Genomic DNA, 115,343 nt, shown 5'->3' on the forward strand with positions numbered 1-115,343 from the left:
AGGTTGGTGTAATTCGAGTATGCAACCCGGGGGTTGCGCTCACCTATCAATACCTCTGGGATAACCACTCTGTCATGGGGGAGAACGCGCCACCAGCAGACAATCGAAACAGCTTTGCGCAAAGTGTAACTAAAGGTTTTACCTGTATTAATCGGCAAAACTTTTTTGTGTAACGGTTCCACGGTTTTCCACCGCGTCAGTTCACGTTTGCACACCGACATCGAGTAACTGCCTTGATTAGCCTTCTCTTTTCCGTAACACTATGCAGTGTGTAAACGCTTACCCTTAAGGAAGGTACGCCATGGCGACCATAAAAGATGTAGCACGGCTGGCAGGCGTCTCCGTTGCTACGGTTTCCCGTGTGATTAACGACTCGCCAAAAGCGAGCGAAGCCTCACGGCTGGCGGTGCAGAGTGCAATGGATGCGCTGAATTATCACCCGAACGCCAACGCCCGCGCACTGGCGCAGCAATCGACGGAAACCGTCGGTCTGGTGGTAGGCGATGTTTCAGACCCCTTTTTCGGCGCGATGGTCAAAGCCGTTGAACAAGTCGCTTCCGCTACCGGTAATTTTCTACTGATTGGCAACGGCTACCACAACGAAGAAAAAGAACGCAAAGCCATTGAACAGTTGATCCGCCACCGCTGCGGCGCACTGGTGGTCCACGCCAAAATCATCCCCGATGAAGAACTGGCTTCGCTGATGAAGCAAATCCCAGGCATGGTACTGATCAACCGTATTCTGCCGGGTTTTGAACAGCGCTGCGTGGCACTGGACGACCGCTACGGCGCGTGGCTGGCAACCCGCCACCTGATCCAGCAAGGCCATACGCGCATAGGCTACCTCTGCTCAAACCACGCCATTTCCGATGCGGAAGATCGTTTGCAGGGTTATTACGATGCGCTTAAAGAGAATGGCCTGCCGTGCAATGACCGGCTGGTGACGTTTGCCGAGCCAGATGAAAGCGGCGGCGAACAGGCGATGACCGAACTGTTAGGTCGCGGCAGAAACTTTACCGCCGTCGCCTGTTACAACGATTCCATGGCAGCGGGCGCAATGGGCGTACTGAATGATAATGGCATCAATGTGCCGGGCGAGATTTCGCTGATTGGCTTCGACGATATACTGGTATCGCGCTATGTGCGCCCCCGGCTGACCACCGTTCGTTACCCGATTGTCACCATGGCGACACAGGCCGCCGAGCTGGCGTTGGCACTGGCGGAAAACCGGCCGCTGCCGGAGATAACACATCTGTTTAACCCGACGTTGGTACGCCGCCATTCAGTGATTGCCCCGCAGGAGAGTTAACGCGGTTGTCTTGAGTCTCAGTGTTTGCCGGAAGGCGCTTACGCTTATCCGGCCTGTACACTCTTCTGCGTTTAGCCGAACAAGTCACAGCGCAATGCGATACAAATGCACAAGGGTATTCGGATAATCCAGCCCGTCGCCAATATACTCCCAGCCGTAGCGCTCATAAAAATCGCGGCAGGCAGAATAGAGATGTAACTGGTTAAATCCCATTGCTTTTGCTTGCACCATCACATGCTGCTGTAGTTGCCCGGCCAGCCCCTGCCCACGCGCACTTTCTTTTACATACAGCGCGGCCAGCCACGGAAAGAGATCCTGACGGCTGATCAAATCGCAACGCCATAGCCCCACGGTCGCCAGCAGTTCATCGCCGTCAACCAGAACAAACGTCAGCGGTAACGCGCCCGGCATCTGGCTGTGATCAATAATGCTGGCGAAAAAATTGCGCGGCAGGGAATAGCCAAACTCATGCCACAGCCACTCGATAACCTGCGTCGCAAAGTGTGGCACTTCATAGAGAGGAAGAATTTTCACATCAATTTCCCCTGGAATATGGGAACGGATTCAAACAGATAGCCGTCGAAGTCCGGCGCATCTTCATCAGAGAGTTCCAGCAGACTTTTTTTGACATTTTCCAGATGCTGCCACATCGACTGCCATGCGCCCATCACGTCGCGGCGACGCACCGCTGCCAGCAGCGTTTGCCGGTCACCCAGCCATTTCAGGCGATACGGACGGCTGGCAATATGCACATTAAACTGTTGCCACAGCGGGCTGCTGTCCATCTGGTGCCAGATACTCTCCACCGTTGCCAGCAGCATTTGATTTTGCGAAGCCCCGGCCAGTACCAAATGAAACATCTTGCTGTTGTCCTGGGTAGTGTCATTCAGGGCGATAGCATGCTGCTCCTGTTCGAGAATGCGCCGCAGATTGTCAACATCCGCTCGCGTCGCCATGGTCGCAGCAAAGGCAGCAATATTGCTCTCCAGCAGTTGGCGCGCTTGCAGGATCTCGAACGGGCCAACATCGCTACTGAGAAAGCGCTCCTCCTCGTTTTCATGGGCCTGCGGAATACGCATCACATAGACGCCCGAACCCTGGCGAATATCAACCGTGCCCTGCAATTCGAGCATTAACAGCGCTTCGCGCACAATGGTGCGGCTGACGCCATATTTTTCGGCGATATTGCGCTCCGGCGGCAGGCGGGAGCCAACGGGATAATGCCCCTGGATGATTTGCTCGCGTAAATCCTCGCCAATCTCCTGGTACTGTTTTTTTTCCGGCGGAACGACGGCCTTCTCCACAATATCACCTGCACTTATCAGTTATTGCGCGCTATCTTACTTCATCATCAAGGGTAAGGGTCAACCGGCGCTCATCACTCAGCGAGCGGAACCAGTGCAGCGATTTTTTCGCCCGCCGATCGCGGTTACGTTGCAGATCGATCTCCACCAGCCCATAGCGGTTTTTAAAGGCGTTCATTGGCGAAACATTGTCGGTAAACGCCCACAGCATATAACCGTGGCAGTTCGCGCCCGCTTCCCGCGCTCGCAGCGTCTGATACAGATGCGCGGCGATGAACTCGATGCGGTAATCATCCTCGATGGTTCCTTCGGCATTGCGAAACTGCCCTTCGTTCTCCACGCCCATGCCGCTTTCTGCAACAAACCACGGAATGTTGCCGTACTCGTTTTTGATGCGCATTGCCATGTCATAAATGATCTCAGGCAGGATCTCCCAACCGCGCGATTTGTTCATCTTTCGGCCCGGCAGCTCAAACGGCTCATAGTAATACGCCGGATGGAATGGTGTCTCCGGGTGCCAGGCACGCGACGGCGCTTTCACACGGTGCGGATAGTAAAGATTGATACCCAGTTCATCGACGGTGTTGTCGCGGATGATTGCCAGTTCCTCTGCGCTGTAATCCCACTTAACGTTGTGCTTTTCCAGCAGATCTATCAGCTCCTGCGGATAGTGACCTTTCACCAGCGGATCAAGGAACACGCGGTTATAGAAGAGATCGTAACGCTGTGCCGCCAGCACATCGTGCGGGGCGCTGGAACGCGGGTAAGTCACTTCCGGATTGAGAATGCAACCGACGCTTCCGACGTAGCCCTTCTCGCGAAACAGCTTCACCACTTTTGCCGTCGCCAGGTTTTTGTGGTGATTCCACTGCATCCAGGTGTTGGTGTTCTGCTCATACGGCCAGCGCAGCGCATCAAGGTAGACGCGGGTTTGCACCACAATCGGTTCATTAAAGGTAAACCAGCGCGTGACTTTATGGTGGAAGCGCTCAAGCACTTTCTCAACGTACAGCAGATAGAGTTCGACCACTCTCTTCGATGCCCAGCCCCCATACGTTTCCAGCAGATAACCCGGCAGTTCGTAGTGCTCCAGACAGATCATCGGTGTAATGCCGTGGCGCTGCATCTCATCAAAAAGCTGGTCGTAATAGCTGGCGTAAGTCTCATCCACTACGCCCTGCTCGTAATCAGTGAGAAAGCGTGACCAGTTGATCGAGGTGCGGTAGTGGGTCAGCCCCGCCTGCTTCATCAATTGCACATCTTCACGAAAACGCTGGTAGAAATTAGTGGCCACCGCCGGGCCATAACCTTCATGCCAGACATGGCGATCGTTTTTGTACCAGAGATCGGGCCACGAATCCTGGCCCGCTTTTTTCCCTTCCCAGCCTTCTGTTTGCCAGGCCGAGGCCGCTGCACCCAAAATAAACGACGGCGGAATCGCGATGGTTTTTGTACTCATAGCATCCTCAGGCATTGTTGGCGGCTTGCGCCTGTAATTGTGCCTGTTCCGCACGGCGGGAGGCGATCCTCACAAACGGCAAATAGATAACGACGGCAGTAACAATGCAGATTAACTGGGTAACCACCGCGCCCATCGAACCCGCAGTGGAGAGCCAGGCATTGATCAACGGTGGCGTCGTCCAGGGCACCATCACCACCGCTTTTCCGGCAAAACCGGTTACTGTCGCGAAGTAGCCGATCGAGCCGGTCACCAGCGGAGTAATAATGAACGGGATGGCAAGGATCGGGTTCAGCATGATCGGCATACCGAAGATCACTGGCTCGTTAATATTGAAGATCCCCGGCCCTATCGATAGCTTGGCGATCTCTTTCATCTCTTTGCGTTTTGTGGCGATCATTACCGCAATCAGCAGGCCGATAGTCAGGCCAGAACCACCAATACTCATGTACACATCCCAGAACGGCATGGTGATGATGTTCGGCACCTCTTTACCCTGCTCAAAGGCACTCATATTGACGGTGATCGCCCCCAGCAGCAGCGGCTCACGGATCGGTTTGATCATCTGATTGCCGTGAATACCGATCACCCAGAACAACTGCGCCACAAACATCAGCAGCAGAATGCCGGGCAGGCTTTGTACTACGCGCTCCAGTGGTTGCTGCACCACCTGGTAAACGGCGTCATACAGATACATGCCGGTCACCTGATGGAAGACGAAACCGAAAGTGGCGATCAGCGTGGTGGTAATGATCGCCGGGATCAGCGCCGAGAACGAAGCGGAAACGTTCGGCGGCACGGTATCCGGCATTTTGATCTTCAGGCCCTCGCGATTTTCAAGCCAACAGTAAACCTCCACCGACAAAATGGCGATAAACATGCCGAGGAACAGACTGCGGGTATCGGAGAACTGGCGCAGCAGCACATCTTTCACTACGTGCATCTGGCCATCCACCAGCATCTCGACAGTGGTGGGCGTCACGCAGATAAAGCAGATCACCGCCAGCAGGCCGGGAAACAGCGACTTGATGCCGTTAATGCGCCCCAGTTCAATGCCAATTAAGAACACCGCGCCAATATTGAGAAAGTTCAGCGTGGCATAGTTAAGGGCACTGGTAATCGGTTTTAGCGCGGCAAGAAACGACAGCGCCTGGAAGCTGGCAAGACCATTTTTCGGATCCAGTACCATATTGGAAATCAACACCGAAAACGCGCCGACAATAATGACCGGCATCAGCGTAATAAACGAAGACTTGATCGCCATGATATAGCGATAGCTGTTGAACTTAGTGGCGAAACTACCCAGAGAATCGATGAGTTTTTCTTGTAGGGCCATAGGGTCACACCTCTGTTAAGGGGGCTTTTTTATCGGTACAGGTATATAGCCGGATTCCATTTGGCATACCAAAAATAGCCACAGCGTCGAAAAAGTTCTGTGACCCGGCTCGCAAGCCCTCTTCTGGTATTCCAAAACGAAGCGATTGCCAACATTGGCATACCACATTAGTTTTTTCAGGGATATTTCTGTACTTAAGCCAAACCAGCCCACAGTGCCTTAACCCACGAAATGAGTGTGTTAAACTGCCCCTCATTAATGCGGAGAGCGTGTCATGGTCACAATGCTGGATGTTTCACTGCGCGCAGGCGTGTCGAAAGCGACGGTTTCCCGGGTTCTCAACAAGACGGGACAAGTCAAAGAGAGCACCCGCGCTCAGGTTTTTAAGGCGATGGAAGAGCTGGGGTATCGCCCCAATTTTCTGGCGCAATCGCTGGCGAATCGCACCAGTAATAGCATTGGCCTGGTGGTTTCCAGTTTTGATGGTTTCTATTTTGGCTGCCTGCTACAGCAGGCTTCGCGCCGGACGGAATTTCACGGTAAGCAGTTGATTGTCACCGACGGTCACGACACACCAGAGCGGGAAATGCTGGCGGTGCAAATGCTGGCTGACCGGCGTTGCGACGCCATTATTCTCTACACGCGTTTTATGAGTGAAAAGAGCATCCTACGTTTGATCGATGAAACGCCGATGCCGCTGATGGTGATCAACCGCGAATTATCCCAGGCGCATGACAAATGTGTCTTCTTCGAGCAGCAGAATGCCGCCTTTCAGGCGGTGGATTATTTGGCGGGCCTTGGCCACAGAGAGATCGCTTGCATCACCGTGCCGATCCATACTCCCACCGGCAAAGCGCGACTCATGGGATATCGTAAGGCACTGGAAAAACACGGAATTAGCTGGGATGAGGGAAGAGTAAAATACGGCGACGCCACGATGACGCGCGGCTATGAATTGTGCCGTGAGATGTTGCAGGAAGGTGCGCATTTCAGTGCATTGTTTGCCTGTAACGATGATATGGCGCTCGGCGCGTCGAAGGCGCTGTACCAGGCCGGTTTGCGCATTCCGCAAGATATATCGCTGTTTGGTTTTGATGATGCACCCAGCGCCCGCTGGCTAGAGCCAGGGCTGTCAACGGTCTATCTGCCGATCGATACTATGATCACCACCGCTATCGATCAGGCAATCAAATTGGCGAATGCCGATGAGATTGAACCGATCCCACCGTTTACCGGCACGCTGGTATTGCGCGACTCGGTGGCGGCGGGACCGTATCAGGATTAGAACTGCTCCAGCGCCAGCAGTTCGTCGATGGTCTGACGACGGCGGATCAGGCGCGCAACGCCATGATCAAAAAGAACTTCTGGCAGTAGCGGGCGGCTGTTGTAGTTTGACGACATTGATGCGCCGTACGCGCCGGTATCATGCAGCACCAGATAATCCCCCGCTTTTACCGCAGGCAGCGCGCGAGTTTCCACTTTCCCACCCTCTTGCTGGGTAAAAACATCGCCGGATTCACACAGCGGCCCCGCGACCACAGTGTCGATAAGTTCAGCTTGATGCAGATCGCGTCCATCGCCAGCCAGCGCGGTAATGTGGTGATAGCTGCCATACATCACCGGGCGCATCAGATCATTAAAACCCGCATCGATCAGCACAAAATGGCGGCTGCCCATATTCTTCACACTGCGCACCTGCGATACCAGCACGCCCGATTCCGCCACCAGGAAGCGTCCAGGTTCGATCTCCAGTTTCACTGCATGGCCGAGGTGTTTCGCGATTTGCTCGCGCGCAGCATTCCACAAGCCAAAATAGTGGGCCGTATCAACTTGATCTTCCCCTTCATGATAGGGAATAGAGAGCCCGCCGCCAGCAGAGATCGCCGACAAATCCTGGCCGAAATCCACCACCTGACGTACCATCGCGCCGCACACCTGCTCAAGATGGCCGTAATCAACGCCGGAACCGATGTGCATGTGAATGCCCGCCAGTTGCAGCTGATAGCGCTGCATCACCGCCAGAGCCGCATTGAGATCGCTATACCAGATGCCGTGTTTGCTGTTTTCACCGCCGGTATTGGTTTTCTGACTGTGGCCGTGGCCAAAGCCCGGGTTAACGCGTAGCCAGACGCGATGGCCCGGTGAAACGGCACCGAGCTGTTCCAGCATATCGACGGAACCGGCGTTCACCGCAATGCCCAGCTCGCTAACCCGCGCCAGCGTGGTATCATCAATCACATCGGCGGTAAACACAATATCGTCCGGGTGCGTTTGCGGATCGTAACCTGCCGCTAATGCACGCTCGATCTCACCCAGCGACACCGAATCGACTTTCACACCCTGCTCGCGCATCAGCCGCAGAATATGAATGTTTGAGCACGCCTTTTGCGCAAAACGCACCACATCAAACGCGCTGAGTTTGGCGATTTGTGCGCGAATAATTTGCGCGTCATAAACCCATACCGGGCAGCCAAATTCAGCAGGCAGCCGCAGCAGGTTTTCCGCATTGAGGTCGGTATCGGTCTGGTGTAGTGAGCGTGGCATGGTGAACTCCGTCAGCAATTTTTATTGATTACGCCACAGCACGAAGAGAATAAAAAATATCGTTTTATCGCCACCCTATGCAAAAATGATATGGATAACCCACAGCAACGGGATTCCGCGATGCCAGCCGTTAACTTGCGCCATATCGAAATTTTTCACGCCGTGATGACCACCGGCAATCTGACTGAAGCCGCAACATTGCTGCATACCTCCCAGCCGACGGTTAGCCGCGAACTGGCGCGCTGTGAAAAAGTGCTGGGCCTGAAGCTGTTTGAACGTTCGCGTGGGCGTTTGCATCCCACGGTGCAAGGGCTCCGGCTGTTTGAAGAGGTGCAGCGCTCGTGGTACGGGCTGGACCGAATTGTCAGCGTCGCCGAAAGCCTGCGCGAGTTTCGTCAGGGGGAACTTTCCGTCGCCTGCCTGCCCGTCTTCTCGCAGTCCTTTTTACCGCTGCTGTTACAGCCTTTTCTCGTCCGCTATCCGGATGTCAGCCTCAACATTGTGCCGCAGGAGTCGCCGCTGCTGGAGGAGTGGCTGTCGGCACAGCGCCATGATTTAGGCCTGACCGAAACACTGAGTACCCCGGCAGGTACCGAACGAACGCCGCTGCTGACCTGTAATGAAGTGTGTGTGATGCCGCAGAATCACCCGCTGGCCAACAAAACGGTGCTGACGCCAGCCGATTTCCTGGGGGAGAATTACATCAGCCTGTCGCGTACCGACAGCTACCGGCAACTGCTGGATGCGTTGTTTACAGAACATCAGGTTAAACGGCGAATGGTGCTGGAAACCCACAGCGCCGCCTCGGTTTGTGCAATGGTACGCGCGGGCGTTGGGCTTTCGGTGGTTAACCCACTGACGGCACTGGATTACGCCGCCAGCGGTATCGCCGTGCGCCGTTTCAGTATCGACGTACCCTTTACCGTTAGCCTGATCCGCCCACTACACCGCCCCGCTTCCGCGCTGGTCGACGCGTTTACCGCCCATTTACAGGCAGCCATGACGCTGGTTAGCGGGCCGCTGGCTGCCATGCTGGGCGAACCTTAAGAGAGCATAAAGTCCACCGCATCGGCGGCATGCAGCACCGCCGTGTCAAACACCTTAATTGGACAATGTGTTTCTGGCAGCAGCAGGCCAATCTCGGTGCAACCGAAAATAACCCCTTCCGCGCCTTCGCCAGCTAATTTTTTGATTAAATTAACAAAATAGTAGCGAGACTCATCGGTAAACGTCCCCAGACAGAGCTCACTAAAGATGATGTCGTTAATGCGCTCGCGATCTTCCGGGCCCGGCACGGAGGTTTCGATGCCAAACTGTTTTTCCAGGCGGCCACGGTAAAAATCCTGCTCCATGGTATAGCGCGTACCCAGCAGCGCGACATTGCGCATGCCCGCGCTTTCAATGGCGCGCCCGGTGGCGTCGGCAATATGAAGGAACGGAATATGGCAACGCTCTTCGATTTGCCCGGCCACTTTGTGCATGGTGTTGGTACAAAGTACAATGGCCTGTGCACCAGCCTGCTCCAGACCCGCAGCAGCCTGTGCGAGGATCTCGCCCGCTTTGTGCCACTGCGCCGTTGCCTGGCAGGCTTCGATTTCGTGAAAATCCAGACTGTGCAGCAACAAACTGGCGGAGTGCAGACCTCCCATCCGGGCCCTCACACCCTCATTAATCAGGCGATAGTAAGGGACTGTCGATTCCCAGCTCATCCCACCCAGAAGCCCTATCGTTTTCATTGTGTTTCTCCGTCAGGTTTTGCAATCAAAAAATCAAAGTTGTGATCGACTTTCAACTTCTCTGGTCTCGCGTTTATTTTTGAGGAACGCTGAGATAAAATATTTTGAAACAACGTTTCAATAACTATTTCCTTCACGACAGGATAGCCCGATGTTTATCTTCCATAAAGACACTCAGCTTGACGATCTGGGCAACGGCGTAACGCGTCGTATACTCGCCCATGGCGGCAAAATGATGGCGGTCGAAGTCATGTTCGAACAAGGTGCCATCGGCCCAATGCACAACCATCCTCACGAACAACTCACCTATGTCTTATCCGGTGAGTTCGAATTTACCATCGGTGATAACAAACATATCGTCACCGCAGGCGATACTCTTTATAAGCAACCGCACATTATGCACGGCTGCGTCTGCCTGAAAGCGGGAACCCTGCTTGATACCTTCACCCCGGTGCGTGAAGATTTCTTAAAATCATTATAGTAAGCCCCCTAATTGACGCCCCCATTAGTAGGGGCGTTTTTTATTTCCCACAGACAGTAAAATAATTCGCCAGATAATCGTTTTTATTTTGAATGGTTTCATTCTGCGATACTTAATTCGCGGCAATATTGCGTGTTTGTTTCCCCTGAATGATTCTGTAAACCCCGTGTTTTTTGGGCGAAAAACGCTGCCACTTCACTTTATTGAAACATCGTTTCGACTTTGATCACATTTCGAGAATTAATCGAATGACGAGAATTTAAAACCCAATAAAATATTTTAAAACGATGTTTTACAAATCAAGAATGCATGTTCATACGTTATTAAAAAAAAGATATTTTACCAATAATTTCTGATAGTTAGACCGCCATAGAGCCAGCCAAAATAAATATTGTGAGCGAGCGCACATACAGATGCTGTTTTTATCCCCGCGGCTACGGCGGCGGGGGAAAGTCACTCTCCGAATCCGTATTACACATTGTTCGCCAGGTAGGTATGTATGAATGAAAACAGACTGCTGGGATTGGCCTGGATATCACCCTACATTATTGGGCTGATAGTCTTTACGGCTTTCCCATTCATTTCATCATTCTTTCTCAGTTTTACTGAGTACGATTTGATGAGTCCGCCGGTATTTAACGGCATCGAAAACTATCGCTACATGTTTACGGAAGATACCCTCTTCTGGAAATCAATGGGCGTGACTTTTGCTTATGTCTTTTTGACCATCCCACTGAAGCTTGCCTTTGCGCTGGGTATTGCTTTTGTGTTGAATTTTAAACTTCGCGGTATCGGCTTTTTCCGTACGGCTTACTACATTCCGTCCATTCTCGGCAGCTCTGTCGCCATTGCCGTGCTGTGGCGCGCACTGTTCGCCATTGATGGCCTGTTGAACAGCTTTATTGGCGTGTTCGGCCTGGATCCGGTGAACTGGCTGGGCGAACCGTCGCTGGCACTGATGTCGGTGACACTGCTGCGTGTGTGGCAGTTTGGCTCTGCCATGGTGATCTTCCTTGCTGCTCTGCAAAACGTCCCGCAATCCCAGTACGAAGCGGCAATGATCGATGGTGCCAGCAAGTGGCAGATGTTCATGAAAGTGACCGTACCGCTGATTACGCCGGTGATTTTCTTCAACTTTATTATGCAGACCACACAGGCGTTCCAGGAGTTTACCGGCCCGTATGTCATTACTGGCGGTGGCCCGACCTATTACACCTATCTGTTCTCGCTCTACATCTACGATACCGCCTTCAAATATTTCGATATGGGCTACGGTGCAGCGCTGGCCTGGGTTCTGTTCCTGGTCGTCGCGGTCTTTGCCGCCATCGCCTTTAAATCCTCGAAATATTGGGTGTTCTACTCTGCCGATAAGGGAGGCAAAAATGGCTGATATCCAACATCTCACGCCGGGCATGAAGGAAGCCGAACATGAAGTGGCGCGCACCCTGCGTCGTGAGAAAATCAGCGCCTGGATCCGCTATACGATCCTGCTCTTTGTCGGGCTGTTAATGCTTTACCCGCTGGTGTGGATGTTCTCGGCGTCGTTTAAACCGAACCACGAAATCTTCACCACGCTGGGGCTGTGGCCTACGCACGCAACATGGGATGGTTTTATCAACGGCTGGAAAACCGGGACGGAGTACACCTTCGGCCATTACATGCTGAACACCTTCAAGTATGTGATCCCGAAAGTGATCCTGACGATCATCTCCTCAACAGTGGTGGCTTACGGCTTTGCCCGCTTTGAGATCCCGTGGAAGAATTTCTGGTTCGGCACACTGATCGCCACCATGCTACTGCCGAGCACCGTGTTGCTGATCCCGCAGTACCTGATGTTCCGTGAAATGGGCATGCTTAACAGCTATATGCCGCTCTATCTGCCGCTGGCTTTCGCCACGCAAGGTTTCTTCGTCTTTATGTTGATTCAGTTCTTACGCGGCGTGCCGCGCGACATGGAAGAAGCGGCGCAGATTGACGGGTGTAACTCCTGGCAGGTGCTGTGGTATGTGGTGGTGCCGATCCTGAAACCGGCCATTATCTCCGTCGCGCTGTTCCAGTTCATGTGGTCAATGAACGACTTTATCGGGCCGCTGATTTACGTCTATAGCGTGGATAAATACCCGATCGCACTGGCGCTGAAAATGTCCATCGACGTGACCGAAGGTGCGCCGTGGAACGAAATTCTGGCAATGGCGAGTATCTCCATTCTGCCGTCCATCATTGTCTTCTTCCTGGCACAACGCTACTTCGTACAGGGCGTAACCAGCAGCGGAATTAAAGGTTAAGAGGGAAGTATCATGGCTGAAGTGATTTTCAACAAACTGGAAAAGGTCTACTCCAACGGGTTTAAAGCGGTACATGGTATCGACCTGAAAATTGCCGACGGTGAATTTATGGTGATTGTCGGCCCAAGCGGCTGCGCCAAATCCACCACCCTGCGTATGCTGGCAGGCCTTGAAACCATCAGCGGCGGTGAAGTGCGTATCGGCGAGAAGATCGTCAATAACCTTGCACCGAAGGCGCGCGGTATTGCTATGGTGTTTCAGAACTACGCGCTCTACCCGCATATGACCGTGCGGGAAAACCTCGCCTTCGGCCTGAAGCTGAGCAAGCTGCCGAAAGATGAGATCACCAAACAGGTGGATGAAGCGGCGAAAATCCTCGAACTGGAAGAACTGATGGACCGACTGCCACGTCAGCTTTCCGGTGGCCAGGCACAGCGTGTGGCGGTCGGCCGCGCGATTGTGAAAAAACCGGATGTATTCTTGTTCGATGAACCGCTGTCGAATCTCGACGCCAAACTGCGCGCTTCTATGCGCATCCGCATTTCCGACCTGCACAAACAGTTGAAAAAATCCGGTAAACCGGCAACCACCGTGTATGTCACCCACGATCAGACCGAAGCGATGACCATGGGCGATCGTATTTGCGTGATGAAGCTCGGCCATATCATGCAGGTCGATACCCCGGACAACCTCTATCACTACCCGAAAAACATGTTCGTGGCGGGCTTTATCGGCGCGCCGGAAATGAACATCAAACCGGCAAAAATTGTGAAAAAAGGCGAGCAACTGCATATCACCCTCGGTCACGAAACGCTGGCACTGGATGCGCGTCAGCAGGAGAAAGTCGCGGGCTATGCCGACAAAGAAGTGTTCTTCGGCGTGCGCCCGGAATTTGTCTCCGTTGCCGATGAGCCGTTTGATGAAGACTGCGGTAGCGGCGATCTGGTGCGTGTCGAAAACATGGGTCACGAATTCTTTATTTACCTGAAAGTCGCTGACTACGAATTAACGGCACGAATCCCTTCCGATGAAGCTAAGCCAATGATTGCAAAGGGACTTCATCGTAAGGTGTATTTTAAGTTTGATATGAATAAGTGTCATATTTTTGACGCAAAAACAGAACAGAACATTTCCCTATAAAAACGAAATCCTTCGGGATATGCCGAGGCGGCAAGTCGGTGCATCCCCGGTAGCTTATCAGTAAGTGACCGGGGTGCACTGGCGCAGCCAACAAAGCGGCAACCTGAAGAACGAAGTTTAAACAAACTCTGGAGTATAAAAATGAAAAAAGTGCTTATAGGCGCCGTTATCTCCGCAACGCTGGGCATGTGCGCTGTACCCGCAACTGCTGCTGATAATGTCGACCTGCGTATGTCCTGGTGGGGGGGCAACGGTCGTCATCAGGTAACATTAAAAGCGCTGGAAGAGTTTCACAAACAGCATCCGAACATTGACGTTAAATCCGAATACACCGGCTGGGATGGCCATCTCTCCCGTCTGACCACACAAATTGCGGGCGGCACCGAACCGGATGTAATGCAAACCAACTGGAACTGGTTGCCGATTTTCTCGAAAAGCGGCGAAGGTTTTTACGACCTGAATAAGGTAAAAGACATTATCGATTTGAGCCAGTTCGACGCCAAAGAGCTGCAATCCACCACCATTGACGGCAAGCTGAACGGCATTCCGATCTCCGTTACCGCGCGTGTCTTCTACTTTAACGATGAGCAGTGGAAAAAAGCGGGCGTCGCCTTCCCAAAAACCTGGGATGAGCTGTTAGCTGCAGGCAAAACTTTCGAAAGCAAACTCGGCAAACAATATTACCCGGTGGTACTGGAGCACCAGGATACGCTGGCGCTGCTGAACTCTTACATGGTGCAGAAGTACAACATTCCGGCCGTTGACGAAAAAGCGAAGAAATTCAGCTACAGCAGTGAGCAGTGGGTGGAATTCTTCCAGATGTATAAAAAACTGGTCGATAGCCATGTGATGCCGGACACCAAATATTATGCGTCGTTCGGTAAGAGCAACATGTATGAGATGAAGCCGTGGATCGAAGGTGAATGGGGCGGTACTTATATGTGGAACTCCACCATCACCAAATACTCCGACAACCTGAAGCCGCCAGCCAAACTGGTGCTGGGTGATTACCCGATGCTGCCAGGCGCAACAGACGCAGGTCTGTTCTTCAAACCAGCGCAGATGTTGTCGATTGGTAAATCCACCAAACATCCGAAAGAAGCAGCAGAGGTGATCAACTTCCTGCTCAACAGCAAAGAGGGTGTGGAAACGCTGGGTCTGGAGCGTGGGGTGCCACTGAGCAAAGCCGCAGTACAAACGCTGACCGCCAACGGCGCGATCAAAGAGAGCGATCCCTCGGTGGCGGGTCTGCGCCTGGCGCAGTCTCTGCCGACCAAACTCTCTGTTTCGCCGTACTTTGATGATCCGCAAATTGTTGCCCAGTTCGGCACAGCGATTCAGTACATCGATTATGGTCAGAAATCCGTGGTAGAAACAGCCGCTGACTTCCAGCGCCAGGCTGAACGTATCCTGAAACGCGCTATGCGCTAACATTTTTCCGTCACGACATACCCTGCTCGCCTGCGGCAGGGTATTTTTTTATCTGAGGAGCCGCAGATGGCAAAGGGAAAAATTGTTCAACTCACCTTCCGTCGCCAACACGATGAAAAAACGGGGCATGAGGTTATCCGCCTGACGCCGCCGCACATTATTTGTCACCGCAATTACTTCTACCAAAAATGCTTTACCCGCGACGGCGGGAAACTCCTCTTCGGCGGCGCGTTTGAAGGTCACTGGAACTACTATTTGCTGGATCTCGTCCGTCAAGACGCAATACAGTTAACCGAAGGTGCCGGGGATAATACTTTCGGCGGCTTTTTATCGGCGGACGATCGTTCGCTGTGGTATGTGAAAAACACCCGCGAATTGCGGTGCGTTGATCTGCACACGCTTGAAGAGCACATCGTTTATCAAGTGGATGATGACTGGGTAGCTTATGGCACCTGGGTGGCAAATTCTGCTTGCACAAAACTGGTCGGCATCGAAATCAAGAAAAGCGACTGGCAACCGCTGACCGACTGGCAAAAATTCCGCGACTTCTACTTTACACACCCGGAATGCCGGTTGATCCGCATTGATTTACACAGCGGCAAACGCGACACATTGTTGCAGGAAAAGCGCTGGTTGGGGCACCCGATTTACCGTCCGTTTGATGACTCAACGGTGGCATTTTGTCATGAAGGGCCTCGCGATGTGATTGATGCACGCATGTGGTTGATTCATGAAGATGGCAGCAACCTGCGCAAAGTGCGCCAGCACCAGCCGGGAGAAAGCTTTACCCATGAATTCTGGGTGCCGGACGGTTCCGCACTCTATTACGTGGCGCATCAGGAAAACGATCCGCGTCGTTATCTCTACAGCGCCGATCCGCGCACGCTGGAAAACCACCAGCTAATGGCGATCCCACCCTGTTCACACCTGATGAGTAATGAAAACGGCAACCTGGTGGTCGGCGATGGCGCGCCGCACCATACCGGCGATATTCATCTTAATGATCCGTTTATCTGGGTTTTCAATATCAAAAGCGGCGAGCAGACAGCCATTTGCCAGCATAACAGTAGCTGGAAAGTGCTGGACGGCGACCGTCAGGTGACACATCCGCATCCGTCGTTTACGCCGGACAATCAGTGGGTGCTATACAGCTCGGATGCCGAAGGGATGCCCGCACTCTATCTGGCACGGGTGTAATTGTTATTGCCCGGTGGCACTGCGCTTACCGGGCAATGTCAAACCGTTAAACCCCAATATCCCGCAGTTTCTCGCCAGACATCAGACGACGCTCAATATGCTCCAGCGTGACGTTTTTGGTTTCCGGCACCAGCCAGAACGTGACGCCGACAAACGCCAGGTTCAGTGCGGTATAGAGCCAGAACGTCCCTGCTGCGCCAATCGCATCCAGCAACGTCAGGAAACTCGCGCCAATAATCATGTTCGACACCCAGTTAGTGGTGGTTGAACAGGTTATCCCGAAATCGCGGCATTTCAGGGGCTGGATCTCCGAACACAAGATCCACACGACCGGCGCGGCGCTCATTGCATAACCGGCAATACAGATCATCGTCATACCGACTGAAAGCCAGGATAAACCACTCGATGCCGTGCCGTTATCAAACTGCATCAGGCAGTATCCGAGGATCAACGTGCCAATCGCCATTACGCTAAAACCAATTTTCAGCGCTGGTTTGCGTCCCGCTTTATCCACGGTAAACACAGCGATAAAGGTGGCAAACATAAAGGTCAGCCCGACCACCAGCGTAGCGATCATCTGCTCCTCAGTGGTAGTGAAACCGGCCATTTTAAAGATGCGCGGCGCGTAATACATGATGATGTTCATACCGGTAAACTGCTGCATCGCCTGCAACAACATGCCAAGGAACACCGCGCGTCGCACATTGCGGTTGGCTTTAAAAAGCTGGAAACCGCCTTGTTTCAGTTTCAGGCTTTCACGGATCTCGTTCAGTTCCTCGCGGGCTTTTTCCGAGGTATCGCGCAGCATCCGCAGCACCTCTTCCGCTTCGATATGACGCCCTTTTTGCGCCAACCAACGCGGGCTATTGGGGAGGAAAATCACCAAAATAATCAACAGCACCGCTGGCAATGCCAGCACGCCGAGCATCGCCCGCCAGTTGCCGCTGTAGCTGAACGCTGTATCGGAGAGGAACGCCAGCACAATCCCCAGTGTTACCATCAACTGGTACATACTGATCATCTTGCCGCGCACGTTTTCGCTTGCCATTTCAGAAAGATAGAGCGGTGCAGTGTAAGAGGCAATCCCTACCGCAACGCCCAGCAGCACACGAGAAAGAAGCAGCATTTCCACACTACCGGCAAACGCTGAACCGAGTGAACCGGCAACAAACAGCACTGCACCGGCCATCAGACTGTATTTACGCCCCAGGCGGAACGAGAGCCAGCCGTTAAACAACGCGCCCAGCGCCGCGCCGAGCATCATGCTGCTCACCACCCACTCTTGCAGGCGGCTGCTCAACACAAAATGATCGGTAATAAACGGCAGCGCACCGGCGATCACGCCGATATCAAGGCCAAACAACAGCCCGGCGACCGCTGCCGAAACAGAAACAAACAGGTTCATCCGCCTGGTGTCACGCAACGCGCGCGGAAGTGTTACAGAGTCATTACTAATAGAAGTCATTTTTTCCCTGCCTGCACAAAGTAAGGTGTTCTATGAAAGTAAGCCAGTATCACAGGAAGCGTCAGTGAGGAATTCGCGAAGATATGGATAAATTAGCTATGGCATTGTGTTTTGTGATGGAGTTTACAATTTTGAAAATATAGTTTAAGCACTAAACTAATTTTAATAATTTGATTTATTTGAAGTTTATAAATAAGAGTGTGACTTTAGTAGAAATAGATATGGATTTTTCAATTAAACACATATGGACAAACATTATGCAGATATAAAAAAACCTGCCCGCAGGCAGGTTTTATCAGGCTTCGGGAGGCAAATTAACGTGCCAGCCAGCCACCATCAACAGCCACGGTGTAACCGTTGATGTAGTCAGATGCTTTCGACGCCAGGAACACCACTGGCCCTTTCAGATCGCTCGGTAAACCCCAACGCGCAGCAGGGATACGATCGAGGATCTCGGCGCTGCGCTGTTCGTCGGCGCGCAGTTGCTGAGTGTTATTGGTCGCCATGTAGCCCGGCGCAATCGCGTTGACGTTGATATTGTGCTTCGCCCATTCGTTTGCCAGCAGACGGGTTACGCCCATCACGCCGCTTTTTGAGGCGGTGTAAGAAGGAACGCGGATGCCGCCCTGGAAGGAGAGCATGGAAGCAATGTTGATGATCTTGCCGCCGTTGCCTTGTGCAATAAAGTGTTTTGCCGCAGCCTGAGACATAAAGAACACGCTCTTGATGTTCAGGTCCATGACGTCATCCCAGTCTTTCTCGCTGAAGTTGATTGCGTCTTCGCGGCGAATCAAACCGGCGTTATTAACCAGAATGTCGATTTTGCCAAACTCGGCAACCGCACGCTCCAGCAAAGCCGGAATGCCGTCGATCTTACGCAGATCTGCAGTCAGGCTGAGAAAACGACGGCCCAGCGCGGTCACGTGCTCGATGGTTTCTGTTGGTTCAACAATGTTGATACCGACAATGTCGCAACCCGCTTCCGCCAGGCCCAGCGCCATTCCCTGACCCAGACCGGTATCGCAACCGCTCACCACCGCAACTTTACCTTGAAGAGAAAATGCATCCAGAATCATGTTAGTTCCTTAATCTATCAGCGCCTGTACCGGACAGGCATGGTTTTATGCTGCCCGCAATTAGCGCAGATCTTTTACAGCGACGTGATCCATGTCATCAAAGACCTGGTTCTCACCCACCATTCCCCAGATGAAGGTGTATGCACGCGTACCGACACCCGAGTGAATGGACCAGTCTGGAGATATGACCGCCTGCTCGTTATGCATCACAATGTGACGCGTTTCCTGCGGCTGCCCCATCATATGGAAGACGCAGGCATCTTCTTCCATGTTGAAGTAGAAATAGACTTCCATGCGGCGTTCATGGGTATGGCACGGCATGGTGTTCCACAGGTTGCCTGGCGCAAGCTCGGTCAGCCCCATGCTTAACTGGCAGGTTTCCAGCACATCCGGCACGAAATATTTATTGATGGTGCGGCGGTTACTGGTGAGCGGATCGCCAAGAGTGACCGGAGCGACATCTTCGGGGGTCACCTTTTTCGTGGGTAAGGTCATATGCGCCGGCGCACAGTTGTAGTAAAACTTTGCCGGTTTTGCGCGATCGACGCTGGCGAAAACCACTTCTCTCGCACCTTTACCAACGTAGAGTGCTTCGCGGTGACCAATTTCATAGCACTGGCCGTCAACGGTAATGGTGCCAGAGCCGCCAATGTTGATGACTCCCAGCTCGCGGCGCTCAAGGAAATAGGTCACGCCGAGTTGCTTGCCCACTTCGCCGCCGACGGAGACGCGTTTCTGTACCGGCTTAATACCGCCAACAATGATGCGGTCTATATGGCTGTAGACCATGGTGTATTCGTCATCAACGAACACTTTTTCAACTAGAAATTCATCGCGCAGGCCCTGGGTGTCCAGCGTTTTGGCGTGCGCACTGTGGATGCTTTGTCTGACTTCCACAATAACCTCCGACGTAAATTTTGACCGAAACGGCATCTAACGGAACATGGAACATTGTTCCGTTTCTTCTTTTAATGCATCTTATCCCGGTTAAAATACGTTTTCAATTAAGATTAAAACAACGTTTCAATTTTCCTATAGATTATTATGAAATCTGTAAGTGCGATCACGATTGTTTGGCGTTGACAGCGTCAATAGAGGGCTTCTTTATGTCCTCACCTTTAAATTAATAATAAAAAACAATAAGTTAATATTAACTTTAAATTGCAGCAACCGATCGACACTTTTCCTGTTTAAAATCAAAGTTCGCCTTCTCCTGGCTTTTACTTCTCTCCCTGCTCTGCGCAAGATCTGGATTTTCTTATAAAGTGCGTCAGCAATCACACATATTGAAACGATGTTTTGATAATTTAACACTCTATTTTTAAACTTCAGAGAATCAGCGGTCATCATTGGGACGCACACTTTCCCAGCAGACCCGAAAAAGGAGCAAAATAATGGCGAAAGGCATGCGGGTAAAACTCAATTATGCAGTCAGCCGCGATCCGGATACCGGCGCGGAAGTCACCCGCTTAACCCCACCGGAAGTGACCTGTCACCGGAATTACTTTTATCAAAAGTGTTTCTTTAATGATGGCAGCCATCTGTTATTCGCCGGTGAATTTGACGGACACTGGAACTACTACCTGTTGGATATTGCCAAAGCCGAAGCCATTCAGTTAACGGAAGGCGCGGGCGACAATACCTTCGGCGGCTTTCTCTCTCCGGATGACAGCGCGCTCTATTATGTGAAAAACGATCGTACCCTGCGCGAAGTGAATTTGCAGACGCTGGCAGAGCGTGAAGTTTATCGCGTGCCGAATGAGTGGGTCGGTTACGGCACTTGGGTTGCCAATAGTGATTGCAGCAAACTGGTGGGGATCGAGATTGCCGCCAGCGACTGGACGCCGCTGAATGACTGGAAACTGTTCCATGATTTCTTCCACAAAGGGCCACACTGCCGCCTGCTACGTGTCGATCTGGAAAGCGGCGCAAGCGGCGTGATCCATGAAGAGAAAATCTGGCTCGGTCATCCCATTTACCGTCCTTTCGACGACGATACCGTCGCGTTCTGCCATGAAGGCCCGCATGATCTGGTGGACTCGCGGATGTGGCTGGTGAACGAAGACGGCAGCAACGTGCGCAAAGTGAAAGATCATGCTGAAGGTGAAAGCTGTACGCACGAATTCTGGGTGCCTAATGGTTCCGCGCTGGTGTATGTCTCGTATCTGAAGGGAAAACAGGGCCGCATGATTTACCGTTTCAATCCGGATATCGGCGTGAATGAACCTGTAATGCCAATGCCCGCCTGCTCGCATCTGATGAGTAATTTCGACGGTACGCTACTGGTTGGTGATGGTTCCGGTACGCCAGTAGATGTGAAAGATACCGGCGGTTACACCATCGATAATGATCCTTATTTATATGTTTTCGACGTGGAGCAAAAAAACTATTTCCGCGTGGCGCGCCACGACACTTCATGGGCGACGTTTGCCAACAGCCGCCAGGTGACCCACCCACATCCGTCGTTCACACCGGATGACAGTGCAATTCTGTTTAGTTCAGACAAAGACGGCAAACCGGCGCTCTATATTGCGAAACTTCCGGAACAACGCACTTTGCTGCAAGCATAGATTTTGAGTAAGTGTTTCTGTAACTGGCATTGCCCTCTCCGGAGGGCTTTTTTTATTCCTCCCAATGCCTGTCATACTTCGCGCTGCAGATGGCACGGACGCTTATCTGGCTTACAACAAGACGTTATTTTTATGCTCTTGTGAATGTATGCCCTAAATAATTCGTGTTGCAGGAAGGCGGCGACGCAGCAAATCCCCAAGAGCTTACTGAAGTAAGCGACTGGGGTTTGCGAGGAAAGCCAACACATCTGGCAAGCAAAGCAGCAGCGCGAAGTATGATGGGCATAAAAATCCCCGGCCAACCGCTCCGGGGATATTATTGAGGGTAATGCAGACAATCAGAAAGAATACGCGACACCGACACGGAAACGGGTCTGCCGTTCGTCAGTGTTTTTCACGCCGACGTTGCCGACTTCCACATACGGAGACCAGTTTTTATCCAGTTTATAGGCCACTTTGGCGTTGTATTCGTTGGAATAGGTTTTGTTGTTCTCGCGAATAACATCTTCGGTGCTCTTGGCGTAAACATAGTTCAGCTCAACGCGATAATCGCCCATTGCCCACCCGACCCATGTATCGAATTTATTGACCTTGTTATCGACGGTACTGGAATTGGGGTTGCGTGTGTATTCATAGCGGTAACGACCAGCAATATAAACGCCATTATCGAAGCTGTACTGCGCATGAATATAGGGTTTATAGATAGAGTTGGTATCTTTACTTTCGATATTAAAACCTGGTGTTAACGCAATGTTTTTGGTTGCTGCCCAGCGCCAGTTAATGGATTCTTCGTGACCGTTACCAACGATTTCCGTTAACGGTTTATCCGCATCGTTGCCGCCCGATTTCCATTTTGCTTCAACACCAAAACCTACGCCATTTTCAAAGCGGTGAGAAACAGCAACGCGATCGGCATTTGAACCGCTATCGATGTATTCATGACGTAAGTCTACAGTGACTGCTTGTGAAGCGAAGGATGCGCCAATGAGTGAAGCAAGAGCCAGAGATTTTTTAAACATGAGTTACCTCAAGAAATTAAAATTACATTCCATTTTTATGGAATTATATTTTATTTTTATGAGAACATTATTTTAGTGATCATGATCGTAAATATCTCTCTGCGATGGAACTATGTATAGCGACGTGATGAATATCAATAAATCCCCCTTAAAAACAGCAATAAACAGGGTTTAGATCACACCATTATTCTATTAACAATTATCAAACACAGTTCAATACAAATTTAGAAAGTAATTCAAAACAGGAAGTTACAAACAAAATAAACTAATAATAAGCATGCTTATTTTAAGCATTTCAAATTGTAACCATGGGGATAATATAGATGAGGAAATTTAAAAAAGCGCGTTAGTTAAATAGCGCATGTTATTAGCATGAGAAAGAGAGGTTTTGTTTTAATTGAAACAACACCGGCACCAGATGTCACAAATAATAAAGCCCTCCGGGAGGAAGGCTCTATTCACAACAAAGAAGAGATCAATCGCGCTCAACGGCTAACGCTACGCCCTGACCGCCGCCGATACAGAGTGTCGCCAGCCCTTTACGGACATTGCGCTTTTGCATCTCATGCACCAACGAAACCAGGATTCGGCAACCGGAAGCGCCTATCGGATGGCCCAGCGCAATCGCGCCACCATTGACGTTAACACGCTTCTCATCCCATTCGAGGATTTTCCCCACCGACAGCGCCTGTGCGGCATAAGCTTCATTGGCTTCTATCAGATCGACATCATCAAGCTGCCAGCCTGCGCGCTCCAGACAACGACGCATGGCATAAACCGGCGCGATCCCCATCAGCGCAGGATCGACGCCAACGCTGGCAAAGGCGCGAATATGCGCCAGCACTGGTAAATTCAATTCGGCCGCTTTGCCTTCGCTCATCATCAGCACGGCAGCAGCGCCATCATTCAGCGGTGAGGCATTTCCGGCGGTGACTGAACCTGTCAGTTCAAAGGCGGGTGTCAGTTTCGCCAGCGCTTCCGCACTGGGATCAATGCGCGGCTGCTCATCGGTCTCCACCAGCAGCGGCTGACCGTCCGCGCTCTGCGTCTTCACAGGAACAATTTCGTCACGAAAACGACCGGCATCAATCGCCACACGTGCTTTATGCTGCGAGCTTAACGCCCACTCATCCTGCCGCTCGCGGCTGATGCCATACTCACGCGCCAGGTTCTCGGCGGTAACACCCATATGATAATCATTGAACGCATCCCACAAGCCGTCATGCACCAGGCTGTCAATCAACTGGCTGTTACCCAACCTCGCCCCGGTGCGGCTGTCAGTCAGAACATGCGGCGCACGGCTCATGTTTTCCTGACCACCAGCGATGACCACATCCGCCTCGCCACACTGAATCGCTTGTGATGCCAGATGCAACGCCTTCAGCCCGGAACCGCACACGTCGTTTATGGTAATGGCGGAAACGGTGTTCGGCAGGCCGCCTTTGATGGCCGACTGGCGGGCAGGATTTTGCCCGGCCCCGGCGGTCAGCACCTGGCCTAAAATCACTTCATCAATAGCTTGTGGCTGTACACCGCTGCGTTCCACCAGCGCCTGCACCACCAGGCTACCCAGCTCCACGGCAGAATGGCGCGACAGTGCTCCCTGAAAACAGCCGATCGGCGTACGCACCGCCGCCACAATCACGACATCTTTCATTGCTGGCTCCCGCAGTGACTGAACCTGGCAATAGTAGTGCATTGTTAATAAGTATTAACGCAGATGTTTAAAATTAGTGAGATAAATCACAAGGAAAAAGAGAAGAGGCAGAAGAAAATGGCGCGCGGCCAGATGAGACCACGCGCGAAGGGGATCAGTTGTTAACCGGGATCACCGCACCTTTATATTTAGTGCGGATCCAGTCCTGAATCTCTTTGGAGTGCAGCACGTTCACCAGCGCCACGATATCTTTTTTCTTCTCGTCGCCGCGGTGTACGGTAATGATGTTGGCATACGGGTTGTTTTCACCGCTCTCAACGGCGATGGGATCGTGTACCGGATCCAGGCCCGCATCGATGGCATAGTTGGCGTTGATTACCACCGCATCGCCTTCGTTGTTGTTATACATCTGCGGCAGCAGCGCTGCTTCTACATTCGGCAGGAACTTCAGCTTTTTCGGGTTCTCAACGATATCGTCGATACGCGCGGTCACTTTATCCACGCCCGGTTTTAACTTGATCACACCCGCTTTTTCGAAGATGGAGAGAATACGCCCCTCTTCAGAAACGGCATCACGCATGATCACTTTGCCGCCTTCCGGCAGGTCTTTCAGCGATTTGTATTTTTTAGAGTAGATACCAATCGGCTCGATATGGATCGCACCGGCGCTGACGAAATCATAAGATTTGTCGCCCGCATGATCTTTGATAACGCTGTTCAGGTACGGAATATGCTGGAAGTAGTTCGCATCCAGTTCGCGGCTGGCCAGCGCGGTGTTTGGCAGAATATAATCCTGGAACGGTTTGATCTCGAGATCGATGCCCTGCTTGGCCAGAATCGGTTTCGCCTGTTCCAGAATTTCCGCGTGCGGCACGTTGGATGCGCCGACAGTCAGTGTATCCGCCCAGGAAGAGAAGCTCAGAACACTAAGGGTTGCTGCGGCAATCAGTGTCAGTGTTTTTTTCATGATGGTGGTTTCCAATAATTATCGTTTATCTAACAGAGAAGTGATCACGTCGCCGCAGAACTGAATAATGAAGACGATGATAAGGATAGTCACCGTCGCCACCAGCGTGACGTCGTTGTGGTTGCGCTGGAATCCTTCCAGATAAGCAAGATTACCCAATCCGCCCGCGCCAATAACCCCGGCCATGGCGCTGTAGCTCACCAGCGCAATCAGCGTCACGGTAATACCGGACACCAGCGCAGGCGATGATTCAGGCAGTAATACTCGAAATACCAGTGTGCTCAGACGAGCGCCCATTGAACGCGTCGCCTCGATCACCCCTTTATCTACCTCGCGCAGCGCAATCTCGACTAAGCGCGCGTAAAACGGCGCCGCACCGACAATCAGCGCAGGCAGCGCGGCATTCGCGCCGAGAATAGTCCCGACGATGGTTTTGGTAAAAGGAATCAACAGTACGATCAAAATGATGAACGGGATGGAGCGAAAGACGTTCACCAGAATCGAAATCACGCTATACAGCGTGCGGTTCTGAAACAGCCCGCCGCGCGCCGTCAGAAACAGCGCTAGCCCCAGAAAAATACCTAATACGAACGTTGCCGCGCCGGAGAGCGTCGTCATATATAACGTTTCTTGTGTCGCCGCCCAGAGTTGCTCCCATTTCAGGTGAGAGAAAAAAGAGTCAGCCATGTGTTACGACCTCGCTTGCAATATCGGTGTTGCGCAAATCCGCAAGGATATTGTCCAGTTGTTCCGGAGTTGCCTTCACATGCACCCATAATTGTCCAAAAACACCGTGCGCCGTCTGCGACATCTTGCCGTGCAGAATATTGAACGGCACACCGTAACGCAGCGTCAGTTCACCGACGATCGGCTGGTGCGTACTGTGGCCGGTAAACGTCAGCTTAATCACCGTACCGTCGAGATCGCTGTTCAACGCCGGGTCGAACGTCTCTTCTTCTTTATACTGGCTTACCTGGCGCACAAACTGACGGGTAATCGGCTGTTGCGGATGGGTAAAGACGTTCAGCACGTCGCCCTCTTCCACCACTTTGCCGTTCTCCATTACCGCGACCCGATCGCAGATCTTGCGCACCACATGCATTTCATGAGTGATCAGCACGATGGTTAGCTTGAAACGGCGATTAATATCCAGCAGCAGATCGAGGATCTGATCGGTGGTCTGCGGATCCAGCGCCGAGGTCGCTTCATCGCACAGCAGCACGTCAGGGTTATTAGCCAGTGCCCGCGCAATGCCGACGCGCTGTTTCTGCCCGCCGCTAAGCTGCGACGGATACGCATTCTCCCGGCCTTTCAACCCAACCAGTTCAATCAGATCCGCCACACGAGCCTTAATTTTCGCTTTTGGCGCACCGGCAATCTGCATGGAAAAGGCGATGTTTTCGCTAACCGTGCGCGACCACAATAAATTGAAGTGCTGGAAGACCATGCTGATCTTCAGACGCGCCTGGCGCAGGGCTTCGCCCTTTGCCTGCGAAATGTCCTGACCATTAATCACCACGCTGCCGCGAGTCGGCTTTTCCAGGCCATTCAGCAAACGGATCAGCGTACTTTTTCCGGCACCGCTGTAGCCGATAATTCCGTAAATTTGCCCCTGCTCAACCGTCAGATTGACGCTGTCGACGGCGGTAATCGATGCCTTTCCCTGGTCGAAAATTTTGGAAATATTCCTTAGCACGATCATTCGTTGGTGTTTCCGTTTGGCGGTTTAGCAGTATGGATGTCCAGATGATAATCAGCTGTAGTTATATTTCAAATAACTAAATGCAATTCACTTATAACAAATAGTGCTAAAGGCGGCGGAATGCGGAATTTGGCCATAAGGATTTTTTTCGCAATCTATTGCCGGAAAACGCATAACTCCGGCAAAGAAGCGGCAAAAAGTGCATGAAATCAGCGCAAAAAGGCGTTTTTTAGCTATTAACACGTCCAGACGACTATACGGCTCTCCTTCCCGATGGCTAAATAGAGCTTTATATTTCCGTTTGTTCTAAACGCCGAATAAAGATTCTTTAAAAGCGAAAAATGACAGACCTATCATCCGTGCATCAGTTTTTTCCACGGGTGAATAAATAATGTCTGTCTTCCATTCAGTAACCGAATTGATCGGCCAAACGCCGCTGTTGCAGTTGCATAAACTGGCAAGCGGCCCCTGTGAATTATTTCTCAAACTGGAAAACCAGAACCCTGGCGGTTCCATTAAAGACCGCGTCGCACTGTCGATGATCAATGAAGCGGAACGCCTGGGTCTGCTCGTGCCTGGCGGCACGATTATTGAAGCCACCGCCGGAAATACCGGGTTGGGGCTGGCGCTGATCGCTGCACAAAAAGGCTATTCGCTAATCCTGGTGGTGCCGGACAAAATGAGCCGCGAGAAGATTTTCCATCTGCGCGCGCTGGGTGCAAAAGTGGTCCTGACGCGTTCCGACGTCAACAAAGGCCATCCGGCCTACTACCAGGATTATGCACGCCGTCTGGCACAGGAAACGCAGGGGGCGTTTTACATCGATCAGTTCAATAACGAAGCCAATCCCCTGGCACATGCGACCACTACCGCACCAGAAATTTTTGCCCAGCTCGACGGCCGAATTGATGCCATCGTTGTCGGCGTCGGTTCCGGCGGCACGCTTGGCGGCTTACAGACCTGGTTCGCGCAGCACTCGCCGCACACCGAGTTCGTACTGGCGGATCCGGCAGGATCAATTCTTGCCGATCAGGTTGAAACCGGCCGTTATGGCGAGCCGGGTTCCTGGCTGGTTGAAGGTATCGGTGAGGATTTTATTCCACCGCTGGCACACATCGATGGCGTGCATAAAGCTTTCCGCATCACCGACCGTGAAGCCTTTGCCACCGCGCGCAACTTGCTGCAGCAGGAGGGTATTCTGGCGGGCTCGTCCACCGGCACTCTGCTCAGCGCCGCACTGCGTTACTGCCAGGCGCAAACCTCGCCAAAACGGGTGGTCACTTTCGCCTGCGATAGCGGCAACAAATACCTGTCGAAGATGTTTAATGACGACTGGATGCACCAGCAAGGTTTACTGACGCGCCCGTCGAATGGCGATCTCACAGATTTTATCGCCCTGCGTCACGACGAAGGTGCCACCGTTATCGCCGCGCCGGAAGATAGCCTCGCCGCCGTGCTGGCACGCATGCGGCTGTATGACATTTCGCAACTGCCGGTGCTGGAAAACGGCCAGCTGGTCGGTATCGTCGACGAGTGGGATTTGATAAGCCACGTTCAGGGCGACAGCCAGCGCTTTTCCCTGCCAGTCCGTCAAGCGATGACGCGTAACGTAGAAATTCTCGATAAGCATGCGCCGGAAAGCGTTCTGCGCAACATTTTCGATCGCGGTCTGGTGGCGGTGATCGCCGATAACGGCCGCTTTGTCGGACTTATAACCCGCAGCGATGTGCTGACTACATGGCGCAACCGTCTTGAACAATAAGGAAAAACAAATGAAAAATCTGGCAACGCAAAGCGTCCACAGCGGTATTTTCAACGACCAACACGGTGCAGTAATGCCACCGATTTATGCCACCTCCACCTTTGCGCAGCCCGCGCCGGGCCAGCACACCGGCTATGAATACTCGCGCAGCGGCAACCCAACGCGCCACGCGCTGGAAACGGCTATCGCCGAACTGGAAGGCGGCACACGCGGTTATGCCTTTGCCTCCGGTCTCGCCAGTATCTCCACGGTGCTGGAACTGCTGGATAAAGACAGCCACCTGGTGGCGATTGATGATGTCTATGGTGGCACATATCGCCTGATTGAAAATGTCCGCCGCCGCAGTGCCGGATTGCAGGTAAGTTGGGTGAAACCGGACGATCTGGCCGGTCTGGAAGCCGCCATTCGTCCGGAGACCAAAATGATCTGGGTGGAAACACCCACCAATCCGCTATTGAAGCTGGCGGATCTCGCCGCTATCGCCGCCATCGCCAAACGTCACAATGTGCTGAGCGTGGCGGACAACACCTTTGCATCGCCGGTGATCCATCGCCCACTGGAGCAGGGTTTCGATATTGTGGTGCACTCCGCTACCAAATACCTGAACGGCCATTCGGATGTGGTTGCCGGTCTGGCAGTGGTCGGTGATAACCCGCAACTGGCGGAAAAACTCGGTTACTTGCAAAACGCCGTCGGCGGCGTGCTCGATCCCTTCAGCAGTTTCCTGACACTACGTGGTATCCGCACCCTTTCCTTGCGCGTGGAACGCCATAGCAGCAACGCTCTGGCCCTTGCCCGCTGGTTGGAACAGCAGCCACAGGTGGAAAAGGTGTGGTTTCCGTGGCTGGAATCTCACCCGCAGTATCAACTGGCCCGCACACAGATGGCACTGCCTGGCGGCATGATTTCCGTGGTGGTGAAAGGCGACGATGTGCGGGCAACAGAAATCATCAATAAATTAACACTCTTTACGCTGGCCGAGAGCCTGGGCGGCGTCGAAAGCCTGGTCAGCCAGCCATTCAGCATGACGCACGCCTCAATCCCGCTGGAACAGCGGCTGGCGAACGGCATTACGCCACAGTTGATTCGCCTGTCGGTGGGTATTGAAGATGAAAACGATCTGATTGCCGACTGGAAACAGGCGCTGGCCTGAGACGTTAAAAGGGAGCTTGATAGCTCCCTTTTGGCTGGAAGAGATATCCCGCGTGGAAAAGACCTGGTTGCATCCCTGTTTTTTCGCCGCATAAAGCACGGTATCAGCCCGATGGTTCAGGCAGCTGGCAACCATATGCAGCGGTTTATCCCCCCGGCTTCCCGGACTGCAATGTCGCCAGACCAATGCTGATGGTAATAAAGCCGATGGGGCTGGCGTCATGCGGCATCTGTAGCGCGCTGACACGACTGCGCACGCCTTCAGCCATCCCCATAGCCTGCGCCAAATCGGTGCCAGGTAAGATAATCAGAAACTCTTCGCCGCCATAGCGGCTGACATTATTGTCGCTGCGCAGTTGCGATGCGGTCAGGGTTTTGGCAACGATGCGCAGGCAGTCATCTCAAGCCTGATGCCCCTGGCTGTCGTTGTAATTTTTGAAGTAATCGATATCCGCGAGGCAAACCGACAGCGGAAAATCCTCCTGCAGCGCGCGGGCGATCTCCGCCAGCAGACACTCATCCATATAGCGACGGTTAAACAAACCGGTCAGATGGTCGAGCTGGGCGTACTGTTGCAGCACTTTATTCGCGCTGGCGAGCTTATGTTCCGCATGACGACGCTCGGTGATATCCACCCAGGTCACCGGTAAACCGACGACCGCATCCATAGCATCGCGCACCGGCACCGACTGAATATCGTAGCAGCGATCGCGCCAGCCGAGTTCGCGCGAAGGCAACTCTTCGCCATTGTCAGCAAGGGCAAAATCGGTAAGGAAAAAGGGCCAGTAGTCAGGCATCAACTGCTGAATATGGCTTTCAAAGCCCTGCGGTACAGTGTTCCCCAACAACTTCGCCATCGCTTTGTTGGACATCACCATTCGCCCCTGGCGATCGATCATGCACAGCGCCACCGGCGTGGTTTCATAGATGGTTTCCAGTTGCAGAACCCGCTCGCCAAGGTTGGAGAGAGCGAGATAGCGTTTCTCGCCGATCCCTGCGTCCTGATATTCACCCTGCCAGAATGCGCCCAGGTCGCAAGAGAACCACCATAATATAACTACCTGTAATACATAAACTGCCGACTATGCACAGGAAAGTGAATCATATTCGCACGTATTTGCGTAATGGCGGGCGGCGATCCCCGATCCTGCAGGTCTATTGCGGCCCTACCTGCGCTGTCGTCCAGCAAGAGAAGTCATCATAGCCTCGTTGCGCAACATTGCGTCAGGCTTTTTCGTTATCGCCGCTCCGTATTCGCCGCTGGCAGTATTTATTTATGCAATCACAGTTATTAACGCTGAATAATAGAAAGTAGCTATCGCTATAAATTAATTCTCCCAAAGCTAAATTTACTCGTGTATTTTTCATTTTTTACAGGTAAGATAATTTATCTTTATTTATTCAGCATAGCTGCAAAATAAATATTTTCGAACGGTATTTCTATATATATAAGTAAATTAATAAACATCATCTATAAAACAAAAAAATGACGCCCAGCCTGCTGGCGCGCCATCGTTCATCGTTTTTCATACATGCCCGCCTGGCAAGGGATGGCATCGGTTTATTATCGGTCAGGGTAATATTTCATTATGAACATCGACACGAGCAAAAATAAAACCACCAGTACCAATCCTGCACGGCAAGCGCATCGTCAAATGTCATGGGGAATGCTATTTTTCTGCTTATTTCTGGTGGCACTGAAATTCTTCAGTTAGGCGGCAGGATAATATTATTAAAAAAGGAATAAAATAATCCCCCGGCACTGGACACGCACCGGGGGTTATTCCGGCCTGATATTCCTTTCAGACCTGGGCCACTGCTACCTTGCGATTTCACTCATAACGCATTTCGGGTTGTAACCGGCTTTGCAACCATCCCGCCAGCGCAGAAGCATTCAGGGCGCGGGAGTAGAGATAGCCCTGAGCAATGTCGCACTGCAAATCACGCAGTTGATTACGCTGCTGCTCGGTTTCCACCCCTTCGGCAACCACGGTCTGATGCAGACTTTGGCCGATTTTCACCACCGTAGTGGCGATGGCTTTCATTTTGCTGCCTTCGCTGAGATCGCGCATAAAGCTCTGGTCGATTTTCAGCTCTGTCATCGGTAAATGCGCCAGACGCGACAGGCAGGAGAAACCGGTGCCAAAATCGTCCATCGACAGCCCGACGCCCAGTTCGCGCACCGCGCAGATCACTTCCATCGTTTCCGGGCGCTTGTCCATCATCACCCCTTCGGTGATCTCAATGGTCAGGCAGCTCGACGGAATGCGGTATTGCCGCAGCAGATAGGAGATGTAATGCGGCAGGCTGCTGTTATAAAAGTTGATCGGCGAAAGATTTACCGATACCACCGGCACATGAATGCCGTTACTGCGCCATTCCGCCATCTGGCGGCAAGCTTCATGGAGTGTCCAGCGACCAATGGCTTCAATCTCGCCGGTCTCTTCGGCCAGGGTGATAAATTTTCCAGGGGGAATATCGCCCAGTACCGGATCGGTCCAGCGCGCCAGCGCTTCTACACCATAAAGCTCACCATTCTTCAGCCATATTTGCGGTTGATAGTGCAAATGCAGCAAATTGCTGGCGATGGCGAGCTTCAGCGCCGCCGCCAGTTTTAAACGTTCCTGATCGACCTGATTCATCTCGGTGCTGAAGAACAGATAACCGCCGGACGCTGCCGCCTTCGCCAGATGCGAAGCGTGGTTGGCATGTTTGAGCAAACCATCGCGCGAAACACCGTGATCCGGGTACAGGCTGATACCGGTGCTGACCGTCACATTCAGCGCCAGATCGGCAACATTGAACGGCATACGGAACAGCGCCTGGATCTTCTGCGCAATGCTGGTGGCGCGGGTGTCATCACAATCCGGGATCACCAGCACAAATGCATCGCTGTCGGCGTGGCTGACAAACCCCTGGCGGGAGAACTCCGTCATCAGACGTTGCGCAATCGCCACCAGCACGTTATCCCCTGCGGCGTAGCCCAGCGCATCATTGACGTCTTTAAAATGATCGAGATCGAGGAAGAAAAACGCCGCGCGATCGCACACGCTGCTGGCCAGCGTCTGATCAATATACTGGTGCAGCGCGCCACGATTCGGCAGGCCGGTAAGCCGATCAAAGGTCGAGAGCTTCGTGACACGCTCCTGATCGATGTGTACGACAATACGACAGGGAGAACCGATGCTGCCGCTACCTTCATAACTAATGGTCGCAGCCAGCGATGTCTCTTCACCGGTAGCGGAGATCACCGTTAACGCACGCTCACTTTCGGTGCCCGTCGGCATCACATCGAGTGAGCCAAACAACGGAATAGCGGAGGCTTTACATCCCAGCACAGAAATTCGCGGGTAGCCCCATAATTTCTCCGCCGCACGATTAAAGAAAAACACGGTTTCCATACTATCCAGTAGTACGACAGCATCGTGAACATTTTCGAGTGCGGCAAGCATATTATCAGAGCCGAAAATATCATTTTCAGAATGCATAATCTTTTTTTCTTAAAGAAGAGTTCGTCGACATCCTAATTGAAAAAATAACCAGGTTCAATATCAACCAGCCGCAATATTAATAGACAACGACATTTATAGACAAACTCTATATATAAAATGCAATTTATCGTTAAAGAAACAACACAGGTGGCCGACAAATAAAAACTGATTTAAAAAAGTGAATTATGGATAAATAATGAAGATTGCAACCTTTCGTAATTATCAATTAAAAGACTGACTCTCCGCACAGCGATAACTTTTCCCTCTACGCTGGCTATAATGCCCATGCAGGCTGGGTTTGCTTCACGATGCCGTTAGAAATAAAGAGATCATTCATAGACACATTAAATAAGTTCATTACCATTTATCGATAACGTCACTTGACCTTAACTGACCGCCGCCGACAGTATATAAGGAAATTCTCATTTAAAACGCATGACGGGAATTTTTATTGATGCCGTCTATTTAGCTTTAGCGCCTGCACAGTCGCACGGTAATAGAGAAGGCGTATTGCTTATTATAGTTCGTATTCAACACATCGGGGTCAGGCAAACACTATGTACGATGATTTAGGTTCTTTGGCTGAAAAACTGAAAATGTCCGGTGTTTCTTTCCAGGAAATGACTGAAGATGGTGAAACAATGCAAGCAGTAACCACAACAGCAGTAGCACCCGGCATCAGCAATGAAGTGCAGGAATCGACGGTTGCCGTCAGCCCGGCAGCAAGCCGTAAGGAAACCAGGAATGCCAGCGCTCCGGCGGACATCCCGGCCAACACCCTCTCCTGGCCGAAAAGCAAACCGGTACCCATTGCCGCGCCGGAGGCCTTCTCGACACCAGCCGGAGGTATTCTGGACAGCGTTGCGGCCATCAGCCGCCCGGCCGAGGTTGAAATTCGCGAACGCAATCCTGTTCGTCTGGATATGTTATTTACGGTCATTGGCAAATAAATGCCAACAGGTGAAATCGCCGTGTGGCAATAATAAAGCACGATTTATCATGTCCTGCCAGCCAATAATGTCGCTGCATTTCGTGCGACAAAGATGAGTCGGCCAGGTTGTGAATTTTAACAGGTCACCGGAACAGTTTTGTGCCGGTCTGCCTTTATTCTATTCTGTGCAAGATTATAAACATGAAAAAAATCATCAGATTTATTTTCACGCTGGTACTACTTTTACTATCGCTGCTGGTGGTCATCACACCGATGAACAGCGATAAACAATACATCTTTGGCCTGAGCGTGATGGCTGCTGTATTAATTCTTGGGCGGGTGAAAGGAAAAAAAGCGGTGTTAGCAATGCTGACACTCTCGGTACTGATGTCCACGCGCTATATCTGGTGGCGCGCCACCACAACGTTGCATTTCGATTCAACGCTGGAAATGCTGCTCGGCAGCTTGCTGTTTGCGGCAGAAATATATTCGTGGACGATTCTGTTGCTCGGTTATATTCAAATGGCCTGGCCATTAGAACGCCCTATTGCGCCATTACCACCGGATAAATCCACCTGGCCGACGGTCGATATTTATGTGCCGTCATATAATGAAAGCCTTGATGTCGTGCGCGATACCGTGCTGGCGGCGCAGTGTATTGAATATCCGCAGGACAAAGTCAAAGTCTATATTCTTGACGATGGAAAACGCGATGAATTCCGCGATTTCGCCGCCGAAGCGGGCGTCCATTACATCATCCGCCCGGATAACAGCCACGCGAAGGCGGGCAACCTGAACCACGCCATGACCCTCACCCAGGGTGAGCTGATTTGCGTGTTCGACTGCGACCACGTTGCCACCCGCGTCTTTTTGCAGGCCACCGTCGGCGAGTTTTTCCGCGATGAAAAACTGGCACTTATCCAGACACCGCACCACTTCTACTCCCTCGATCCGTTTGAACGCAACCTGACGGCAGCAAAACGCGTTCCGCACGAAGGTGCGCTGTTCTACGGCCCGGTACAGAAAGGGAACGATAACTGGAATGCCACCTTCTTCTGCGGCTCCTGTGCGGTGATCCGTCGCAGCGCGTTAAATGAAGTGGGCGGTTTTGCGGTAGAAACGGTAACCGAAGATGCCCACACCGCGTTGAAATTACAGCGTCGCGGCTGGAACACAGCATTCCTTGATATCCCACTGGCGGCCGGGCTGGCAACCGAACGGCTGGCGCTGCATGTGGACCAGCGTATTCGCTGGGCGCGCGGCATGACGCAAATTTTCCGTATTGATAACCCGCTGCTCGGGCGCGGCCTGAAGCTGACCCAGCGCATTTGTTACCTTAATGCGATGCTGCACTTCCAGTATGGCCTGCCGCGCGCGGTGTTCCTCACCTCGCCGCTGGTGTTTATGTTGTTCAACCTCAACATTATTTCCTCCTCAGCGACGCTGATTTTCGCCTACGTGCTGCCGCACCTGGTGCTCTCCACGATGGTGAACTCGCGCATCACCGGGCGTTATCGTTACGCGTTCTGGGGCGAAATCTACGAAACGGTGATGGCATTCCACCTGATCCTGCCGACGCTGCTGAGCCTGATTTCACCGCGGCTGGGGAAATTCAACGTGACCGACAAAGGCGATCTGACGGACCGCGACTACTTCGACGCTCACACCGTACGCCCGCTGATCATCACCACGCTATTGATGGTCGGCAGCATGATCTGGGTGGGCGTGCGCTACTTCATGCACGACTACGCCGGGATCGATCCGCGCGTCATTCTGTTCAATATCGCGTGGGGCACTTTCAGTACCATCATTTTGCTGGCCTCGATTGCCGTGGCGAAAGAGACCAAACAGATCCGCAAAACCATTCGTATTTACGCTCGCCTGCCGGTGACCGTGCTCTTTTCCGACGGATCCAAAATGCAGACCCGTACCTTTGATATCTCGATGGGTGGCGCGCGCGTGGCGCTGGTGAAAGGAGAAGATCTGAGCAGCAAAACTCCGGTCCGTATCGAACTGGGTCTGGGCGGTGAGATTGCCCATGTGCCTATTCTCTCTGCGGGTACCGGCGTCGGCGATATTCGTCTGGAGTTTGACACGCTGCCGCTGAGCGAACGCCGCAAGCTGGTCCGGGTGGTGCTTTCCCGCGCCGATGCCTGGTATCGTCCGCCGCATGCGCCGGATCGCCCACTCGCTTCCTTTCTGGGGATTTTGCAGTGCGTGTTTGAGCTGTTTTTCGGCCGCAAAAAAATGGCGGGCGGTTTTAACAGCCAGATGAAGGTCGTCGCGAAAAAGCAGGAAGAGGTTAACAATGCGCTGTAAGCCTATCGCACTTGCCACCCTGCTTGCCTGTTCGGTGAATACCCCGGCATTTGCGCTCTCAAGCGATAACGACGCGCCGCCGACGCTGCCGACACCACTTTCGCTGCAAGGAACAACGCCTGCGCAGCCGCAGCAGATGGTTCCGGCGAATACCAGCAACCAGAATATCGCCAGCACCCTGAGCTTTGGCGATATGGGCGCAACCGGCGGGCTGACGCTCTCCGGCCAGCAGTTGCAAAACGGCATGTCGTTCAACCTGCCTGGCGATCTGGTGATCACCGACGCACATATCAGTCTGAATGTGCAGGTCAACCGCAGCGATGTCAGCGGCGAAAACCTGCAACTGATGCTGAATGGTCAGCCGCTGGGCGCCATCCCGCTCGATCAGTTGCAGCAGGATAAAGGTTACTGGCAACTGGATGTCCCGGCCTCGATGGTCGCGTCCAGCAACAACCTAAGCTTCCAGCTGAAAACCGGCGACGACATTATTAATAATGTCTGGAGCTGCCAGCGCCCGCTGCCCGCAGATTATAAAGTGACGTTACAGCCGGAATCGTCGCTGAACTATCAGGGATTGTGGCTGAACGTTCGCAAAACGCTGGGCACATTCCCGCGCCCCTTCGTCGATATCAAACAGACCAAAGATCAGGCGATCAGCATAGCTTACCCGGCGATGCCGGATGCGGACGTGCTGACCGCATCAGCAATTGTCGCCTCGCAGTTTGGCGCATTAAGCAACGGCAAACCCAGCCGCTTTGACGTGCAGTACGATGCCCTGCCCGTCGGCAACGGCATTCTGATTGGCAAACCGGGCCAGACCATTGGCGGCATCACCCTGCCGGAAACCAACGGCGCAGCGTTGCAGGTGATTGATAACCCGCAAAACCCGGCCTGGAAATTGCTGATCATTAGCGGCCACAACGAGATGCAGCTACGCCAGGCGGCGTGGCGTCTGACATTACCGGCGCTGCCGGACAGCGACACGCTGGATGTGCCGACGCTGAAAATCGCCCAGCGAGCCGCCTACGATGCGCCGCGCTGGATCAACACTGAACACCCGGTTGCCGTGCGCTCGCTGCTGACGGATGAGGGCGCGCTGATTGCCCACGGCGTCTGGCACGGCGAGAACCGTCTGCCGTTTCGTACCGCGCCGGATCTGTTCCTGTGGGATGGCTCCTCCGTACCGCTGCACCTCAACTACAGCTTTGCGCAGAAAAACTGGATTGACGATCAGGACTCCTTCCTCAACGTCAGCCTGAACGGCGAGTTCCTTAAACGTCTGCCGGTCAGCAAAGAGGGAATGCTGGCGCCGGTGCTGTCGATGCTCGGTTTATCGCAGCGCCAGCAGAGCGCAGTGGTCAACATCGATCCGCGCGCCATTCTCGGCAACAATCAACTCGGTTTCTGGTTCGGCCTGAAACCGCAGAAAAATGCTCCCTGCAACGCCATGGCAGATGAGAACATCCAGAGCCGGATTGACGGTGATTCAACGCTCGATTTCAGCCGCGCATGGCACTTCGGCAAGCTGCCGAACCTGGCGTGGTTCAGCAGTGCAATGTTCCCGTTCACGCGCCATGCTGACCTCGCGCAAACCACGGTACTGATGCCTGCGCACCCTACGGTTGATGACGCCACCGTGCTGCTCAACCTGATGGCGCAATCAGGGCGCGATACGGGCGTTACCGCCAATTATCTACACCTCTATACCGGCCTGCCCGGACAGGAAGAGGCGCAACAGCAGCTGGCCGACAGCGATGTGCTGGCGATTGGCAGCCTGAGCAATGGCGAGATGCTGAATCCGCTGCTGCAAAACAGCGCCTTTGCGTTGAATGAAAATACGCTGGAAGTGAAAACCGCCAGTGCCGTAAGCCGCGTGTTATCGCTGCTGCGCGGCGACCCGGCGCGCACGGATATGGATGCGGCTGAGTATCTCAGCGACAACAATCAGTGGCGCGGCTTGCTGAGCATGCGCTCGCCGTGGAACGCACAGCGCGTGGTGGTAGTCGCGACAGCGACCGACAACCACCAGCTTTCGCAACTGGCGGAAGACATGAACAAACCGGCCTTTCTCTCCATCGCCGGGGGCGATTTCACCGCCGTTAACAACGCCGGGGAGATCAAAAGCTGGCGGGTGGGCGAGCAGTTCACCAGCGGCAACCTGCCCGGTTATATGAAAATTTTGTGGTTTGCCAGCGAGCATATTTTCTGGCTGGTCGCCCTTGCCTGCCTGATTGCTGCGGCTTCCGGCCCGATGCTGTTCACCCTACTTCAGCGCCACGCCCAACAACGCCTGCAGGATAAAACAAAAAAATGAATACGCGTAAACAACTGACACAGGCTTTTTACCTGCTGTGCCTGGTGGGCGCCAGCCATCCTGCTGCTGCCGATACTGCTGACGCCAGCGCGAATGCGGCCGCAGTGAAAAAATTGCTGGCGCAGGCCAGCTACTGGCACAGCAAAGCGCACGACGATATGGCCATCGATGCGCTGCAAAAAGTACTGGCTGCGGATGATAAGAATATCGATGCCATGTATCTAATGGCGCTTTATCAACTGCAACAAGGCAACGTGCAGCAATCGGAAGTGTGGCGCAAAAAAATCGCCGATATTTCGCCGCAGGACCCGCGCCTGAGCGCGCTGACCAGCGCCAACACTCTGCGCAATATCCCGCAGGATAAACTCAACGCGGCGCGCCAGCTGGCAAGCCGTGGGCAGATTAAAGAGTCCATTGCCGCCTGGCGCGCGCTATTTAATGGCAATCCGCCGCCGGATGACGTGGCGCTGGAGTATTACCAGACCATGGCCGGTGACAGCGCCAGTTGGGGCGAGGCGGTCGCCGCCATGCGTCAGCGTGCCAGCGTGATGCCGGACGATGAGCCAACGAAAAAGGCGCTGGCGATGGCGCTCACTTATCAGGAATCCACGCGCCGGGAAGGGATCGCCCTGCTCAGCACGCTGGCTGCCGATGATAAAAGCGCCGACAAAGCCTTGCAGCAAGCGCTGCTGTGGCTGGATGCCAAAGCCAGCGATCTGCCAGCGTATACCGCCTGGGCGCAGCGCCATCCGGAAGACAGTGCACCGATGGATCACTACCGTAAAAGCGTGGAAGGCGATGCCACTAAAGCGGGCTTTGATGCATTGAACGGCGGCGATCTCGGCAGCGCCAAAGATCGCTTCTCCGAAGCGCTGCAAACTCGCGCCAATAATGGCAACGCGCTGGCCGGGATGGGCTATGTCGCACTGCGGCAGAACAACTTTGCCGATGCCGAGAAATTCCTGCGTCGTGCGGCGCAAGAAGATGCCAGTAACCAGAACAGCGCGCAGTGGATAAAAGATGCCGATAACGCCCGTTTCTACGCCGCGCTGGGCCAGGCCCGTAGCCTGAGCCAGAAAGGCAGCTACGACCAGGCGCTGGCAAGTTTGCAGAGCGCCGACAGCCACGATGAAAACCAGCAGCAGGCGGCGGGTATGCTGCGGGCCGATATCCTGCGGCGTCAGGGCAAGCTGTCGCAATCCGAAGAGGAGTATCGCCAGTTGCTGGCGCAGCGTCCACAGAATACCGATATCAGAACGGGTTTGTGGTGGGTGCTGAAGCAGCAGAATAAACAGGCAGAAGCAGACGCCATGCTGCAAACCCTGCCTGCCAGTCTGCGTACCCGTTACGCCGCCGTTGGCGATAACGGCGACAACGAACGCAAAGCCGCGCAGGCCGCATTGCAGGCCGGAAACAGCTCACGGGCGATGCAGATCCTGCAAAACGCCTCCGGCAAATACCCGCGCAATGTCTGGCTGCAACTCGATTACGCCCGCGTACTGCGCAAAGCGGGGCAGAAACAGCAGGCCTCGGCGTTAATGTCTGGCGTGGCGCAACGCGACAGCAGCAATAAAGAAGCGCTGTATGCCGCTGCGGTCTATGCCGCCGAAGAGAGCGACTGGTCGCGCGCGCAAAGCCTGCTCGCCCGCGTGCCGCGCAGCAGTTATAGCGCCGATATGACAGCACTATACACGCGCGTGCAGATCAACCAACAACTGGATATTGCCCGCAACTATCTGCGTCTTGGCAATGCGACCGCGGCGCGCAACTCGTTACTGGCTCTGCAACGTAATCCGCCGCAATCGCCGGTCGATGCGGGCCGTCTTGCTGAGTTATTGATGCAGAGCGGCGACAGCGCTGGCGCGCTGCAACTGGTACGCGACAGCCAGGCGCAGGGGTTACACGGTTCGGTACTGGATTATGCCGGGCAGATCCGCGTGCTGAACCAGGCCGGGCAGTTTGCTGAAGCCGAAAGCCTGCTGAATGCGCCGGTATTGCAGAACGGCGCCAGCGAGCTGGAGATGAGCGCGATCCGCTTAGGCGGTTTGATCGTTCGCGCCGATCGCCTGCGGGAAAAGGGGCAAGTCGGCAAAGCCTGGTCACTGTTAATGCCGGAACTGCAAAACAATCCGACCAATACCGATCTGTTGCTGGCCGTAGCGCGCGTCTACCAGGCCGATCATATGGATGACAAAGCCACGGAAATCTATCAGTACGTGCTGCGAAAATCGCCACGGGATAAGCAAGCGCTGACAGGAATGGTGAATATGGCGCTGGCCCGCGGCGATAACGACGAAGCGCGGCGAACCTTTGCGGGGCTGGAGCCGAGCCAGGATGCCGATTATATGCTGCTGGCCGCGCGCGTGGCGGCGGCCAACGGTGAAAATCAGCGGGCGATGTCGCTGCTGCGCACTGCCCAGTGGCGTCTGCGACAGGGCGGCGATGACGATAGCGATGAACTGAGTTCGGTGATGTCGCTGCCGTCGCCAACGCGCCAGGCGCAGCTTACGGCTATGAGCGGCATCAACACCATGATGCGCGATCTGCAAGAGAAGAGTGCCACCTGGACCAGCGGCGGCGTTTCATTGCGTAGCCGTAATGGTGAATCGGGTCTTGGCGCGCTGGATGAAGTGCAGGCGCCGCTGATCCTTTCGGGCGCGGTGGGCGACAGCACGCGCCTGAGCCTGAACATCACGCCAACATCGCTAAACGCTGGCGAGATGTCCGGTGAGGCGGCAAACCGCTTCGGTTCCGGGGCGCTGGAACATGCTGAAAAACTGGCAGAAGCGGCGGCCAGTACCAGCACAACGACCACTTCAACCAACGCCTCCAGCCAGGGTTCGCAGCAGGCAAACGGCGTGGCGGCAAGCCTCAGCCTGAGCGGTGACAGCTACAAACTGGATGTCGGCAGCACACCGACCGGCGGCGAGTTCACCCGTCTGGTGGGCGGCGTGGAGTGGAACCCGAAACTGACGCAGAACAGTTCGCTGAACCTGAAAGCAGAACGCCGTGCCGTCACCGACAGCCTGCTGTCGTATGTTGGGGTAAAGGATAAGAGCACCGGTGAAAGCTGGGGCGGCATCACCCGTAACGGCGTTTCAGCGCAGTACGCCTGGGATAACGACCTGATCGGGCTTTATACCCGTCTGGGCTTCGATACCTACGTCGGAACAAATGTGCCGACCAACCACGCCGTCACCGCGCAGGCGGGCAGCTATCTGCGGCCCTGGAAAACCAGCGACAGCGAGCTGAAAGTGGGGGTGAACGTCAACTATATGAACTTTGACCACAACCTGAGCTACTACACCCTCGGCCAGGGCGGTTACTTCAGCCCGCAAGATTTTATGGCGGTATCGCTGCCGGTGACGCTGACGCGCCACATTAACGACTGGGATCTGACGCTCAATGGCGCGGTGGGTTATCAGTCTTATAAGCAGGATAAAAGCGATTACTTCCCGGGCCACAGTAGCCTGCAATCAGAATTAAACAGTTACGCCAGCGACGATGACGATGTGGACGCCGTCTACAAAGCCACTTCGAAAAACGGCATTGGCTATACGCTGGGCGTGGATGCGCGTTACCACCTCAGCGACAACCTGGCTCTCGGTGCGAACTTAGGGTACGACACCTTCGGCAGTTATAACGAAGGCAAAGCGTTGGTGTATTTCAAATATTACGTCGATCAAGACAAATAACCCGTGGGATAGATGATGTTTAGCAATCAGGACACTTATTTACAACGCAATTATCAGGCTGGCTGGCATGACCTGGTGTATCTGTTTTTTAACGAATACACCGAAGGCCGGGGTGATAAAGATCCCGAAGCCCTGAGACGTATCGGCCAGATGATGGCCCAGTGGTATCCCATTGATGGCGCCTCCACGGTGAACGAACTGGAAGCGAGCATTAACCGGGTGCTGGAGCTGTTCAACTGGGGCTTTGTCAAAATGGCGCCTGCCCAGCGCGAACTGATCCTGCTGCACTGCGCGTGGCCGCATGCGCCGGAATACCGTGACGAAGCGGGCTGGCGTCGCGCCAGCGCCTATGTGCTGGAAGGCGCGTATTCGCAGTGGCTGGTGTCACAGGGCGCGGGCAATCAGGTGCCGGTGCGCTGGAAGGATAACGCCACCGAAGACGTGCTGATTTTCCGTTACGCCATTAACGAATGACGTCGCAAAGGCATATCCACCCTATATCAACGATCAGGTGACCATCATGTTTAATGAAATCATGGTTTCAGGCAGGAAACTTGAAATCGAGGCAGTTAATTATATGGAGGATAATGCCTTTGTTTCGCTGGTTCTCGATACCTCCGGCCAGCTTATTCACGCCAGTCCGTTTTTCTATCAATTAACGGGTTTCAGTCGTGATGAGGTGCTGGGCAAAGTATTGTTTCAGTCGACGGATGAAACGGTTGCTATTTCACTGGCGATGGCGATTAGTATTGCGAAAAAAACCGGTGATAACTGGCAGGGCGAAATATCGCAGCAGAAAAAAAACGGCGAGATGCTTTGGCTTGATACCCGCTTAATGCCGCGTCGCGATGAAAATGGTGAAATATTTGCCTTTATCCTGCTGGGATTTGATATTACCCGGCATATGGCGATCCGCGAGAAATTACATTTTCGTGCGCACAATGATGCATTAACCAAAACCCTGAATCGCCAGGGTTACTATATTCGTAGCCGCAAAAAAATCCGTGCCGCTAACGCGCACGGCGCACAGATTGTGGTGGCGATACTGGATCTCGATAACTTTAAAAATATTAACGACGATCTGGGGCATGCGGCAGGCGATGAAGTGTTGCGCTGCTTTATCAGCCGGGTAAAACAGTGTATTTCCCGCACCACACTGCTTGGCCGGCTTGGCGGTGACGAATTCGCCCTCACCTATATTGATGGCGTTGACGAACCTGCCGGTCGCGGCGTGCTGCAATTAATTGTCGAAGCCACGCGCCAGCCGATGTATTTGCATTACCTGCAACAAACCGTGGAATTATCGGTGAGTATTGGTGTTGCCAGTTATCCGGAACACGGGCCGAACTTTTCCTCTATTTTAAAAGCCGCTGATACCGCCCTTTATAAAGTGAAGGCGCGAGGCGGTGATGATTTTATTAACTACCAGGTTCCAGGCGTAAATGAATCGGGTGGCATCATCAACAGCGTTGTGTGTTGATTTTTAAACAGCAAAATAAATAACAGGAAACAATTATGTTAAAGGCTGTAATCCCAGTGGCAGGGCTCGGTACGCGTATGCTTCCGGCAACCAAGGCTATCCCGAAAGAGATGTTACCGATCGTGGATAAGCCGCTTATTCAGTATATCGTGCAGGAGTGTTACGCCTGCGGGATCCGCGAAATCGTACTGGTTACGCACTCTTCCAAAAACGCCATCGAAAACCATTTCGATACCTCTTTTGAACTGGAGTCGCTGCTGGAATCGCGCGTGAAAAATCAGCTGCTGGAAGAGGTGCGGACTATCTGTCCGGCAGGCATGAACATTATGCATGTGCGCCAAGGACACTCCAAAGGTCTGGGCCACGCGGTGCTGTGCGCGGAACCGCTAATTGGCGATAACGACTTCGTGGTGTTGCTGCCGGATGTGTTGATCGACGACAGCCGTTGCGATCTGTCGCAGGATAACCTGGCGGCAATGATCGATCGCTTCACCACGACGGGCGCCTGCCAGTTAATGATTGAAACCGTTAATCACGAAGATGTTTCCCGCTATGGCGTGGTGGATTGCGGCGGCATGAACCTCCCGGCAGGTGGTTTTGGTCTGGTAAAAGGCATGGTGGAAAAACCGGCCGTTGACGAAGCGCCGTCCGACATGGCGGTGGTTGGTCGCTATGTGCTGTCCAAGGCGATTTGGCCGCTGCTGCGTAAAACGCCGATCGGCGCAGGCGGTGAAATCCAGTTGACCGATGCTATCGCGATGCTGCTGGAGAACGCGCCGGTGGAAGCTTACGCCCTGACCGGTAAATCTCACGACTGCGGCGACAAGATTGGCTATATGAAAGCTTTTGTGGAGTACGGCTTACGTCACGGCGCGACCGGCCCGGCTTTCCGCCAGTGGTTGCAGCACGAATTGACGTTAAAACCCGTGGCTGACGCCGTTGAACGCATCGCCGAAGCGGTATAACGACTGAGCCGGTAACTGCCCTATTTTCACCACAGGATGTCTCATGTTAAGAACCACCTGGCTCATGCCGTGCCTGCTATTGTCACTGGCCATGACCGCTTTTTCAGCCCGCTGTCAGGACAGCAACTGGGGGCTGTTTAAACAGAACTACCTGAGTCAGGATGGCCGCATTATCGACCATGAAAATGGCGATATTAGCCATTCGGAAGGTCAGGGATATGGCATGTTACTGGCCGTCGTTAACGACGATCCCGCCACATTTGAAAAAGTGTGGCGCTGGACGCGCAACACCTTATTACGCCCATCGCTGTGGCTGTTTGCCTGGCGCTACGATCCACGCGAACGCAAAGTGACGGACGATAATAACGCCAGCGACGGCGACACATTGATCGCCTGGGCGTTATTGCTGGCGGGCAATAAATGGCACGATGAGAGTTATCTCACCGCCTCGGAAAATATTCAGGATGCAATTATCAACTGCCTGGTGATTGAACAAGATTCCCGGACATTACTCCTGCCGGGCCTCACTGGGTTTACCAAAGACGATGGGTATATTCTCAACCCATCCTATTTTGTCTTTCCGGCCTGGGAGAGTTTCTGGCAGCAGCGGCATAACAATATTTGGTTAAAACTGAAAAAATCGAGCCTCGAATTACTCAATAAAGCGCGTTTTGGTAAGAGCCAACTGCCCAGCGACTGGATTTTTGTTAAGAATAGTGGTGAAGTCATGCCTGCCGCGAACTGGCCGGCAAGATTCAGCTACGATGCGATTCGCATTCCGCTTTATTTAAGCCTCAGCGATGCGCAGCAACATTCGATGGAAAATTTCCGTCATTTTTGGGCGGGCTACACTCGCAATGACACGCCCGCGTGGGTGGATGTCGCAGACAACGAACGGGCAAGTTATCCGATGTCTGGCGGCATTCTGGCGGTGCGTGATTTAACCATGGGCGACTATCCACAGATGGAAACGTCTTTGCGTTCGGGTGAAGGTTATTATTTGTCCGCATTACATATGTTGTCGTTATTTGCGGCTTCGTTGAAGACGCATTAGTGGTATTACACGCAATGTCCGGCGCGGGAGTGCACCGGAGTCGGGCAGGATGCCGCTGAAAGTGAAAGCAATAATAAAAACCATCAAATCTCATGTACAGGCATGAGGGGGAAACCTGATGACAGAGTTGAAAATAATAAGACGTCATTTACACAACACGTTGCTACAGGTGGGCTCTCAACTACGCGGAAATTTGCGCCCCGGGGACCATAATGAACATCCGTAATCTTGAGTATCTTGTCGCGCTGGCGAAGCACCGACATTTTCAGCGTGCCGCTGAAGCCTGCAACGTCAGTCAACCGACGTTAAGCGCTCAGTTGCGTAAACTGGAAAACGAACTCGGTTTACAACTGCTGGAACGTACGACGCGCAAGATCCGCTTTACGCAAACCGGGCTGCGGCTGGTTGAGCAAACCCAGGTGGTGCTGCGGGAGATTGAAGCGCTGAAAAATATGGCCAGCAGCAGCCACTATCAGAGCCTGATGCAGACGCTGGATGTCGGCATTATTCCGACGCTGGCACCCTATATCTTTTCCCATTTGAATGCCGTTTGCCGCGAGAATTTCCCGGAAATTGAGCTGGAGATCCACGAAGCGCAGACCAACCAGTTGCTGTATATGCTGGAGTCCGACACCATCAAATGCGCGATCATGACTTCCAATAAAGACACCAGTAAATACGTTGAACTGCCGCTGTTCGACGAGCCGCTAGTGCTGGGCGTCAGCCATCAACACCCCTACTCGCGCATGAACGAAATCGATATGGGGCATTTGAAAAATAATAAGATTCTGATGATTGACGATGGCAACTGTCTGCACAGCCAGGTGCTGCGCTACTGTTACCAGTTCGAGCTGGAACCGGATTCACGTTTTGTGGCGATGCACCTTGAAACCCTGCGGCGCGGCGTGGCGTTTAATCGCGGCGTGTCCTTCTTCCCGTTGCTCTCGACCCAGCAAGGGAGCAACGAAAATATTCGTTATATCCGCTGTGTCAGCCCGGAACCGAAACGTAAAGTGGTGTTGATATTTCATCGCAGCGATCCAATGCGTAAGAAATATGAAATTCTGCGTAATGCGATCGCACGTTATATGGAGCGCTACCTGATCGACTATAACGCGATGGCGTAATGCTAACGGCGCGGCGCTGAAGCGGCGACGGAATCGCGATTATGACGGCAATCTTGCGCCTGCGAGGTTGCCGATTTTTTTATCAGCCCCTGCATTAATTCTTCCGGTAATAACGTCCCCCGGTGGTACATCTCTTCGATATTCAGCCACAGGCTTACCAGCATAATGGTGTAATCCGCCACCGAGGCGGGCGCATGCAGAGGGGCCATAAACGGAAAATGAACCAGCAGTTGCTGTTTATCCTCCTCCGTTACCACGCCCTGATACCAGGGCGCAGAGAGTTGGCGATAAACGTCGGCCTCCTCCAGCGAACAGGCCCAGCTCAGGCGCACTGCGATGGTTTTCACGAACGGCGGGATCGAGGTGTTTTCCTCCGCAAGCGGAGTCAGGCTCGACGTAAGATCGTGACCGTGCGATTCAGCGTTCATTTTTTTCCTCAATGCCTGGCGGGTAGCAAACTATATTTATCGACCCGTGCGGAAAATACTTTAGGCTTATTATTTAAAATAGAGAATAAAATGAAAATGATCCATGCGGATTGTCTTAAATCTTAAAAAAATCATATAAAGCAATGGGTTATTTTACAACCAATTATTGATAGCATCGATCTAAAATAGCCTTTTTGATTTATTCTATAAATTAAACCACGCCATTAATCGATTTATCCTCAGGATTATTGCGCTTATTTCATTATTTACGTGAAAATCTTTCCCCTGCCATCTGCAGGTCTAATGACGTTATCGGCGAACGGATTCCGCACGAGGCGTTTTTTACCGACAAATACCGCGCTTTATTCCATCTATTTGCTGCATCGACAGGTGCATTCCTGTGCTCTGATAATCTGACATTTTTTCCCTTGCCGCTCACAACAGGAACAGTAACTCATGGATCCGTTTCAGCAAATTTTGAAGTCTACGCTCGCCCGCACAGAGAGCGTGCCGCAGACCACCACGCCGCCGACGCTGCCGGAAGCGGAGCGTGTTTCCTGGACTGCCAGTGTCACGGCGGAAGATTTCCTGGCGCTGGCTAAAGCACGGCGCACCATTTATAAGCTGGGCAAAGATCTGCCGGTTACTGAAGAGACGGTGATCGATACCATTAAAGAGGCGATTCGCCAGGCGCCATCGGCGTTCAATTCGCAAAGTTCGCGTGCGTTGATCCTATTGGGCAAGGAGCACGATCGCTTCTGGGGGCTGGTGCGTGAGCAGTTGCGTAAAGTGATTCCGGCAGAAAGTTTCCACGCCACTTCCGACAAACTCGACGGCTTTACTGCCGCTGCCGGTTCGGTACTGTTTTTTGAAGATCAGGAAGTGGTGAGTACGCTGCAACGCCAGTACATTGCCTATGCGGATAACTTCCCTGTCTGGTCAGAGCAGAGCAGTGGTATTGCCCAGTATGCCGTCTGGCTGGCGCTGGCAGAGAAAAGCATTGGCGCGAACCTGCAACACTACAACCCGCTGATCGATCAGGATGTACGCGAGACATGGAATATTCCAACGAGCTGGAAACTGCGCGCAGAGATGAACTTCGGTAGCATAATTACGCCCGCCGATGAAAAGACCTGGATTGATGACAACCGGCGTTTTATCGTCGCCAGATAATTCGCTGTGAATAGCTGCCTGCGGGCAGTTTTTTTGTTTTTAGGGTAAATATTCAGCACAGCCTGTCATGTAAAGTGAAATCCTCTTTTTGTGGTTGCTGAGTTAATTCCGTTGGATAAGATGGTTCTAATTTTATTATTGATTGCAAAAGGAAGAAAAATGAATCTGCAAAGCATTTTGGGTAAACAGGTTCTGGGGGTGCTGGCCTATTATTGCGGCGAAAAGATTACCGTTAATATTTGCGCTATTTACCCGAATAGCGATAATTCATTACGCGTTTTTTTCCATAACGGCCACCAGCTCGCCGTTGATAATTTTGCCACAGTCCATCTTGATAACCGTACCGGCGTTGACGAATTTGACGCCAACATCTCCGTATACCGTAGTTCTTATAAAGGGCGGGTGGTAGCGATCGATGGCGACTGGGTGGTGCTGGTTCCGCGTGAATGCCAGTTGCTGCACGGCTTTAAGAAGGTTATTGATATTAAAGAAACGGGCTATCACTACCCGGACGATCCGCGCGCCGATACGCCAGTCCCGTTCACAACATTAACGTCATTACCAGCGCTGGAAATAAAAGATCATCATAATAAAGTCGGCGTGTTAATTACCCATGCACAGGAGCAGCCGCATACCACGGTGCTGGCTTTTCTCTCCTCCTCGGATAACGACATATTTTTAATTACATTCCCTGAGACATTTAAATCGAAGGTGTTGAAAAAAGATAACCACTGTCTTTTCGCCATGGATGAACGCGCGAATTATATTTTCGAAAATGCCATTCACTGGAATTACACCACCTTTGAAGGCCGCGCATTTTTAATTCCCAACGGCAGTCCGTTATTTTTGCAAGTTCGTGAAGCCTTTATCGAGAAAAATCCGTGGGAGATGGCCTTTTTCCTGCGTGAAGATCTGGAGATGTACCACATCAAGAGTGATCATCTGGTCTGCTCCGGCGAAAGCGCCTGACAGAACCCCCTCCGCGGCCGTTGCACGGCGCGGAGGGTGATGCTTACTCGTCGAAGAACCAGTAACCCTGGTTTACCAGCCAGGTCAGCTCTTCGGCAAAGTCCGGGTTGTCCAACACGTTACCCAACTCTTTTTGCCCGATCACCGTATAACGGCACAGCGCGTCGGCGGCCTGCGGCTCGGTTGTTTCCAGGCATTCGCTGTTCACAAAGACGCTGTCGCCAATGTGCAGTACGCGCAGCCCGCTCAGACGAGTCAGCACCTGCCCTTCATGCAATGCCGCAACAATCTCTTCGGCGCTGTAGTCGTCCGGCTCCGGTGACACATCCAGTTCGTGGCGCGGCGTGGTAATAAAGCTGCCAAACCACTGTTTGAAATGTACCGGATCGTTGATCATGTCGCTCATCATGCCGCGCAGGCGATCGAGTTCATACTCTTCCACCCGACCCGGATTTTCGCGGCAGGTTAAATCCGGATCGCTGTAGTGCTCGTTACCCAGATCGTTTTCCAGCGCGTAGTCGGCAAAGCTGCTGATCAGATCGCGTCCGTTAGGGCCACGAAAACCGATCGAATAGTTGAATGCCGTTTCGTAAGTGAAACCATCGTGCGGGAATCCAGGCGGAATGTAGAGGATATCACCCGGTTCCAGATCTTCATCAATGATCGGTTCGAAAGGATCGACGTGCAGCAATGCCGGATGTGGGCAGAACTGACGCATTGGTACATTATCACCCACGCGCCAACGGCGGCGGCCCATCCCCTGAATAATAAATACATCGTACTGGTCAATATGTGGCCCAACGCCGCCGCCCGGTACGGAATAAGAGATCATCAGATCGTCGAAGCGCCACTCCGGCAATACGCGAAACGGCTTTACCAGTTCGGCGGAAGGCACGTGCCAGTGGTTTACCGCCTGCGCCAGCAGCGACCAGTCGGTTTCGCCCAGATGATCAAACGCCTCAAAGGGGCCATGCCACGCTTGCCATTGCCCATTTTTGTGACTGACGATGCGGCTGTCGATTTCCGGTTCCATCGCCAGACCAGCCAGTTCATCAGGCGTGATCGGGTCAACGAAGCCCGGGAAGGCGCGTTTCAGAACGACAGGTTTCTTTTGCCAGTATTTTTCAAGAAATTCCGGCCAGTTCAGGTTGAGTTGGTAAGCCATGGATTCACACCAGTAAGAATGGACACCGGCAGATTATAAAGAGCGCGACGGGTTGTCTGCCTTGTCATTGGTCAAGCACATGCAGAACTTATGACGGCGCAATATCAAGTTAGATATATTTCTGGGTTGCGCCAATAACCTGAGGCGGAAACCCATGCCGGTTATATCGCGCAACGCATACGCGAAGTCATCGGAGAGGCGCTGAGCCCAGGATAAGTGTGCGCCCACTTATCGTGGGCGCAGATTGTCAGGCCTGAGTCTGAAACATGATGGTGTCCGAAGTAAACGAGCCATCTTCGCCAATCAGGAAGTGCTGTTTCACCTCTTCCGACGTTTGCTGTTGCAGAAAGCGGATTGCCGCACGCAATACTTCTGGCGTTTTCATGCGTTCAACCCACGAACTGTATTCCAGCGCCAGTCGATCGGTTAACAGCTTATCGACCGTCATCCCGCTCTGCTCCGTCATTTGCAGCCACTCCGCCGCCGAGTAGTTACGCACGTGAGACGGATCGCGCAGCACTTCGATGGTTTGCAGCCAGATATCCAGCACCGGACGGCCCGGCGAGGTGATATCCATTAAGATAAATTTACCACCTGGTTTCAGCACTCGCTTTACCTCACGCAGCGCCAGCGCAACATCATGCCAGTGATGAGCAGAGTAACGGCTGATCACCGTATCAAACGCGCCATCGGCAAAGGGCAATTTTTCGGCGGCGCCATGCACCGTGCTGATATTGCTCAGTTGACGATCGCGGGCCGCCTGGCAGACCACGTCGAGCATTTTTTCCGACAGATCGTAAGCTGTCACTTCACGGACGACGGCAGCTGCGACAAAACTGGCGTGCCCAGCGCCGCAACCCAGATCCAGCACCGCAGCAGCAGGATTTTCACTAAGCCACTCCGCCAGCCGCACCAAATCTGCACCTTGCGCGTGAACCTGGCTGGTGAGGTAGGCCTGAGCCTGGTCGCCAAATTGTTGCTTCGTTAATTCATGATGATTGACCGCCATTCTCTTTTTCCTTTTCTAGCACGACAAAAATTTGCTCTCTGCCGACTATACGACCCTCTTTATAGGGGTACAATATGGCTACTTATACTGGTATTAATGAGTACCACCCATGGAAAATACGCTCTTTGCCGGGCCAAAAACTCTTGGCGCTTTTTTACGTGCACAGCGGGAAAAAACAGCACCGGCCGATATTGGCCTGCCTGCACAAGGTCGGCGGCGCACCTGTGGATTACGCCGGGAAGAAGTGGCGCAGCTCAGCGGTATCAGCACCACCTGGTATACGTGGATTGAACAGGGGCGCGACATTGTCGTGTCGCCGCAAACCTTGTCAAATATTGCAGGCGTATTAAAAATGACGCAGGCGGAGCGGAAATATCTCTTCCACCTGGCGCTGCAAAACGATCCGCAGGAAGAGCATGTCATTACCGTAGAAGAGTCGGTGCTGGCGACGGTGAATCAGGTGCAATGTCCCTGTTATTTGCTGGATGTAACCTGGAAAATGGTGGCGTGGAATTCGCCCGCTGAAGCGCTATTTAGCGGCTGGTTGGATAAGGATGCCCAACCGAATATGATGAGTTTTATGTTTCGTCATCCCCTTGCGCAAACACTGGTAGTTGATTGGGAGACGCGCGCCAGCCGGATTGTCGCGGAATTGCGTGCAGATGCGATGCACTATCCGCACGATCAGGAATTGAATCATTTTGTGCAGGGTCTGAGTAATGACAGCGAACTGTTTCGCATCTTCTGGTCGCGCCAACAGGTGGTGGTGCGCGAAGGCGGCGAACGCGTTTTTCATCATCCGCAGCAGGGGGAGTTGCATTTCCGGCAGATGACCTGGCAATTAACCAGTAATCGCGCGATCAAAATGATTATGTTAATGGCGGAATAACGCACAATAAAAAAGCAGATCAGAAATCTGACCTGCTTTTTTTTATTTACGAAATTCGACAGTATTCGAAGCGGACTGGGTAAACGCAGCGATATTATCAAATGTGTTCATTGCAGATTTGCAAAAAATACATTTAGCACCGACCGGGTTTTTCTCAGTGATATCAAAACTGGAAATTCGATATTGCGACCCGTGGCAGCACGGGCAGCGAAAATGGATACGATTCGTAATGGTAAATCCTTAGCGCGGAATCACGTTAGCCGCAGCCGGACCTTTCGGGCCGTTCTCGATAGTAAACTCAACCTCTTGATTTTCTTCAAGAGTACGGTACTCATTGCTCTGGATAGCAGAGAAATGTACGAATACATCTTTGCTGCCATCTTTCGGGGTAATGAAACCGAAGCCTTTCTCAGCGTTGAACCATTTAACGATACCGTTCATTTTAGTAGACATGCTTGTTACCTTCTATTTTTTTCGCCGAATACGGCAGTAATGGTCTGAGACATTATTTTTTATCAGAGTGTAAAGCGAAGACCCAAAAAGAAGTAACGAGCAGGTACTTAGAGATGAGAAAGACTTTAGTGAACTACTGGAGATAATGATTTATCAAACCGACGACGCATTAACTCATGGTTGCCCTTTTTTCGCAAGCGTTAATTTTAAAAAATTTGTCAGGGTTCTTTTTCACCAGCTTAACCAAACATATCGGACACTTTTTGGCCACAATCGCAAACCAAACGGCTTATGTGTGAAGTCGGTCGCAAAACCTGGCGCAGGCAAACGCTATTATAAATACTAGTATGGTAGTAAAATATTTTCTTTTCGAGGTGGCAATGAGCATGCAAATGACAATGCGCTGGTTTGGGGCAGTTGAAGATAAAATCCCACTGGAATACATCCGTCAGGTACCGGGCGTCGAAGGAGTGGTAGGCGCGTTGTACGATGTACCGGTAGGTGAAGTATGGCCAAAAGAGAAAATCAATGCGCTTGCCGGGCAAGTCCGTGATGCCGGGCTTAAGATGGAAGTGATTGAAAGCGTTAATATTCATGACGATATAAAGATCGGTCTTCCCAGCCGCGATCGGCTGATTGCCAATTACCATCAAACCATCCGCAACCTTGCAGAGGTAGGGGTAAAAGTCATCTGCTACAACTTTATGCCGGTTTTTGACTGGATGAAGACCGAGATGAATTACGTGCTACCAGATGGTTCGCTGACGATGGCGTTCGAAAAGAAAGGTATCGATAAAACGCTGGATGACGTGGTGAAAGAAGTGCTGGAGAATGCCAACGGCTTTGCGCTTCCAGGCTGGGAACCCGAACGACTGGCAAAAGTGCAGGAGTTGTTTGCCAAATATAAAGATGTCGACGATAAGAAATTACGCGAAAATCTGGTTTACTTCCTGGAGCGCGTTATTCCTGTCTGTGAAGAAGTCGGTATTAAAATGGCGATTCACCCGGACGATCCACCGTATTCTATTTTTGGTCTGCCGCGTATCGTTAAAAATCGTGACGATCTCGACTGGATTTGTAATGCAGTCGATTCTGAAGCTAACGGTATTACCTTATGTACCGGCTCGATCACCGAGGATCCAGATAATAACGTGTACCAAATCCTGGCTGAATTTACACGCCGTAACCGTATTCACTTTGCGCACGTGCGCAATATCAAACTGATTAAAGATAAAGATTTCTATGAATCCGCGCACTTATCCCGCTACGGTTCGCTGGATATGTACGAAGTCATGAAAGCCTTGCATGACAACGGATTCGACGGTTATATCCGTCCGGATCATGGGCGTTTCATCTGGGGCGAAACCGGCCGTCCAGGCTATGGTCTTTACGATCGGGCGCTCGGCGTAACCTATTTACATGGGCTTTGGGAAGCACTCGAAAAACAAAATTAATTTTGTTCGGGCCGGTGATTCCACCGGCTTTTCTTGATAGCCAGTCCGTAAGGTATTCTCTATATCCCACTGTTAGCCTTATTCTGGGTGCTGGTAGATATTGTATTTTTTGTTTTGATGAACCTGAAATACAAATTTCATAATATCTTCATGCTGCTGATTGCAGGTATATTTTTTGCAATCACGGAAGGTATTCCACTTGATAAAATTTCATCTGTCGTTAAGGACGGTCTCGGTAGTATTCCTGATCATCTTGCACTCATTATTTTATTCGCTGCAATTATCGGCAAATTTATGACCGAATCCGGCGCAAACCAGAGGATTGCCGATAGCGTTATTAAGCAAGGTGGAACTGACTAACTCCGTTGTCGGGTTAGGCATGGTACTGCTGCTCAGCCTGTTTATCGCCTGGCATTTGCACCTGGAGGAACGGGGAGGTCTCCCGCAAGATAATCCGCCCTTCCCATTCACCATTCGGGATGCTACGTTTATCAGCAATAATATCCAAACCGGCCAGCCAATGTAACGACATCTCATTGTAAACACACTTTTTTCATCGTGCAGGGCATTGCTGCACGCGGAGTTCTGTTTGCCTGAGAATGTTAACAATGAATACGTTATTGATGGTATTAGTGCAGGCTCTACGCCAGCACCGCTGGCTGTGCCTCTTCGGCTGCGCATATATTTTCTCTTCTGTCGGTAATGGGCTTACGCAGACCATTATTCTGGGCCAGCTTCTGCGCTGGCATGCCTCTCCGGCAACGCTTACTCTCACCTATATGCTGGCGACGTTGCCTGGTTTTTTTGGCAGCCTCCTCGGTGAGCGTTTATGCTGCCATGTTCCAGCGCTGCGTTTATTGCTACTAAGTGAGTTGGCGGGTTTGGTCGGTTTACTGCTGCCACTATACGGCCTGCTGGCACACAGCATCCCCGCGCTGCTGGCTTTGCAATCCATTGAAGCATTTGTCGCCGGGTTGTCCTGGCCCGCCATGAGTCTGGTGTTCAAACGTGGTTTAAGTGCTGCGGAGCTACCCGCAGCGACCAGCATGGAGACCGTGATCTTCGCTGCGCAGGTTCTGCTCGGAACGGGTATTGGCGTTGTACTGTTCGGCAAAGTATCGTCGCTCATTCTGCTCGGCATCGATGCCACAAGTTTTGTATTAGCGATCGCGCTGTTAGGCATAACTTCTCGCTATTTACGGTTGCCCCCGGAGGATGCAGAAGAGATGCATCGCAAAGTGCGCTGGAGCAGGTTATCCACCTTGCAGCAACGAAGCCTGCTTATGTTGCCGGCTCTTGCCGCCGTCGGCGCACCTGCGATGGCACTCTTGCCTGCACTGATACAGCAAATTCAGCCAGATACCGCCGCCGGGCTGGCGCTCCCGCTGATTTTTGCCCGCAGCCTGGGACAGCTGTGTGGTCCACTACTGCTGAAGGCCAACCGGCTGGAACAGTACGCCGCGAGTAATCGTTATCTGCTCTGTTGTCTGCTGGCTTTTATTGCCGCCTATTGCCTGTTACCCGGGTTATCGACATGGACGGCGGCAGCGCTGATGATGATCTTCCTGGCGCATCTGGCATCAAATGCCGTATTCGCTCTTGGAACCTTCAGCTTGTTGCATACATTCCCGCAAGAGTCGGTCTCTGCCGCCAGCGCAAAAGCGTGGCGCTGGCAGGCGATGAGTGCAGCTCTGGCAACACTGACAGCGGCGTTTTTGTCCGAAACATGGGGAGCAGCGCAAGCGTTATACAGTGTATCGTTTATAGCGCTGGCGCTGGTGATGGCCGTGCTGATTCGCTACCGACGGTGACGATGAAGGGTATGCACCGGTTCATACCGGTGCACATTTTTATGTTTATGCGCGTATGTCGTCATATTCACGAGTTTTATCAAACTCGTGTTTGGCGAACGGGCACAGCGGAATAATTTTACGGTTCTCGGCCCGCATTTTTTCCACCACACGCGCTACAAGCTGTTTACCCACGCCTTGCCCTTTCAGGCTGGGATCAACATCAGTGTGTTCAATAATACTGAGATGTTCACCCGTCGGCACAAATACAATCTCGGCGACCTGAACACCATTCGCGTCATTGAGGTAAAATTTGTTGTGACCTTCCAGTATTTCCATTTTTTCTCACTCAGTTATGGCGGTATTTGAGCGCACCGCTTGGGCAAGTATCAATCACATTGATCACTGTCTCAACATCTGCTTCGTCCGGAATGATCCACGGTTTACGTTTCAGGTTAAAAAGCTTCGCATTACCGCGTACACAGTTTCCTGAGTGCTTGCAAATGGCCGTGTTGAAGTAAACATCAATTTTTTCACCGGTATACACGCGATAACCCGCGTCAAGTAGATCTTTATCCACGACATTGCCTCCGCTGTTTTTATCGGGTGTTGAAGACATCATAACCTTGTTACACGATTGTGAACATCATGGCGCAAGATATGAAATCCTTCTTCAGCGCCCGGCTCAACAAAATAGCGGGTGATCGCTTCAAACTGTGCATCAGAAGCAGCAAAATCGTGGTTACCCGCCGCATTCCGCTGCCGCAATCGCGCTTTGCACTCTTCGTCAGCCACCGGCAAATAGTGCAGGCAATGATCCGCGCCCGAAGCGTGAATCAAAGACATCATCCACTGGCGACTGGCAGGCGTGTTAGCGGGAAAATCCAGCACGACGCTGACACCCGCTTTAAGTAACGCAACAGTATGCGGACCGATAGCGCTCCTGAGTTTTTCTGAGTAGTGCACATAATCCGCCACGCTGCTCATCACATCCTTAAATAACAATGCCAGCCAGCGATCTTCACTTAAGAGCACAGTGCCCGGTGTTTTTGCCAGCTCAGCGGCAAGCGTCGATTTACCGGACGCAATTTTGCCGCACAAGATATGCAGGGTAGGAACAGAATGTGCCATCGTTTGTCCTTTATATACGCGCTATATGCGACTTTTATCAGCCGGGCCCGTCGCTGCCCGCAGCAAGCAGCGGCACAATTAGATCGCTTAACGGCGTTGGAATACCATGCTTGTGCCCGTACCGCTGTATAACGCCGTTACGGATATCCCACTCAAGCACTCGCCCGGCTTGGCGATCAGCGAGAATAGAGGTACCCAGATCCGCCGGTGCACGATGAAAAACATCCACGATCTCCTGCGGCACATCATCACTTAATACCGCACCTTCTGCACGCGCCACTGCAAGGCATTCGCGCAAGTAAGCTAATGCCACGTCTGTGATATCGGGGCGTGAAAACATTCCGGCGCGACGTCCTGAAAGCACCATCAAGCCTGCAACTGCATTCTGCAACAATTTGCGCCATGCAATAGAGGCGAAATCAGCAGCAAGATCGACTTCACAGCGCGTCCCCTGCAACACCTCGACAACACGTTGGGCTGCCAGCGTATCAGGCAATGTCAGGCGCGGCTTAGCTCGCAGCCAGACAGAGGCATCGGGTTCACGCTGTGCAGGAAACCACACCACCGATGGCAGAACCGTCGCACCTGCAACATAAGCGGCAAATTGTTTTTTCTGCTCAACGCCATTTTGTAACACACAAACCACTGTATTCTCATCGCACAAAACATTCAGCCAGGCCGCGGTGGCGTCAAGTTGTGTTGTCTTTACGGCTACAAACACCAGATCAAACGGCTGTTTGATTTCGGCAGGCTCCGTCAGCACCGGGCCAGGCACAATAATACGCCCCTCGTCAAAACGTAATTCGAGCTGTGGATGTGCTGTACGCCCACAAATTACAGGAGTTCGACCTACTTCATGCAGGGCCGCAACTACAGTCGTTCCGATGGCCCCGGGCCCAATGAGCGCCACTTTAGGATTCTCAGAAATCATGAACTTCCTCCAGGCAATCTTTCACTACCCTTGCGTCTGTATAAAAGGATAAAAAACAATACCACCGGCAATAAACACGGTGACAGATGCTCTACTTATCACGCTCAAATCGGCATCGTCTGGTGGTTATGAATTCGCTTTAATCTAATACAACTTTTTTACAAGTGTACGCAAGGACGCTCAGCCGCCCCTTGTTTCGATAACGCGTTAAAGGCCTTCGAGCAGGCCACATCGTGAGGACAGGCTATGCCCACAGACAAAACGGTATAAGTATCAACGCGCCAGGACGCTTCCCTGCACGTCTCATATCTGACGCAATTACGAACATGACCCTGAATCAGTTTATTTCAACGGCAAATAGATATCCGTGAGTAATTCATGTTCCGCTACCTCATGCACAAAGTTGTGGTAATGAAAGAAAAGCGGGAAGTCGCGGAGTTCCTCTCCACTTTCAGGCAACCAGTCACGATACAGGGTTTTAGCCAACCCGGTTAACGCATCATGCGATCCCTGATGGCGCAGCACCGCACATCGGCCAGCAGGGATGTCACTATTTATCACCCCGAAGAGATTATCTTCCGCAATTGGTGATGTTACTGTCCCGCAAATCTCGAACTCAAATTCATCCGGTGGTGTTAAGGTAGGATCGTGCGGTGCAATACCGTATGTCTGGCTGCTGGCAACAGGCGAATAACCCGTGGTTTTTCGCCATTCAATAAAGCGGGCCGCAGTTTCGTTTATTAGCTCCGGTTGTCCATAATGAGTCAGCATTGCGACTAATGTCGCGGGAAAATTGATGATCTTGATCTGGCCTTGCATCGTTTGTCTCCTGGCTTTATAAGGTTCGGATATGCGCTTATGCCAATCTACCCAAGGGGGTTGTTGGCGAAATTGCGTCGGCGAGAGACCAAACATTTGTCTGAAAGCACGGCTAAATGATTCAGAATGCTGGAAACCGGCGTCGAGCGCGATATCAGTGATTTTCTCTAACGGATTAAAAGCCAGCCGATAAGATGCACGTTTTAAGCGCATCATCTGGATGTAACGACCAGGTGGCATCCCACAATAACTACAAAACTGACGATGGAAGTGAAATGGCGAGAAATGAGCTACTTCACTGAGTTTTTCCAGTAATAATATGTCATCGAGATGACAGTCAATATAATCAAAGACCTTTTTAAAACGTCTGGCGTAACTATCGGTTTTGTTATCACACATGGCTTCCTCCGTGCTGCTTAATATGCTCGAAGGCTGTTCAGTTTGCCTGACCGATCTTGCCCAAAGAACGTCCGCAGGAAACATTGACAAATAAAAATGTGCCAGAGCGCATTTGAGCCGCAGTCCATATTGCAGCTTTTCCTATATATGGTATATGGCTGTTTGATGAGTTGTGCCTCACGGGCCAGTTCAGTTTACTTTATCAACACCATCAGGGAGCCCCATAACGCCACCAACGGAGATAACTTTTTGAGAACCGTCGAGATACTGCAATACACCTTACGCAAAGGTACCGGGACTGCTTTTCACGCCCTCATGCAGCAAATCAGTGCTCCTCTTCATCAACGCCACGGAATCGACATTGTTTCCTTCGGAAACTCGCTGCATGATTCCGATTGCTACTATCTGATTCGTGCCTTTGATAGTCCTGAGAATATGGCTACGGTTCTCGAGGCCTTTTATTCAAGCAATGACTGGCTCAGCGGCCCACGTAAAGACATCATTGACAGCATCGAAGTCAGCATAAAAACAGTGATGAACCTGCCGCCGGAAAGCGTGGATGGACTACGGGTGCAATCGTAGGTGATCTGGTTTCACCAGACGCGCTTTGAGCTTCGCCAATGCAGGAGGATCACGAGCGCCGTCACGTATGGTTTAGAAAAAGATGGTGAAATGAATACGTTAGGGGAATTCTGGAGCGGGCGAAGGGAATCGAACCCTCGTATAGAGCTTGGGAAGCTCTCGTTAGTCCATCTCAACATTGTACATATTTTCGTACCTGATAGCGTGATCCTATAGGATCGTAATCATGGCTATCAAGAACAATCAGTATCTTTTTCAAAGTCATTGCGGGATCTGGGTTTTCCAAATCTTCGTACCAAAGTACATGCGCCACATATTCGACAACAAACGAGCCTGGAGAAAGTCCACCGGGACGAAGGATATCGACAAGGCGCGACACTTCAGAAATCACATGCTGATTGAGTTCAACAACCTGAAAGCGATGTTGAACCCTGATCGGGAAGATATCCGCATTCAGAATGCGCTCTCCGTCCTCCACTCCACTATAAAACAGGCAAAGAGTGTACCAACGGCAATTGGCCCCGTTCCAACGCTGGCAACTGTCCGTGATGAATACATGACTGTTTATAGTGAACGCCGGGCATTCTCTACCCTAAGCAAATCAGCGAGGGCCGTAGAAGTGTTTCTCCAGAGTATTGGGAAAGTTGATATTGGTTTGAACAAGATCGGACGTAGGGCCGTCACAGACTTCATCGAGGGCCAACAATCGAAGGTAGCGCCTCAGACTATCCAGAACTGGCTAACCTCTTTAGGAAGCCTGTACGAGTTCGCCAAACGTCGATATGACGCAATCCCAGACAGTAACCCGTTTCACGGTCACAACCTCGAAGCACGGCGCACAATTGAAAGTTATCAACCGTTTGAAGCCGATCAACTGGTAACCCTTATCAGAGAAGCGGATGACGTTCTACGCGATGTCATATTGATTGGGCTGTATTCAGGAATGCGACTTGATGAGATCGCCAGCATCAAACGGGATGAAATTGTAATGTTGGAGGGTGTCAGATGTTTCTTTGTCAGCAAGTCCAAGACTGTAGCAGGGGTGCGGTACGTTCCGATCCACTCTCTTCTGATCGGCATTATTGATAAACATCTGGCAAATAACAGTGGAGAATATCTGCTGGCACAGTCAAACAATATCATTCGGAAGGATGGTAAACGGGGACCGTGGTACAGCCAGAAGTTCACCCGGCTACGTGACAGCACATTGCCCACAGCTACAGATCGGCAGTGTTTCCACAGTTTACGGGGAATGTTCATCACCTGTTTAGACCGTGCAGGAGTACCAGAACAACGGATAGGAGCCATTACGGGGCACACAGAGCAGAAAGCGAAAACCGAAGCATTCAGGACGTACAGCAAAGGCGCGGGAATGGAAGAGCTATCGGGATATGTGGAGTTGGTAAGTTACGGTAATATAGGGTAAACCTGTGGGGCAAGCCTGCCCCCTTTATACCTTTTGAGAGCGCCAAATATGGATCTACAAGCATGGGATAATATTGTCTCCATCGCATCGAATGCAGTAACAGCGTTAGGTGTGGTTGGCGGGGTAATTTTTGGTGGTTCTAAACTGAAAGATTATCTTGATGTAAAAAAGAACGATGTTGCTTTTCATACCGCGTTAACGGTATACGATGAGATCACAAATACAAGGACCAAATATAGCCAGATACGTATTTCATTGAATTATGTTATGAACATGTTGGATGAGCTATGTAAAAGCAATACCAGCATTAGCCCAAACTTATATTTCCAAATTCAGGAAATAGGTACTAATGCTTTTCAGAACTCATTAACCATTGGCAACCTATTCATAAAAACAAATAATTTCAATGTGTTATTTAAAGGCGATTCTTTTTTAAAAGTACAAGAAATTGTAAGCATCACCAATAAAATATCGCTTAACATTACTAACTTTTTCGCGTGTGCAATAAACTCATCCAAAGGTAAATTAATATCCAAAGAAGACCTTTCGGAGTTAATGAGCCACTATAAGGAATATGAGGAATTATCCAGCCTATATCTTGATAAATGTACTGAAATACAAAATATTAAATTTGAAGATTTCATTATGTTCAAATAAAAAGCCGGATGTAACTCTGGCGGTCATGCTTTCGGTTGAGCCTATCACTAAGGTGTATGATGAGCCTCCCCCAGCTAATCCTATACATGTGCATCAAATGGTGCTGATCGCCTGTATGCAGGTTATTAAGTATCACCGCTATATTTTTACGATGGCTAAAGCCAGGTGTGCCCTACCTTGTTGAGGTGGAAAATATCTTGGAGTTTGGGCAGTTCTGCCAGGCATCCAAACACCCCGCCCCCGGGGGCCTATGTCATTTTCTGGAAATATCAGGGCACCCTTCCCGGGTGGCTCTATGTACGGCTCTCTGTGGCGTCACCTCGCCTTTACCTATACAATCACACTGCCTTTAGCCTTGCGTAGCCCACAGGCCCGCATATTCGCTTACAGAGGATTATTGTTATTCTGAATTGGCCTCAACTTACAGATTGATTGATATTTGAACAGCCATTTAACATAATGACCGTTACACGTACTTTTTTAACAATCCCGCAACAGCTTAGACCTGTACGCTTTTGAACGTTTCAACCTCTTAACCTCCCGTAACGCCCTCCGGGGGAACTCTTTTCCCAGCTGATCCGCCTCTTCAGGCTTACATTCCTGTATTCCCTATCCGCCTGTGAGTAACGCCGTTCACCTGTGGATAACTGACACGTACTAACCCTATTTTCTCCCCTTTCGAGGCGTCCACCTCTTCAGGCCCTTTCTTGTGGCAAAAACACATTTTGGGTTTAGGGCGGTGGCTACCGCCCGGGGTTGTTGAGAATAGTTATCGCTATCACATATGTATGGGAATTTGTCTCAATTGCAGGTTTTCGGGGTTTTGACTTTCTGAGAAAAAATTATTTTGGGGTTAGAGTGAATTTTGTTACACACGGGCACTTTGAATAAATAATTGTTCCCACAAAATCAAGTATTTATAAGATACCGGGGGAGGCACAGTTGCTCACAATTTAACCAATAGTGGTCTGTATGCCAGATCTTTTAGCCGATTAAACGCGATTAAACGCCAATTTAATTATAGCCTTTCAGACAACAAAAAGGGAGACCGCCTCCGGTCTCCCCTCTCTTACTTTCGCTTGCGTCTGCCCTTTCGGGCTTGGCGTTTCTGCTCATGGATATAGGCCCCAACTAGTGAAATCATGCTGCGGCGTCCTCTTCGTTGGCTATCCACTGCCACTGTCCCGCCAACTCAGGGTAGAGCTTATCCTTCATTTTGAGATACCATTTACGGGCGCTGAGTTCATCAGGGAAGTTTTTCCTGTACCTCTTGCCGCCCTTCCACACCTCTGCTTTGAACGTACCTCGCCCTGTGGCTGAATAGCCCTTGGCTCTCACGTTGGCATTGTTGACCGCATGGGTCACTTCGCGGAGGTTATCCGGGGCATTGTTATTGCGACAACCATCAATATGATCGATAGGCCCGCCGGGCCAATAACTATTGTGAAGAAAGAACACCACACGATGCGCAAGGAGGCGAATCCTTGCCAGTACGCCGCAGTAATAGCCGCCCCTATCCTTCGTGGTAAAGGCGGCATCGCCGGGTTCAATTCCTATACTGGGAATGCTGACAAGCCACACCAGACCCGAAGGGGATCTCTCTTCAATGGCGAGACATCCCCGGATCAGCGCCAACTCTTCCCCTGCTGGGATGCGGGCCTTAGTCATTATACACCCCCGCTTTCATGAGGCGCTTTACAGTCGATTCTGTAATGTGGGGGTACAGGTTATCGATCCGGTTATTGGCGCGGTCACCGTCAATATGTCGAATCGTCACACCTTCCGGGATTCGCTTCCCGTGTAGTAACCACACGATGTTATTGATCGGGTACAGTTTGCCCAGTGACGGGACCCAGCAACGAGCCACCCGGCCCGGCTGCATTACTCCCGTATCTTTCGCACAGAAGCGGATCTGATATCGGGCGGACTCATCATAGGTGAAGTCTGTAAGGTCTACGTTCTCAATGGTGAGGGTCATTACGCCGCCTCCTGAAAGAAGCGGGTAGAGAGGATCGGCTTGTGGCCCGTGGTCGGGCTTACAGGGCGCTTATTTGGTTTGGCGGTATGACGTGAAGCGAAAGTAAACTTTGATGGAAATGCGAACATGAGAAACCCTCCGTAAAATATTGAATTAAACGGATAGTTTTCGTCATAGGTAAGCCTATGGTATGACCTCTACGCGGGTCATCACTCGTGCCTTAACTATCGAACAACCAGTTTATCCTGGAATCAATAGAATAGCAATAATAACCTTGATAATTATTTGACAGGTACAGAAAAGGAGACCCGAAGGTCTCCTCTGTTACTGCCCGCCCTGCGTCATCATGTTCAGGTGGTCACGCTCCCTGTCATCCACAGTTGCATTCACCAGATCTTTGACCGTGCCGTCATTAACCTGGATGTTCACCTGTAGAGGCTCCTGCTTCACAACAACGGTCTGTTGCGATGCCTTAGCGTTCACGGCTGATTGTGTCAGGCTGGAAGGGCTGAAGGTTGGCACGGGGGCCGGGGTTACTTTCAGATCCTTGAATGGGGCTAGCGCCGGGAGGTTATCCGGGACCTGTAGAGGTTTTGGCAGATTTGGGGCCTTGCCGCCGTACTCCTGCGGGAGGAAAGCCCTAGAGTCAAAATCAAACAGATTTTCCCAGAATCCTTTTTCCGGCTGTTCTGACTTGGGAGTCATATCACGTGACCCCGTGTAACTCTCCTTAATGCCTGCCGCTGTACCGTCACCGCCTACACTCGGGAGGATATGGGAGAGCCAACCAAAAAGGCGCACAAAAGAATTTAGTACGTCTGCGGACGCGCGGCCCAGGCCCTCCATAACTGGGGCTAGGCTTTCCATTGCTTTGGTCAATTCATCCGAAGAATTAAACGCCTCAGCAAATCCCAACGTGAAGTTATCAGCCAGCCCGCTGGACGCCTGGCCCAATAACATCATACTGCTCTGGAGGTTGCCCACCTGCTCACGCTGCGCGTCTGTGAGATACAGAGAAGAGTTCTTTACGGTTTTCAGGGCGTCCGCTGCGATCTGCCCATTCTGATCAAAGGCCCGGAGAGTCTTGGAACCATCATCAATAAATTCGCCGAAGAGCGTCATCTCTGAATCAGTTAGCTTGTACTGCTTCTGGAGTTCGCGGAGGTATGACAAGTAGCCTTTGAAGTCTGTAGACTGTAGACGCTTGATAACGCCTGTTCCCGCTCCAGCTTGCTTGGATTCTACCAGGTTGGCGACATCTGCCAGCTCACCACCGCCGGAGTATGTACGGTTACCCTTCTTGTCAGTTTTCCATTGCCCCAGTGACAAATCACCTACCTTGTCCCGGTAATCAACAAACTGATCTTGTAGCTTATCAAGAGAGATTCCCGCCCCTTTCTGGTTTGCTGCTAACAGGATCGCGTCTGCGTCTGTGGCGCTTACTCCCTGCTCTTTCAGGCCGCTGTATTGCTTCTGGCGTTCAAATGATTCCCGGAGTGTGGAGGCTACCGCCATTGACGCGCCCGCTACCGCCAGGAGGCCCGCCGCCGCTGCTCCCGCTGCACCTGCGAGGCCAACACCCACACCCGCCGTCACTCCTTTGGACCTGCCCCCAAAGTTGCCGCCGTGGGTCCGCTGGTTAGCCATACGGCGACGCAACCGCGCTTGCTTCTGGAGTTCCTGGGTGATCTTGCGTAGCTCGAATCGTGTTTCTTGAGCGTTCAGGGCTTCACGCTGCTGTTGGTCCGCAACACGGCGCATCTTCAGGATTGCTTCCGCCCGTTCTGCGTTGGTCAGGCCCTCAATATTCTGGATCTTGAATGCTTCAGATCGGATAGTCAGATAGCGTTTACGAGCATAATCGAGGCGGCGCTTCTCAGCCTTGCCAGCTTCACGGGCGAGCCTTGCCTCCTCCTTTTTAGCCTGGCGCATAGCCTGCGCTGCTGCTTTCGCTGCGTTGGCCTTAGACTCTGGAGAGTGGGCATTGATCAGAGCCTGTACGGCGGGCACCATTTCCGCCGCTGTTGGTAACGGCGGGTGAGTACGTGGCCCACGCTGCCCGGTGAAGCGTTTACCTAGTTCACGTTGTAGCTTGCTTTCAGCACGTAGCTGGTCCGCCGTCTCTTTCTTCCGCTGGGTGGCTGTCTTAGCGGAGATTGCCCGCTCCTTTTCCTTGGCGGCGTTCAGGCGGTTTTGTGACTGTAACCGTTTAGCCTCCAGATTGTTGGCCTGGATGATTGCCTTGTTACTCTCAAGTTGCTGGCGGGAGGCTGATTTGACTTTCTGATCAACCTTCTCCCATGACTTGCCCACATCCTCGATCTTTTTCTTGGCGCGGTTGTAGGACTCTTTCGAAACTTCAAAATCGACAACGTTGGTTGTCCTGGTGATGATCTTATTTTCCATTCTTCACCTCCCCGTTGGCGCGGATCTGGGCCGCTGCCTTGGCGGCTTTTTGCTGCGCCTGTTTGACCTTCTCAATTGCCACCTGCTGGAGAAGCAAATCAGTGTTGTTCTGTGCCATAGGGCATCCTTACCCCATGCCGGGGAGATAGTGAAAGAGGTGAGCCAGTACGAAAAGTGACCAGACGGTCACTCTCCAACTGATTAAAAAGTAAGCATTCATAATTTTATGCAGAGGGGAAAGCCAACAACGGCGCGGGCTGTAGACAGATTTGACTTAAATCACAAAAAGAAAGTGAAATAAAAATTTCAGGGAGTTATGGGGTTACCGGGCGGGGTTAGGCAGGCACTTGACACAATGCGGAAAGTAGGGGATTGCAATTAAATTTTACAGAATCAAAAGGCTGGGTCTAAATCCCAATCCCTGGATGGCTCCTTGATCTCTCCCCTTGGGAATGGCACCACCACAGGAGCCGTCTCCCCGGGTTGCGGGTCTGTCTGGTCCGCCGTTTCCACCTTGGATGTATACAGCCTGATTAAGTCCGTTGGCTGTTCTCCTGCCGCTGCCGTTATAGGCACAATGTCCGCCACTTCAGGCGCTTCTACAGCTTCCGCCGCGTGGTTGGGTTCCTGCACCTCTTCCGGGGCCTTAGCGGACTGTTGTGGCTGTTCCTGTGGCGCTCCTGCTTCCACTGTGCCCAACATCTCAGGGGTGATCGGGTTTACAGTGTAATGGCACGTCTTGCCGCCGATCTGCGCCGTCTTGTTGATCAGCCCCATAGCCACCATATCCGCTAGGAGTTTTACAACCGTTTGGCGGGTAACCCCCAGGCGACGCTTTAGCATGTCTTGTGAGAAATAGGCGGTTTGCCCATTGGTCTGGTAACCCTCGATCAGTGCATAGGTGTAAACCATGTTCATGCTAAACACTTTGCCGTTGATTCTCTCAATGTCTGCCAGTTCGTGACAAACGGCGGTAAATGGCTTACTTGCTGTTGCTGGCATTCTGTTTTCCTTCTGCGGAAGCGACTAAAAGAGGATGGTTTTTCAGGTAGGCGGCTAACCTTCCCGGGTTCTTTTTTGTGGTCCACTTGTCAAAGGTTGGCGCTATTGGCGTGACGCCGCCAGGGGCGATGAGTGACCACACAAAAGGATAGTTTCCTTCCCTCCACAGAGGTGTGGGATCGGGGCTGGTGATGGGGTCCATGATGGACCTCTGATCCTATTCGCTGCCTCTCTCCTGTATCTCCAATATCCGATCTGGAGTTCTCCCCAACTCCCGGATTCTCCGGTGCAACGCCGGGTGTCACTGCGGCCCTGTCCGCTTCTCCACTCCTCAAGGAAAATTTATGCGTACTACTGAAGCGTTTCCTAAACGCATGTCAGACGTCCTGGTTAACAGCGCGTCTGATCTCTTCTCCCGCACGGAAATTAAAGGCGTAAGCCTCCCGGCGGATCTGTTCTGCGGTGATGTATTCAATGCAGAAACCTACGAGTTATTCGATCAGGCTGTAGAGGGTCAACCGCTGATCTGTCTGGTGAACGTCTCCGCAGGCGATGACAAGACTGTAGTTGTGGTGGACCGCCACGCCTATGTAAACACGTTCAACCTCCGCGCCAAAGATGCCGCCTCCCTGAAGGAAGCAATTAAACGCTTAACCGCAGATGGTTCTATCCGTATTGGCAACAACAACAAGGAGGCTTAATCAATGAACGTCAAAGATATTCGTAGAGAGTTTGAAGGTCTGGATCTGGTTGGAAAACTGGAGGAGACCAAAGAGGGCAACTATCTGATCCAGGATCTGGGTCTGTTCTCCCGTGGTACATCAAGTGTCCCTAATGCTCGTGTGGCTGATATCACCGCCGCTGAAGAGAGCAAGCTGGAAAGCGTATCACGCTACGGCACGGACACAAATCACATGAAGGCGTCGAGCGCTGTTTTCCGTGATGCAGAGATCAACGTATTCCATGAGACCGGAATGGTCCGCCCGGCTGACTGGCAAGGTCTGATTAGTCCTCAAACCGATCAGGAAATGGCGATCACTGAGGTTATCTCTCAACGTGCCACCCAATTCGAGCGTGATTATCGTCGCACGGTGGAAACCTCCCTGGCTGAGGCACTGTTTGAACGTAAGGTTACTGCACCCCATACCGATGACGGTGATATCTCCTTTGATGCGGTGTTTGGTGTGTCTCCTGGTTCCTTTACCCTGGATGCTTCCGCCGACTCTCTGTACCAACAGTTAGCTAAACTGCGTCGCCAGGTGGCCCAAGCGCTGGGCGGTGCCCGCAACTATAGCGACCGTCTGTATGTTATGTGTGACAGTGGTCTTTATGACGCTATCGCCACCAACAAAGAGATTCAGGCGTTCATTCTGCACAGCGTACAGCAGGCGCAGATCTCCGGCGCTGTTATTCCTAACGCATTAAGTGGTTTTAATACCATGTCGCTGGGTCCTGTGACCTTTATCGATCTGGCTGGTGACCCTACCTACCCGGTTGAAGAAAACAGCGGTCTGGTCGTCCCACGCATGACTAACCCGGATGTCTCATTCCTCCGCCGTATCGCTGGCCCATGTAGCAGAAATCAAAGTCTGGCTGTGAAGGGTGGCGTTAAGGATCGCTACGGTTGGACCAGTGTTGACGATGACGGGATGATTAAGATGCAAAGTGAATTTTCTCTGTTGCCTCTCCTGCTACGTCCTCACTGGCTGACCACCATCACGCTGAAGTAACAGACTTTAAGTAACAGACTTTAAGCCCTGGCATTGCTGGGGCTTTTCTTTAATTTTGAGGTGAGCAATGAAGTTGTCGATTAGCATTCCGGGCCTGGGCGGGGTTTTCACCTCCACCGATGCCGACGTGATCAACCGTTCAGCCCTAGCGCGTAAACTTGGGATCGATCAGGTAGCTTTTAGCCGATACGAAAAACAGTATGGGTTTGAGCGAGCGTTAAAAATTATGTTGGAAAAGAAAAAATCCGGCAGTGTATGAAAAAGTATTATGTATAAATAAAGGCCACCTTAAGAGGGTGGCCTTTTTTATTGCCCTAAACTTAACTGACATAGTGTGCAAATTTCACCATATAGCCATACTAAATATCTTCGAATTAATTGGTTATCTCATATGTAGTATCACAAACTCGGCAATACCAATTTTGCTGTTCTATTCGTGAAAAGCCAACAATTTTATAATCGCGAAATATAGTATGTACCCGTTTCTGGTCAGTTTCAAAGCATTTAGGACAGAATGCGACATCATCCCCTTCTTTCCAATAAACTCCTTTAGCAAAAGAGAATGAATGTTTATCCTTTAACTGTTCTTCGAGCTTTTTATTCTTCTGTTCGGCTTCGAAAAGTAAAACTTGAGTTGTGACAACTTCCATCTTTACACTGGCAAGCTCCGTCATGAGGTTTGCAAGCTCAAGTTTGAGAGTTGCCCTATCAAGCTCCCCGCCATCATCAGCTAGTTTCTTTGCAATCCCTACAGCTTTATCAATGATTCCAACAGCGGCGGCTGTGCTCGCTAACACTCCAGACATATTCTCAATCCCATATGAATATATTTGTTGATATGAATTAAAGATTAGATGTATCGCTTGCTACCCTACTGTTTGGAATGTAACGAACAAATGTTTGCGCCATGATCCCAGAAATGACCATCTTACTTAACTCAACCGTAGTGTCAGGAAGTTTCCACGTTGCTTTATCTGAATCTGAAAATTCAGGTTTCCCATACTTCTGAGTTAACAATTGACTCAATATGCTGAATTGACTCGCAGCGATACCTTCATTTTTTTTCTCATTACTGGCTACGTTCGTTTGTACAAGACGATCAGCGCTATTAAAAAGGAATGTAACAGTATAAAGACCGCTGCCGATCGATACATTATCAATCCGCACTTTCCCAAAATTATCTTTATACTTTTCTGGTGAGATCAGATGTGCGCCATTACCTTGGGCCGCAACAACTTCCGACGGATTCATATCCCATTTAGTATTTCCATAACCAATACCCTTAGCGAATGAGAGCAGAGGTAAAGTTAGGACCACGAAAGCCATTAGTAATTTTTTCATTTCATCCCCCGAATTGAGTTTATTAATTGTGAATCAGTTTACAATGATCCCATTGCTCAGTGCTTCTTGCGATGCGGTCACTAATTGCAAAATTCATCAGCGACGGATCATAGGCGTACACTTTGCTTTTATCATCTGCCATCATCAACTTACCGTTAGTTTTCAGCTTTGGCGAGAGCAGGTATGTACTGTTTAAACGGTTAGCTTTGAAGCTATCGACATACAACGTTACCTCGGCGCTACCCAGCACACGTAAAGCACCAATTTTGCCATTCTGTATCGCTGCAATAGCATACTGACAGAGATAAGTTTTCGCAGTTGAAGCCGTATTTTTTCCGTTAACCTTAGCTGCTGAGGTAGGGGAAGAGGATTTAGGGATTGAACTATGAAGAGAAGATGACGGATAAGAGTATGAATAATTTTTATACGTAGATGAGGCACCTGATCCAATCCGGCACGTTTTTCCAACCGCAATGCACGAATTACCGCATGGTATACCTTTCTTGCAGTTCTTCGCGTATGCAGAGAACGACAACCCAGCTAAAAGAAATGTACCAATGGTTATCCTAACTAACGAAGACCAGCCCATAAACCACCCTTCTTTTAAGATTTTTCCTGCATGATACCATACTTAATTTAAGGCAATAGATACCAATAAGCCCCGTTAGTGGTACAAGCAACAAGCGGAGCGTAGCGACTTCATCAGATTGTCAGAGAGATCACACCTTATCAGGATGCTCGTGTACCGTTAGGAGCGTGAGCGAAGCGCTGGCAGAGCCGGATCTGTAGCTACCGGGGCATTACCACTATTCACCTGTTTACGTGGCTCACAGGGCCACACATCGGGCTTAAATGCGTGTGATCAATCTGTTTGGGAGTTGTGCCAGGTATGCGGCTTTTTGTTCGTTGTTGTGCTGTCGCGGTAAGAACGTGGAACCACCGCCAGCGTGATGATATGCTCCCTTGTACCACAGACCAATCACGCGACAGGTGCGGGCGTAGAACAATGGGTAGTTTAAGTTGTACCTGCTTTAGCGGGGCAACGTAACTAACTGATAAATCGTAACTTCTTGATTTATCAGGAGACTGGAGCGGGCGAAGGGAATCGAACCCTCGTATAGAGCTTGGGAAGCTCTCGTTCTACCATTGAACTACGCCCGCGTCGATGTGCGTAACGCATTATAGTCTTTACGCACAGTCTGGCAAGATACGCCTGCGCTAACCGGTTAATTTATCGTCTGTTCGGCGCCTTTTTAACATTTGGGTGCGCTACCTTGGGGCGGTAAATAACGCAGCGGATCAATCGCCGTTGCCCGGTAGCGCAACTGGAAGTGCAAGCGAACAGAATCCGCATCGCTGCTGCCCATGGTGGCGATCTTCTGCCCCGCTTTCACATTCTGTCCGTTATTCACCAGCATCGTATCGTTATGCGCGTAAGCCGTAATGTAATCCTCACTGTGCTTAATCATGATCAGATTACCGTAGCCACGAAGCTGGTTTCCAACGTATACCACCTTCCCTGCACCAGCGGCATAGATGGGTTGCCCGCGCGAACCGGCGATATCAATCCCTTTATTGCCGCCGTCGGACGTGGAGTAACCCATAATCACTTTCCCGCTGGTCGGCCATCGCCAGCAGCGTTGCCCTACAGGAGGCCATGAGGATTGCGGCACAGCGGAGGACGGCGTGACTTTCGCGGTTTTCGTGCTGGTTTTACCCGAGGATGCGCTGGCTTCAGAGCCATTAACCTTCAGCCGCTGCCCCACTTCGATAGTATATGGCGGGGAGATCCCGTTCATGCTGGCGAGATCTTTCACGCTGGTTCCGGTAATACGCGAAATACGGGACAGCGTGTCGCCCCGCTTCACCGTATAGGTGGAGCCGGAATAGCTGCCTCCGGGAGTGGATTTCCCGGCGCAACCTGCCAGCAGCAAAGCGATTGCCAGGCAAAAGGCAATGTGGAACGGGTTACTCGTCAGGCGTCCTGCGTGCAAAACAGATCCTCGATTAAAATAAATGGCGACCTATAATAACAGCCACAATCCGGATGCCAATACCTTCCCGAAGAATGGCGCGACACCAGGTCGCGCTGAGCAATGATTTTCGTCATTTTCGTCATTTTCGGCAGATACGGCATCTTCATCTGCGACAGGTAGAATAGCTGTGGCGACGGAAAAACATCCACAATGTTGCAGTGGTTAATTTGGTTGCATCCACTTCTGATAACGGCGGCACCAGGCTCCAGCAATTGCAGAATCACGCCATGCTCAGTGATACGCATGATCTCCTTCGGAGAGGGGGACTTTTGCTGCAAGGGGGGCATCATGGTTGCAACGGGACCGCGTATTTGTAATATCACGCCGTTCCCGGGATCAAATATGCAGCCCGGACGGGTACTGGTAAGGCCCTTTTCCGCTCTCTGGGCAAAACTTTTCGCCTGATAGCTGTCTATAATCCCGTTTGCCCTGTGGCGCTGTGGCTGGCTGGTTTGCAGGGATTGTGTTCCATGTAGACTGGCTAAGCCCAGCGCCATCTGGCGTTTTACGTTCGGGAGCCGTTATGGGTACACAAGAGCACGTCATTTTAGTAAATGAGCAGGGAGTGATAACCGGTACGCAGGAAAAGTACGCCGCGCACACGTCACAAACTCCGTTACATCTGGCTTTTTCATGCTGGATATTTAATGACACGGGGCAGTCTCTGGTGACACGCCGTGCATTAAGTAAAAAAGCCTGGCCAGGCGTCTGGACCAACTCCGTTTGCGGGCATCCACAAAAAGGGGAAACCACCGAACAGGCCCTTATTCGCCGCTGCCGTTATGAGGTCGGCGCCGGACTCGAGCGGATTACCGCCATCGCACCAGAGTTCCGTTACCGTGAAACCGATCCTTTCGGCATCGTAGAAAACGAAATCTGCCCGGTCTTCGCCGCGCAAATCACGACGCCGTTGACGATTAACTATGATGAAGTGATGGAATATCAATGGGTGGATCTGGATGCGTTATTGCAGGCGCTCACTGTTACGCCCTGGGCTTTTAGCCCGTGGATGGTGGCAGAAGCAGCCAGTGCGCAGGTCGCACTCAGAAATTTTGCCGCCACATTGCAAGTATAAAAAAGCCCCGACATTGTTTACGCCGGGGCTTTGTTTATCGCTGAGTGATTACTTTACTGGACGCATTGCCGGGAACAGGATCACATCGCGAATGGTGTGGCTGTTGGTAAACAGCATTACCATACGGTCAATACCGATGCCCAAGCCCGCCGTCGGCGGCAAACCGTGTTCCAGCGCGGTCACGTAGTCTTCGTCGAAGAACATCGCTTCGTCGTCCCCCGCATCCTTCGCTGCAACCTGGTCAGCAAAACGCTGCGCCTGATCTTCCGCGTCATTCAGCTCGCTAAAGCCGTTACCAATTTCGCGACCGCCAATGAAGAACTCGAAGCGATCGGTGATTTCCGGATTGACGTCGTTACGGCGCGCCAGCGGGGAAACTTCCGCCGGGTATTCAGTAATGAAGGTCGGTTGAATCAGATGCGCTTCGGCCACCTCTTCGAAGATTTCGGTCACGATACGGCCCAGACCCCAGCTCTTCTCAACTTTGATACCGATACTTTCAGCAATCGCTTTCGCGCTGTCGAAGTTATCCAGATCCGCCATGTTGGTTTCCGGACGATATTTCCTGATTGCTTCGCGCATTGTCAGTTTTTCGAACGGTTTGCCGAAGTCGAAAACTTCATCGCCATAAGGCACTTCGGTTTTACCGAGGATGTTCTGTGCCAACGTACGGAACAACGACTCGATCAGTTCGATCAGATCTTTATAATCCGCATACGCCATATAGAGTTCCATCATGGTGAACTCCGGGTTATGGCGGACGGAGATACCTTCGTTACGGAAGTTACGGTTAATTTCGAACACACGCTCGAAGCCACCAACCACCAGACGTTTAAGGTACAGCTCCGGCGCGATACGCAAATACATGTCCAGATCCAGCGCGTTATGATGGGTGATAAACGGACGCGCGGACGCGCCGCCCGGGATCACATGCATCATCGGCGTTTCAACTTCCATAAAGTCGCGGCCCACCATGAACTGGCGAATACCAGCCAGGATCTGCGAACGCACTTTAAAGGTATTGCGGGATTCATCATTAGAGATGAGATCCAGGTAACGCTGGCGATAGCGTGCTTCCTGATCCTGCAAGCCGTGGAATTTGTCTGGCAGCGGGCGCAGGGCTTTGGTCAGTAAACGCAGTTCCGTGCAGTGAATGGAAAGTTCGCCGGTCTTGGTTTTGAACAGCTTGCCGCGCGCGCCAAGGATATCGCCGAGGTCCCATTTTTTGAACTGCTCGTTATACACGCCCTCGGCAAGATCATCACGAGCAACGTACAACTGAATACGACCACCCATATCCTGCAAGGTTACGAATGAGGCCTTACCCATAATACGGCGGGTCATCATGCGACCTGCAACGGCCACTTCGATGTTCAGCGCTTCCAGTTCTTCGTTCTCTTTGTCATCAAATTCAGCGTGCAGCTTGTCAGCGGTCTGGTCACGGCGGAAATCGTTCGGGAACGGCACACCCTGCTCGCGCAGTTGCGCCAGCTTCTCACGGCGGGTTTTCATTTCATTGTTAAGATCGACTGCCGCGTCAACGCCCTGTGCTTGTTGTTCAGACATGTTGGTTCCTCATAACCCTGCTTTCAAACTTGCTTCGATGAATTGATCCAGGCTGCCGTCCAGCACTGCCTGTGTGTTACGGGTTTCTACCCCGGTACGCAGATCTTTGATGCGGGAATCATCCAGGACATAAGAACGGATCTGGCTTCCCCAGCCGATATCTGACTTGGTGTCTTCCATCGCCTGTTTCTCCGCATTTTTCTTTTGCATTTCCAGTTCATAAAGCTTCGCTTTCATCTGCTTCATGGCCTGGTCTTTGTTTTTATGCTGAGATCGGTCGTTCTGGCACTGCGTTACCAGCCCGGTCGGAATATGGGTAATACGCACCGCGGATTCCGTACGGTTAACGTGCTGGCCGCCCGCGCCGGATGCACGATAGACGTCAATACGCAGATCCGCCGGGTTAATCTCAATATCAATATCGTCTTCCACTTCCGGGTAGACAAACGCGGAGCTAAAGGAGGTATGACGACGACCGCCTGAGTCGAACGGGCTCTTCCGCACCAGGCGGTGAACACCCGTTTCGGTACGCAGCCAGCCGTAGGCGTAATCGCCGATGATCTTGATGGTCACAGATTTAATACCCGCGACTTCACCTTCAGACTCTTCGATAATTTCAGTTTTGAAGCCGCGCGCTTCTGCCCAGCGTAGATACATGCGCATCAGCATGCTCGCCCAGTCCTGCGCTTCGGTACCACCGGAGCCCGCCTGGATATCCAGATAGCAATCGGCGCTGTCATACTCGCCGGAAAACATGCGACGGAACTCAAGCTGCGCCAGCTTCTCTTCCAGCCCATCAAGCTCGACGACCGCTTCGTTAAAGGTTTCTTCGTCGTCAGCTTCTACCGCCAGTTCAAGCAGGCCAGAGACATCTTCCAGCCCCTGAGACATTTGATCGAGGGTATCGACGATAGCTTCAAGTGAGGAACGCTCTTTGCCCAGCGCCTGTGCACGCTCTGGCTCATTCCAGACGTCCGGCTGCTCCAGCTCGGCGTTTACTTCTTCCAGACGCTCTTTCTTGGCGTCATAGTCAAAGATACCCCCTAAGAACGTCGGAGCGCTCCGTGAGGTCCTGAATACGATTTTTTACCGGGTTAATTTCAAACATGGTCTGATTTCTTTTAATGGACTTGTCAAAATGCGGTGATAAGGGCGGGAGTTTACCGGATCCACGCCCTTTTTTGTAGCGAATACTGGCGCTAAAGTGGCCAGAGATTCTCGATGATAAGCTGTACGCTACGATTCCCGCGGAACTCGTTGACATCAAGTTTATAAGCAATATTCACCTGCCGCACGCCGTTGTCCGGCCAACAAGTGGTATCGACATTAAAGGCAATGCCATCAAGCAGCGGACCGCCACCGACCGGCTCAAGCATTACCTTCAGGTGACGCTCGCCAACCAGCCGCTGCTGCAACAGTCGAAACTCGCCATCGAACAGCGGCTCCGGGAACATTTGCCCCCACGGCCCGGCTTCACGCAGCATTTCAGCAACGTCCAGCGTCATTTCTTGCGGCGTAAGTGGGCCGTCGGAAACAACTTCGCCCTGCAACAATGCAGGATCCAGCCATTCAGTCACCAGCTCACCGAAGCGCTGTTGGAACTCTTCGAAACGTTGCTCTTCGAGCGTCAAACCGGCCGCCATAGCATGACCGCCAAACTTAAGCATCATGCCAGGGTAGAGCGTATCCAGTCGCTCCAGCGCATCACGCATGTGCAGCCCCTGAATCGAACGCCCGGAACCTTTCAGAACGCCATCGCCAGCGGGCGCGAAGGCAATCACTGGCCGATGAAAACGCTCTTTGATACGCGAGGCAAGAATCCCCACCACGCCCTGATGCCATTCGGGATGATACATCGCCAGCCCGCCGGGCAATGTATCGCGGCTTCGCTCAAACTGTTCGCACAAGGTTAGCGCTTCAGCCTGCATCCCTTGTTCGATCTCTTTGCGCGTCTGATTCAGCGCATCCAGATCGTTAGCCAACTGACGCGCTTCGCCGAGGTTATCGCATAACAACAGCGCGACGCCCACCGACATATCATCCAGCCTGCCCGCTGCATTCAGGCGTGGACCCAGTGCAAAACCCAGGTCGCTCGCCGCCAGTTTCTGTACGTCGCGGTTGGCAATTTCAAGCAGCGCTTTAATACCAGGACGACAGCGCCCGGCGCGGATCCTGCTCAGTCCTTGCCAGGTGAGAATACGGTTGTTGGCATCAAGCGGCACTACGTCTGCTACTGTTCCCAGCGCGACGAGATCGAGCAGTTCCGCAAGATTCGGCATTGCCAGACCGCGCGATTCAAACCAGCCGTTGTCGCGCAGAAAAGCGCGTAGTGCCAGCATCAGATAAAAAGCGACACCAACGCCCGCCAGCGATTTCGACGGGAAATCACAGTCACGCAGGTTGGGGTTCACAATAGCTTCCGCATCCGGCAGGGTATCACCTGGCAGGTGGTGATCGGTCACGACCACAGGAATTCCCAGTTCGTGCGCCCGCGCCACCCCGGCATGCGAAGAAATACCGTTGTCCACTGTCAGGATCAACTGCGCGCCGCGCGCATGCGCCTGATCAACCACTTCCGGGCTGAGACCGTAACCGTCATCAAAACGGTTCGGCACCAGGTAACTCACATTTTCACAACCCAGCGCACGCAGCGCCAGGACGCTGAGCGCCGTGCTGGTTGCACCATCGGCATCAAAATCACCGACCACGATAATGCGCAAACCTTCGCGCAGCGCCTGATAAAGGTGCGAAACCGCCTCATCAATGCCGGTAAGTTGCTGCCAGGGCAGCATGCCATTTACGCTCCGCTCCAGTTCGCTGGCCTTACGCACGCCGCGGCTGGCGTAGAGCCGACGCAGTAACGGCGGTAAGTCTTCCGCCAGTTCTGCAGAATCATCCACCTTACGGCGGCGAAGTTGTATCTGAGCTTTCACGCGTTTTATTTACCGCCGGTGGCTTGCTGATGTTTGTCGAGAAAGGCTTTCATCTCAGCCGGTGCCTGGTAGCCCGGAACAAGGTAGCCATCGCTCAGCACAATAGCCGGTGTTCCGTTGACGCCAAACTGCACGCCCAGGGCGTAGTGGTTAGCAATATCAATATCGCAGCTGGCCGGTTTGATGCCTTTGCCATCCATCGCATCATCAAAGGCTTTATTACGATCTTTAGCACACCAGACCGCTTTCATCTGGTTTTCGACTTCACTCGGCACGCCCTGACGTGGGAACGCCAGGTAGCGGACGGTAATGCCCAACGCGTTATAATCCGCCATCTCACTATGCAGTTTCTGGCAGTAGCCGCAGGTAATGTCAGTGAACACGGTGATCACGTATTTTTCTTTCGGCGCTTTGTAGACAATCATCTCTTTTTCCAGCGCATTCAGGTGCGGCAACAACATTTGCGTGGTGACGTTCACCGGCTGTGCGCCACTGACATCGTACATCGGCCCCTGGATAATATGTTTGCCATCTTCGGTCACATATAGCACACCGCTGTTGGTCAATACCGCTTTCATTCCGGCGACGGGCGCGGGCAATATCTCAGAGCTCTGTACACCCAATTTTGTCAACGACTGCTTGATCGCGGCGTCGTCGGCATGTGCAACGCCAGAAAAAGCCGCTGTCAGCAGGGTGAACATAATCAAATTATTTTTCATAAAACATCCTTTAATTATCAGCAATCACGCCCGCGGGTGATGCTGTTTATGAAGCTTACGCAGCCGCTCGGTGGCCACATGCGTATAAATTTGCGTTGTTGAAAGATCCTGATGCCCCAGCAGCATTTGCACCACGCGCAGATCCGCACCGTGATTAAGCAAATGCGTGGCAAAAGCATGACGCAAAACGTGAGGGGAAAGCTTTTCACTGTCAATCCCCGCCAGCAAGGCATAGTGTTTGATACGGTGCCAGAAAGTCTGCCGTGTCATCTGCTGAGCGCGCTGACTGGGGAACAAAACATCTATCGATACGCCGTTCAGCAACCACGGACGCCCGTGTTCAAGGTAGTTTTCCACCCAATACACCGCATTTTCACCTAATGGCACCAGCCGTTCTTTATTGCCTTTACCAATCACCCGCAACACGCCCTGGCGCAGACTGATATCACTCATGGTCAACCCGACCAGTTCAGAGACGCGAAGCCCAGTGGCATATAAAACCTCAAGCATGGCTTTATCGCGTAACTCCAGCGGTTGGTCAACTACTGGCGCCTGTAAAAGTCTCTCAACCTGCGCTTCCGTTAAATCTTTTGGCAGACGCTGCGGCAGCTTCGGCGAGGCCAGTTGCGCGCTGGGATCGTCGTTACGGATTTTCTCCCGATACAGGTACTGGAAGAGTCTTCGCACGGCGCTGAGCATACGCGCTGAACTGGTAGCTTTGTAGCCGCCATCCACGCGTTCGGCCAGCAGCGCCTGTAAATCATCGATTCTCGCCTGCGCCAGACTACTTCCACGATGATGCAACCACTCAGCCACACCTTGCAAATCGCGGCGGTAGGCGCTGAGCGTATTATCCGCCAGATTGTTTTCCAGCCAGAGCGCATCAAGAAATTGTTCGATACGTGCGAAATCCTGTTCCATTGAAACGCCTCCGTTTCTCAATCGCTGCATTATGCCTGATAGCCGTACGATTCTGGTACACTGCTCATAAGGACATATCCGGAATTGAGAAGTTTACGTTATGAATATTGGCCTGTTTTACGGTTCCAGCACTTGCTATACCGAAATGGCAGCGGAGAAAATCCGCGAAATTATCGGACCGGAACTGGTGACGCTACACAATCTGAAAGATGACAATCCCGCACTGATGGAGCAATACGATGCACTTATCCTCGGCATTCCGACCTGGGATTTTGGCGAATTGCAGGAAGACTGGGAAACCATCTGGGATCGGCTTGATAACCTCAATCTTGACGGCAAAATCATCGCGCTATACGGCATGGGCGACCAGCTCGGCTATGGCGAATGGTTCCTTGATGCGCTTGGCATGCTGCATGACAAACTGGCACCCAAAGGCGTGACGTTTATCGGCTACTGGCCGACGGAAGGCTACGAATTTACCAGCAGCAAACCGGTGATTGCCGATGGTCAACTGTTTGTCGGCCTGGCGCTGGACGAAACCAATCAGTACGACCTGAGCGATTCGCGCATTCAGTCCTGGTGTGAGCAAATCCTGACAGAGATGGCGGAACGGCTGGTTTAAAGCGTAGCCACATCCCCTGTTAATGTAGCCCCTGCGCCGGTTTTTGTGATATTACCCGGCGCAGATCGCGCCACTCCTGCGCATCCATACTATCTGCCGCAAGCCATAAATGTTGATGGCGCCCATCCTCTTCACGGCGCAAGCGCAGCATCATTCCACTGCGTAACATCCATGGCGCTCCAATGATATCCCATTCCACACCCTGCCAGCGCAGGCGAGAATCCATCAACAGTTTGAGTTCCCCATGGCAGGCATTGATCCGCCGCTGGCTGCGCACGCAATCAAAAACCACCAGCGACAGCAACAGCAGCCACAGCGGTGTGTAACTCAAAGGCCAGGGCATCAGCAAAATGAGTGCTGCGCCCAGACCGTGGAGCAAAAGCGAGATCCATTGTGCGCGCCAGGAGACGCGTAACTCAGATTGCCACAGGACCACGATCCCGATTCCGTGTCTGGATTAATTGCACCATTCTTTGTAACTCCGCGTCCTGAGGCTTACCATGATTCATTAACCAGTTGAATAAGTCAGGATCGTCACTTTCCAACAGACGAACAAACAGCTGTTTATCAGCATCGCTCAGCGTGTCGTACTCATGTTCGAAAAAAGGCATGATTGAGATATCGAGTTCACGCATTCCACGGCGGCATGCCCAGTGGATACGGGCTTTGTTGTTAATATCCATGATTTTCTCCCTGCATCATAATAATGGCCCCATTGTAACGTGTTTTTAATACTCCTTTTGCGGAATATTTAGCTTCGCGAGGCCGCTTCCGTAATTAATCGCACCCACTGCAAAAATATCATTACGCTGCGTAATGCTTCGCAACACATGCACAATGGCACAAAACGCATGCTTTATTACTTGCATTGAACAACGGCTCTTTTACCATTAAGAACCAACACAGCGTTAAGCTAATCAGGACATTATTATGCCTTTTACTCCGTTTCCTCCGCGCCAGCCGACCGCATCATCACGTCTGCCGCTGACGCTTATGACGCTCGATGACTGGGCGCTGGCAACGATTACCGGCGCAGATAGCGAAAAATATCTGCAAGGTCAGGTGACCGCAGATGTCACAACCATGGCGCCTGAACAACACCTGCTGGCGGCACACTGTGATTCTAAAGGGAAAATGTGGAGCAATATGCGGTTATTCCACTTCCAGGAAGATTTTGCCTGGATCCTACGCCGCAGCGTGCGTGAAGCGCAGCTTCGTGAACTTAAGAAGTACGCCGTATTCTCTAAAGTCACCATTGAACAAGACGATGAACACGTGCTACTAGGCATAGCCGGTTTTCAGGCGCGCGCGGCGCTGGCAAATCTCTTTACCACTCTTCCGGACAGTGAAAAACAGGTTGTGCATGCGGGCGATACCACTCTGCTGTGGTTTGCGTATCCTGCCGAGCGTTTCCTGCTGGTAACCAGCGCCGCGACAGCACAACAGGTGACCGAAAAACTGCGTGGCGAAGCGCAGCTTAATAACAGTCAGCAGTGGCTGGCGCTGAATATCGAAGCGGGCTTGCCGGTTATTGATGCGCCAAACAGCGGGCAGTTTATCCCACAGGCTACTAACCTACAGGCGCTGGGCGGTATCAGCTTTAAAAAGGGCTGTTACACCGGGCAGGAAATGGTGGCAAGAGCAAAATTCCGCGGCGCCAACAAGCGCGCATTGTGGTATCTGGCGGGGACTGCCAGCCGGGTGCCGGAAGCGGGAGAAGATCTTGAGTTGAAGATGGGAGACAACTGGCGGCGTACTGGTACCGTGCTGGCATCTGTACAGCTTGATGACGGACGCCTTTTGGTTCAAGTGGTTATGAACAACGATATGGAACCCGGCAGCGTTTTCCGCGTACGCGACGATGCGAATACGTTGAGCATCGAGCCACTGCCTTATTCACTGGAAGAGTAAATGCGCTAAGCCGGGGCGGAAATCGCCACCGGCTCTAACTCAAACCTGTCCGACGTACAAATAAATCGCCAGAAAGTGGCAGACACTGCCGCCCAGCACGAAGCCGTGCCAGATTGCATGGTTATAAGGAATACGTTTGCAGACGTAAAAAATCACGCCGAGCGAATAGACCAGGCCGCCCACAGCCAGTAGCGTTACGCCACCAACAGACAGGCGCGTAGCAAGCTGATAAATCACAATGAGCGACAGCCAGCCCATGGTCAGATAGGTCACCAGCGACAGTACTTTAAAACGATGGGCAATGGTGAGTTTAAATAAGATCCCCAGCAGGGCGAGGCTCCAGATAACAATCATCAGCCCATGCGCCAGCGGCGAGTCCAGCCCAACCAGCAGAAACGGTGTATACGTTCCGGCAATCAGCAGATAAATAGCGCAGTGGTCAAATTTCTTCAGCCACACCTTGGCTCGCTGGTACGGAATGGCATGGTAAAGCGTAGAGGCAAGGAACAGCAAAATCATGCTACCGCCATAAAGTGAGTAACTGGTGATAGCCATTGTACTGGCCTTTGCATCGACTGCCTGTACCAGCAGCAGCACCAGCCCGACGATACCAAACACCAGCCCAATTCCGTGGCTGATGCTGTTGGCGATTTCTTCTGCCAGTGTGTATCCCGGTGTGATTAAGGGTTTCTTGACCATAGCTAACTCCAGTAGAACTCAAAAACATTGCATCAATAGAGTAACTGAGAATGATTCCAGTGCACACATGTACGCTAAAAAAAATCATATCAATAATATTCGCGGCATTTAAGCCGAGGGCTGGCGTTACAACTGTTCATACTTCTCGCAAGGAACATACACCCATGAAACGTGAATGTAGGATGAAAGTATGAAGCGGAAATGACAATATGCGGGCCGCTAAATCAGATTCTTATGCCGGGGACAAAACTCAGGGCAAGTCAGCCGGAGTTATGGCAGCATGTGGTCACGCAATTTCACGCCAGCTGAGAACCTTAACAGAGAGCAAAGGACACCACCGTGACGATGTTTACTCACTCCGCCATCACCAGCCTCAATAATCTGGAGATGATGGTCTATCACTATGTGGTCAAAAACCGCGACAAAGTGATGTATATGACGATCCGCGAGCTGGCCAATGCGGCGGACGTCTCCACTACCACGGTGCTACGTTTTTGCCGCAAACTCAACTGCGAAGGTTATTCTGAGTTTCGCATCCGCTTCAAATTATATTTAGAGCAAAATGCATTACCGCAGCCGAATTTTGGTGCCAGTGAAGTTATTAGTTTTTTTAAAAGCGTAAACAACGATGATTTTGATTCACTGTTAAATAAAGCTGTCGATATAATATTATCCTCAGAGCGAGTTATCTTTGTCGGCGCTGGCACATCTGGCGCACTGGCAAAATATGGCGCCCGTTTTTTCTCCAATATCGGAAAATTTAGCAACCATATCGACGACCCTTATTTCCCTGTCACCAATGATATGGCAAAAAATGCACTGGCGATTGTCCTTTCGGTCTCTGGTGAGACTGAGGAAATCCTGCGCTTTGCCGGGCAGTTCAGCCTGCATCACTGTAAAGTGCTCTCCATTACCAGCCATGAACAGTCGCGACTGGCGAAACTGGCGGATTTTAATCTCTCATGGCATATTCCTCCCACGCGTATTCCCGGTGGCTACGATATTACAACGCAAATCCCGGTCATTTATATTCTGGAATCATTAGGGCGCAAACTGGCGAAGAAAATGGCATAAAAAAACAGGGCGTTTTTCTGGTGTAACAAATTACCCAGCCAACAATTTGTTATATCGTGACATTTAATTCACCTTTGTTAGACTCGTTAATAGCCAATATGATGAGAAGAGCAAAGATGAAAAAACTGACTTTACCAAAAGATTTTTTATGGGGCGGTGCCGTTGCCGCGCATCAGGTTGAAGGTGGCTGGAATAAAGGCGGCAAAGGCCCAAGCATTTGCGACGTGCTGACCGGCGGCGCGCACGGTGTACCGCGCGAGATCACCACCGAAGTGGTGGCCGGGAAATATTACCCGAACCATGAAGCGATCGATTTTCACGGTCACTACAAAGAAGACATCAAGCTGTTCGCCGAGATGGGCTTTAAATGCTTTCGCACCTCGATTGCCTGGACCCGCATCTTTCCCAAAGGGGATGAGCAGCAGCCTAACGAAGAGGGACTTAAATTCTACGACAATATGTTCGATGAACTGCTGAAATATAACATCGAACCGGTGATCACCCTCTCCCACTTTGAGATGCCGCTGCACCTGGTGCAGGAATATGGCGGTTGGACCAATCGTAAAGTGGTCGATTTCTTCGTACGTTTCGCGGAAGTGGTTTTCGAACGCTACAAGAGCAAGGTCAAGTACTGGATGACCTTCAATGAAATCAACAACCAGCGTAACTGGAGAGCACCGCTGTTCGGTTACTGCTGCTCCGGCGTGGTCTATACCGATCATGAAAAACCGGAAGAGACCATGTACCAGGTGCTACACCATCAGTTCGTCGCCAGCGCTCTGGCAGTTAAAGCTGCCCGCCGCATCAACCCCGAAATGAAAGTCGGCTGCATGCTGGCGATGGTTGCGCTCTATCCCTTTTCTTGTAAGCCGGAAGACGTTATGTTTGCGCAGGAATCAATGCGCGAGCGCTATGTCTTTACTGACGTCCAGTTGCGTGGTTACTACCCGTCCTATGTGCTGAACGAATGGGAGCGCCGCGGCTTCTCCATCAAAATGGAACAGGGTGACGAACAGATCCTGCGTGAAGGCACCTGCGACTACCTGGGTTTCAGCTATTACATGACTAACGCAGTGAAAGCGGAAGGCGGCAGCGGCGATGCGATCTCCGGCTTCGAAGGCAGCGTGCCAAACCCGCACGTCAAAGCCTCCGACTGGGGCTGGCAGATCGATCCCGTCGGGCTGCGCTACTCTCTGTGCGAACTGTATGAACGCTACCAGAAACCATTGTTCATCGTTGAAAACGGCTTTGGCGCTCACGACAAAGTCGAAGCCGATGGCAGCATCAACGATGACTACCGCATCGATTATCTGCGCGCACACGTTGAAGAGATGATAAAAGCGGTCACTTACGATGGCGTGGATCTGATGGGCTATACACCATGGGGTTGTATCGACTGCGTGTCGTTCACCACTGGCCAGTACAGCAAGCGTTACGGCTTTATCTATGTAAACAAGCACGACGACGGTACGGGTGACATGTCCCGCTCCCGCAAGAAGAGCTTTAACTGGTACAAAGAGGTGATCGCCAGCAATGGCGAAAAGCTGTGATGCCTTGAGACGTTGTCGGTGCCACAAAGCATCGCGGGCTAACCAGAGGAAACATGTTTTCTCTGTGTCGTGTTCAGTAAAATGATCCACGGGTGCACGGTGCTCTCGTCGCCGGGTCGGCAAGCAGCGTATCGGCGATATCCAGCATTGCACGCAAGCGGTCCATATGCCGGAGATCCTCGTGGTAGCCGACCCATATCTCTCGGGATGGCAGTTTATCCTCAGTCTGAATGCGTTGCAGACCAGAAACGGCGTCTCCCAGCGGGAGTGGTAGCACGGCCACTCCCATCCCCTGCAAGCACATTTGCGCCTGAACAGCCCGGCTTGTGCTGGTGAACACACGCCTGGAGTGGGGAAATCTTTCAAGCAACCACGTGACGTCAGGAAAATGTGACTGGGCGCTGTTCATCAGGATAAGCCCCACAGACGCCTGATCGTTGTGCATTGTCTGTGCGGTTTCAGGCGTACCGTAAAGACCATAGGAAATGCTCATCAGGCGACGCTGGACAATGTCCGGTTCGGTAAAAGGCACAAGACGAAAGGCCACATCCGCATCACGACGGGATAAATTAAGTAAGCGGTAGCTGGCGATGATCTCCGGCACCACGGCCGGATGACGGCGCGTCAATTCAGCCAGCACCGGTGCCAGCACATAGCCCGCAAACCACTCGGCACACGAGATCCGCAAAATACCTTCGAGCCGTTGGTGGTTACCCGCCAGGCGTCTTTCCAGTGCCAGTGCCGAATTTTCCATTGATTCCGCAAGGTTCAGCACAGCATCTCCGGCATCGGTCAGCACCAGTCCCTCACGCGTGCGGCGAAACAGCGGCTGCTGTGCCTCATCCTCGAGCACTTTGATCCGTCGCCCCACCGTCGGATGGCTCACGCCCAGGCTTCTGGCGGCCTCGCCGAACGACCCCTTGCGGATCACCGCCAGAAATATCCGTACGTCGCTCCACTCCATACCCGCCTCCGTTCAAAAATGAACATCAAATATACATAAATGGCAGTTCTCTAACAATTATGTAGGCATCACCATAACGTCTCTTCACTAAACAGGCTGCTATGGCCTCATCCGGGATCGGAAAGTATGAATAAATTAAAAAATAAAGTTGCCATCATCACAGGTGCATCCAAAGGCATTGGTGCCGGGATTGCCTACCAACTGGCGGCGGAGGGGGCGAAGGTTATTGCCAACTACGCAACCAATAAAACCTGTGCGGACAGCGTAGTTGCGGACATCGAAGCCGCTGGCGGACAAGCCGTGGCGATCGAGGCAGACGTTACCGACAAGCGCGAGGTTGAGGCGTTGGTCAGTTCGGCGATTGAACATTTTGGGCAGCTGGACATTGTGGTGAATAACTCAGGGATTTATCAGTTCGCTCGGATCGAAGAAACCACAGAAGCACTGTACCGCAAGCAGTTCGACATCAATGTGCCTGGCCCATCGCTGGTCTCTGCCGCCGCCGTGCCGCATTTGGAGAAAGGCGGGAGCATCATCAACATCAGTTCGTTCGTCAAACGCGTATTTATGCCAGAGAGCGCCATTTATAGCGGCTCCAAAGGTGCGATTGACGCCATTACCGGCGTACTCGCGCGGGAGCCTGGTCCGTGCGGCATCAGTGTTAACGCCGTTAACCCTGGCCTAATCGAAACTGAAGGCACGCATGCTACCGGGGCGATAGGCTCAGGCTTCCAGACCTGGAACGAAGCGCAGACGCCGCTTGGTCGTATTGGTCAGGTACAGGATATCGCGCCGATAGTCTCTTACCTTGCATCAGACGACGCAGGTTGGGTGACCGGCGAGGCCATTATAGCGTCTGGCGGCATGCGCTAACGCGCCGCAATTCAATAAAGGCTGCGCGGGCGTTTGGTCTGGCAGTTTGCATGTAGGAGAGATCCGGGGATACCCCGCACACCTGAACCCACATGTTTCATTTGATACCTATTTTGCTTGATTGGGAACCACAGGGTTTCCGGGAGGGTCTATGTCGGCACATAACATGACGCAAGCTGAACCTCGCCGCTGGGCAATGTTCATAATTTTACTGGTGGGAGCCTTTCTGCCACCGCTCGATTTTTTTATCGTTAATGTGGCGCTCCCGTCAATCCAGAGCGATTTAGCCTCTTCGTCTTCCGCGGAGCAACTGGTTATCTCATCGTATGCCGCCGTGTATGCAACCACGTTAATCACCGGTGGGCGGCTGGGTGATCTGTATGGTCGTGGCAGGATGTTTTTCCTTGGGCTGATTGGTTTTGCGGCTGCATCACTATTGTGCGGGATCGCCGGATCGCCGTGGGTGTTGATTGTCGGGCGCGCACTCCAGGGCGCTTCGGCCGCCGTCATGGCACCGCAGGCCCTCGCATCCGTGCAGGCCATCTTCCCTGAAACAGAGAAGCCGTTAGCGCTGGGGTTATATGGCGCCGTGTTTGGCCTTGCTTCCGTTATCGGACAGGCGCTGGGCGGTATCCTGATTACATTGAATCCGTTCAACCTCGGATGGCGGGCCATTTTTCTTGTTAATCTGCCAGTGGCGCTTCTGGTCATTGTTTTTGGTATTCCATTGCTGAAAGAGACACGGGCGCCACATGCCCGTAAACTTGATCCCGGCGGCATGCTGCTGGCAACAGCAACGCTGAGCGCACTGATTATTCCGTTGATTGAAGGCCGTGAGACAGGCTGGCCCTGGTGGACGTGGCTGTTATTCCTTGCAGCTCCGCTGCTGGCCTCGCTTTTATGGCGTTATGAAATATACCTCAACCGTCATGGTGGCTCACCGCTGCTGGATCCTGTCGCGTTATGTGCACCGGGGCTGGGTTGCGGACTGGCGATCGCGCTGTTGTTCTATTCCCTCGCCGCATTCTTTTTATTGTTTTCGGTTTATCTGCAAAGCGCACTGCATGTCGATGCGCTAACAGCTGGCCTGATTTTTCTGCCTTTTGGTGCCGGTTTTCTGATTGGGCCGTTGCTCACACCGTACCTGCGGCGTTTTGCCGGAAATTACCTGAGCACGATCGGGATGGGATGCGAAACCGTCGGGTTAGCAGGACTGGCATGGCTGGTGGCCACAACAGCGACGGGCACGAATCCGGCAATGACGCTACTCGCCGCGCTGCTGTTTATCACCGGTTTTGGCCAGGGCCTGGCGATGCCAATGCTGATGCGCATGCTAACAGGCCGCGTCGCACCGGAATTTGCAGGCATGATTGCCGGCATCACCAGCTCGGCTTTGCAAGTCAGCACCGCACTCAGTGTCGCAGTGATGGGCGGCATTTTTTACAGCATTGTAGGCGACAGCCATAGCGCGACGGATATCACCCATGCGTTTGTCGTCGCAGTCCTGACAATGGCGTGCTGCCTCGCCGCGGGAGCAGGGCTAAGTATCAGGCTTATCCGACAACCTGTTGGGTTACCGCCAGTGCCGAAGGGTTTTCCCTGAGCTGTTGAAATTGCACTGCTGTTGCAGAGGAAGGCGTAACGAGCACCGCAGTCTGTGAATCATGGAAAACATTCAGCGGCCCCTTACCCGATCTACCGCGGTGCCATATCCATAACTATTGCAATCGTCACGGTTCCCCAAAAGAAAAGGGCGCTGAAGCGCCCCTAAAAAATAGTTGAATCAGTGAATTACTGATATTCGCTCATCGGTACACAGGAGCAGAATAGGTTACGGTCGCCGTAGACATCATCCAGACGTTTGACGGTTGGCCAGTATTTGTTTGCGAAGCCTGCAGGGAACACGGCCAGTTCACGGGTATAAGCGTGGTTCCACTCCGCCACCAGTTCATCCTGCGTGTGCGGCGCGTTCACCAGCGGATTATCTTCCAGCGTCCATTCGCCCTGCTTCACGCGGTCGATTTCGCCACGGATCGCCAACATCGCATCGATAAAACGATCCAGTTCGACTTTGCTTTCCGATTCTGTCGGTTCCACCATCAACGTTCCGGCAACCGGGAAGGACATAGTCGGTGCATGGAAACCATAGTCTATCAAGCGTTTAGCGATATCCAGCTCACTAATCCCGGTTTCTTCTTTCAACGGACGAATATCGAGAATACATTCATGTGCAACACGGCCATCACGACCAGTATACAACACCGGGAACGCGTCTTTCAGACGGCTGGCGATGTAGTTAGCATTGAGGATCGCCACCTGGCTGGCCTGTTTCAGCCCCTCCGCGCCCATCATGCGGATGTACATCCAGCTGATCGGCAGAATCGACGCACTACCAAACGGTGCGGCAGAAACCGCTCCCTGGCGCGTCAACATGCCTTCGATTTGCACCACGCTATGCCCCGGAACAAACGGTGCCAGATGTGCTTTCACGCCGATCGGCCCCATCCCCGGACCGCCACCGCCGTGCGGAATACAGAACGTTTTATGCAGATTAAGGTGGGAAACATCCGCGCCGATAAAACCCGGCGAAGTTATGCCTACCTGGGCGTTCATATTTGCGCCATCGAGGTAAACCTGACCACCAAACTGATGCACCACTTCGCACACTTCACGGATCGTCTCTTCATATACACCGTGAGTGGACGGATAGGTCACCATAATGCAGGAGAGGTTATCACCCGCCAGTCTGGCTTTAGCGCGCAGATCGGCAAGGTCGATGTTGCCGTTTTTATCGCAGGCAACGACCACCACCTGCATCCCCGCCATCTGCGCCGACGCCGGATTAGTGCCGTGCGCGGAACTTGGGATCAGACAGATATCACGGTGCCCTTCGTTGCGGCTTTCGTGGTAGCGGCGAATGGCCAGCAGACCTGCGTATTCCCCCTGCGCGCCGGAGTTCGGCTGCATGCAGAGCGCATCGTAACCGGTGAGCTTGACCAGCCACTCAGAAAGCTGAGTAATCAGCTGATGATAACCTTCAGCCTGTTCCGGCGGGCAGAAAGGATGCAGTTCCGCGAACTCCGGCCAGGTGATTGGGATCATTTCGGCTGCCGCGTTCAGTTTCATGGTGCAGGAGCCCAGCGGGATCATCGCCTGATTCAGCGCCAGATCTTTGCGTTCCAGAGAGTGCATATAACGCATCATCTCAGTTTCGCTGTGATAACGGTTGAATACCGGATGTGTCAGGAACGCATCATCGCGCAGCATCCCCTGCGGAATGGAGCGGCTATCGAGCGCAACATCTTTGTCCAGTGCATCAATATCCAGACCATGATTATCGCCCAGCAGAACACCAAACAGCGCCAGAACATCTTCGCGAGTAGTCGTTTCGTCCAGCGTAATACCAACCGCGTTCAGAATGTCGCTGCGCAGGTTGATCTCCTGTGCCTGCGCGCGCGCCAGCACGGCGGCTTTATCCACGACCTCAACGCATAGCGTATCGAAGTAGTGTGCGTGACGGAGTTTCAGTCCTTTATGCTGCAAACCGGTAGCGAGAATGTCGGCCAGCCGGTGAATACGGCCCGCAATGCGTTTCAGCCCTTGCGGGCCGTGGAACACTGCATACAGGCTGGCAATATTCGCCAGCAGAACCTGTGAAGTACAGATGTTGGAGTTGGCTTTCTCACGACGGATATGCTGTTCACGAGTCTGCATCGCCATGCGCAGCGCAGTGTTACCGGCCGCGTCTTTGGAAACCCCGATAATGCGCCCAGGCATTGAGCGTTTGAATTCATCTTTTGCAGCAAAGAACGCAGCGTGTGGACCGCCGTATCCCATGGGCACGCCGAAACGCTGAGCGGATCCAAACACGATGTCGGCACCCTGCTTGCCCGGCGACGTCAACTGCACCAGCGCCATAAAATCGGCAGCGACGCTGACCACGATTTTGCGGGCTTTCAGCTTAGCAATCAGCGTGCTGTAATTGTGTACTTCACCGGTGGTTCCAATCTGTTGCAGCAGAGCACCGAAGACATCCTGGTGATCCAGCGCTTTGTCAGCCGCATCAACAATCACGTCAAAACCGAAGGTTTTAGCACGCGTACGCACGACGTCCAGCGTTTGCGGGTGTACATCATCCGCAACGAAGAAGCGGTTAGCACCTTTCAGTTTGCTCACACGCTTCGCCATCGCCATCGATTCAGCGGCGGCGGTCGCTTCATCCAGAAGGGAAGCGGAGGCGATATCCAGGCCAGTCAAATCCAGCGTCACCTGCTGAAAGTTAAGCAGCGCTTCCAGGCGTCCTTGCGACACTTCCGGCTGATATGGCGTATACGCGGTGTACCAGCCTGGATTTTCCAGCATGTTACGCAGAATCACCGGCGGTAACTGCACTGCGGTGTAGCCCATGCCAATGTAAGACTTAAAGCGCTTGTTGCGGCCCGCGATGGCTTTCAGTTCGGCAAGCGCGGCAAATTCGGTGGTAGCTTCACCTACCTGAGGCGGCATGGCGAGCTGAATATCTTTCGGTACGATCTGCGCAATCAGGGCATTAAGCGAATCTGCCCCTACGGTGTTCAGCATCTCCTGCTGTTGCGATGCGTCCGGGCCAATATGCCTGCCGATAAATGCGGCGCGATTTTCAAGCTGACTTAACGTCTGAGTCATGAGCGATGGTTCCTGAAACGTGCGGTGAATCATATTCGGAAATTATCTGAATACGCCAAAGCATTCGCGTTGCAGGAAGCCAACTCGCCTGCAACGTGAAGGATGACGCGTATTTACTCGTCTTCTAACAGTGCGGCGTATGCCGTTGCATCCAGCAGCGCAGCAACTTCCGATTCGTCATTGGCTTTGATTTTGAATATCCAGCCTTCACCGTACGGCTCGCTATTAACCAGCTCCGGAGAGTCATTCAGCGCATCGTTAACAGCTATGATTTCACCGCCGATCGGCGCGTAGATATCAGAAGCGGCTTTTACCGATTCGGCAACGGCGCAGTCATCGCCAGCGCTAACGGTTGTGCCCACTTCCGGCAGGTCGACAAACACCATATCACCCAGCAATTCCTGAGCATGTTCAGTGATGCCAACGGTATAGCTACCATCTACTTCTTTGCGCAGCCATTCGTGTTCTTTGCTGTATTTCAGTTCGCCCGGTACGTTGCTCATCTCATTCTCTCCAGATAAAAATTACGTTACGCGACAGCTTTGCCGTTGCGCACAAAAACAGGTTTGGTCACTTTGACCGGCATTTCGCGGTTACGGATCTGCACAATTGCCGTTTCGCCAATCCCCGCCGGAACGCGTGCCAGTGCAATACTGTAACCAAGCGTCGGCGAGAAGGTCCCGCTGGTGATCACACCTTTTTGCACGTTGCCGTGCGCGTCAGTAAAGTGCACCGGTAACTCATTACGCAGCACACCTTTTTCCGTCATTACCAGGCCAACCAGCTGTTCAGTGCCTTTTTCGCGCTGTTGCTCCAGCGCTTCGCGGCCAATGAACTGGCGCTCCTGCGGTTCCCAGGCAATGGTCCAGCCCATATTGGCAGCCAGCGGAGAGATGCTTTCATCCATCTCCTGGCCATACAGATTCATGCCCGCTTCCAGGCGCAGCGTATCGCGCGCGCCGAGTCCACAAGGTTTTACGCCCGCGTTCAGCAGATCCTGCCAAAAATTGACGGCTTTTTCGTTCGGCAAAGCAATCTCGTAACCCGCTTCACCGGTATAGCCCGTGGTCGCGATAAACAGGTCGCCTGCTTCTACGCCAAAGAACGGTTTCATTCCCTCAACCGCTCTGCGCTGCGCATCAGTAAACAGGGTGGTGGCTTTCGCCTGCGCGTTTGGCCCTTGAATCGCGATCAGCGACAGATCGTCACGGACGGTGATCTCAATGGCAAAAGGTTCGGCGTGTTGGGTGATCCAGGAGAGGTCTTTTTCGCGGGTAGCGGAGTTTACAACGAGGCGGAAGAAGTCTTCGGTGAAGTAGTAGACGATCAAATCGTCAATCACGCCGCCCGAGGCATTCAGCATACCGGTGTATAAGGCTTTGCCGGGCTTAGTGAGTTTGGCCACATCGTTCGCCAGCAAATATTGCAGAAACTCCCGGGTGCGACTGCCTTTCAGATCGACGATGGTCATGTGTGAAACATCGAACATCCCGGCATCGTTGCGCACCGCATGGTGCTCATCAATCTGCGAGCCGTAATGCAACGGCATCATCCAGCCATGGAAATCCACCATGCGGGCACCGCATAGCGTGTGTTGTTCATACAAAGGGGTCTGCTGAACCATCTTGTCCTCGTTGAATAAGCTGTGCTATCACGTTTTTCGGCGGCGTTCATTTCGCCAAAACGACCAGCATCAACGGCCATTTCGGACGCCGACGCAAACGTTATCTTTTGCCTGAACTTAACACCGAAAGCGACACTTAACCATAAGAGAAAATGGGCCATCACATTAGCTTATGACCTATTTAGCTAAAAATAGCAAAAGAGTTTTATGCTGAAATTAACCGAAAAACACCCTATAAATCATCATTAAATCGACAATATTGCACCCTGTTTCAATATTTCACTCCACGAAAGCATCATTTTTCCCGCAGTGAGAAAAATTACACATGAGTAAATCTAATCCGAAAAATGAGGTGAAATTAGAATATTTCAAATGAGGCAGAGAGCCCCCTTCCCGTTTGCGGGAAGGGAAATGTGACGGGGTTAACGTAGCCACTCTGGAAGGTCATTCAGGCCGAGCGCCTGGCGCAGCAGTTGTGTTTTTACCCCAGGAAGGGTATCCGCCAGTTTCAGACCAATATCACGCAACAGCTTCTTCGCCGGGTTCGACCCGGCAAACAGCTCGCGGAAGCCCTGCATTCCGGCCAGCATTAGCGCCGCACTGTGCTTACGGCTGCGCTCGTAGCGACGCAGATAGAGATGCTGGCCGATATCTTTTCCTTCGCGGCGAAGACGGCGCAGCTCGGTAATCAATTCCGCAACATCCATAAAACCCAGATTCACACCCTGTCCGGCCAACGGATGGATAGTATGCGCAGCATCGCCCACCAGCGCCAGACGATGGCCAGCGAAGTGGCGCGCATAGCGGCCGGTTAGCGGATAAACCTGGCGCTCGCTTTCCACACGGCACAGACCAAGACGATTATCAAAGGCCACGCACAGCGCCTGATTGAACGTATCATCGCTAGCCTGTTGAAGCGTTTTCGCTTGATCCGGCGGCAGCGACCAGACTATTGAGCATAGATGCGGATCGTTCAGCGGCAGGAATGCAAGGATACCGTCGTTATCGAACACCTGCCGCGCTACGGCCTGATGCGGCTCCTCGGTGCGAATGGTTGCCACCAGCGCATGGTGGTGATAATCCCAGAAAGTTAGCGGAATATCCGCTTTGTTACGCAACCAGGAGTTTGCGCCGTCAGCCCCAACCACCAGCCGGGCAGTGAGCATCGTGCCATCTTTTAAGGTGAGAAACGCGTCGTTCTCGCCCCAGGCCACCTGCTGTAATTCGGCGGGGGCAATTATAGTGACATCCTGACACTGCTTAGCTTTATCCCACAGGGCCTGATGAATCACAGCATTTTCAATAATATAGCCAAGATGAGGATAGCCCATGCTTTGGTCGTCAAAGGTAATACGGCCAAAGCTGTCTTTATCCCACACTTCCATGCCGTGATAGCGCCCCGCGCGATGGGCAATGATGTTTGACCACACGCCAAGATGCGTCAGAAGTTTTTCGCTGGCGGCGTTAATCGCCGATACGCGCAACGCCGGTGGCGCATCTTCCGCCAGCGGCTGCGGAACATTCTGCTCCAGCACCGCAACCCGTAAACCGCTCCCTTGCAACCCGCAAGCCAGCGCCAGACCCACCATGCCGCCGCCGACAATCGCAACATCAACATTCTGCACTCTTTGCTCCTTTGATTAACGGGCCACCCAACCGAGGGTACGCTGCGCCAGCACATCGCGCGCCGGGGTAAATAGTTCCATCGCCATCAGCCCGATATTTCGCCCGACGACAAGCGGTGCCCAGCGGTTGGCAAACAGATGCACCAGCCCGTCGGTAACCCCTATGGTGGTGTTTTTATCCGCCTGACGCTGATGACGGTAGCGCGTCAGCACCGGATAACAGCCGACATCTTTCTGCATAGCCCATGCCTCCGCCAGCGTTTCCGCCAACGTCATCACATCGCGCATGCCGAGGTTAAACCCTTGTCCGGCGATAGGATGCAGCGTCTGAGCCGCATTGCCGACCAGCACCGCGCGATGAGATATCGGCGACGACGCGTTAGTCAGCGTCAAAGGATAAACGCTGCGTTTTCCGGCGTGTTCAATACGTCCCAGGCGCCAGCCGAACGCTTTTTGTAGCTCATGGCAAAAACGTTCGTCAGACCAGCCAATCACCTGCTGCTGTTTTTCCAGAGGATGACACCACACCAGTGAACAACGATCCTGCGACATGGGCAACATCGCCAGCGGCCCATGCTCGGTGAAACGCTCGAATGCACGTCCCTGATGCGGAACAGAGGTGGTAACGTTAGCGATGACGGCGGTCTGGTGATAGGAGGTTTTCTGCCAAAGGATGCCCAGTTGCTCGCCCATGCCCGAACGGGAACCGTCCGCCGCAACCAGCAATTGACCAATAATCAGCTCGCCGTTTTCCAGAGTTACAGATACCTGCTGCTCATCACGGGTAAAACTGCTGACCCGATTGGGGCAATGCAGCGTCACGCCCGGCGCATTTTGCAGCAGAGTAAATAGCCGCTGGCCGATATCATGCAGTTCAACCACCTGCCCCAACGCATCAAGGTGATAATCCTGCGCATCCAGCGTGACAAAACCGGCGTGACCACGATCGCTGACGTGAACGGTCGAAATGGGCGTCGCACAACGCGCTATCGCCTGCCAGATCCCGACGCGCGCAAGCTGCTGGCACGTGCCTGCCGCCAGCGCAATGGCACGAGCATCAAAACCAGGGTGATGGTGGGAACCGGGCGCGGTGGCCTCCACCAGGTGAACCGGTAATTTTCCCCGCGTCAGATGTGAAATGGTCAGCGCGAGCGTCGCACCGACCATGCCGCCGCCAACAATAATCACACTCATGAACGGCTCACCGCCATCAGCGCTTCGATATCATCCGCCTTTTTAACTACGCTGGCGGTGAGATTCTCGTTACCCTCTTCGGTAATAACGATGTCATCTTCCACGCGAATGCCAATGCCGCGATACGGCTCAGGAACATCCGCATCCGGAGAAATATAAAGGCCCGGCTCAACGGTCAGCACCATGCCTGGTGCCAGCACACGGGAACGCTCCTGGCCGTAAACACCGACGTCATGAACATCCAGCCCCAGCCAGTGACTTAACCCGTGCATAAAGAATGGACGGTGGGCATTTTTAGCAATCAATTCATCGACTTCACCCTGTAAAATGCCAAGCTTCACCAGGCCGGTAATCATAATGCGCACTACTTCACTGGTGACAGCCTGAATGGAGGTTCCCGGACGGAACAGCTCCAGCGCACGTTCCAGCGATGCCAGCACAATGTCGTAAATTTCACGTTGCGCCGGGCTGAACTTCCCGTTTACCGGGAAAGTGCGGGTGATATCCCCGGCGTATCCCATGTATTCACAGCCAGCATCAATCAGCACTAAATCGCCGTCCCGCATCTGGCTTTCATTTTCGGTGTAATGCAGGATACAGCCGTTCTCCCCCGAACCTACAATGGTGTTATAGGACGGGAAGCGCGCGCCGTGGCGGTTAAATTCATGCTGAATTTCACCTTCAAGCTGATATTCAAACAGGCCCGGACGGCAGGCCTGCATCGCGCGGGTATGGGCCAGCGCGGAGATTTCACCCGCACGACGCATCACCTCGATCTCTTCGGCCGATTTAAATAAACGCATCTCGTGGACGATCGGGCGCCAGTCAGTCAGCGTGGCGGGCGCACACAGGTTCTGCCGCGCGCCTTTGCGCAGCTTCTCCAGCGCAGTGAACAGGATGGTATCCGCATACTTATACTCGCCCTGCGCGTGATAAACCGCGTCAAGGCCATTGAGCAGTTGGTAAAGGTGCGTATTGATCTCCGGGAATGCTAGCGCACGGTCGACACCCAGCTTTGCTGGCGCAGCCTCCTGACCAAGACGGCGGCCAAACCAAACCTCGGCGGTTTTATCACGCACGCGGTTGAACAGCACGCTATGGTTGTGGGTGTCATCGCTCTTTATCAGCACCAGCACCGCTTCTGGTTCGTTAAAACCGGTGAAGTACCAGAAATCGCTGTTCTGTCGATACGGGTATTCACTGTCTGCGCTGCGGGTTGCTTCCGGCGCGGCAAATATCAATGCTGCGCTACCGGGAACCATCTGCGCCAGCAATGTCTGACGACGACGGAGAAACTCAAGCTGTGTCATGACACCTCCTTCCTACAAGACGAATAATGCAAGACAAATTAATGTAACGTCGGCTTACGCACTTCCGGCGCGGTCGGCTGCGGGTGCGTGAACGTATCGTGACACAGCAGCGCAGCGACGCGGACGTATTCGATGATCTCTTCAAGCGACATTTCCAGCTCTTCTTGATCTTCGTCTTCGTCATAACCTAACTGTGCGATGTTACGCAAATCGTCAATCGCTTCTCCGGTTTCGCCAGCTACTTTGTCGAGCTTCGACTGCGTGACACCTAACCCAAGCAGGAAATGGTTTACCCAGCCGGCCAGCGCATCAGCTCTGTCGAAAACGCTAACGTCATCACCCTCCGGCAAATAGAGCTGGAACAGAAAGCCGTCGTCTTCCAGTGAATCGCTGGTTGCAGCATGCATTGCCCGCAATGCCTGTGCCAGCTCATGACCAAAAGCCAGCCCCTCGTTAGTTAAATCATGCAGCAGCGGCTGCCAGGAGCTGTCATTGTTGCCACCGCAGAGCATCCCCGCGATAAGCCCATGCATTTCGGCAGGAAGCAGCCCCACGCCCTGTTGGTTGAGCAACTGGCCTACATCGTTGTAACCAGGTATTTCGTTCTGTATAGACATACGCATTCGTCGTCGTTGGGGGAAATATTCATGATATGCTATCACTTTGGCCCCTGGTGATATACCTGTGATGCTTCACGTTACATGCCATTGCATGTGGCGTGAGTAATTAAGGTATAGACGCAAAAAACTTGAAAGTACTCACCAGGCTAGCTTATAGTGTCGCCCCTTCGCAGCCCAGGACTCGGATGCGGAGGCAGAGCGCAGTCAAACAGCAGGAAGGTGGCATGTCTGCACAACCCGTCGATATCCAAATTTTTGGTCGTTCACTGCGAGTGAACTGCCCGCCTGAACAGAGGGACGCGCTTAACCAGGCTGCGGAGGATCTGAATCAGCGGTTGCAAGATCTGAAAGTTCGCACTAGAGTCACAAATACTGAGCAGTTGGTGTTTATCGCCGCGCTGAATATCAGCTACGAGCTGGCTCAGGAAAAAACAAAAACCCGCGAGTACGCAGCCAACATGGAACAGCGTATCCGAATGTTACAGCAGACCATCGAACAAGCATTGCTTGATCAGGGTCGCATAACAGACAGGCCGGGACCTAAGTTTGAATAACACTTCAGGATCAACTGTGGTAGAGTGATCGTGAAGACAAAATTTCTCTGAGATGTTTGCAAGCGGGCCAGTCCCCTGAGCCGATATTTCATACCACAAGAATGTGGCGATCCATGGTTGGTGAGCATGCTCGGTTCGTCCGAGAAGCCTTAAAATCATGACGACGCATTCACCTTGAACCAAGGGTTCAAGGGTTACAGCCTGCTGCGGCATCTCGGAGATTCCCTTCTTTTTCTGCCAAAAACCATGACGCAATTTCCTGATTTTCCCTCGTCGCGACAAGAAATCCGCAAAGTTATCCGCCAACGTCGGCGTGAGCTAAGCAGCGGGCAGCAGGCACATTTTGCCCAGCAGGCCGCTGCACGCATGATGGCGTATCCTCCCGTCGTGATGGCGCATACCGTGGCTTTGTTTCTCTCTTTCGACGGTGAACTGGATACTCAGCCGTTGATTGAACAACTCTGGCGCAGCGGAAAACGTGTTTACTTGCCGGTGCTACACCCGTTTAGCACGGGCAATCTGCTCTTTCTGCATTATCATCCGCACAGCGAACTGGTGATAAATTACCTGAAGATTCAGGAGCCGAAACTGGATGTGCGTGATGTCCTGCCGCTTAATCAGTTGGATGTGTTGGTTACGCCGCTGGTGGCGTTCGACGAACAGGGCCAGCGTTTAGGTATGGGCGGCGGTTTTTATGATCGCACTCTCCAAAACTGGCGCGCTTATGGCTTACAGCCCGTGGGCTACGCGCATGACTGCCAGGGCGTTCAGGCTCTGCCGGTGGAAGAGTGGGATATTCCGCTACCTGCGGTCGTCACACCATCAAGAGTGTGGGAGTGGTAATAGGTTTCCCTCTCCCTTCCGGGAGAGGAAAACACAATACTTATCAGAACAGCAAACGTGAGCGAATCGTACCGGGAATAGCTTTCATGCTCTGCAATGCTTTTTGCGCGACGTCTTCATCCGCTTCGATATCAACCACGACATAACCCATATACGGCGTTGTTTGCAAATACTGTGCCGCAATGTTGATATTCTGGCTGGCGAAGATTTGGTTGAGTGCAGTCAGCACGCCTGGACGGTTTTCGTGGATGTGCAGCAGACGACGGCCACCGTGCATCGGCAAAGAAACCTCCGGGAAGTTAACTGCCGACAGCGTAGAACCATTGTCAGAATATTTAATCAGTTTGCCTGCCACTTCAAGACCGATATTTTCCTGCGCTTCTTGCGTCGAACCGCCGATGTGCGGCGTCAGCAGCACATTGTCAAATTCGCACAGCGGGGAATCAAACGGGTCGCTGTTGGTAGCAGGTTCCGTCGGGAAGACGTCAATTGCTGCACCGGCCAGATGTTTGCTTTTCAGCGCATCGCACAGCGCAGGAATATCAACCACAGTACCGCGAGAAGCGTTGATCAGCAGCGCGCCCGGCTTCATCAATTTCAATTCTTCGACGCCAATCATATCTTTGGTTGACTGAGTTTCCGGCACATGCAGGCTCACTACATCGCTCATGTTCAGCAGATCAGAAAGATGCTGTACCTGCGTGGCGTTGCCCAGCGGTAGTTTGCTTTCGATATCGTAAAAGAAGACATGCATCCCCAGCGATTCCGCCAGAATGCCCAACTGCGTACCGATATGACCATAACCGATAATGCCGAGCTTTTTACCGCGCGCCTCGTAGGAACCGACCGCCAGTTTGTTCCAGATCCCACGGTGCGCTTTCGCGTTCGCTTCAGGAATACCGCGCATCAGTAGCAACAATTCGCCAATAACCATTTCCGCCACGGAACGGGTGTTGGAGAACGGTGCATTGAATACCGGAATACCACGCTTTGCGGCGGCGTCCAGATTCACCTGGTTAGTACCAATACAGAAACAGCCCACAGCGACTAACTTTTCCGCCGCTGCGATAACATCTTCAGTCAGTTGAGTACGGGATCGTAGGCCGATAAAGTGGGCATCACGGATGGACTCTTTAAGTTGTTCGGTGTCCAGCGCGCCTTTGTGGAATTCGATATTGGTGTAACCCGCTGCACGAAGATTATCCAGTGCTTTCTGGTGCACCCCTTCGACGAGCAGAAATTTAATCTTGTCTTTCTCCAGTGATACCTTTGCCATTTACCCGACCCTGTATTTTGTCTTGACTGTGATGTTGTGCGAAATGCAGTTTGCTTCAGTCAACATATCAAAAAAAACTATTGCAGCAATATGAACGTTTGCGTACGCACTCTGAAGAAATGTCATCCAGCAGTAAACGGCAGATAAAAATGCTGTTAAAGCATCCAATGATGGCAGGTAGTGCAAAGACAGAAGATAAATGTGACAGATATCACCAAATTTGCCGTTAGCTTTTTTTTGCAGGGAGACGAGCGCCTCCCCGTCAGATCATTTTATGATGGTTTTCACGCCGTCGGCGGTGCCGATCAGCGCCACATCCGCGCCACGGTTGGCGAATAACCCTACAGTTACTACGCCCGGGATGCTATTGATGCTGTTTTCCAGCGCAATCGGATCGATGATCTCCAGACCATAAACGTCGAGGATCACATTGCCGTTATCGGTGACAACATTCTGACGATATTCCGGGCGGCCGCCCAGCTTCACCAGTTGACGCGCAACGGCGCTCCGAGCCATCGGGATCACTTCGACTGGCAAAGGGAATTTCCCCAGGATATCAACCTGCTTGGATGCATCAGCAATACAGATAAATTTATCCGCCACCGAGGCGATAATTTTCTCACGCGTCAGCGCTGCGCCACCGCCTTTGATCATCTGCATCTGACCGTTGATTTCATCCGCGCCATCAACGTAGATACCCAATTTATCCACTTCATTGAGATCGAACACGGTAATGCCAAGACTTTTCAGTTTTGCGGTGGAAGCATCCGAACTGGAAACCGCGCCTTCGATCTGGCCTTTCATCGTGCCGAGCGCATCAATAAAGTGCGCCGCAGTGGAGCCAGTGCCTACGCCGACAATGGTTCCGGGCTCAACATACTTGAGTGCCGCCCAGCCCACTGCTTTTTTGAGTTCATCCTGCGTCATGGTCGTTCGCCTGTGGTGTGAAATTTCAGGCGCATTATAGACCACGCGTCCCCTAAATGTCCCTGTGACCAGTGTCACATTACGCGACGTCCAATTTCGTCTGATTCTAATAAAAATTTATGTCATAGTGCTGAGTAATCATTTTTCAGGAGATTGACCGAGTAATGAAACGTCCGGACTACAGAACTTTACAGGCGCTTGATGCGGTCATTCGTGAGCGTGGCTTTGAGCGTGCCGCGCAAAAACTGTGCATTACTCAGTCCGCTGTGTCACAGCGCATAAAACAGCTCGAAAACATGTTCGGCCAGCCATTGCTGGTACGTACTGTTCCGCCGCGTCCCACCGAACAAGGGCAAAAACTGCTGGCGTTGTTGCGTCAGGTCGAACTGCTGGAAGAAGAGTGGCTGGGCGATGAGCAAACGGGCTCAACGCCGCTGCTATTGTCGCTGGCGGTCAATGCCGACAGCCTGGCCACCTGGCTGTTGCCAGCGCTGGCGCCGGTACTGGTTGATTCTCCCATCCGGCTGAACTTGCAGGTTGAGGATGAAACCCGCACCCAGGAGCGACTGCGCCGCGGTGAGGTGGTTGGCGCGGTCAGTATTCAGCCGCAGGCGTTGCCAAGTTGCCTGGTCGATCAACTTGGCGCACTGGATTATCTGTTTGTCGGTTCCAGAGAGTTTGCCGAACGCTACTTTCCCAATGGCGTGACGCGTTCGGCGCTGTTAAAAGCACCGGCAGTGGCGTTCGATCATCTGGATGATATGCATCAGGCATTTTTACAACAGTATTTTGATTTACCGCCAGGCAGCGTGCCCTGCCATATCGTGAATTCATCGGAAGCATTTGTGCAACTGGCACGCCAGGGCACGACCTGCTGTATGATCCCGCACCTGCAAATTGAGAAAGAATTGAAGAGCGGCGATTTGATCGATCTGACACCTGGCCTGTTACAGCGCCGCATGCTCTACTGGCATCGCTTTGCGCCGGAAAGCCGGATGATGCGCAACGTTACGGATGCATTGCTGGCGTATGGGCACAGGGTATTACGGCAGGATTGAGCAGCAACCCTCTCCCCGAGCGGGAGAGGATGAACAACTTGACTTGGCTGCTTACTTCGTCGCAGTTGCTGCTGGCTGCTCAGCCTGAGCAGGCTCAAGCTGAAACACTACATCAACCTGATCGTCAAACTGAATCGTCGGCTGTTCGTAAGTTTCCTGTGCAGAAACCGGCGCAGCATCCGCTTTCATCATCCGCACCATTGGGCTGGGCTGATAATTAGAAACATGGTAGCGAATGCTGTAAACCGGGCCGAGTTTGGCATTGAAACCGGCGGCCAGTTGCTGCGCCTGACGAGTCGCATCATCAATTGCCGCTTTGCGTGCTTTATCTTTGTAAGACTCTGCTTGCGCAACGCCCAGCGACACGGAGCGAATCTCGTTCAGACCCGCTTTCAGCGCGCCATCCAGTAGTGAGTTAAGCTTATCCAGCTCGCGCAATGTTACTTCAACTGTACGCACAGCACGGTAGCCTTTCAGGATGCTTTTGCCGTTCTGGTAGTCATAATCTGGCTGGGTGCGTAAATTTGCGGAATTAATGTCTTTTCTGGCAATACCATTGTGCTCAAGAAAACTCAGGTATTGCGCAACGCGGTCATCGGCCTGCTTTTTCGCTGATGCAGCGTCTTTTGCGGCAACGTTTACTTCAATCGCCAGCGTGGCGATGTCCGGAGTTGCATCCACGCTTGCCGTGCCTGAGGTGACAATATGCGGGCCGTCAGGCAATTCGTTTGCCTGTACCACCATTGCGCTCAAACCGACTACCGCCGCCAGGGCCATCACTTTAAATTTCACAGTTGCTCCTCCATGTTGCGTTAATACGTCCAAATACGCAGACGCCTTGGCAGCAAGCTTAGCGGCTCAGTGTCAATTGTCCATCGGACTTACCCTAACTGAATAATCCCTGTACATGATGGATACCTTCACGCGCCAGCCGGAAGGCAATAAACCACATCACCAACCCAACCATGGTGTTAATTATCCGCTGCGCTTTCGCCGTGCGCAAACGAGGAGCGAGCCAGGCGGCGAGCAACGCAAGGCTGAAGAACCACAGGAAAGAAGCGCTCACTGTTCCCAGTGCGAACCAGCGCTTTGGTTCTACATCCAGTTGGCCACCAAGGCTACCAAGCACCACAAAGGTGTCGAGATAAACATGCGGGTTGAGCCAGGTTACCGCCAGCATAGTCGCAATGATACGCCAGCGCCCCTGACGCAAAGCTTCGGCGCTTGCAAGTTCGAGGTTACTGTTTAGTGCCGTTTTTAGTGCGCCATAGCCGTACCATAGCAGAAACGCCACACCGCCCCAGGTCACCAGCGCAAGCAGCCACGGGGATTGCATCAGCAGCGCGCTTCCGCCGAACACGCCTGCGCAGATCAGCACCATATCGCTCATCGTGCATAAAAAAGCGGTCATGATGTGATACTGCCTGCGGATCCCCTGGTTCATCACAAAAGCGTTTTGCGGCCCAAGTGGCAGGATCAACGCAGCCCCAAGCATAACTCCTTGAAGGTAATAAGATAACACGTCGTAATTCCGTCAAATTGTTTCGGAAGCAGACTATAGCGCGAGAATATTATTAGCGGAAATTGATAATTCTAATCGTTAAGTAATAATACTAATATTGATGAGCAAAAAGAAGGCCGACAGCGTCGGCCCCACATTTTACTGCTCTGCCTGCCCGTGGGAACGTTTGAGGTTTACGTCCATCTGCGGGAACGGGAAACTAATACCATTCTCGTCAAAGCGACGTTTGATCAACTCCAGCACATCCCAGTAAACGGCTTGCAGATCGCTGCTTTTACTCCAGACACGTACCACAAAGTTAATGGAGGACGGCCCCAGTTCATTCAGACGTACCGTCATTTCACGATCTTTGATGATGCGTTCATCTGCCTGGATAATTTCAGTCAGGACGCGTTTCACCTGGTCGATATCAGAATTGTAAGCCACACCAATAATAAACTCGTTGCGACGCACCGGCTCACGAGAGAAGTTCACGATATTTCCGGCAATGATTTTACCGTTCGGAATCACTACTATACGCCCGTCTACCGTACGCATGGTGGTGGAGAAAATCTGCACCTGCAACACTGTTCCGGCAACGCCGCCCAAATCGACATATTCCCCCGAACGGAACGGGCGGAAAGTCACCAGCAGCACACCAGCCGCGAGGTTCCCAAGCGCCCCCTGCAACGCCAGACCGATGGCTAAACCGACGGCACCCATTACGGCAATCACCGAGGCTGTTTGCACACCGACGCGGCCCAGTGCGGCAATCACGGTAAAGGCAATAATGCTATAGCGCACCAGCGCAGAGAGAAAATCAGCTACGGTGACGTCGATCTGTTGTGCCACCATCACGCGATGAACCGTATTTGAGACAATACGCGCCACAATCATACCGACAATAACGATAGCAATAGCCGCCACAATGTTAACGGCATAGCTCAACAGCAGCGCCTGATTGTTTACCAGCCACGAGCCTGCGTCGTTAATGCTGTCAACAACGTTAAGATCTTCCATTCGATCTTCCTTATATCTGTTGTTCCAAAATGGGCCCCCCTTTGAGCAGGAGAGATTCCTAAAGAGTAAACAAAAAGCCTCATTTATGACAAGTTGATCACACGTTATGCTCGACGCAGCCTATTGAATAAGAAATAAAAAAGGCCCGCATCTTGCGGACCTTTTCAGATAAAGCAGCGAAAATTACAGAACGTCTACTGCGTTCAGTTCTTTGAAGGCCTGCTCCAGACGAGTCACCATGCTGGTCTGCGCTGCACGCAGCCATACACGCGGATCGTAGTATTTTTTGTTCGGCTGGTCAGCGCCTTTCGGGTTGCCCAGTTGGCCTTGTAAGTAGCCTTCGTTTTCTTTGTAATACTTCAGGATACCTTCCCAGGTCGCCCATTGGGTGTCGGTATCGATGTTCATTTTGATAACGCCGTAGCTTACGGAGTCTTTGATTTCCTGAGCAGTAGAACCAGAACCGCCGTGGAATACGAAGTTCAGGCTGTTGTGCGGCAGGTTATGTTTTTTGGAAACATATTCCTGAGAGTCACGCAGGATAGTCGGGGTCAGTTTCACGTTACCCGGTTTGTACACACCGTGTACGTTACCGAAGGAAGCTGCGATGGTGAAACGCGGGCTGATTTTGTTCAGTTCAGTGTAGGCGTAATCAACATCTTCCGGCTGGGTGTACAGTGCAGAAGCGTCCATGTGGCTGTTGTCCACACCATCTTCTTCGCCACCGGTACAGCCCAGTTCGATTTCCAGAGTCATGCCCATTTTAGACATACGCGCCAGATATTTGGAGCTGATGGCAATGTTCTCTTCCAGAGACTCTTCAGAGAGGTCAATCATGTGAGAAGAGAACAGCGGTTTACCGGTTGCTGCGAAGTGTTTTTCACCCGCGTCCAGCAGACCGTCGATCCACGGCAGCAGTTTTTTCGCACAGTGGTCAGTGTGCAGAATGACCGGCACGCCGTAATGTTCTGCCATCTGATGGACATGATGCGCGCCAGAGATTGCGCCCAGGATTGCCGCGCCCTGAGGCACGTCAGTTTTCACGCCTTTACCGGCAATAAACGCAGCACCGCCGTTAGAGAACTGAACGATAACCGGCGCTTTAACTTTGGCTGCAGCTTCCAGAACGGCGTTGATGGAATCAGTACCCACGCAGTTAACCGCTGGCAGAGCAAAGTTGTTTTCTTTAGCTACCTGGAACACTTTCTGAACGTCATCACCAGTGATCACGCCAGGTTTTACGAAATCAAAAATTTTAGACATGTACGTAGTCCTGTATCTTCGGCCGTTTCTGCTCGTCATAATTCGAGCTGCCAGAGCGTTGGCTTCTCTCGACCCTCCCGTTACTCACTATGGCAAGTTTCTGGAGTTTCGCTGCGCCACCACCTTCCTGCAGCGCGAATTATTTAGAGCAACAATTGAATCATTTTGAAAAACAGGCGGGGTTATCCCGCCTGAACAATTTTACTTCTTAGCACGCTCTTCGAGCATGGCGACTGCAGGCAGAACTTTGCCTTCCACGAATTCGAGGAATGCGCCGCCGCCAGTAGAGATGTAGGAAATCTTGTCAGCGATACCGAACAGGTCGATAGCGGCCAGCGTGTCGCCGCCGCCAGCGATAGAGAACGCGTCGCTGTCTGCGATAGCGTTAGCAATGATTTCAGTACCTTTACGGAAGTTCGGGAATTCAAACACACCAACCGGACCATTCCACAGAATAGTTTTGGCATTTTTCAGGATTTCAGCCAGTTTTTCAGCAGAGGCATCGCCCAGATCCAGAATTTGCTCATCATCTTTGATGTCGTTTACGGATTTCAGGGTTGCCGTTGCGGTTTCAGAAAACTCGGTGGCAACGCGAACATCAGTCGGAACCGGAATATCGCAAGTGCCCAGCAGGCGTTTTGCTTCGTCAACCAGGTCAGCTTCGTACAGGGATTTACCTACGTTGTGCCCCTGAGCAGCAACGAAGGTGTTAGCGATACCGCCACCGACGATCAACTGGTCAGCAATTTTGGACAGCGAGTCCAGAACGGTCAATTTAGTGGAAACTTTAGAACCGCCAACAATAGCAACCATCGGACGAGCCGGTTCTTTCAGGGCTTTACCCAGTGCGTCCAGTTCGTCAGCCAGCAACGGGCCTGCGCAAGCTACGTCAGCGAATTTGCCGATACCGTGAGTAGAAGCCTGTGCACGGTGAGCAGTACCAAATGCATCCATCACGAATATGTCGCACAGCGCAGCGTATTTTTTCGCCAGCACTTCGTCGTCTTTCTTCTCGCCTTTGTTGAAGCGAACGTTTTCCAGAACAACCAACTCACCGGCAGCAACTTCAACGCCATCCAGGTAATCTTTAACCAGACGTACCGGGTTGGAGAGTTTGTCTTTCAGATAGTTAACAACCGGCAGCAGAGAGAATTCTTCGTTGTACTCGCCTTCGGTCGGACGACCCAGGTGGGAAGTTACCATCACTTTCGCACCCTGCTTCAGCGCCAGTTCGATAGTTGGCAGGGAAGCGCGGATACGTGCGTCGCTGGTGACTTTGCCATCTTTAACCGGCACGTTCAAATCAGCACGGATGAAAACGCGTTTACCAGCCAGATCCAGATCGGTCATCTTAATTACAGACATGGTGAATCCTCTCAATGATTCTTAAAGTTTTGCGAGCGCTGTCGCGCTCTACCTGAAACCAATAGCCGCCATTGCTAACGTCGTGTCGAGCATCCGGTTAGCAAAGCCCCATTCGTTGTCGCACCACACAAGGGTTTTAATAAGGTGCGCACCACTTACCCGCGTCTGTGTACCATCAACAATGGCGCTGTGCGGATCGTGATTAAAATCGGTTGAAACCAACGGTAATTCCGTATAATCAACTATACCATGAAATGTCCCACTCGCTGCTTTTTGCAGCAACATGTTGACTTCCATAGCTTTTACAGGCTTTTTCACCGTTACGCTCAGATCGATCGCGGTCACGTTAATTGTCGGTACGCGCACCGCTATCGCTTCAAATCTGTCATTAAACTGCGGGAAAATTCGCGAGATGCCCGCCGCCAGTTTGGTATCCACCGGAATGATCGACTGACTGGCCGCACGTGTGCGCCGCAGATCGGGGTGGTAAGCGTCAATCACTTGCTGGTCATGCATCGCGGAGTGAATGGTTGTCACTGTTCCTGACTCAATGCCATAAGCATCGTCGAGCAGTTTTATGACCGGAATAATACAGTTTGTCGTGCAGGAAGCATTAGAGACCAGAAGGTCTTCAGAGCGAAGGGTTTCCTCGTTGACGCCGAAAACAATTGTTGCGTCGAGATCGTGGCTACCTGGATGGGAAAAGAGCACTTTTTTCGCGCCCGCCGCCAGATGCGCCTCGCCATCCTCACGGTTACCGTATACGCCGGTACAGTCGAGCACCACATCGACACCCAGTTCGCGCCACGGCAGTGCTGCAATGGAACGCTCATGCAGGATGCGAATTACGTCGTCTCCTACAAACAATTGCTCGAGTTCCTGGCGCACATCCCAGGCAAAACGCCCATGGCTGGTGTCATATTTCAATAAATGCGCCATGCCCACAGCATCGGCCAGTTCATTGATTGCCACCACAGTGATTTCCGCCCGACGCCCGGATTCATATAAAGCACGAACCACGTTGCGCCCAATGCGACCGAAACCATTAATCGCTATGCGTACGGTCATAATTCTCCTGCAAGGCTCGCTGGCCTGAAGTGGATGACAGAGTAATCCAGCCACCACAGAAGGGGAATCCTCGCCTGCCTTAAACTGCGTCTGTTTGGTTAATTGTCGAACATTTAATCGACTGAAACGCTTCAGCTAGAATAAGCGAAACAGGGAATAAAAGGAATGATTGTCCAGACGGTTTCGCCAGTAATCTGACTTGCATCACATTTTCGCAGGAATAATCGGCGTACCAGGAACTACGTTCGCGAGGAAAATAACTGACAGCAAGAGGATAAGCGCGACAAAGCGTCCCTGCATGAGAGGTTGATTAAGAAAGGCAAAATACTTTGCTGGCGCTGATTAAAACCAGCTATGCTCCGGCGCCTTCGGCTCGGTGCGTTCTGCGCGCGGCATTTCAACCGGCAGCGAAGAGAGTTGCTTAGCCCACAGATCGGCCACCCACTTCACGCCCTTCGCAGTGAAGCGCGCCTGAGACCAGTTACGTTTGTTTTCGCCGACGCCGCCATGGACGGTCAAGTAGCCTGCATCAATATGGTACTGCTGCGGCATTAACGTACCGTTTACACGCTGCATAATATTGCGTTCAAGCAAAAAGCGTCGAAAAAGAGACTCTTTCACTCGCAGCATCTTACAAAGTTGACGAAAACCAAGTGACTCTTCAACACTCACATAATGGTCAAAAAACGCCGCCTTAGGGGCTGAGAGAGCAAGCAACGCTTCCGCCCGCTGACGTTTTTCGTACTGCTCAGCCCAGGCACGCGCAGCAGCAGCCGGGTTCGTAAAATCGGGCAGACTGATAAGCTTCTCTTTCTCCTGCCAGCGATCGAGCATTTCTGCCGTAAAGGCCGGCGAGAGGCGCGAAACTGTAAGCAGTGAGTCCCGTTTATTCAGCAAAAATTCTTGTCGCATCTCACCTTCTCGCTCGTACGGATGCTCATGCACCGGCTGGGAAAGCCGATGCGCGGTTTCCAGGCTTTTCACCATTCGCTTCACTTCACCATGAGTCACGCCTGTCAATGTTGCGATTTCACGGCTACTGATTGTCGCCACCACAGGCTGCAAACTGAGATTTTCACCAGGGATTATCATAGGTTCACTCCTTACTCACTCTCACCTTGGATAATTTGCAGGTTTATTATACAGATAACTGGATGTATATCCAGTATATTTTTTATGCACAAATGAATACCGTTTTGATCGAGTTACTAAGAAGGGAAAACGGGTTCAGGAATCGGAAGATTATGGGGATAATTCAATGACGGATGGCGCCTTGCTTATCCAGTCTACACATATTGCAATCCAGTAGACTTGATAACGCTTAAGCGCCATCCTAAATGACTTTTCATGCAGGCCCGGCAGACGAGGCGCCGCCGGGCAAATGTGATTACAGCAACGCTTTCGCTTTTGCCACCACATTGTCAACGGTGAAACCAAACTCTTCAAACAGCAACTCTGCCGGGGCAGATTCGCCGAATGTGGTCATACCTACCACCGCGCCGTTCAGACCGACGTATTTGTACCAGAAATCCGCAATACCGGCTTCGATGGCCACACGGGCAGAAACCGCTTTCGGCAGCACGGATTCACGGTATGCCGCATCCTGTTTGTCGAAGGTATCGGTCGACGGCATGGACACCACACGCGCCTTCACGCCTTCGGCGGTCAGTTTTTCATACGCAGCAACCGCCAGTTCAACTTCGGAGCCGGTGGCAATCAGGATCAGTTCCGGCTGCGCGGCATTCTCTTTCAGCACATAGGCGCCACGAGCGACATCGGCCAGTTGCTGCGCCGTACGCTCCTGCTGCGCCAGGTTCTGACGGGAGAGGATCAGCGCCGTCGGACCGTCGGCGCGTTCAACGCCATATTTCCACGCCACAGCGGATTCTACCTGGTCACACGGACGCCAGGTGCTGACGTTCGGGGTCAGACGCAGTGAAGCCACCTGCTCGACTGGCTGGTGAGTCGGGCCATCTTCGCCCAGACCGATGGAGTCGTGGGTGTAAACCAGTACCTGACGCTTTTTCATCAGTGCCGCCATACGCACCGCATTACGGGCATACTCAACGAACATCAGGAAGGTCGAGGTGTACGGCAGGAAACCGCCATGCAGCGAGATACCGTTGGCAATCGCCGTCATACCGAACTCACGCACGCCGTAGTGAATGTAGTTACCGGCCGTATCTTCGTTAATCGCTTTCGAACCGGACCAGATAGTCAGGTTGGATGGTGCCAGGTCAGCGGAGCCGCCGAGGAATTCCGGCAACAGCGGGCCGAAGGCTTCGATAGCATTTTGTGACGCTTTACGGCTGGCAATTTTCGCCGGATTAGCCTGAAGTTTCTCGACAAACGCCTGCGCTTTGGCATCGAAATCAGACGGCAGTTCGCCTTTCATACGGCGTGTGAACTCTGCAGCCTCCTGCGGGAAAGCTTTGGCGTAAGCGGCAAATTTGTCGTTCCACGCCGCTTCTTTGGCCTGACCAGCTTCTTTCGCATCCCACTGTGCATAGATTTCAGACGGGATTTCGAACGGCGCATATTTCCAGCCGAGTGCTTCGCGGGTCAGCGCGATTTCAGCATCACCCAGCGGCGCGCCGTGGGAATCGTGGGTGCCAGCTTTGTTCGGCGAACCGAAACCGATGATGGTTTTGCACATCAGCAGCGATGGTTTATCGGTGACAGCACGCGCTTCTTCCACCGCACGCTTGATGGCATCCGCGTTGTGGCCGTCAATGCCACGCACTACGTGCCAGCCGTAAGCTTCAAAGCGTTTCGCGGTGTCATCGGTAAACCAACCTTCAACATGGCCATCGATGGAGATGCCGTTGTCATCGTAGAACGCAACCAGTTTGCCCAGTTTCAACGTACCGGCAAGGGAACAGACTTCATGGGAAATGCCTTCCATCATGCAGCCATCACCCATAAAGGCGTAGGTGAAGTGGTCAACAATGTCGTGCCCCGGACGGTTGAACTGCGCCGCAAGGGTTTTCTCCGCAATCGCCATGCCCACGGCGTTGGCAATGCCCTGCCCCAGCGGACCGGTGGTGGTTTCCACGCCAGCGGTGTAACCCACTTCCGGGTGACCCGGCGTTTTCGAGTGCAACTGACGGAAGTTCTGCAGCTCGGACATCGGCAGGTCATAGCCGGTGAGGTGCAGCAGGCTGTAAATCAGCATTGAACCGTGGCCATTGGACAGCACAAAGCGGTCGCGATCGGCCCAGGCCGGATTCGTCGGGTTATGGTTCAGAAAATCACGCCACAGGACTTCCGCGATGTCCGCCATACCCATAGGGGCTCCCGGGTGACCGGATTTGGCTTTCTGTACCGCGTCCATGCTCAGCGCACGAATAGCATTGGCAAGCTCTTTACGTGAGGACATTTTGACTCCAGATCGGACTGTTAAGGGCTGTTCCCGTAACGACTTGACGACAGCGCGTTTTGGGCTACGCCGGAAAAAAGTGCCAACAATGTAACCCAAGCGGCATTCCATGTACATGGAGCATCCTTTTGCCGATTCAGAAATCTCTGGAAGCCGCTCGTATGTTGCGCAATACCCTCGCCTGGCGCTCTGACTGTTCCTTATACTGACAATCTGCAGGTTCGTCTTGAGCCGTTGCAGTTAGCAGCATATTGACTCAACCATTACGGAAAATAACAAATGAAAATTCGCCCGCTTCTCTTTGCTCTGGGAATAACAACCGTCCTTGCCGGTTGCCAGAATATGGACTCAAATGCTTTTCTCAGCTCCGGCGCGGAGGCTTTTCAGGCCTACACTCTGAGTGATGCGCAAGTAAAAGCATTAAGTGATAACGCCTGTAAACAGATGGACAGCAAAGCAACCATCGCACCCGCCAGCAGCACCTACAGCCAGCGTCTGACTAAAATTGCTGCCGCGCTCGGTGATAACATCAACGGCCAGCCAGTCAACTACAAGGTTTATGTGGCAAAAGATGTGAATGCTTTTGCCATGGCAAACGGCTGCATCCGCGTCTACAGCGCGTTGATGGATATGATGACCGACAATGAAGTTGAAGCGGTGATCGGCCACGAAATGGGCCACGTTGCGCTGGGCCATGTGAAAAAAGGAATGCAGGTGGCGCTGGGCACCAATGCGATACGCTCAGCCGCAGCATCGGCAGGTGGTATTGTCGGTAGCTTGTCGCAGTCGCAGCTCGGTGCACTGGGCGAACAACTGGTAAATTCACAGTTTTCTCAGCGCCAGGAATCCGAAGCGGATGACTACTCTTACGATCTGTTGCGCAAACGTGGAATCAGTCCGGAAGGACTGGCGACCAGCTTTGAGAAACTGGCAAAAATGGAAGAGGGTCGGCAGAGTTCGATGTTTGATGATCACCCGGCATCGGCGGCGCGCGCGCAGCATATTCGCGATCGCATGGCAGCAGACGGAATTAAATAATCCCACTTATTCATACCTTCAAACGGGTGTATCAGTAGGAGCAGAGTGGCACTGCGAAAGATCTGAAACTGAAAGTGCGCTACACAGTACTGCGCATTTCCGGCAAGACCAGCGATTACAATACTGGCCGCCACGAAGCTCCTCTCTACGCGGAATACCCGTTCAACGTATTCTGATAAAAAAATCCCTTCCGTACCTGCTGGCGGGAAGGGATTTATTTCATCGCAGCGTCATTACTGCATTATTCATCTTCCAGATAGGTGTAACCGTAGAGGCCCGACTCGAACTCTTCGAGGAACTGCTGTTGTAGCGTCTCGTCCAGATCGGTCTGTTTCACTTGATCGCGAAACTGCATCAGTAGCGTATTCGGATCGAGCTGCACGTACTGCAACATATCCGCCACCGTATCCCCTTCATCTGACAGTTCAACTTCAACGCTGCCATCCGGGAAGACAAACACGTCGACGGCTTCGGTATCCCCAAACAGGTTATGCATGTTGCCGAGGATCTCCTGGTATGCACCCACCATAAAGAAGCCCAAAATCGGCGGGTTCTCCGGATCGTACTCCGGAATCGGCATAGTGGTCGCGATGCCGTCGCCATCCACGTAATGATCAATCGCACCGTCGGAATCACAGGTAATATCGAGCAGCACCGCGCGGCGTTCCGGCGCATGGTTCAGCCCTTCCAGCGGCAGCACCGGGAACAGTTGATCAATACCCCAGGCATCTGGCATAGACTGGAACAGCGAGAAGTTGACATACATTTTGTCCGCCATACGTTCCTGCAATTCGTCGATAATCGGGCGATGCGCACGGTTGCTTGGATCGAGCTGCTTCTGCACTTCATGGCACATATTCAGATAGAGTTGCTCGGCCCAGGCACGTTCTTGCAGGCTGAAAGCGCCTGAGGAATAGCCGACATGAATATCATGCAGATCCATCTGACTGTCATGCAGCCATTCACGCAGAGAACGGCGGGTGCCAGGCTCATGCATCTCCTCCCAGGTTTCCCACATGCTTTGCAGCGCACGTGGCGCGTTTTCCGCTGGTGGAGTCGATAGGGTGTACTCGTTACGTTCAACGCCAATGATATTAGAAACCAGCACAGTGTGATGGGCCGTCACCGCGCGGCCGGATTCGGTGATCACCGTCGGATGTGGCAGACCATGTTCTTCACAAGCATCGCCAATCGCCCAAATAATGTTGTTGGCATACTCGTTCAGACCATAGTTGACCGAGCAGTCAGACTGAGAGCGTGTACCTTCATAATCCACACCCAGGCCGCCACCGACATCGAAGCACTGGATATTGACGCCCAGCTTATGCAGCTCAACGTAGAAACGCGCGGATTCACGCACGCCCGTCGCG

Annotated in this window: 108 protein-coding genes, 1 tRNA gene, 1 other RNA gene and 2 pseudogenes (1 of these 112 only partly in view); 46 read left to right on the forward strand and 66 right to left on the reverse strand. The window is 52.4% G+C overall.

The window, feature by feature from the left end; genetic code table 11:
* Nucleotides 1-301 precede the first annotated feature (301 nt).
* Nucleotides 302-1,309, forward strand: a complete 1,008-nt coding sequence (gene galR, locus BM427_RS09390) for an HTH-type transcriptional regulator GalR (protein WP_090121098.1) — start codon at nt 302-304, stop codon at nt 1,307-1,309.
* An 84-nt stretch (nt 1,310-1,393) separates the two neighbouring features.
* Here galR and BM427_RS09395 read toward each other — a convergent pair whose 3' ends face one another.
* The 4 genes from BM427_RS09395 to BM427_RS09410 are packed head-to-tail and all read right to left on the reverse strand — an operon-like array spanning nt 1,394 to nt 5,408.
* On the reverse strand, nt 1,394-1,843 hold the full coding sequence (locus BM427_RS09395) for a GNAT family N-acetyltransferase (RefSeq protein WP_090121100.1): 450 nt from the start codon (nt 1,841-1,843) through the stop codon (nt 1,394-1,396).
* Nucleotides 1,840-2,613 (reverse strand): GntR family transcriptional regulator, encoded by a 774-nt coding sequence (locus tag BM427_RS09400; RefSeq protein WP_090121101.1) that lies wholly within the window; start codon nt 2,611-2,613, stop codon nt 1,840-1,842. The genes BM427_RS09395 and BM427_RS09400 overlap by 4 nt, the downstream gene beginning before the upstream one ends.
* A gap of 31 nt (nt 2,614-2,644) precedes the next feature.
* On the reverse strand, nt 2,645-4,072 hold the full coding sequence (locus BM427_RS09405) for a glycoside hydrolase family 1 protein (RefSeq protein WP_090121721.1): 1,428 nt from the start codon (nt 4,070-4,072) through the stop codon (nt 2,645-2,647).
* Nucleotides 4,073-4,079: 7 nt separating this feature from the next.
* Nucleotides 4,080-5,408 (reverse strand): PTS sugar transporter subunit IIC, encoded by a 1,329-nt coding sequence (locus BM427_RS09410; RefSeq protein WP_090121103.1) that lies wholly within the window; start codon nt 5,406-5,408, stop codon nt 4,080-4,082.
* A 274-nt stretch (nt 5,409-5,682) separates the two neighbouring features.
* On the opposite strand from BM427_RS09410, the gene BM427_RS09415 reads away from it, so the two are divergent.
* Nucleotides 5,683-6,693, forward strand: coding sequence for a LacI family DNA-binding transcriptional regulator (locus tag BM427_RS09415; RefSeq protein WP_090121106.1), 1,011 nt, complete (start codon nt 5,683-5,685; stop codon nt 6,691-6,693).
* Here the strand turns inward: BM427_RS09415 and lysA are convergent.
* Nucleotides 6,690-7,952 (reverse strand): diaminopimelate decarboxylase, encoded by a 1,263-nt coding sequence (gene lysA, locus BM427_RS09420; protein ID WP_090121107.1) that lies wholly within the window; start codon nt 7,950-7,952, stop codon nt 6,690-6,692. The two genes, BM427_RS09415 and lysA, sit on opposite strands and share 4 nt — an antisense overlap.
* Before the next feature lie 120 nt (nt 7,953-8,072).
* On the opposite strand from lysA, the gene BM427_RS09425 reads away from it, so the two are divergent.
* Complete coding sequence (locus BM427_RS09425; RefSeq protein WP_090121722.1) at nt 8,073-8,999, forward strand: LysR family transcriptional regulator; 927 nt, start codon at nt 8,073-8,075, stop codon at nt 8,997-8,999.
* On the opposite strand, the gene BM427_RS09430 is transcribed toward BM427_RS09425, so the two are convergent.
* Nucleotides 8,996-9,688: an amino acid racemase gene (locus BM427_RS09430; RefSeq protein ID WP_090121109.1), complete on the reverse strand. Its 693-nt coding sequence runs from the start codon at nt 9,686-9,688 to the stop codon at nt 8,996-8,998. The genes BM427_RS09425 and BM427_RS09430 overlap by 4 nt on opposite strands.
* A 151-nt stretch (nt 9,689-9,839) precedes the next feature.
* Between BM427_RS09430 and BM427_RS09435 the strand changes: the two genes are divergently transcribed.
* The 6 genes from BM427_RS09435 (at nt 9,840) to BM427_RS09460 (ending at nt 16,222) form a co-directional block, all read left to right on the forward strand.
* Complete coding sequence (locus BM427_RS09435; protein WP_090121110.1) at nt 9,840-10,169, forward strand: cupin domain-containing protein; 330 nt, start codon at nt 9,840-9,842, stop codon at nt 10,167-10,169.
* 499 nt (nt 10,170-10,668) lie between these two features.
* Entirely contained in the window at nt 10,669-11,559 is an 891-nt protein-coding gene (locus BM427_RS09440; protein WP_090121112.1) for a carbohydrate ABC transporter permease, read from the forward strand.
* Complete coding sequence (locus tag BM427_RS09445; protein ID WP_090121113.1) at nt 11,552-12,454, forward strand: carbohydrate ABC transporter permease; 903 nt, start codon at nt 11,552-11,554, stop codon at nt 12,452-12,454. The genes BM427_RS09440 and BM427_RS09445 overlap by 8 nt, the downstream gene beginning before the upstream one ends.
* Before the next feature lie 12 nt (nt 12,455-12,466).
* Nucleotides 12,467-13,594: an ABC transporter ATP-binding protein gene (locus BM427_RS09450; RefSeq protein ID WP_090121114.1), complete on the forward strand. Its 1,128-nt coding sequence runs from the start codon at nt 12,467-12,469 to the stop codon at nt 13,592-13,594.
* Nucleotides 13,595-13,735: 141 nt separating this feature from the next.
* Nucleotides 13,736-15,025, forward strand: a complete 1,290-nt coding sequence (locus tag BM427_RS09455; RefSeq protein WP_090121116.1) for an ABC transporter substrate-binding protein — start codon at nt 13,736-13,738, stop codon at nt 15,023-15,025.
* A gap of 66 nt (nt 15,026-15,091) precedes the next feature.
* Entirely contained in the window at nt 15,092-16,222 is a 1,131-nt protein-coding gene (locus tag BM427_RS09460; protein ID WP_090121118.1) for an oligogalacturonate lyase family protein, read from the forward strand.
* A gap of 46 nt (nt 16,223-16,268) precedes the next feature.
* On the opposite strand, the gene araE is transcribed toward BM427_RS09460, so the two are convergent.
* The 3 genes from araE to kduI all read right to left on the reverse strand — a co-directional run bounded on the left by araE (nt 16,269) and on the right by kduI (nt 19,660).
* Nucleotides 16,269-17,687: an arabinose-proton symporter AraE gene (araE, locus tag BM427_RS09465; RefSeq protein ID WP_090121120.1), complete on the reverse strand. Its 1,419-nt coding sequence runs from the start codon at nt 17,685-17,687 to the stop codon at nt 16,269-16,271.
* 314 nt (nt 17,688-18,001) lie between these two features.
* Complete coding sequence (kduD, locus tag BM427_RS09470; RefSeq protein WP_090121123.1) at nt 18,002-18,763, reverse strand: 2-dehydro-3-deoxy-D-gluconate 5-dehydrogenase KduD; 762 nt, start codon at nt 18,761-18,763, stop codon at nt 18,002-18,004.
* A gap of 60 nt (nt 18,764-18,823) precedes the next feature.
* A complete protein-coding gene (gene kduI / locus BM427_RS09475; RefSeq protein ID WP_090121724.1) occupies nt 18,824-19,660 on the reverse strand; it encodes a 5-dehydro-4-deoxy-D-glucuronate isomerase in 837 nt (278 codons plus the stop codon).
* A 497-nt stretch (nt 19,661-20,157) separates the two neighbouring features.
* On the opposite strand from kduI, the gene BM427_RS09485 reads away from it, so the two are divergent.
* Nucleotides 20,158-21,333, forward strand: a complete 1,176-nt coding sequence (locus BM427_RS09485) for an oligogalacturonate lyase family protein (RefSeq protein WP_090121126.1) — start codon at nt 20,158-20,160, stop codon at nt 21,331-21,333.
* Between the two features lie 338 nt (nt 21,334-21,671).
* Here the strand turns inward: BM427_RS09485 and BM427_RS09495 are convergent, their stop codons facing one another.
* The 5 genes from BM427_RS09495 to BM427_RS09515 form a co-directional block, all read right to left on the reverse strand.
* Nucleotides 21,672-22,352 (reverse strand): oligogalacturonate-specific porin KdgM family protein, encoded by a 681-nt coding sequence (locus BM427_RS09495; RefSeq protein ID WP_090121130.1) that lies wholly within the window; start codon nt 22,350-22,352, stop codon nt 21,672-21,674.
* 475 nt (nt 22,353-22,827) lie between these two features.
* Nucleotides 22,828-24,009, reverse strand: a complete 1,182-nt coding sequence (locus BM427_RS09500) for an acetyl-CoA C-acetyltransferase (protein ID WP_090121132.1) — start codon at nt 24,007-24,009, stop codon at nt 22,828-22,830.
* 154 nt (nt 24,010-24,163) lie between these two features.
* On the reverse strand, nt 24,164-24,976 hold the full coding sequence (locus tag BM427_RS09505; protein ID WP_043956721.1) for a MetQ/NlpA family ABC transporter substrate-binding protein: 813 nt from the start codon (nt 24,974-24,976) through the stop codon (nt 24,164-24,166).
* 18 nt (nt 24,977-24,994) lie between these two features.
* Entirely contained in the window at nt 24,995-25,663 is a 669-nt protein-coding gene (locus tag BM427_RS09510; RefSeq protein ID WP_090121134.1) for a methionine ABC transporter permease, read from the reverse strand.
* Nucleotides 25,656-26,678, reverse strand: a complete 1,023-nt coding sequence (locus BM427_RS09515; protein ID WP_090121135.1) for a methionine ABC transporter ATP-binding protein — start codon at nt 26,676-26,678, stop codon at nt 25,656-25,658. Before BM427_RS09515 ends, BM427_RS09510 begins: the two co-directional genes overlap by 8 nt.
* Before the next feature lie 391 nt (nt 26,679-27,069).
* Between BM427_RS09515 and BM427_RS09520 the strand changes: the two genes are divergently transcribed.
* Both BM427_RS09520 and BM427_RS09525 read left to right on the forward strand, forming a co-directional pair.
* Complete coding sequence (locus BM427_RS09520) at nt 27,070-28,440, forward strand: pyridoxal-phosphate dependent enzyme (RefSeq protein ID WP_090121136.1); 1,371 nt, start codon at nt 27,070-27,072, stop codon at nt 28,438-28,440.
* A 10-nt stretch (nt 28,441-28,450) separates the two neighbouring features.
* Nucleotides 28,451-29,593, forward strand: coding sequence for a trans-sulfuration enzyme family protein (locus tag BM427_RS09525; RefSeq protein WP_090121138.1), 1,143 nt, complete (start codon nt 28,451-28,453; stop codon nt 29,591-29,593).
* Nucleotides 29,594-29,738: 145 nt separating this feature from the next.
* Here the strand turns inward: BM427_RS09525 and BM427_RS09530 are convergent.
* Together BM427_RS09530 and BM427_RS09535 are read right to left on the reverse strand one after the other, a co-directional pair.
* Nucleotides 29,739-30,491: pseudogene (locus tag BM427_RS09530) on the reverse strand (sensor domain-containing diguanylate cyclase).
* Between the two features lie 933 nt (nt 30,492-31,424).
* On the reverse strand, nt 31,425-33,080 hold the full coding sequence (locus tag BM427_RS09535) for a sensor domain-containing protein (protein WP_079517397.1): 1,656 nt from the start codon (nt 33,078-33,080) through the stop codon (nt 31,425-31,427).
* A 560-nt stretch (nt 33,081-33,640) separates the two neighbouring features.
* On the opposite strand from BM427_RS09535, the gene BM427_RS09540 reads away from it, so the two are divergent.
* From BM427_RS09540 to oxyR, 9 genes are all read left to right on the forward strand, one after another.
* On the forward strand, nt 33,641-34,033 hold the full coding sequence (locus BM427_RS09540; protein ID WP_090121139.1) for a hypothetical protein: 393 nt from the start codon (nt 33,641-33,643) through the stop codon (nt 34,031-34,033).
* Nucleotides 34,034-34,215: 182 nt separating this feature from the next.
* Nucleotides 34,216-36,333 carry a UDP-forming cellulose synthase catalytic subunit gene (gene bcsA, locus BM427_RS09545; RefSeq protein ID WP_090121725.1) on the forward strand — a complete coding sequence of 706 codons (2,118 nt, stop codon included), beginning with the start codon at nt 34,216-34,218 and terminating at the stop codon, nt 36,331-36,333.
* Complete coding sequence (gene bcsB / locus BM427_RS09550; RefSeq protein WP_090121141.1) at nt 36,323-38,647, forward strand: cellulose biosynthesis cyclic di-GMP-binding regulatory protein BcsB; 2,325 nt, start codon at nt 36,323-36,325, stop codon at nt 38,645-38,647. Before bcsA ends, bcsB begins: the two co-directional genes overlap by 11 nt.
* Nucleotides 38,644-42,342, forward strand: a complete 3,699-nt coding sequence (locus BM427_RS09555; protein WP_090121143.1) for a cellulose biosynthesis protein BcsC — start codon at nt 38,644-38,646, stop codon at nt 42,340-42,342. Before bcsB ends, BM427_RS09555 begins: the two co-directional genes overlap by 4 nt.
* A 12-nt stretch (nt 42,343-42,354) precedes the next feature.
* Nucleotides 42,355-42,816 (forward strand): cellulose biosynthesis protein BcsD, encoded by a 462-nt coding sequence (bcsD, locus tag BM427_RS09560; RefSeq protein WP_043956712.1) that lies wholly within the window; start codon nt 42,355-42,357, stop codon nt 42,814-42,816.
* Nucleotides 42,817-42,862: 46 nt separating this feature from the next.
* On the forward strand, nt 42,863-43,822 hold the full coding sequence (locus BM427_RS09565; RefSeq protein ID WP_090121144.1) for a GGDEF domain-containing protein: 960 nt from the start codon (nt 42,863-42,865) through the stop codon (nt 43,820-43,822).
* Nucleotides 43,823-43,857: 35 nt separating this feature from the next.
* Nucleotides 43,858-44,787 (forward strand): UTP--glucose-1-phosphate uridylyltransferase GalU, encoded by a 930-nt coding sequence (gene galU, locus BM427_RS09570; protein ID WP_090121146.1) that lies wholly within the window; start codon nt 43,858-43,860, stop codon nt 44,785-44,787.
* 43 nt (nt 44,788-44,830) lie between these two features.
* Nucleotides 44,831-45,841 (forward strand): family 8 glycosyl hydrolase, encoded by a 1,011-nt coding sequence (locus BM427_RS09575; RefSeq protein ID WP_090121148.1) that lies wholly within the window; start codon nt 44,831-44,833, stop codon nt 45,839-45,841.
* Nucleotides 45,842-46,053: 212 nt separating this feature from the next.
* Nucleotides 46,054-46,968, forward strand: coding sequence for a DNA-binding transcriptional regulator OxyR (gene oxyR / locus BM427_RS09580; protein ID WP_007370304.1), 915 nt, complete (start codon nt 46,054-46,056; stop codon nt 46,966-46,968).
* Between the two features lie 2 nt (nt 46,969-46,970).
* On the opposite strand, the gene BM427_RS09585 is transcribed toward oxyR, so the two are convergent.
* The gene (locus BM427_RS09585) at nt 46,971-47,396 is read right to left on the reverse strand and encodes a hypothetical protein (protein WP_007370303.1); all 426 of its coding nucleotides are present in this window, start codon (nt 47,394-47,396) and stop codon (nt 46,971-46,973) included.
* A gap of 456 nt (nt 47,397-47,852) precedes the next feature.
* On the opposite strand from BM427_RS09585, the gene BM427_RS09590 reads away from it, so the two are divergent.
* Nucleotides 47,853-48,569, forward strand: coding sequence for a nitroreductase family protein (locus BM427_RS09590; protein WP_090121150.1), 717 nt, complete (start codon nt 47,853-47,855; stop codon nt 48,567-48,569).
* Between the two features lie 159 nt (nt 48,570-48,728).
* On the forward strand, nt 48,729-49,538 hold the full coding sequence (locus BM427_RS09595; RefSeq protein ID WP_090121152.1) for a hypothetical protein: 810 nt from the start codon (nt 48,729-48,731) through the stop codon (nt 49,536-49,538).
* 43 nt (nt 49,539-49,581) lie between these two features.
* Here the strand turns inward: BM427_RS09595 and BM427_RS09600 are convergent, their stop codons facing one another.
* On the reverse strand, nt 49,582-50,703 hold the full coding sequence (locus BM427_RS09600) for a ribosomal protein uL16 3-hydroxylase (protein ID WP_090121154.1): 1,122 nt from the start codon (nt 50,701-50,703) through the stop codon (nt 49,582-49,584).
* A gap of 247 nt (nt 50,704-50,950) precedes the next feature.
* Nucleotides 50,951-51,712 carry a class I SAM-dependent methyltransferase gene (locus tag BM427_RS09605; RefSeq protein WP_090121156.1) on the reverse strand — a complete coding sequence of 254 codons (762 nt, stop codon included), beginning with the start codon at nt 51,710-51,712 and terminating at the stop codon, nt 50,951-50,953.
* A 109-nt stretch (nt 51,713-51,821) separates the two neighbouring features.
* Between BM427_RS09605 and BM427_RS09610 the strand changes: the two genes are divergently transcribed.
* Nucleotides 51,822-52,601 carry a helix-turn-helix transcriptional regulator gene (locus BM427_RS09610; protein ID WP_090121157.1) on the forward strand — a complete coding sequence of 260 codons (780 nt, stop codon included), beginning with the start codon at nt 51,822-51,824 and terminating at the stop codon, nt 52,599-52,601.
* 42 nt (nt 52,602-52,643) lie between these two features.
* On the opposite strand, the gene ymcF is transcribed toward BM427_RS09610, so the two are convergent.
* Together ymcF and cspE are read right to left on the reverse strand one after the other, a co-directional pair.
* Entirely contained in the window at nt 52,644-52,832 is a 189-nt protein-coding gene (gene ymcF / locus BM427_RS09615) for a cold shock small protein YmcF (RefSeq protein WP_090121726.1), read from the reverse strand.
* 9 nt (nt 52,833-52,841) lie between these two features.
* Entirely contained in the window at nt 52,842-53,054 is a 213-nt protein-coding gene (gene cspE / locus BM427_RS09620) for a transcription antiterminator/RNA stability regulator CspE (protein WP_090121159.1), read from the reverse strand.
* A 386-nt stretch (nt 53,055-53,440) separates the two neighbouring features.
* Here cspE and uxuA point away from each other — a divergent pair, with 386 nt between their 5' ends.
* Together uxuA and BM427_RS09630 are read left to right on the forward strand one after the other, a co-directional pair.
* A complete protein-coding gene (uxuA, locus tag BM427_RS09625; protein WP_090121728.1) occupies nt 53,441-54,508 on the forward strand; it encodes a mannonate dehydratase in 1,068 nt (355 codons plus the stop codon).
* Between the two features lie 87 nt (nt 54,509-54,595).
* Nucleotides 54,596-54,868 carry a GntT/GntP/DsdX family permease gene (locus BM427_RS09630; protein WP_425280051.1) on the forward strand — a complete coding sequence of 91 codons (273 nt, stop codon included), beginning with the start codon at nt 54,596-54,598 and terminating at the stop codon, nt 54,866-54,868.
* A 13-nt stretch (nt 54,869-54,881) separates the two neighbouring features.
* Here the strand turns inward: BM427_RS09630 and BM427_RS25705 are convergent, their stop codons facing one another.
* Nucleotides 54,882-55,040 carry a hypothetical protein gene (locus BM427_RS25705; RefSeq protein ID WP_167518560.1) on the reverse strand — a complete coding sequence of 53 codons (159 nt, stop codon included), beginning with the start codon at nt 55,038-55,040 and terminating at the stop codon, nt 54,882-54,884.
* Nucleotides 55,041-55,116: 76 nt separating this feature from the next.
* Between BM427_RS25705 and BM427_RS09635 the strand changes: the two genes are divergently transcribed.
* Nucleotides 55,117-56,319 (forward strand): MFS transporter, encoded by a 1,203-nt coding sequence (locus BM427_RS09635; protein WP_090121160.1) that lies wholly within the window; start codon nt 55,117-55,119, stop codon nt 56,317-56,319.
* Between the two features lie 45 nt (nt 56,320-56,364).
* Here the strand turns inward: BM427_RS09635 and BM427_RS09640 are convergent, their stop codons facing one another.
* From BM427_RS09640 to BM427_RS09660, 5 genes are all read right to left on the reverse strand, one after another.
* Nucleotides 56,365-56,637, reverse strand: a complete 273-nt coding sequence (locus tag BM427_RS09640) for a GNAT family N-acetyltransferase (protein WP_090121161.1) — start codon at nt 56,635-56,637, stop codon at nt 56,365-56,367.
* 10 nt (nt 56,638-56,647) lie between these two features.
* A complete protein-coding gene (gene yjdI, locus BM427_RS09645; protein ID WP_090121732.1) occupies nt 56,648-56,878 on the reverse strand; it encodes a 4Fe-4S mono-cluster protein YjdI in 231 nt (76 codons plus the stop codon).
* 38 nt (nt 56,879-56,916) lie between these two features.
* A complete protein-coding gene (locus BM427_RS09650; protein WP_090121162.1) occupies nt 56,917-57,429 on the reverse strand; it encodes a P-loop nucleotide/nucleoside kinase family protein in 513 nt (170 codons plus the stop codon).
* A 37-nt stretch (nt 57,430-57,466) separates the two neighbouring features.
* On the reverse strand, nt 57,467-58,360 hold the full coding sequence (locus BM427_RS09655; protein ID WP_425280050.1) for an oxidoreductase: 894 nt from the start codon (nt 58,358-58,360) through the stop codon (nt 57,467-57,469).
* Nucleotides 58,361-58,702: 342 nt separating this feature from the next.
* Nucleotides 58,703-59,578: an AraC family transcriptional regulator gene (locus tag BM427_RS09660; RefSeq protein ID WP_090121164.1), complete on the reverse strand. Its 876-nt coding sequence runs from the start codon at nt 59,576-59,578 to the stop codon at nt 58,703-58,705.
* Between the two features lie 249 nt (nt 59,579-59,827).
* Between BM427_RS09660 and BM427_RS09665 the strand changes: the two genes are divergently transcribed.
* The 3 genes from BM427_RS09665 (at nt 59,828) to BM427_RS09680 (ending at nt 62,243) form a co-directional block, all read left to right on the forward strand.
* Nucleotides 59,828-60,160, forward strand: coding sequence for an NIPSNAP family protein (locus BM427_RS09665; protein WP_090121736.1), 333 nt, complete (start codon nt 59,828-59,830; stop codon nt 60,158-60,160).
* Between the two features lie 226 nt (nt 60,161-60,386).
* A complete protein-coding gene (locus BM427_RS09675; protein WP_090121167.1) occupies nt 60,387-61,586 on the forward strand; it encodes a tyrosine-type recombinase/integrase in 1,200 nt (399 codons plus the stop codon).
* A gap of 48 nt (nt 61,587-61,634) precedes the next feature.
* Nucleotides 61,635-62,243: a hypothetical protein gene (locus tag BM427_RS09680; RefSeq protein ID WP_090121168.1), complete on the forward strand. Its 609-nt coding sequence runs from the start codon at nt 61,635-61,637 to the stop codon at nt 62,241-62,243.
* Between the two features lie 1,140 nt (nt 62,244-63,383).
* Here BM427_RS09680 and BM427_RS09685 read toward each other — a convergent pair.
* The 6 genes from BM427_RS09685 to BM427_RS09705 all read right to left on the reverse strand — a co-directional run bounded on the left by BM427_RS09685 (nt 63,384) and on the right by BM427_RS09705 (nt 67,831).
* A complete protein-coding gene (locus BM427_RS09685) occupies nt 63,384-63,911 on the reverse strand; it encodes an HNH endonuclease (protein ID WP_090121170.1) in 528 nt (175 codons plus the stop codon).
* On the reverse strand, nt 63,904-64,221 hold the full coding sequence (locus BM427_RS09690) for an HNH endonuclease signature motif containing protein (RefSeq protein ID WP_071195728.1): 318 nt from the start codon (nt 64,219-64,221) through the stop codon (nt 63,904-63,906). The genes BM427_RS09685 and BM427_RS09690 overlap by 8 nt, the downstream gene beginning before the upstream one ends.
* Before the next feature lie 324 nt (nt 64,222-64,545).
* Nucleotides 64,546-66,627: a hypothetical protein gene (locus BM427_RS09695; RefSeq protein ID WP_090121171.1), complete on the reverse strand. Its 2,082-nt coding sequence runs from the start codon at nt 66,625-66,627 to the stop codon at nt 64,546-64,548.
* Entirely contained in the window at nt 66,617-66,745 is a 129-nt protein-coding gene (locus tag BM427_RS26245) for a hypothetical protein (protein ID WP_280116121.1), read from the reverse strand. Before BM427_RS26245 ends, BM427_RS09695 begins: the two co-directional genes overlap by 11 nt.
* 275 nt (nt 66,746-67,020) lie before the next feature.
* On the reverse strand, nt 67,021-67,629 hold the full coding sequence (locus BM427_RS09700; protein ID WP_090121173.1) for a MarR family transcriptional regulator: 609 nt from the start codon (nt 67,627-67,629) through the stop codon (nt 67,021-67,023).
* Nucleotides 67,610-67,831, reverse strand: a complete 222-nt coding sequence (locus BM427_RS09705) for a hypothetical protein (protein WP_090121174.1) — start codon at nt 67,829-67,831, stop codon at nt 67,610-67,612. The genes BM427_RS09700 and BM427_RS09705 overlap by 20 nt, the downstream gene beginning before the upstream one ends.
* Nucleotides 67,832-67,973: 142 nt before the next feature.
* On the opposite strand from BM427_RS09705, the gene BM427_RS09710 reads away from it, so the two are divergent.
* The 3 genes from BM427_RS09710 (at nt 67,974) to BM427_RS09720 (ending at nt 69,618) form a co-directional block, all read left to right on the forward strand.
* Nucleotides 67,974-68,330 (forward strand): hypothetical protein, encoded by a 357-nt coding sequence (locus tag BM427_RS09710; RefSeq protein WP_090121176.1) that lies wholly within the window; start codon nt 67,974-67,976, stop codon nt 68,328-68,330.
* Between the two features lie 3 nt (nt 68,331-68,333).
* The gene (locus tag BM427_RS09715; protein WP_090121178.1) at nt 68,334-69,359 is read left to right on the forward strand and encodes a major capsid protein; all 1,026 of its coding nucleotides are present in this window, start codon (nt 68,334-68,336) and stop codon (nt 69,357-69,359) included.
* 67 nt (nt 69,360-69,426) lie between these two features.
* Nucleotides 69,427-69,618 (forward strand): hypothetical protein, encoded by a 192-nt coding sequence (locus BM427_RS09720; RefSeq protein WP_090121179.1) that lies wholly within the window; start codon nt 69,427-69,429, stop codon nt 69,616-69,618.
* 115 nt (nt 69,619-69,733) lie between these two features.
* Here BM427_RS09720 and BM427_RS09725 read toward each other — a convergent pair whose 3' ends face one another.
* The 6 genes from BM427_RS09725 to BM427_RS25795 form a co-directional block, all read right to left on the reverse strand.
* Nucleotides 69,734-70,165, reverse strand: coding sequence for a hypothetical protein (locus BM427_RS09725; RefSeq protein ID WP_090121181.1), 432 nt, complete (start codon nt 70,163-70,165; stop codon nt 69,734-69,736).
* A 37-nt stretch (nt 70,166-70,202) separates the two neighbouring features.
* Nucleotides 70,203-70,700, reverse strand: a complete 498-nt coding sequence (locus BM427_RS09730) for a hypothetical protein (RefSeq protein ID WP_090121184.1) — start codon at nt 70,698-70,700, stop codon at nt 70,203-70,205.
* 22 nt (nt 70,701-70,722) lie between these two features.
* Nucleotides 70,723-71,289, reverse strand: a complete 567-nt coding sequence (locus BM427_RS09735; protein WP_077816238.1) for a hypothetical protein — start codon at nt 71,287-71,289, stop codon at nt 70,723-70,725.
* 498 nt (nt 71,290-71,787) lie between these two features.
* Nucleotides 71,788-71,861 (reverse strand) — tRNA-Gly (locus tag BM427_RS09740).
* 92 nt (nt 71,862-71,953) lie between these two features.
* Nucleotides 71,954-72,694 carry an amidase activator ActS gene (gene actS, locus BM427_RS09745; protein WP_090121185.1) on the reverse strand — a complete coding sequence of 247 codons (741 nt, stop codon included), beginning with the start codon at nt 72,692-72,694 and terminating at the stop codon, nt 71,954-71,956.
* Nucleotides 72,676-72,981, reverse strand: a complete 306-nt coding sequence (locus BM427_RS25795; protein WP_090121187.1) for a hypothetical protein — start codon at nt 72,979-72,981, stop codon at nt 72,676-72,678. The genes actS and BM427_RS25795 overlap by 19 nt, the downstream gene beginning before the upstream one ends.
* Nucleotides 72,982-73,259: 278 nt before the next feature.
* Between BM427_RS25795 and idi the strand changes: the two genes are divergently transcribed.
* Nucleotides 73,260-73,811 carry an isopentenyl-diphosphate Delta-isomerase gene (gene idi / locus BM427_RS09760; RefSeq protein ID WP_090121188.1) on the forward strand — a complete coding sequence of 184 codons (552 nt, stop codon included), beginning with the start codon at nt 73,260-73,262 and terminating at the stop codon, nt 73,809-73,811.
* Nucleotides 73,812-73,859: 48 nt separating this feature from the next.
* Here the strand turns inward: idi and lysS are convergent, their stop codons facing one another.
* From lysS to xerD, 5 genes are all read right to left on the reverse strand, one after another.
* Nucleotides 73,860-75,377, reverse strand: coding sequence for a lysine--tRNA ligase (lysS, locus tag BM427_RS09765; RefSeq protein WP_090121190.1), 1,518 nt, complete (start codon nt 75,375-75,377; stop codon nt 73,860-73,862).
* A gap of 9 nt (nt 75,378-75,386) precedes the next feature.
* Nucleotides 75,387-76,485, reverse strand: a protein-coding gene (gene prfB, locus BM427_RS09770; RefSeq protein WP_139109723.1) for a peptide chain release factor 2 whose coding sequence is annotated in 2 segments (ribosomal slippage) — nt 75,387-76,409 and nt 76,411-76,485 — 1,098 coding nt in all. Because the reading frame shifts where the segments join, the coding sequence is not laid out codon by codon here.
* Between the two features lie 91 nt (nt 76,486-76,576).
* Nucleotides 76,577-78,310, reverse strand: a complete 1,734-nt coding sequence (recJ, locus tag BM427_RS09775) for a single-stranded-DNA-specific exonuclease RecJ (RefSeq protein ID WP_090121191.1) — start codon at nt 78,308-78,310, stop codon at nt 76,577-76,579.
* A gap of 5 nt (nt 78,311-78,315) precedes the next feature.
* A complete protein-coding gene (gene dsbC, locus BM427_RS09780; protein ID WP_090121193.1) occupies nt 78,316-79,029 on the reverse strand; it encodes a bifunctional protein-disulfide isomerase/oxidoreductase DsbC in 714 nt (237 codons plus the stop codon).
* A gap of 24 nt (nt 79,030-79,053) precedes the next feature.
* Complete coding sequence (gene xerD, locus BM427_RS09785) at nt 79,054-79,950, reverse strand: site-specific tyrosine recombinase XerD (protein ID WP_090121194.1); 897 nt, start codon at nt 79,948-79,950, stop codon at nt 79,054-79,056.
* A 100-nt stretch (nt 79,951-80,050) separates the two neighbouring features.
* Between xerD and fldB the strand changes: the two genes are divergently transcribed.
* A complete protein-coding gene (gene fldB / locus BM427_RS09790) occupies nt 80,051-80,572 on the forward strand; it encodes a flavodoxin FldB (protein ID WP_090121196.1) in 522 nt (173 codons plus the stop codon).
* A gap of 19 nt (nt 80,573-80,591) precedes the next feature.
* On the opposite strand, the gene BM427_RS09795 is transcribed toward fldB, so the two are convergent.
* The gene (locus tag BM427_RS09795) at nt 80,592-81,008 is read right to left on the reverse strand and encodes a protein YgfX (RefSeq protein WP_090121197.1); all 417 of its coding nucleotides are present in this window, start codon (nt 81,006-81,008) and stop codon (nt 80,592-80,594) included.
* Complete coding sequence (sdhE, locus tag BM427_RS09800; RefSeq protein WP_090121199.1) at nt 80,989-81,255, reverse strand: FAD assembly factor SdhE; 267 nt, start codon at nt 81,253-81,255, stop codon at nt 80,989-80,991. The genes BM427_RS09795 and sdhE overlap by 20 nt, the downstream gene beginning before the upstream one ends.
* A gap of 247 nt (nt 81,256-81,502) precedes the next feature.
* Here sdhE and ygfZ point away from each other — a divergent pair, with 247 nt between their 5' ends.
* Nucleotides 81,503-82,483 carry a tRNA-modifying protein YgfZ gene (ygfZ, locus tag BM427_RS09805; protein WP_090121200.1) on the forward strand — a complete coding sequence of 327 codons (981 nt, stop codon included), beginning with the start codon at nt 81,503-81,505 and terminating at the stop codon, nt 82,481-82,483.
* Between the two features lie 39 nt (nt 82,484-82,522).
* Here ygfZ and trhA read toward each other — a convergent pair whose 3' ends face one another.
* Nucleotides 82,523-83,182 carry a PAQR family membrane homeostasis protein TrhA gene (gene trhA / locus BM427_RS09810; protein ID WP_090121202.1) on the reverse strand — a complete coding sequence of 220 codons (660 nt, stop codon included), beginning with the start codon at nt 83,180-83,182 and terminating at the stop codon, nt 82,523-82,525.
* A gap of 345 nt (nt 83,183-83,527) precedes the next feature.
* Between trhA and BM427_RS09815 the strand changes: the two genes are divergently transcribed.
* Nucleotides 83,528-84,256 carry a MurR/RpiR family transcriptional regulator gene (locus BM427_RS09815; protein WP_090121203.1) on the forward strand — a complete coding sequence of 243 codons (729 nt, stop codon included), beginning with the start codon at nt 83,528-83,530 and terminating at the stop codon, nt 84,254-84,256.
* 116 nt (nt 84,257-84,372) lie between these two features.
* Nucleotides 84,373-85,806, forward strand: a complete 1,434-nt coding sequence (locus BM427_RS09820; RefSeq protein ID WP_090121204.1) for a 6-phospho-beta-glucosidase — start codon at nt 84,373-84,375, stop codon at nt 85,804-85,806.
* Nucleotides 85,807-85,879: 73 nt separating this feature from the next.
* Here the strand turns inward: BM427_RS09820 and BM427_RS09825 are convergent, their stop codons facing one another.
* Nucleotides 85,880-86,770, reverse strand: a complete 891-nt coding sequence (locus BM427_RS09825; protein ID WP_090121206.1) for a LysR family transcriptional regulator — start codon at nt 86,768-86,770, stop codon at nt 85,880-85,882.
* A 126-nt stretch (nt 86,771-86,896) separates the two neighbouring features.
* Here BM427_RS09825 and BM427_RS09830 point away from each other — a divergent pair, with 126 nt between their 5' ends.
* Together BM427_RS09830 and BM427_RS09835 are read left to right on the forward strand one after the other, a co-directional pair.
* A complete protein-coding gene (locus tag BM427_RS09830; protein ID WP_090121207.1) occupies nt 86,897-87,643 on the forward strand; it encodes a glucose 1-dehydrogenase in 747 nt (248 codons plus the stop codon).
* 151 nt (nt 87,644-87,794) lie between these two features.
* On the forward strand, nt 87,795-89,246 hold the full coding sequence (locus tag BM427_RS09835; protein WP_090121208.1) for an MFS transporter: 1,452 nt from the start codon (nt 87,795-87,797) through the stop codon (nt 89,244-89,246).
* Nucleotides 89,247-89,434: 188 nt separating this feature from the next.
* Here the strand turns inward: BM427_RS09835 and gcvP are convergent, their stop codons facing one another.
* The 7 genes from gcvP to BM427_RS09870 all read right to left on the reverse strand — a co-directional run bounded on the left by gcvP (nt 89,435) and on the right by BM427_RS09870 (nt 98,678).
* The gene (gcvP, locus tag BM427_RS09840) at nt 89,435-92,308 is read right to left on the reverse strand and encodes an aminomethyl-transferring glycine dehydrogenase (protein ID WP_090121210.1); all 2,874 of its coding nucleotides are present in this window, start codon (nt 92,306-92,308) and stop codon (nt 89,435-89,437) included.
* A gap of 113 nt (nt 92,309-92,421) precedes the next feature.
* Nucleotides 92,422-92,811 (reverse strand): glycine cleavage system protein GcvH, encoded by a 390-nt coding sequence (gene gcvH, locus BM427_RS09845; protein WP_090121211.1) that lies wholly within the window; start codon nt 92,809-92,811, stop codon nt 92,422-92,424.
* Between the two features lie 26 nt (nt 92,812-92,837).
* Nucleotides 92,838-93,932, reverse strand: a complete 1,095-nt coding sequence (gene gcvT / locus BM427_RS09850) for a glycine cleavage system aminomethyltransferase GcvT (RefSeq protein WP_090121212.1) — start codon at nt 93,930-93,932, stop codon at nt 92,838-92,840.
* Nucleotides 93,933-94,354: 422 nt separating this feature from the next.
* Nucleotides 94,355-95,557 carry an FAD-dependent 2-octaprenylphenol hydroxylase gene (gene ubiI / locus BM427_RS09855; protein ID WP_090121214.1) on the reverse strand — a complete coding sequence of 401 codons (1,203 nt, stop codon included), beginning with the start codon at nt 95,555-95,557 and terminating at the stop codon, nt 94,355-94,357.
* Nucleotides 95,558-95,572: 15 nt separating this feature from the next.
* A complete protein-coding gene (ubiH, locus tag BM427_RS09860) occupies nt 95,573-96,751 on the reverse strand; it encodes a 2-octaprenyl-6-methoxyphenyl hydroxylase (RefSeq protein WP_090121215.1) in 1,179 nt (392 codons plus the stop codon).
* Nucleotides 96,748-98,061 carry a Xaa-Pro aminopeptidase gene (gene pepP, locus BM427_RS09865; protein ID WP_090121217.1) on the reverse strand — a complete coding sequence of 438 codons (1,314 nt, stop codon included), beginning with the start codon at nt 98,059-98,061 and terminating at the stop codon, nt 96,748-96,750. The genes ubiH and pepP overlap by 4 nt, the downstream gene beginning before the upstream one ends.
* Before the next feature lie 38 nt (nt 98,062-98,099).
* Complete coding sequence (locus BM427_RS09870; protein ID WP_139234400.1) at nt 98,100-98,678, reverse strand: YecA/YgfB family protein; 579 nt, start codon at nt 98,676-98,678, stop codon at nt 98,100-98,102.
* Between the two features lie 227 nt (nt 98,679-98,905).
* Here BM427_RS09870 and zapA point away from each other — a divergent pair, with 227 nt between their 5' ends.
* The 3 genes from zapA (at nt 98,906) to BM427_RS09885 (ending at nt 100,078) form a co-directional block, all read left to right on the forward strand.
* Nucleotides 98,906-99,235, forward strand: a complete 330-nt coding sequence (zapA, locus tag BM427_RS09875) for a cell division protein ZapA (protein WP_090121220.1) — start codon at nt 98,906-98,908, stop codon at nt 99,233-99,235.
* Between the two features lie 41 nt (nt 99,236-99,276).
* Nucleotides 99,277-99,460, forward strand: a non-coding RNA gene (gene ssrS, locus BM427_RS09880) — 6S RNA.
* Between the two features lie 21 nt (nt 99,461-99,481).
* On the forward strand, nt 99,482-100,078 hold the full coding sequence (locus tag BM427_RS09885; RefSeq protein ID WP_090121738.1) for a 5-formyltetrahydrofolate cyclo-ligase: 597 nt from the start codon (nt 99,482-99,484) through the stop codon (nt 100,076-100,078).
* A gap of 43 nt (nt 100,079-100,121) precedes the next feature.
* Here the strand turns inward: BM427_RS09885 and serA are convergent, their stop codons facing one another.
* Entirely contained in the window at nt 100,122-101,354 is a 1,233-nt protein-coding gene (serA, locus tag BM427_RS09890) for a phosphoglycerate dehydrogenase (protein ID WP_090121221.1), read from the reverse strand.
* A 267-nt stretch (nt 101,355-101,621) separates the two neighbouring features.
* Nucleotides 101,622-102,281 carry a ribose-5-phosphate isomerase RpiA gene (gene rpiA, locus BM427_RS09900; protein ID WP_074772853.1) on the reverse strand — a complete coding sequence of 220 codons (660 nt, stop codon included), beginning with the start codon at nt 102,279-102,281 and terminating at the stop codon, nt 101,622-101,624.
* A 164-nt stretch (nt 102,282-102,445) separates the two neighbouring features.
* On the opposite strand from rpiA, the gene argP reads away from it, so the two are divergent.
* A complete protein-coding gene (gene argP / locus BM427_RS09905; protein WP_090121225.1) occupies nt 102,446-103,339 on the forward strand; it encodes a DNA-binding transcriptional regulator ArgP in 894 nt (297 codons plus the stop codon).
* Nucleotides 103,340-103,390: 51 nt separating this feature from the next.
* Here the strand turns inward: argP and BM427_RS09910 are convergent, their stop codons facing one another.
* From BM427_RS09910 to tkt, 8 genes are all read right to left on the reverse strand, one after another.
* Nucleotides 103,391-104,131, reverse strand: coding sequence for an oxidative stress defense protein (locus BM427_RS09910; RefSeq protein ID WP_090121227.1), 741 nt, complete (start codon nt 104,129-104,131; stop codon nt 103,391-103,393).
* Nucleotides 104,132-104,225: 94 nt separating this feature from the next.
* A complete protein-coding gene (gene argO / locus BM427_RS09915) occupies nt 104,226-104,861 on the reverse strand; it encodes an arginine exporter ArgO (RefSeq protein ID WP_090121229.1) in 636 nt (211 codons plus the stop codon).
* A gap of 138 nt (nt 104,862-104,999) precedes the next feature.
* A complete protein-coding gene (mscS, locus tag BM427_RS09920) occupies nt 105,000-105,860 on the reverse strand; it encodes a small-conductance mechanosensitive channel MscS (protein ID WP_090121231.1) in 861 nt (286 codons plus the stop codon).
* 183 nt (nt 105,861-106,043) lie between these two features.
* Nucleotides 106,044-107,123 carry a class II fructose-bisphosphate aldolase gene (gene fbaA / locus BM427_RS09925; protein ID WP_074772841.1) on the reverse strand — a complete coding sequence of 360 codons (1,080 nt, stop codon included), beginning with the start codon at nt 107,121-107,123 and terminating at the stop codon, nt 106,044-106,046.
* A 201-nt stretch (nt 107,124-107,324) separates the two neighbouring features.
* Nucleotides 107,325-108,488, reverse strand: coding sequence for a phosphoglycerate kinase (gene pgk / locus BM427_RS09930; RefSeq protein WP_090121233.1), 1,164 nt, complete (start codon nt 108,486-108,488; stop codon nt 107,325-107,327).
* 48 nt (nt 108,489-108,536) lie between these two features.
* Nucleotides 108,537-109,556 (reverse strand): erythrose-4-phosphate dehydrogenase, encoded by a 1,020-nt coding sequence (gene epd / locus BM427_RS09935; protein ID WP_090121235.1) that lies wholly within the window; start codon nt 109,554-109,556, stop codon nt 108,537-108,539.
* Nucleotides 109,557-109,898: 342 nt separating this feature from the next.
* On the reverse strand, nt 109,899-110,648 hold the full coding sequence (locus BM427_RS09940; protein WP_090121237.1) for a phage antirepressor KilAC domain-containing protein: 750 nt from the start codon (nt 110,646-110,648) through the stop codon (nt 109,899-109,901).
* 295 nt (nt 110,649-110,943) lie between these two features.
* Nucleotides 110,944-112,935 (reverse strand): transketolase, encoded by a 1,992-nt coding sequence (gene tkt, locus BM427_RS09945; protein ID WP_090121239.1) that lies wholly within the window; start codon nt 112,933-112,935, stop codon nt 110,944-110,946.
* Between the two features lie 279 nt (nt 112,936-113,214).
* On the opposite strand from tkt, the gene loiP reads away from it, so the two are divergent.
* Entirely contained in the window at nt 113,215-113,973 is a 759-nt protein-coding gene (gene loiP / locus BM427_RS09950; protein WP_090121241.1) for a metalloprotease LoiP, read from the forward strand.
* 41 nt (nt 113,974-114,014) lie between these two features.
* A pseudogene (locus tag BM427_RS26335) lies at nt 114,015-114,149 on the forward strand (outer membrane porin, OprD family); the annotation flags it as partial.
* Nucleotides 114,150-114,214: 65 nt separating this feature from the next.
* On the opposite strand, the gene speA reads toward BM427_RS26335, so the two are convergent.
* Nucleotides 114,215-115,343, reverse strand: the 3' portion of a protein-coding gene (speA, locus tag BM427_RS09955) for a biosynthetic arginine decarboxylase (protein ID WP_090121243.1). The gene runs 848 nt beyond the window's last position; the window shows 1,129 of its 1,977 coding nt (coding positions 849-1,977); its start codon lies off the right edge, out of view — the gene reads right to left on this strand; the stop codon is at nt 114,215-114,217.

Source organism: Kosakonia arachidis (assembly GCF_900116535.1).
GTDB lineage: Bacteria > Pseudomonadota > Gammaproteobacteria > Enterobacterales > Enterobacteriaceae > Kosakonia > Kosakonia arachidis.

Excerpts from the sequence above, each read along its gene's own strand:
- galR (WP_090121098.1), top strand. The coding sequence starts at position 302 with ATGGCGACCATAAAAGATGTAGCACGGCTGGCAGGCGTCTCCGTTGCT.
- BM427_RS09405 (WP_090121721.1), bottom strand. The coding sequence starts at position 4,072 with ATGAGTACAAAAACCATCGCGATTCCGCCGTCGTTTATTTTGGGTGCA.
- BM427_RS09410 (WP_090121103.1), bottom strand. The coding sequence starts at position 5,408 with ATGGCCCTACAAGAAAAACTCATCGATTCTCTGGGTAGTTTCGCCACT.
- BM427_RS09415 (WP_090121106.1), top strand. The coding sequence starts at position 5,683 with ATGGTCACAATGCTGGATGTTTCACTGCGCGCAGGCGTGTCGAAAGCG.
- lysA (WP_090121107.1), bottom strand. The coding sequence starts at position 7,952 with ATGCCACGCTCACTACACCAGACCGATACCGACCTCAATGCGGAAAAC.
- BM427_RS09425 (WP_090121722.1), top strand. The coding sequence starts at position 8,073 with ATGCCAGCCGTTAACTTGCGCCATATCGAAATTTTTCACGCCGTGATG.
- BM427_RS09430 (WP_090121109.1), bottom strand. The coding sequence starts at position 9,688 with ATGAAAACGATAGGGCTTCTGGGTGGGATGAGCTGGGAATCGACAGTC.
- BM427_RS09435 (WP_090121110.1), top strand. The coding sequence starts at position 9,840 with ATGTTTATCTTCCATAAAGACACTCAGCTTGACGATCTGGGCAACGGC.
- BM427_RS09440 (WP_090121112.1), top strand. The coding sequence starts at position 10,669 with ATGAATGAAAACAGACTGCTGGGATTGGCCTGGATATCACCCTACATT.
- BM427_RS09445 (WP_090121113.1), top strand. The coding sequence starts at position 11,552 with ATGGCTGATATCCAACATCTCACGCCGGGCATGAAGGAAGCCGAACAT.
- BM427_RS09450 (WP_090121114.1), top strand. The coding sequence starts at position 12,467 with ATGGCTGAAGTGATTTTCAACAAACTGGAAAAGGTCTACTCCAACGGG.
- BM427_RS09455 (WP_090121116.1), top strand. The coding sequence starts at position 13,736 with ATGAAAAAAGTGCTTATAGGCGCCGTTATCTCCGCAACGCTGGGCATG.
- BM427_RS09460 (WP_090121118.1), top strand. The coding sequence starts at position 15,092 with ATGGCAAAGGGAAAAATTGTTCAACTCACCTTCCGTCGCCAACACGAT.
- araE (WP_090121120.1), bottom strand. The coding sequence starts at position 17,687 with ATGACTTCTATTAGTAATGACTCTGTAACACTTCCGCGCGCGTTGCGT.
- kduD (WP_090121123.1), bottom strand. The coding sequence starts at position 18,763 with ATGATTCTGGATGCATTTTCTCTTCAAGGTAAAGTTGCGGTGGTGAGC.
- BM427_RS09485 (WP_090121126.1), top strand. The coding sequence starts at position 20,158 with ATGGCGAAAGGCATGCGGGTAAAACTCAATTATGCAGTCAGCCGCGAT.
- BM427_RS09495 (WP_090121130.1), bottom strand. The coding sequence starts at position 22,352 with ATGTTTAAAAAATCTCTGGCTCTTGCTTCACTCATTGGCGCATCCTTC.
- BM427_RS09500 (WP_090121132.1), bottom strand. The coding sequence starts at position 24,009 with ATGAAAGATGTCGTGATTGTGGCGGCGGTGCGTACGCCGATCGGCTGT.
- BM427_RS09505 (WP_043956721.1), bottom strand. The coding sequence starts at position 24,976 with ATGAAAAAAACACTGACACTGATTGCCGCAGCAACCCTTAGTGTTCTG.
- BM427_RS09510 (WP_090121134.1), bottom strand. The coding sequence starts at position 25,663 with ATGGCTGACTCTTTTTTCTCTCACCTGAAATGGGAGCAACTCTGGGCG.
- BM427_RS09515 (WP_090121135.1), bottom strand. The coding sequence starts at position 26,678 with ATGATCGTGCTAAGGAATATTTCCAAAATTTTCGACCAGGGAAAGGCA.
- BM427_RS09520 (WP_090121136.1), top strand. The coding sequence starts at position 27,070 with ATGTCTGTCTTCCATTCAGTAACCGAATTGATCGGCCAAACGCCGCTG.
- BM427_RS09525 (WP_090121138.1), top strand. The coding sequence starts at position 28,451 with ATGAAAAATCTGGCAACGCAAAGCGTCCACAGCGGTATTTTCAACGAC.
- BM427_RS09535 (WP_079517397.1), bottom strand. The coding sequence starts at position 33,080 with ATGCATTCTGAAAATGATATTTTCGGCTCTGATAATATGCTTGCCGCA.
- BM427_RS09540 (WP_090121139.1), top strand. The coding sequence starts at position 33,641 with ATGTACGATGATTTAGGTTCTTTGGCTGAAAAACTGAAAATGTCCGGT.
- bcsA (WP_090121725.1), top strand. The coding sequence starts at position 34,216 with ATGAAAAAAATCATCAGATTTATTTTCACGCTGGTACTACTTTTACTA.
- bcsB (WP_090121141.1), top strand. The coding sequence starts at position 36,323 with ATGCGCTGTAAGCCTATCGCACTTGCCACCCTGCTTGCCTGTTCGGTG.
- BM427_RS09555 (WP_090121143.1), top strand. The coding sequence starts at position 38,644 with ATGAATACGCGTAAACAACTGACACAGGCTTTTTACCTGCTGTGCCTG.
- bcsD (WP_043956712.1), top strand. The coding sequence starts at position 42,355 with ATGATGTTTAGCAATCAGGACACTTATTTACAACGCAATTATCAGGCT.
- BM427_RS09565 (WP_090121144.1), top strand. The coding sequence starts at position 42,863 with ATGTTTAATGAAATCATGGTTTCAGGCAGGAAACTTGAAATCGAGGCA.
- galU (WP_090121146.1), top strand. The coding sequence starts at position 43,858 with ATGTTAAAGGCTGTAATCCCAGTGGCAGGGCTCGGTACGCGTATGCTT.
- BM427_RS09575 (WP_090121148.1), top strand. The coding sequence starts at position 44,831 with ATGTTAAGAACCACCTGGCTCATGCCGTGCCTGCTATTGTCACTGGCC.
- oxyR (WP_007370304.1), top strand. The coding sequence starts at position 46,054 with ATGAACATCCGTAATCTTGAGTATCTTGTCGCGCTGGCGAAGCACCGA.
- BM427_RS09585 (WP_007370303.1), bottom strand. The coding sequence starts at position 47,396 with ATGAACGCTGAATCGCACGGTCACGATCTTACGTCGAGCCTGACTCCG.
- BM427_RS09590 (WP_090121150.1), top strand. The coding sequence starts at position 47,853 with ATGGATCCGTTTCAGCAAATTTTGAAGTCTACGCTCGCCCGCACAGAG.
- BM427_RS09595 (WP_090121152.1), top strand. The coding sequence starts at position 48,729 with ATGAATCTGCAAAGCATTTTGGGTAAACAGGTTCTGGGGGTGCTGGCC.
- BM427_RS09600 (WP_090121154.1), bottom strand. The coding sequence starts at position 50,703 with ATGGCTTACCAACTCAACCTGAACTGGCCGGAATTTCTTGAAAAATAC.
- BM427_RS09605 (WP_090121156.1), bottom strand. The coding sequence starts at position 51,712 with ATGGCGGTCAATCATCATGAATTAACGAAGCAACAATTTGGCGACCAG.
- BM427_RS09610 (WP_090121157.1), top strand. The coding sequence starts at position 51,822 with ATGGAAAATACGCTCTTTGCCGGGCCAAAAACTCTTGGCGCTTTTTTA.
- cspE (WP_090121159.1), bottom strand. The coding sequence starts at position 53,054 with ATGTCTACTAAAATGAACGGTATCGTTAAATGGTTCAACGCTGAGAAA.
- uxuA (WP_090121728.1), top strand. The coding sequence starts at position 53,441 with ATGCAAATGACAATGCGCTGGTTTGGGGCAGTTGAAGATAAAATCCCA.
- BM427_RS25705 (WP_167518560.1), bottom strand. The coding sequence starts at position 55,040 with ATGTCGTTACATTGGCTGGCCGGTTTGGATATTATTGCTGATAAACGT.
- BM427_RS09635 (WP_090121160.1), top strand. The coding sequence starts at position 55,117 with ATGAATACGTTATTGATGGTATTAGTGCAGGCTCTACGCCAGCACCGC.
- BM427_RS09640 (WP_090121161.1), bottom strand. The coding sequence starts at position 56,637 with ATGGAAATACTGGAAGGTCACAACAAATTTTACCTCAATGACGCGAAT.
- BM427_RS09650 (WP_090121162.1), bottom strand. The coding sequence starts at position 57,429 with ATGGCACATTCTGTTCCTACCCTGCATATCTTGTGCGGCAAAATTGCG.
- BM427_RS09655 (WP_425280050.1), bottom strand. The coding sequence starts at position 58,360 with ATGATTTCTGAGAATCCTAAAGTGGCGCTCATTGGGCCCGGGGCCATC.
- BM427_RS09660 (WP_090121164.1), bottom strand. The coding sequence starts at position 59,578 with ATGTGTGATAACAAAACCGATAGTTACGCCAGACGTTTTAAAAAGGTC.
- BM427_RS09675 (WP_090121167.1), top strand. The coding sequence starts at position 60,387 with ATGGCTATCAAGAACAATCAGTATCTTTTTCAAAGTCATTGCGGGATC.
- BM427_RS09680 (WP_090121168.1), top strand. The coding sequence starts at position 61,635 with ATGGATCTACAAGCATGGGATAATATTGTCTCCATCGCATCGAATGCA.
- BM427_RS09685 (WP_090121170.1), bottom strand. The coding sequence starts at position 63,911 with ATGACTAAGGCCCGCATCCCAGCAGGGGAAGAGTTGGCGCTGATCCGG.
- BM427_RS09690 (WP_071195728.1), bottom strand. The coding sequence starts at position 64,221 with ATGACCCTCACCATTGAGAACGTAGACCTTACAGACTTCACCTATGAT.
- BM427_RS09695 (WP_090121171.1), bottom strand. The coding sequence starts at position 66,627 with ATGGAAAATAAGATCATCACCAGGACAACCAACGTTGTCGATTTTGAA.
- BM427_RS26245 (WP_280116121.1), bottom strand. The coding sequence starts at position 66,745 with ATGGCACAGAACAACACTGATTTGCTTCTCCAGCAGGTGGCAATTGAG.
- BM427_RS09700 (WP_090121173.1), bottom strand. The coding sequence starts at position 67,629 with ATGCCAGCAACAGCAAGTAAGCCATTTACCGCCGTTTGTCACGAACTG.
- BM427_RS09705 (WP_090121174.1), bottom strand. The coding sequence starts at position 67,831 with ATGGACCCCATCACCAGCCCCGATCCCACACCTCTGTGGAGGGAAGGA.
- BM427_RS09710 (WP_090121176.1), top strand. The coding sequence starts at position 67,974 with ATGCGTACTACTGAAGCGTTTCCTAAACGCATGTCAGACGTCCTGGTT.
- BM427_RS09715 (WP_090121178.1), top strand. The coding sequence starts at position 68,334 with ATGAACGTCAAAGATATTCGTAGAGAGTTTGAAGGTCTGGATCTGGTT.
- BM427_RS09720 (WP_090121179.1), top strand. The coding sequence starts at position 69,427 with ATGAAGTTGTCGATTAGCATTCCGGGCCTGGGCGGGGTTTTCACCTCC.
- BM427_RS09725 (WP_090121181.1), bottom strand. The coding sequence starts at position 70,165 with ATGTCTGGAGTGTTAGCGAGCACAGCCGCCGCTGTTGGAATCATTGAT.
- BM427_RS09730 (WP_090121184.1), bottom strand. The coding sequence starts at position 70,700 with ATGAAAAAATTACTAATGGCTTTCGTGGTCCTAACTTTACCTCTGCTC.
- BM427_RS09735 (WP_077816238.1), bottom strand. The coding sequence starts at position 71,289 with ATGGGCTGGTCTTCGTTAGTTAGGATAACCATTGGTACATTTCTTTTA.
- BM427_RS25795 (WP_090121187.1), bottom strand. The coding sequence starts at position 72,981 with ATGCGTATCACTGAGCATGGCGTGATTCTGCAATTGCTGGAGCCTGGT.
- idi (WP_090121188.1), top strand. The coding sequence starts at position 73,260 with ATGGGTACACAAGAGCACGTCATTTTAGTAAATGAGCAGGGAGTGATA.
- lysS (WP_090121190.1), bottom strand. The coding sequence starts at position 75,377 with ATGTCTGAACAACAAGCACAGGGCGTTGACGCGGCAGTCGATCTTAAC.
- dsbC (WP_090121193.1), bottom strand. The coding sequence starts at position 79,029 with ATGAAAAATAATTTGATTATGTTCACCCTGCTGACAGCGGCTTTTTCT.
- xerD (WP_090121194.1), bottom strand. The coding sequence starts at position 79,950 with ATGGAACAGGATTTCGCACGTATCGAACAATTTCTTGATGCGCTCTGG.
- fldB (WP_090121196.1), top strand. The coding sequence starts at position 80,051 with ATGAATATTGGCCTGTTTTACGGTTCCAGCACTTGCTATACCGAAATG.
- sdhE (WP_090121199.1), bottom strand. The coding sequence starts at position 81,255 with ATGGATATTAACAACAAAGCCCGTATCCACTGGGCATGCCGCCGTGGA.
- ygfZ (WP_090121200.1), top strand. The coding sequence starts at position 81,503 with ATGCCTTTTACTCCGTTTCCTCCGCGCCAGCCGACCGCATCATCACGT.
- trhA (WP_090121202.1), bottom strand. The coding sequence starts at position 83,182 with ATGGTCAAGAAACCCTTAATCACACCGGGATACACACTGGCAGAAGAA.
- BM427_RS09815 (WP_090121203.1), top strand. The coding sequence starts at position 83,528 with ATGTTTACTCACTCCGCCATCACCAGCCTCAATAATCTGGAGATGATG.
- BM427_RS09820 (WP_090121204.1), top strand. The coding sequence starts at position 84,373 with ATGAAAAAACTGACTTTACCAAAAGATTTTTTATGGGGCGGTGCCGTT.
- BM427_RS09825 (WP_090121206.1), bottom strand. The coding sequence starts at position 86,770 with ATGGAGTGGAGCGACGTACGGATATTTCTGGCGGTGATCCGCAAGGGG.
- BM427_RS09830 (WP_090121207.1), top strand. The coding sequence starts at position 86,897 with ATGAATAAATTAAAAAATAAAGTTGCCATCATCACAGGTGCATCCAAA.
- BM427_RS09835 (WP_090121208.1), top strand. The coding sequence starts at position 87,795 with ATGTCGGCACATAACATGACGCAAGCTGAACCTCGCCGCTGGGCAATG.
- gcvP (WP_090121210.1), bottom strand. The coding sequence starts at position 92,308 with ATGACTCAGACGTTAAGTCAGCTTGAAAATCGCGCCGCATTTATCGGC.
- gcvH (WP_090121211.1), bottom strand. The coding sequence starts at position 92,811 with ATGAGCAACGTACCGGGCGAACTGAAATACAGCAAAGAACACGAATGG.
- gcvT (WP_090121212.1), bottom strand. The coding sequence starts at position 93,932 with ATGGTTCAGCAGACCCCTTTGTATGAACAACACACGCTATGCGGTGCC.
- ubiH (WP_090121215.1), bottom strand. The coding sequence starts at position 96,751 with ATGAGTGTGATTATTGTTGGCGGCGGCATGGTCGGTGCGACGCTCGCG.
- pepP (WP_090121217.1), bottom strand. The coding sequence starts at position 98,061 with ATGACACAGCTTGAGTTTCTCCGTCGTCGTCAGACATTGCTGGCGCAG.
- BM427_RS09870 (WP_139234400.1), bottom strand. The coding sequence starts at position 98,678 with ATGTCTATACAGAACGAAATACCTGGTTACAACGATGTAGGCCAGTTG.
- zapA (WP_090121220.1), top strand. The coding sequence starts at position 98,906 with ATGTCTGCACAACCCGTCGATATCCAAATTTTTGGTCGTTCACTGCGA.
- BM427_RS09885 (WP_090121738.1), top strand. The coding sequence starts at position 99,482 with ATGACGCAATTTCCTGATTTTCCCTCGTCGCGACAAGAAATCCGCAAA.
- serA (WP_090121221.1), bottom strand. The coding sequence starts at position 101,354 with ATGGCAAAGGTATCACTGGAGAAAGACAAGATTAAATTTCTGCTCGTC.
- rpiA (WP_074772853.1), bottom strand. The coding sequence starts at position 102,281 with ATGACGCAGGATGAACTCAAAAAAGCAGTGGGCTGGGCGGCACTCAAG.
- argP (WP_090121225.1), top strand. The coding sequence starts at position 102,446 with ATGAAACGTCCGGACTACAGAACTTTACAGGCGCTTGATGCGGTCATT.
- mscS (WP_090121231.1), bottom strand. The coding sequence starts at position 105,860 with ATGGAAGATCTTAACGTTGTTGACAGCATTAACGACGCAGGCTCGTGG.
- fbaA (WP_074772841.1), bottom strand. The coding sequence starts at position 107,123 with ATGTCTAAAATTTTTGATTTCGTAAAACCTGGCGTGATCACTGGTGAT.
- pgk (WP_090121233.1), bottom strand. The coding sequence starts at position 108,488 with ATGTCTGTAATTAAGATGACCGATCTGGATCTGGCTGGTAAACGCGTT.
- epd (WP_090121235.1), bottom strand. The coding sequence starts at position 109,556 with ATGACCGTACGCATAGCGATTAATGGTTTCGGTCGCATTGGGCGCAAC.
- BM427_RS09940 (WP_090121237.1), bottom strand. The coding sequence starts at position 110,648 with ATGATAATCCCTGGTGAAAATCTCAGTTTGCAGCCTGTGGTGGCGACA.
- tkt (WP_090121239.1), bottom strand. The coding sequence starts at position 112,935 with ATGTCCTCACGTAAAGAGCTTGCCAATGCTATTCGTGCGCTGAGCATG.
- loiP (WP_090121241.1), top strand. The coding sequence starts at position 113,215 with ATGAAAATTCGCCCGCTTCTCTTTGCTCTGGGAATAACAACCGTCCTT.